Source organism: Telluribacter roseus, from assembly GCF_017355915.2.
GTDB lineage: Bacteria > Bacteroidota > Bacteroidia > Cytophagales > Spirosomataceae > Telluribacter.
The window spans coordinates 115344-230686 of sequence record NZ_JAFEUV020000002.1 but is presented as its reverse complement, the minus strand read 5'-3'; the positions used below and the strand labels follow the sequence as shown (position 1 = coordinate 230686).

Below are 115343 nucleotides of genomic sequence, written 5' to 3'. Positions count from 1 at the left end.
ATAGAGATAAATAACTTGTTTGGCAACATGCCAAAATGGACGCCCGGTTATCAAAGTGGTAAGCCGGTTCGGGTCAAATATACACTTCCCTACCACTTTCAGTAATAGTAGTAGTAGGCTATTGGAAATTAAAGTTAATCTTGTAGATTTATCACTTATCAAAGTTATAGCTGTTCCATAGGATTCTTAGATCATAAACAAACTTTCTGAACTGGCATAAACCCATGCATACCGGTGACGAAGAAGTACAATTTCTGGAAGGTATACTCTATGAGACCTTTGGCAGCGCTCTCGAACTGCTGGATGTGCGCCTGGTATCAGGGGGTAGTATCAATATGTCGGTGCAACTCATGACCTCCGAAGGGTCGTACTTTGTAAAGTGGAATACGGCGGAGAAAGAAGACATGTTTGAGGCCGAAGCCAGGGGGCTTGATCTCCTGCTTAATGCGGATGTACTTACCCTACCGCGGGTAATTGGGCACGGACACCGGGGCGACAAATCCTATCTGATTCTTGAATTTATCCAGTCGGGTTATATCCAGCACAACTACTGGGAGGGCTTTGGGCAGTCGCTGGCGCTGCTGCACTCCCACACCCAGCGGGAGTTCGGGCTGCACTTCGACAACTACATAGGCTCGCTGCACCAGAGCAATACCCCCCACAGCGACAGCGTCTCCTTCTTCATAGAACAACGACTCAAGCCGCAGGCCGGACTGGCCCTCTACAACAACCTGATCTCACGAAAGCAGTACGACAAGTTTCAGGCGCTGTACGAAGCCCTGCCCGGCATACTACCGCGCGAGCGACCGGCCCTGGTACATGGCGATCTGTGGTCGGGTAATGTCATCGTAGATCAGCATGGGTACGTATGCCTGGTAGATCCGGCGACACATTACGGTCTTCGCGAAGCCGAAATTGCCTTCACCTTCCTCTTCGGCGGCTTCGATCCTGCTTTTTATGAATCCTACTACGATGTGTTTCCGATGGAGGAAGGCTTCGAAGAGCGTATCCCTATCTACAATCTTTACCCCCTGCTGGTGCATGTCAACCTGTTCGGCAGGAGCTACTTAAGTGCCGTGGAGCGCGTTCTGGACCGTTTTTGATCCTTGACAATCGGCACATACTCTACCGTTTGCTAAATATTGTATACTTCCTGTGAGGTGGTAAATAGTTTCCTGGCGTCTTTACTCCATACCTATATCTAATCCCGATCCACATGGCCGTTCAATCCACCCAAGACCTGGTACTTCCGGTAGGAGTTACCCTTGACCGCTTTATTATGCGCAGCCAGAGCGCCTTCCCCTATGCCACCGGCGAACTGTCGCAGCTCCTGCGCGATATAGCCCTGGCCGGGAAGATTATTAACCGTGAAGTCAACAAAGCCGGACTGGTGGACGTAACGGGAGCCAACGGTACCGCCAATATCCAGGGAGAACACCAGCAAAAGCTGGATGTCGTGGCCAATGTTCGGTTTATCAGGGCGCTTAAGAATGGTGGGGAAGTATGCGCTATCATATCTGAGGAGGATGAGGATATTATCTACACCGGCAACGATCAAGGCAAATACGTGGTAGCTATGGACCCGCTGGATGGTTCCTCTAACATTGATGTAAATGTGTCGATAGGTACCATATTCTCCATCTACCGGCGTGTGACACCGGTAGGTAGCGCGGCTACGGCTGAGGACTTCAGACAGGGAGGACGCAAGCAGGTAGCGGCCGGTTATATCCTGTACGGCTCCTCGACCATGCTGGTATACTCGACGGGTTGCGGCGTCAATGGCTTTACCTACGATCAGTCGCTGGGAGAGTACATACTTTCCCACAAAGATATCTGCTGCCCCGTACAGGGTAATATCTACTCCATCAACGATGCCTACTACAACAGCTACGACAGCGCCGTCCAGCAGTTCATAACCGACAGCCGCCGCGAAGGCTACTCAGCCCGGTACATCGGTTCACTGGTGGCCGACTTCCACCGCAACATGCTCAAAGGCGGTATCTACCTGTACCCTTCTACCCGCAAAGACCCACAGGGTAAGCTTCGCCTGCTCTATGAATGCTACCCGCTGGCCTTCATTGCCGAACAGGCAGGAGCCAAAGCCACCGACGGCTACCGGGACATCCTGGACGTAGAGCCGGAATCAATGCACCAGCGTTCACCCTTTTATGTAGGTTCGGCCCGGATGGTGGAGGGGCTGACGGCGGAGTTGTAAATTTGTTAAGGTACTATATTTAATAGAACCTGCTCCTCCGGGGCAGGTTTTACCGTTCATAAGCTACAAGTACCGTATAGCAATATATTTTTATCGTTATTCAATAAATCTAGTATATTTGTACTGTTACTAAATCTTAGCGATTATGAAAACGGAACGAGTACTGAGTCTTTTACGAATCGTGGCATGGGTAGTGTACATTGGTGCCATTATCCGTGCAGTACTGATGACAGTAGTCATCGTTAGAAGCTTCTTCCTGCCCGAGAAATTTAATTTTCTAAATGAGAATGCTGCTACTATGGATTCCCTGCCTATAAATCAGTCGGGTATGGTCCTGCTGGTAGTCAGCTTGTCATTTTCCATCATGGTACTTTATATTCAGCTATGGGAAAAGGTAAAGAACCTGCTAACAGAGATCAATCTCAACAATCCATTCACGATGCAAGTAGCCAGTCAGCTACTGAATACAAGCTATGTACTACTTTCTATCTGGATTATAAGCTTTATAGGAAAAAACTACTCCCACTACCTCCACAAGCGAGTGCCTGAGATCGGAAGCGTGGTAAGATCACTTGATCCCGACCTGACCGGCTTTGATGCTAGCGGCGTATACCTACTAGCTGCCGGTATCGTATACATCATTGCGCAGGTATTCAGGCGGGGCGTGGAACTGCAGCAGGAAAACGAACTGACGATATAGCGATGGCCATAGTAGTAAACGTAGATGTAATGATGGCCCGGCGCAAAATGTCCCTGACCGAGCTGGCCGAGAAGGTAGATATCACCATGGCGAACCTGTCCATCCTTAAAACCGGCAAGGCTAAAGCCATTCGTTTCTCGACGCTGGAGGCCATCTGTGCCGCCCTGGATTGTCAGCCGGGAGATATACTGGAGTATGTACCTGATCGGGTAGAGACCTCCGGGACCACATAAGCCCCAGACCTCGTTTAGTTTTCGTACCTTTGTGGTATGGAAGAATCAACAAACCCCTTTGAGCAGTTCAAACTCAACCGTCAGCTACTCAATGCTATTGAAGAAGCCGGCTATACGCAGCCTACTCCTATTCAGGAGCAGGCCATGCCGCTTGCCCTGGCGGGTCATGATGTATTAGGTATTGCTCAAACCGGTACCGGCAAGACGGCAGCCTTTGTACTGCCGCTGCTCATGAAGATCAAATACGCCCAGGGGCAGCACCCCCGGGCACTCATACTGGCTCCTACCCGTGAGCTGGTGATGCAGATAGCCGAGACAATTACCCAATTAAGCCGCTATACCGATATCCGTACTGTATCTCTATACGGAGGCCTGGGCCCCAAGTCGCAGATTGAGGGGGTGCAGCAGGGGGTAGATATACTGGTAAGTACGCCGCGCCGCTTTCTGGACATTTACCTCAAGGGGGAGATCGTGCTTAAGCACATCAATACCATGATACTTGACGAAGCCGACAAGATGATGGACATGGGCTTTATGCCACAGATCCGGAGCATCCTGGAAGTGATACCCACCAAGCGCCAGAACCTGCTTTTTTCGGCCACTTTTTCAGAACGAGTCGAACGCCTGTCCCATGAGTTTCTGGAGTTTCCGATGCGGGTGGAGGTAACTCCCTCCGCTACCACGGCCGAAATGGTCACGCAGCGCCTCTACGAAGTACCTAACAGCCGGACCAAGATCAACCTGCTGACCCACCTGCTGCAGGATGAGGAGCGATTTAGCCGGGTTCTGATCTTTACCCGCAGTAAGGAAATAGCCGATAATATATTCAAATTCCTGGAACGCAAAGTAGTAGCCGAAGGGGCTATACGGGTCATCCATGCCAACAAGGGGCAGAATACGCGCATCAACGCCATGGAGGCCTTCAAAGAAGGTAACGTACGGGTACTAGTAGCTACCGACGTAGCCTCAAGGGGAATAGATGTGACGGAGGTGAGCCATGTGATCAACTTTGACGTACCCCTGATTTACGAAGACTACGTGCACCGGATCGGACGTACGGGACGCGCCAACCATGCCGGGGAGGCCATTACCTTCATGACCATGGCTGATGAGTACCACATCCGGAAAATAGAGAACTTAATACGAATGGAGATTCCCCGCGAACCGCTCCCCGATGAGGTAGAACTAGCCTCTACCCCCGTAGAAGAGCGCCAGGCCATGCTCCGTGAGATTGACAATCAGCGAAAACGTGAGGACCCGACCTTTAAAGGAGCTTTTCACGAAAAGAAAAAGCAGTACCATACTACTCCCACTAAGAAAAGCGGGGGAAAAGGTGGCCCGAAGAGGAGCGGCTCCAGGAGAGGATCGCGCCGCTAGAAAAGATTAGTGGTACATGTAGCCGCTAATTACCTAATTATGTTTAGCTTGGGTGGCTGATCAGGCAATAAGTTACTGATCAGCCACGGCCGTAGACTATACACAATAATAGCTTGCAGGGCAGCGTTTTCATCGGAAAGGCATTGTTCTGTTGCATAACTCTCGATGAAGATCCACATTAGTATTATACTGGCTTGTTTACTACCTCTGGGAGTAGTAGCGCAGACGGTTCAGTTAGCCAGGAACGGACATACCCCCGACACCAACGTGTCACAGTCCCGTTCCCTGACCCTGGCTGAACGGCACGTGCTGCCCTTGTTCGGAGAAATGAGCAAGACATCAGCTCAGATCGACGAAGAAATACGCTTCCTCAGCGAGTGTGACAAGATGTTTACCAGTCGCGACGAAGCCAGCAACTTTTTTGCCACGCGGGGTTGGGAGTACCTGCAGGAAGGCCAGCTCGATACCGCTACCTACCGCTTTAACCTGGCTTACCTCCTAAACGATAAGAATATTGACGCGTACTGGGGGCTGGGAGTAGTATGTTATCAGAAGGATAAACTGCCCGATGCCGAGCGGATGCTTCGGAGAGGAGTGGATCTATCGCCGGATAACGTAGCGCTGCTGGTTGACCTCTCGACGGTGGAGTTAAAGCACTATGCCCTGGTCAGTGAGGTGGAAGACCTGAATGAGGCTGACCGGGTACTGAAGCATGCGGTGGTACTTGATTCTACCTACGCCCAGACTCACTATAACCTGGCACTGATCGAGTACTACCGGGGCAACTTCGAAAAGTCGTGGGAGTACCTGCACAACGGCCGCAAGCTCAACTTCTCGCTCATTAACTTACAGTTTGTAGACCTGCTCCGCGAAAAGCTTGCCGATCCACAGGGCTTCTTTAAGTAAGTACCGGCTGGTGTGGGCGCCCGGCTGGTGTAATTCATCTAAGGAACGACCAGCCCAACCGGGCGCAATATCTTGAATCTACATTACTTCTGCTTGAAATAGAATCCTGACGGAGCTATCTCTACTTTGATCGAATCTACTACCGATCCATCCGTACGGTACCTCAGTACATATCCTGACTGCTTGAACGAAGGCGTTACTCCTCCGTAAACAAGTCCCTGCATAGGATCAACAGATAATCCGCTGAACAGACGATTCACAAAAGGCTGGGTAGCGCTGATGCTGGTATCGTTGATGTTGAAGCGGTATGTTTCACCTTTCTGCTTATACCCATCGGCTGCATCGTAGAAGGAGTATACGAAGTAGATGTTCTGACGATCAGGGCTCATAGCAAAGTTGCTGGCTGATCGCACCGGGTCGTTTCCTACTTTCAGAGTGGCTTCGATGGTACTTGACTGAGGATTGATACGTACCACCTCTTTTCCTGACGATACCCATACTTTACCATTGGCATCTACCGCGATGGGGTTAGGAGCAGTCCCTACCTGTATACTCCGCTTAATGACGTCAGAGCCCGCATCTATTACTGTCACGCTATTGGCATCACCCACGTAGCCAACGTACACCTCATTGCCTACCTGTACCATACGCTCGGCACCCTTGTTTACCGCAATCTTTTTGGTTACCTTCTTCGTAGCCAGATCCACCACCGCTATGTATCCGGGATTTTTGTAGAAGTTGGAGAAATCACCGGTAGCATCCCAGCACGCTACATACGCCTTGTTAGCGTTTACTACCACCACTGAGCGGGGGTTCTCGATATCAGGAGCCGTCAGGGTAGCTTCACGCTTGAAGGTACCGCTGTTCACGATCTCTACCTTGTCCTGTCCGGCGGTACTGTTATCCACCAGGATGAGCCCGTAACCTCCTCCTTCGGCGTAGCCCTGTACACCACCGGTAAGTGCGGCACCATTCTCCTTGAAGAATATATCTCCTTCGGCCGTTGACTTCTCACGGGCAAAGAAGGAGACACTCCCGTTGTTATCCATAAAGTTACCGGCATTCAGGACAAATACCCCGTTATCATAGGCCTGCTGCGGCTCAGGATCTCTTTCCTGACAGGACCAGCTTATTCCGGCCAATAACCCCACTCCCAATACCCTTAGTACTAGCTTGTTCATGTTACTTTGTGTTGTACGTTAATAAAAGATTAATAGAAAAATGTCGCCCCGGCATAGCGTTGCGTTTGACGTTGAGATAAAAAGTATCCAATACATTGTGTACCTGCCCCTGCAGGCGCCCCTGCCACGCCCCCCACTTCAGAGTAGTCTCAGCCAATAGGTTGGCCAGTACATACCCCTGCAGGTACTTGGTGTTATCAAAGGTGTAGTAGCGCCTGCTACCCGCCTGTAGCTGTCCCGTAAGCCGGCTACGTCCCCGCTGCAGGTAGGTAGTGAGGGTACCACTATGGATAGGTACATATACAAGTTGCTTGCCAATTATATCGACTGCGTAAGCATCATATACCCGCTCCTGCGAAGTACGCGTCAGGGCGTAGATAGCCCGGCCTCCCGCGGCCCAGCGGTCCCAGCCACCCTGCCAGCCCGCCTGCGCTTCCAGCCCCCGCGCTACTACCAGCTGCAGGTTCTCGACGCGGTAGTTCCGGTCTGGATTCCAGTAGGTCCAGTCGTCTACTCGGTTGTGGTAGGCGGTAAGGGAGGTAGTAAAGGTATGGGTAGTGTTGGGGGTAAGTCTCAGCTCAGCACCAGCTTCTTTGTTCAGGCCGCTCTCCGGGCGGATATCCGGATTACCCAACTCTCTCCAGTAGCGCTCATTGAGCGTAGGTACCCGATAGCTGCGCCCCACGGAGCCTCTCGCTGTCAGCAGATGCTTAGCACTCTCCGATACGACGTACTCGGCTCCCACCGAAGGTGTAAACGGTGGGTCGAAGCGAGTTACATAAGCCTGCCGCAGATTAGCTGAAACAAGCAAGCGACGCGAAGCCTGCCAGCGCATCAGTGCAAACAGGTCGCCCCGGTCTTCCGTAATTATGGGCAGTACGTAGCCATCCACCCGGGTGCGGTAGTGCGACCATTCCCCTCCTACCCGTACCGTCAGAGAAGTAGCAGGCTGCCCCAGCTTCCATTGAAACTCCCGCTCCAGGCGATTGGTGAAGCGATCGGTCTCGGAATGACTCATGTCAGTGAAGTCACCCCGGCCGAAGTCAATGATATCGCGGATCCAGGCGGAGCGAAGGGTCCAGTCACCGGCTTCGTACTGTACCATGGTACGTCGGGACTGGGTGCGGGTCAGTTCGCGCGAGCTGAGGTTTTCGGGAGTAAGGGTAAAGGCGTTATCCGTCACCCACAGGTGCGCCGATAGCCGGTGCCCCCTGGTATTCTGAAAGAAAAGGTCCTGTACCAGCCCCTGCTGGGCGGTGGTTGTAGACTCGAGAGCGTATCCCCGTCGTTGCCGATCAGGGTAGTCGTTATTCATCTTCCCGTCGTAGAAGAGCGTTTTACCTGAGAAAGACCAGGAACTATTGAGGCGAACGCCGTAGCGGGCTCCCAGCTGTGTCTGCTGATTGGCAAAGCTTCCCTGCTGCCGTCCTACCATCAGCGATAGTCCCGGCTCAGCCTGAGGAGCGCTCCCCAGAAGGATACTCCCTCCTACGGCATCGGTACCTACCACACTGGCCGACGAACCGTACTGCACCGACAGGCGATCAAAACCCGCTACCGGAATGGTGGAAAAATCGGTTTGTCCCAGGGTAGGCTGGTTGATATTGATCCCATTCCAGAGCAGGGCGGTATGGTTGGAAGAGGTCCCTCTGAATGATACCGTCGTCAGCTGCCCCGGCCCATAGCTCCTGAAAGCCAGCGGCGTATTGAAGGCCAGTAAGTCCGTCAGTGGCTGAAACCTGAACTGCTGAATGGTAATGGAGTCCAGCCGCTGTACCTTCAGGCCAGCCATGAAACGCTCGGGCGCAAAGCCATGTACCGTGACCGCTTCCAGCGAAACCGAATCTGCCAGAGCGCTACCACGCTGGGCATAGCCTTGGGGAGCCATCAGTAGTAGAGGTACTACCCACAGCACTGAACATACCCGAACCAGTCGTACGTTGAACACGCTAAACAAATCTACTCCGTGGCAGCAACAGGCTACCAGCGGTGGTGAATAAATAAATAGTTAGCTAATTGTACGCCATCGTGGTCTTTCCTCCGAAAACCGTGATTGCGGATTGATTTTGGCAGGTCTCCTGGCTTGTCTCGCTGGCTCCGGCCTTCCCGTCCCCGTTGAAAGGGACAGTGGCTATGAGGGTATAGAACCAGCTGTGGTAATAGTGTGAGACTTACAGTTGCGGGGACAGCTCCCGTTTTGCACGGGTATTCCCTTTTAAGCCTTGAAAGCCCCTCCGAAGAGGCATCAGGCACCAAAATCTGGCCCAAAGGTACGTAGCGCAGCCGGAAGTACCAAATCCGCTTTCGCCCGAAATCCATTACCTTTGCCGAAAATCTATTCTATTGTCTACTTTACGTTCTGACATTCCGGCCTCTGGCGTTTCCCGGAAAGGCATTCTGTACATGCTGGGAGCGGTGGTGTGCTTTGGGGTAGTGGGCGCCATTGCCAAGTGGCTGAGCCCGGACTTTCATTCAGTGCAGCTTGTGCTGTTTCGGAATATTGTGGGAGCCGTATTTGTCGGAGGTAGTGTCCTCAAACGCCCGCTCCGGCAGAAAGGCGGACGGCTGGGCCTGCTGGTATTCAGGGGTGTTATAGGTACTTTGTCATTGTACCTGTTTTTCTACGCCATCCATACACTGGGCTTGGGCGCGGCTACAACGTATCAATATACGTATCCGATTTTTCTGGCCCTGCTGTCGTGGCTGATCGTGGGGGAAACTCTTACCTCCCGCGAGTGGGCCGCCATTGCGGTGGGGCTGGGTGGAGTACTATTCGTGTTCCGGCCCGACCTGGACATGCCGCTCCGCAACCACGCCATCGGCCTGAGCAATGCCCTGCTCACCTCCATTGCTTACCTGGCCATCCGTCAGTTGAGCCAGTACTACGATACCCGCGCCATCATTCTCTCCTTTATGCTATCCGGGATCGTGATGCCTATTATCTCCATGCTGATTGGCGCCTACTACCCCAACTCTCCGGTCGATTTCCTGCTGGGTACCTTTCATTGGCCTACTACTCTGGTACAGTGGGTAGCTCTGTTCGCCCTTGGGCTCGTAGCGGTAGGTGGTCAGGTATTCCTGACTGAGGCCTTTACCTACGACAAGGCCGGACGGGTGGCCGCCATTGGCTACTCCAGCATCGTATTCTCATCCATACTGGGTCTGTGGCTGGGCGACCCCTTCCCCGCCCCCTCTACCATCATAGGTATAGTACTTATCATCAGCGGAGGAGTTATGGTGTCAATCCGGAAGAAAAAAGCTACTCCATCGACTGACTGAACAGGAGCTTATTGCCGAAGGGGTCTACAACTTCCATGGTGAGCGCATTCCAGAAAGCCTGCTCCAGAGCCGGCCTGTTATACCGGTAGTCTTTGCTCATGAGCTGCTGGTGATACTCGGCCAGCCCTTCACAATCGACAAATACCTTGGTACCCGGGGTGCAGTCGCCGTGGTGCTCGGTCAGGTGGAGTACAATACCGCCAGGATGAGTTACTTGCATGTACAGCGGAGCCCCTTCTTCAAAGCGATGCTCCCAGTCTACCCGGAACCCCAACCAGTCTATATAGAATGCACGGGCTTTAGCTTCATCATAAATTCTGATTAGAGGAATTGTATGTTTGGCTTTCATAGTGTAGTATGAACATTTTTTTTCCTAAATTACGTAGTAAACCCTCATGCCCCACCATGATCCATTACGACCAGAAAGTTTTTCGTTCCAGCTCTAACACCGACAATGGCGACGTTGACGCCGAAACCATCTTTTACTACCATCAGCAGGGAGATATCGTATGGGCCGAATACGCGGGAGGTAGTGTAGTAAAGGGCTCACTCATAGCCAAAGCCGATGAGCAGGGTATTCTGGATATGCGCTACCACCATCTCAACAACAGCGGAGAGCTGATGACCGGCATCTGCCGCTCGGTGCCGGAGCTGCTGCCCGACGGACGTATTCGTCTGCACGAAACCTGGCAATGGACCAGTGGTGATGGGTCATCGGGGCAGTCAGTCGTGGAGGAGTCGCGCTAGGCCTCGACCAGGCCAGTCCGTGCACCCACTGCTGTCCGGACACTGGCTTTGCTGACACAGGTACTGTATAGAGAACGGAGGTAGCCGGCCCTGCTCCCTCAAACTATGTGTCAGCTAACTTAGTTGTACATCTTACATTTACAATTTATCCTCGTTTTGCATGAACGATGTTTACGAGTGCTTCTACCTCAACGCCTCGGAAGGAATTATCTCTACGGACGCCAACTTTACTATAAGCAGCCTTAACCCGGCTGCTATCCGCATATTACAGCTCAACCAGGAAGAAGAAATTATAGGTAAAAACATCCAGCACACCATCGAGCTCCATAGCGTTGAATACAGCGTACTGGAGATCTTTCACCTGCTGCAGCAAAGTGGCCGCTGGGAAGGCCGCGTAAGCTACCACCTGCGCGATGGCAGCCTTATGCTGCTGGGAGGGAAGTTTTATAACCTGAAACGGCAGGACCAGGAAGTACACGGCTATAACTTTCACTTCAGCGTACTCGCTGACCCCAAGATCATCGGTGAATCTCTGCTGCTTCAGCAAGAGCAGTACAACACCTTTCTGAGTACCCTGGCCGAAGGCATGATTGTTCATACTCATACGGATATCATTATGAGTAATCCGGCCGTCGAGCGCATTCTGGGTATTACAACCGACCAGCTCATGGGCCGTGAACCCATTCATCCCAATTGGCGATGTATTCATGAAGATGGCTCTCCTTTTCCCTTCGAAACTCACCCCTCTGCTATTACTCTCTATACTGGGAAAGTACTGCGGGGAGTTGTGATGGGCGTTTATAAAGGAGACGGCAGCCTTACCTGGATCAGTATCAATTCGGAGCCTATCTTCGAACAGGAGGGCGGCGTTCCCTCCGCCGTAGTAGTGTCATTTAGCGATATTACAGAGCTCAAAAAGGCAGAACAGGCCATTAAAGATACCGAACAGCGCTGGCATCTGGCCCTGGAGGGCTCGGGCATAGGCGTATGGGACTGGAAGCCCCGGGTACCTGAGATATACATGTCGCCGCAGCACCGGCAACTGCTGGAACTGGACGGCCAGGAAACCTACTCCGATTTTAGCTTCTGGAACGACCTGATTCACCCGGATGATAGGCAGTCCGTCGGTGAGGCTCTGGAAAAACATATGTCCGGGCAGACCCAGAACTACCGGACCGAGCACCGCATCCGCAAAAAGGATGGTAGCTACCGATGGGTACTAAACCGGGGCAGCGTGGTAGAGCGAGATGCCAGCGGGCAGGCCATCCGGATGGTAGGTACTACCACCGACATATCGGAGCGTAAACGCATCGAGAAGGCTGAGAAGAAGATATCCCAGCGATTTGTCGCCATATTCAACTCTATGTACCAGTTCATCGGGCTGCTCGAACCCAACGGTACACTCATAGAGTCAAACGAAACAGCCCTGGCATTTGTAGGAGCTACTGCCGAAGAGACCATTGGCAAGCCCTTTTGGCAGGCTCCCTGGTTTGATCATTCGCCCGAACTGCAGCAAGAGATACGGGAAGATGTTCAGAAAGCAGCGCTGGGCGAATTTGTACGTCGTGAAATAGAGATATCAGGAAAAGATGATCAGCGAATGATCATAGATTTCTCTCTAAAACCTGTATGGGATGATAAGGGAAAAGTTATCCTGCTTATACCCGAAGGAAGGGATATTACCAGCCTGAAGCAAACCGAGCAGCTACTCCAGGAGGCAAACGAAAAACTGGCCAAACGGGCCGAAGCCCTGGCCGTATCCAACGCCGAGCTGGAGCGCTTTGCCTACGTGGCTTCGCACGACCTGCAGGAACCTCTGCGCACCGTCAACATGTTTCTGGAACTGCTGGAACGTAAGTACAGCGACCGCCTCGATGACAACGGCCGACGGTACATTACGACGGTGAAGCGGGCCGCCGACCGCATGAAAAACCTGATTCAGGACCTGCTCCAGTACGCCCGCATCGGGAATATCAATACAGAAGTACGGACTATCAACTGCAATACCCTCGTCTCCAGCGTGGTGGAGGCTTTTCAGAAGGCAATCAGTGAAAAAGGAGCCCAGATCGTTGTACACGACCTGCCTACGATCAAAGGCGAAGACTCGATGATGTTCGTTCTGTTTCAGAACCTGATCGGAAACGGACTGAAATACAATGCCAGCGAAAAGCCGGTGGTGGAAGTTGGCTGCCGCGACGAAGTTAACAACTGGGTATTTTTTGTAAAGGACAACGGCATAGGTATTGAGGAAACGTACTTTGAGAAAATATTCGTCATTTTCCAGCGCCTCCACAAGAAGGACGAGTTTTCGGGTACGGGCATTGGACTCGCTATCTGTAAGCGCATCGTAGAGCGGCACCGGGGAAAGATATGGCTGGAATCAGGGCCGGGTGGGACGACCTTCTTCTTCTCCATCAGCAAGAAGCTCAAGACGCTCGCCAACCAGTAGTTAAAACTTTGGCACGTTTACTGAGAGAAAAGAGTTTTCTAACTAATACCAGATTATCACCCATCCGCTATGAAACGACAAGCTACCCTGGCTGTACTGGCCAGTATACTACTTACCTCGCTGCTGGCTCTGCGCCCGAATACCCCTTCGCCCAAAGCCAACAAGGTGCAGTGGCTGACCATAGAGCAGGCTTACGCCCGCATGCAGAAGGCTCCCCGCAAGTTGCTGGTGGATGTGTATACCGACTGGTGCGGCTGGTGCAAGGTAATGGACCGCGAAACCTACGCCAATGCCAAAGTGGCTGAGTATATCAATAAGAACTACTACCCGGTGAAGTTCAATGCCGAACAGCGTGAGCCCGTTACGCTGGGAGAGCAGAAGTTTGTATACGTAGCACAGGGCAAAAATGGGGTACACCAGCTCGCCCTCGCCCTGACCAACAACCAGCCCAGCTACCCCAATACAGTATTTCTGGACGAAAAAATGCAGATGATCCAGCCGCTACCCGGCTACCTGAAGGCTAAGGAGTTTCACGAAGTAATTACGTTCATTGGCGATAACCACTACCAGAAGGTACCTTTTGACAAGTACAAAGCGGAGACTTATCCAAAAATGTATAAGTAGTAATAAAGCTATAAGAAATAAAGAAGGCCCTGCCGCATGTGCGGCAGGGCCTTCTTGTATAAGGGAAGTCATGCTGTGGATTATACAGCCTCTCCCTCCTGCATGCGCTCGGCGTTTTCGGCCATACGCAGCTGCTCGATAAAATCTTCAATATCACCTTCCATAACGGCAGGCAGGTTATGCACGGTATAGCCGATGCGGTGATCGGTCACGCGGCTCTGGGGGTAGTTGTAAGTACGAATCTTGTCCGAACGGTCACCACTACCTACCATGGACTTACGCTGTGAACTGATAGCTTCCTGCTGCTTACGTAGCTCAATCTCGTACAGACGCGAACGAAGTACGCCCATCGCTTTATCCTTGTTCTTGAGCTGCGAGCGCTCATCCTGACAGCTTACTACCAGTCCCGAAGGAATGTGCGTCAGACGCACCGCCGAGTACGTGGTGTTTACGGACTGTCCACCCGCTCCGGATGAGTTGAAGGTATCTACCCGGATGTCATTCATGTTGAGTTCCACGTCTACCTCTTCGGCTTCGGGCAGTACGGCCACGGTGGCTGCCGAGGTATGGATACGTCCCTGCGACTCGGTGGCAGGTACCCGCTGTACGCGGTGTACGCCCGACTCAAACTTGAGCTTACCGTACACATCCTCACCTTCCACCTTCACCACGATCTCCTTGTAGCCGCCATTGGTACCTTCGGTGTAGTCCATGACGGACATACGCCAGCCCATGCGCTCGCAGAAGCGCTGGTACATCCGGAACAGGTCACCCGCAAAGATGGCCGCTTCGTCTCCACCGGTTCCTCCCCGGATTTCGAGAATGATATTGCGGCTGTCGTTGGGGTCTTTGGGGATCAGCATTTCTTTCAGTGCCGTCTCCATCGTTTCCTTCTGGGGCACCAGCTCACTCAGCTCTTCCTTGGCCATCTCGCGCAGATCCTCGTCCTTCTCGGTAGAGATCAGCTCCTTGGCTCCTGCTATATCCTTGAGTAGTTTCTGGTACGCCTTGTACTGCTCTACAATCCGCTCCAGATCCTTGTATTCCTTACTGAGCTTTGAAAAGCGCTTAGCGTCCGAAACTACTTCGGGCTGTATGATTTGCTGCGCTACTTCCTCAAACCGCTCTTTTATTGCTTCTAATTTATCCTGCATATTCCTTAACTATCATTTTCCTGTTTATCAGGTGGGTCACCCAGGTGCCCTGCCTTAGTGGGACTACCTCGGCGGCACCGCAAAGATACGTAATTTAGAGTGATGTACCTGTGCTGGTACCGATATACTATATGAACTCCATTAGGATATATATCGTTTCGTTTACGAGATTTACACCGGCTTTACTTCTTACATGTACCTCTATGACCCGTTACATCTATATACTACTACTGCTACTAGGCACCCTGAGCTGCAACGTTGAGAACCGCGTGGGTGGCACCAAAGAATTGTCTGACGAAATCCGGAACTCCAAAATCAAGCGGGTGACCGACGTGCAGCTGATATCTACCATTGACCAGTGGGGGCGTCAGATTGCTGCTATTTCACAGAAAACGCTGACGGAGTCAATTACCAAGAACCCCGAAAAAGCCGCTGAACTGTGTGGCAGCAACTTCCAGCAGCTACCTGCCCTGGCCGCTCTGAACAAAGAGTATGGCGTACAGGTACAGCTACTGGGCTCGGCCGATGTGCAGAATCCGGCCTTCAGTGCCAAGGAGCGTGAGCTGCTCGACGCCTACCTCTACAACGCCGAAAAGAATCTACCTCAGTCGGCTAACGTACAGCGCCTCAACGACACGCTATTTGTGTACAACTCACCCGTTCCGGCCGATAACATCATCAGCAAGAGCTGCTTCAATCAGCAGAATGTACCTTTTGCGGTATGGCGGATCCTTTTCAATAAGAAAGACGTGATCCGTAAGATCGACGTCAAGAAGCTGGACTAGCAGAAGTAGAAAGACTATATAGCAAGAGAGGCAGCCCGGGAGCTGCCTCTCTTTTTTATTTCTTACCTTCTTCCAGAGCGGCTGTCCAGCGGGCGTATGCCTCCTGGGTAGCTGCCTGCCGGGCCGCATCAGGCTCAATGGTCTGTACAGCGGTAAGTCCGGTGAAGGCATCTTCGCGGCTCTTGTAGTAGCCTACACCCAGACCAGCCGCCCGGGCAGCGCCCTGGGCTCCGTCGGTATTGTATAGTTCTATGGTAGCTCCCGATACATTGGCAAAGGTGTCGCGGAAGATCGGGCTCAGGAACATATTGGCCTCACCGGCCCGTACCCGCTTCAGCGACACGCCCAGGGTTTCCATCACACGCATACCGTAGTACAGCGCAAATACGATGCCTTCCTGCGACGCCCGGATCCAGTGGTTCATGCCGTGACGGTTGAACTGCAGCCCGCGGAAGGCAGCGCCAAGATCCTGATTTTCCAGCTCACGCTCAGCTCCGTTCCCAAAAGGCAGACATACCAGTCCGTCCGCTCCGATGGGTGCCTGAGCGGCCAGTTCGTTCATCTTAGAGTACGAGATAGTACCCTGCAGCAACGTATTGCGGAGCCAGCTATTGAGGATACCGGTACCATTGACGCACAGAAGTACCCCGTAGCGCGGGCTACCCAGCATGTGGTTGACGTGCAGGAAGGTATTCACCCGTGACTTGGCGTCATATTTGGTCTGGTCGCTTACTCCGTACACCACGCCCGAAGTACCCGCCGTAGCGGCCACCTCACCGGGCTCGAGTACATTGAGCGAGAAGGCATTGTTAGGCTGATCACCGGCCCGGTATGAAACGGGAGTACCCGCTGCCAGACCCAGCGCTTCGGCTGCCTCGGCAGTAAGCTCTCCCTGGTTGCTGAAGGTAGGTACTACGGTAGGAATCATATCGGTACTGAACCCGAAGTAGTCCAGCAGGAAGCCAGCGGGTTGCTCATCCAGAAAATCCCAGAGTACTCCCTCCGACAGACCGGATGGTGTAGTCACGACCTCACCGGTCATGCGGGCCGCCAGGTAGTCGCCGGGTAGCATAAACTTATAGACTTTGGCGAAGACGTCCGGCTCGTTTTCTTTCACCCAGGCCAGCTTGGAAGCCGTAAAGTTACCGGGGGAATTGAGCAGATGCGGTAGTACTACATCCGCGCCCAGCTCCTGAAACGCCTTATTGCCTATACCCACCGCCCGGCTGTCACACCAGATAATGGAGGGGCGCAGTACGTTCATATCCTTATCCACTACCACCAGACCGTGCATCTGGTACGATATACCAATGGCTTTTACCTCATCGGCCGGCACCAGGGCCTTCTGCATCACGGCCTGCGAAGCCAGGCAGGCATTTTTCCACCACTGATCGGGGTGCTGCTCGGCAAATCCGGGCTGGGGTGACGACAGAGCCATTTCGGTCTCAGGAAAGAAAGCCGAAGCCACGGTTGTTCCCGTGTCAGCATCGAGGAGGCAGGCTTTTACGGACGAGCTACCAACGTCAAAACCAATAAAGTACATAGTAATGGGGATTATAGGAACATGGAGAGCAAATGTACAAACCTGGCGGGAGATAATGCAAACAGAGAATGGGAGTAAGTGGAATAACAGTCATAAGGTAGCAGGCTCTCTTACCATCTTGGATTTAGTAGTTATTACTTTATTTTTGAAGAAGATAAGTCAGGACAACCTCGAATTAATGGAGAAGGACATGAAAGCAGATAAGTTTGAAGATGTGATAGCTTCCAGAGAGGAACTACATTCCTTACTCGGAGTACCTAGTGAGACCGTCAGGAATAAGGTGATACACTTCATTGATAAGCACTGTCAGGAATTTATCTCGAAGTCTCCTATGCTATTCGTTGCAACGAGTGACTCATCTGGACATTGTGATGTTTCTCCACGCGGAGATAAAGCGGGGTTTGTATTGGTACTGGACGAAAAAAGGCTGGTCATACCTGAGCGGCCCGGAAATAAGAGATTTGATACATTGGGAAATATCATAGATAACCCACAAGTAGGTTTGATATTTATAATCCCGGGACTCGAAGAGACCTTAAGAATCAATGGAAGAGCAAAAGTTATCAAGGATAAGGGGATCATGGAGCTGCTCGAATCCAATGGTAATATTCCCACCGTTGGTATAGGTATAGACGTAGAAGAATGTTATATCCATTGTGCCAAGTCGTTTAAACGCTCCCTGCTTTGGGACCCTTTCAACTGGCTCGAAAAAGATCTTCTTCCCAAACCGGCCTCTATTCTTGCAGCCCACATAAAAGATCCAAAACTTACAGAAGCACAAATCGCTATGGGCTTGAAGGAAAGCTATGAGAAACGCCTGTACTAGGAGCCGTTTTTTCCAGCCATATCCAGTGTGCTCCTTACCTAGTATCTACGTAATACTGGTACTACCACGCCCTCTTTAGCTTTCAACATTGATCGAACAGTAACTACCGGTAGATAAAATTCAACCATTTAACTAAGACATTACGCCCTACCTGGATAGCTTTGAGCAGAAAAAGAGCACTATCCACATGCTCTTCCTGGTACTTCAATGTAGTACTAACGAAGAGGATTATAAAAAGGTAGAATGAAAGAACGGGCTACAAAAGCTTTATCAAACCGACGCAATCTTCTCATACTGTACATTATTATTGCCCTGGCCGCAAGTATACAAGGCCTGCTGTCCGGGACTAAAACATTTGATGATAGTGGCATTCAATATACCCAGTACAACAATTACAGGATCTTTGAGCGGTCGTTTTACCACCTACTAAACAATCAGGACTTATATATCTTGTACCCCGAAGAACAATGGGACCTATATAAGTACACTCCTACCTTCTCCGCCCTGTTTGGCCTATTTGCCCTGTTTCCGGATTGGGTGGGCCTGAGCCTGTGGAATCTGGTGAATGCTCTGGTTCTGCTCTTTGCTGTCTATCGCTTACCTCACTTACGTGACGTTGAAAAGGGGCTGGTACTAGTGATTGTCTTGGTTGAGTTACTGACATCCATTCAGAATGCGCAGTCAAATGGATTGATAGCGGGGCTACTGGTTATGTCCTTCGCCCTACTAGAAGACAAAAAGTACCTGTGGGCTACCTTGTGCATCCTTTTTTCGGCCTTCATCAAACTCTTCGGAATAGTCGGATTTGCGCTGTTCCTCTTCTATCCCAAAAAGGGTAAGCTGGCTCTGTACACAGCACTATGGACCTTTATTCTCTTCCTGATTCCGCTGCTCTTTGTAAGCTACGAGCAGTACACCAGGCTCTTCCAGAGCTATTGGAATATGCTATCCCACGACCACTCCAGCTCGCACGGATACTCGGTAATGGGCTGGCTGAATAGCTGGTTTACGCTGGAGGTAAACAAGAATCTTGTCGTTTTAGCGGGGGTACTCCTGTTCCTGCTTCCCCTGATCCGGTACCGTGAATACCAGAACTATACTTTCAGGTACCTGGCTCTCTGCTCTGTTCTGATCTGGATCGTGATATTTAATCACAAAGCAGAATCGCCCACGTTCATTATCGCTATGACGGGGGTGGCCTTGTGGTTTGTTGCTGCTAAAAAGGACACGCTGACTAGTATACTATTCGCTTGTGCCTTTGTACTGACTACGCTGTCTCCTACCGACATTTTTCCCAGATACCTGCGTGAAGAGTTTGTAATACCTTACGCTCTCAAAGGCTTCCCCTGTATTATGGTATGGGTAAAAGTAGTCTATGACATGGTAGTCCTGAGAAAAGACCTTTTAGCAGAAAGAGCCCATCCAGAACACTCCCCGCTTCAGACAGCGGAGTCATAGCTATCACTTGCTCTTCTTTCGCCCTTTCTTGATCAACCGGTGGATGTACTGCAGCTTCTCTACCACCGGGGGCGTGAATGTTTCGGGGAGTAGGTCGGGGAGGCCCATGGAGCGGTTTACCTCATTGACCCTGATGCTCAGGTCTACACAGCGGGCTAGTAATTCGTCCAGTTGCGTACTCTGCAGGTCCTCACCGGGTAGCTCCAGCAGTTCGGTATTATCGGCCGTATCCAGCACGGCAATCATATCCAGGTAGGCCCCCCAGGTTTCGGCAAAGTCCTCCCAGGAGTGCATGGTGGCATAGGCACTGATGTAGCTTTCCTGCCAGTTGGGCTTAGGTCCGTTTTTGTAGTACTGGTCCAACGCTTCGCTGTAGGTAGGTGATTCATGATCGCCGAAGATGGCTTTATAGGCTTTTTCATCTTTATCCTGCACCAGTAGCTGCCAGTAGTAGTGGCCGATTTCGTGCCGGAAATGCCCGATAAGAGTACGCTGGGTTTCGCCAAAGGATACGCGCTGCTTTTCACGCTCCACCGGATCGGCTTCCCGGAGATTGATGGTGATCTTGCCATCGGCGTGTCCGGTAAATACCCTTTCGCCTTTTCTGACGATGACCTTTCCCTGCTTAACGGGCTCAATATCCTCCTTAAAGTCAAAGGACAGGGGCAGTTCGATAGGCTGGCTATAAGGCAGACCTAACTGGTCCAGCTGGTACAAAAGGCGCCTCTTGGCTACTTCCAGTTCGTACCATTTGGCCCGGTTCCCCTCCACCGACAGGTCGGGGATGGTCTCCGTGAGCTGGCAGTAATCACACAAGGGTAGCTGCGTTGGTAGCTGACCGGGGTTTTCGACCATGCGGTTGCAGACGTATTGGGTAGCGTAGTTGAAGCATTTCACTACTCTGGACTCGCACTCGGGGTTGGTGCATCGGTAGCCGCCCGTTCCGTCGGGTTCCATGGCGTGCATACCTTTACAAACCGGGCACCAGCCTACCTCCCGCTTACAGGACAGGCATACCGAATTCTCATAAAATAGCTTATTGCCGCACGTACAGTGAAATGTTTTCATCCTGATCTAATTAATAAAAAATGGCAGATGTAAGATCACATCTGCCATTAAACAAGACTTACCCGCATATGTTTACGGGAGGATCATGAAGCTATCTGCTGTATTGGCGCAAAGCTATATGGTACGTTCTTCTTTCTCTATGGTAGTCCACTCTACCGAGCCCTTAATGCCCAGCCGCTCCGGATCGAACACGGGCTCTACGCCTGCTTTCAGCTGGTTCTGGTAATCTTTAAGAGCGAGCAAAGCGGGTTTGCGCAGCAGGATGATAGCAATGATATTCAACCAGGCTACCAGACCTACCCCCATATCACCCAGCGCCCAGGCCGCCTCGGCGGTCTTGATAGAGCCGTAGAACACCGCTACCAGCAGCAGCAGGCGCAGTACCAACAGCTTCCACCCCATATTTCCCTCCTTTACCAGAAAGCTCAGGTTGGTTTCGGCAATGTAGTAGTAGGCTACGATGGTAGTTAGCGCAAAGAGAAATAGTGATACCGCAATAAAGCCCGGCCCCAGGCTGGGGAAGTGAATACTGACGGCATTTTGTGTATAGCCGGTTCCGGCGGGTACTCCGGCCATGTTCTCTACCAGAAAGCCTCCTTCGGGATTTACCACATTGTACTGACCCGTGAAGAGGATCATAAGAGCGGTAGCGGTACATACAAATAAGGTATCAATGTACACCGAAAAGGCCTGGATCAGCCCCTGCTTGACCGGATGAGAGGCCTCTGCAGCGGCAGCGGCGTGTGGGGCCGTGCCCAAACCTGCCTCATTGGAGTAGATGCCCCGCTTGACGCCCCACGAAATGGCCATACCAAACACGCCCGCAAAGGCAGGCTCCACATCAAAAGCAGAACGAAAAATCAGACCGAATACGTCGGGTACCTCACTAATATTCATCAGGATGATAGCTACTGCCATCAGGATGTAAGCAATGGCCATAAAGGGTACTATGATCTCCGCCGTTTTGCTGATCCGCTTTACCCCCCCGAAGATAATCAGCGCGATCAGGAGAGTAACCGCTATTCCCGTATAGAGAGCGGGTATATTAAAGGCATTTTCTATACTGGAAGCAATGGTATTGCTCTGGACTCCGGGAAAGAAGGCCGTTGAGCTAACCGCCGTCACGACGGCAAATAGGGTAGCGTACCACTTGATGCCCAACCCCTTGTCGATGTAGAAAGCTGGGCCGCCCCGGTACTGTCCATCCTTAACTTCTTTGTAGATCTGAGCCAGTACGGACTCCACAAAAGCAGAGGCACTACCCAGGAAAGCCACGATCCACATCCAGAATATAGACCCAGGTCCACCCATGGCAATGGCCGTAGCCACGCCGGCTATATTACCGGTACCTACCCGACCCGCCACGGCCAGCGAAAAGGCCTGAAAAGAGCTTACTCCTTTCTGTGAAGACTTCCCTCCGAATAAGAGCTTCACCATTTGTCGCACATAGCGAAGCTGTAAAAAACGCGTAAGTACCGAAAAGTAGATCCCTGTTCCCAGACACAAAATAATCAGGGCATTGCTCCAGATTATTCCATTGATTGCATTGATTAATTCTTCCATCAAAAAAGTTATACTCAGAAGATTTCCAAGGATCATCCCCCTTTGTTATAAAATTACATACCTGCTTCTAACAGATCGTTTTCACTAACCACTACTCTGCCTTTCCGGCCATAGCCAGAACAAACGCATACTCCAGAGCGATGTCGTGCAGGCGCTTGAAGCGTCCCGACGCGCCACCGTGGCCCGTTTCCATATCACAGTGCATCAGGATCAGGTGGTCGTCCGTTTTTAGCTCTCGTAGCTTGGCTACCCATTTGGCCGGCTCCCAGTACTGTACCTGCGAATCATGAAAGCCCGTCGTGACCAGCATGTGCGGGTACACTTGTGCCGTTACATTGTCGTAGGGTGAGTACGACTTCATGATATCATAGAAGGGCTTCTCATTGGGGTTGCCCCACTCTTCGTACTCGCCGGTGGTGAGCGGGATGGTTTCGTCGAGCATGGTAGTAACTACATCCACGAAGGGTACCTGCGCTACCATGCCTTTGTACAACTCGGGGGCTAGGTTAGCCACGGCACCCATCAGCAAGCCTCCGGCGCTGCCGCCCATGGCAAAGAGGCCTTCGGGCGAGGTCCACCCTTCGCTGATCAGGTACTGTGAGCAGTCGATAAAGTCGTAGAAGGTATTCATCTTACGCAGCAGGCGACCATTTTCGTACCAGGCGCGGCCCATTTCCTGCCCGCCCCGGATGTGGCAGATGGCAAAGGCAAAGCCCCTGTCGAGCAGACTCAGACGGGCCGAACTGAACATAGGGTCCATGGAGGAGCCGTAAGAGCCGTAGGCGTACTGAAGGATAGGTCCCTGCCCGTCACGTACAAAGTCTTTGCGGTATACGATGGAGATGGGTACCCGGGCGCCATCGCGGGCGGTAGCATACAGGCGCTCGGTCACGTAGTTGCTCTTATCAAAGTCTCCTACTACCTCCTGCTCTTTGAGCAGGGTCTTGGTCCGGCTCTCCATGTCATAGTCGTAGGTAGAGTTGGGAGTAGTGAGGGAGGTATAGCCGTAGCGCAGTACCTCTGTATCAAAATCCGGATTACCGGCTACGTAGGCCGTGTAGGCCGACTCGCCGAAGTCGAGGTAATGCTCTTCACCCAACTGCTGGTCCATTATACGGATATGCAGCAACCCTTCCTTGCGCTCCTGTACCACCAGGTACTTGCGGAACACCTCTATGCCTTCCAGGTATACGTCGGGCCGGTGCGGGAGTACCTCCTGCCACTGCTCCGTATCGCTGATCTTGTCCTCAGGGGCTTTGACGAGCTTGAAGTTTTCGGATTCGTTATAGTTCGTTACGATATAAAAAGTATCCTGGTAGTGCTCCAGAGAGTACTCGTGTCCGCGCCGACGCGGTATAGCTACCTCGAAGGCACCCGTTGGCTGGTCGGCCCGTAGCAGGTGGTACTCGGTAGCCACGCCATTATGGTCAGCCACCAGGGCTATGTACTTCTTGGACTTCATCCGGTACAGGCCCAGGTAGTACTGGTCGTCGGCCTCTTCGTACAGCAATACGTCGTCGCGCACATCGGTACCCAACTCGTGCCGCCATATCTGGTAGCCCAGCAGGGTATCTACGTCTTTACGGATATAAAATAGGGTTCTGTTATCAGCCGCCCAGGCGTAGTGGCCGCCTTCGGTGTTGGGTATCACATCCGGGTACCACTCACCGGTAGTGAGGTTGCGAAAGCGCAGCGTAAATAATCGGCGACTAACGGTATCTTCACCAATGGCTGCGATGGTCTCGTCGTCACTGATCTCGGGGAACGTAGCCTGGTAGTACCCTTGCCCGGCGGCCTGCTGGTTGAGGTCCAGCATAATCTCTTCGGGAGCGTCAAGGCTCTGGTACTTGCGGCAGTAGTAGGGGTACTCGGCTCCTTCTTCGAAGCGTGAGTAGTACCAGTAGTTGCCATCCCGAACGGGCACTGACTCATCTTTTTCTTTGATGCGCCCTTTCATCTCCTGAAATAAATTCTCCCGAAAGGTTTTCAGTGGAGCCAGTACCTCCTCGGTATACCGGTTTTCGGCCTCGAGATGGGCCACTACCTCCGGATTCTCACGCTCGCGCAGCCAATAGTAGGCATCGGTGCGCGTATCGTCGTGAAGGGTCATAACCTTTTCTATCTTAGAAGCTTGTGGAGGTGCAGGGCTAGTGTTGAAGTAAGTCATGGTATAATTTTTCCGGGGTTTCTGTCAGTTTTGGTTCGTTGGGATATACAATAAATAAAAATCTTACCTAATTTAGTTTCGCAATTGTACTTTCCAGCCCCGACCCACGTTGAATAAGGCACTCTTAGCTACTTTTCTTTGTTTAACAACCAGTCTATACCATAGTAAGTTACCTGAACTTGTCGATTGATTTACTAATCATGAAAAAACGATTGTTAGCTGCCGTTGCCGGTAGCTTATGCGTTGTGCTAGTCGCCTTCCGTACCGAAGACAACGAATGGGAAAGAGCTTTCACCCGGATTGATACGGAAGTACGAAAAAACAGCAAAGCATACCACACTTTGGGTGAGGCCACTCAACGCATCGGGCACCGTCTGACGGGGAGTAACAATGGTCGCAAGGCTGAGGAATACGCCTATAACCTCCTGAAGAGCTACGGATTCAGCGATGTAAAGTACCAGCCGTTTGAGGTGGTTACCTGGATGCGTGACACCGTCACCCTGAGCGTAGTACCCAAAAGCAGCGACAATTTTCGTGATGTAGCCGTAGTGGCTCTGGCGCATTCACCCGTAGAGGCCTCACTCAAGGGCCAGATCATAGACGTAGGTAATGGTCTGGAGGAAGATTTTGAAGCACTTAAAGATAAAGTAAAAGGTAAGGTAGCCCTGGCTAACATAGGCCTGGTAGGTGTAACGGACAAGAAAAACCTGCACCGCTCCGAGAAAACCGCATTGGCGATCAAGTACGGTGCCAACGGTATTATCATGGTCAATCAGGCCCCGGGCAAGATCTTGCTGACGGGTACTGCCTCCGTAACGGGCGAACTCATACCCATACCTGCGGTGTCTATCTCTAACGACAGCGGCCGCGAACTCCGCGCCTGGATGCAGGAAGAAGGCCCTCTGGAAGCCCACATCGACATGCGCAACTTCTCCAAGACCATCAAGGCCCGTAACGTGATAGCTACGCTGAAAGGTAAGTCCAGCGAGAAAGTAGTTATTGGCGGTCACCTCGACTCATGGGACCTGTCGACCGGAGCTATTGATAACGGAATTGGTTCTTTCGCGGTACTGGATATAGCCCGTACCTTTAGAGCCCTCAAAGTAAAACCTGATCGTACCATCCAATTTGTGATGTTTATGGGCGAAGAGCAGGGCCTGCTGGGCTCCAAGCACTTTGTGCGCGAGCTGAATCGTACCGGCGAAACGGCCAAGGTACGCTACATGATGAACCTGGATATGACCAACGATCCTAAAGGGATCAATGCCTTTGGCCGCGATGACATGGGCGAGTTTTTCCAGCGTGTAGGTACCGCTATCACCAAAGTTCACGAAAGCTACCCCAATCAGTACCTCAACCGCGCCGGACTGCACAGCGACCACCAGCCCTTCATGCTCGAAGGTATACCAGTAGCCGGACTGTCAGGTTCACTGTCGCCGTCGGTACTACAATGCTACCACGCCGACTGCGATAGCTTTGATCTGGTGGACAAACAGCAACTGGAAAATACAGTACGCATCGCTTCCATGTACCTGTACGCACTGGCTACAGCCAATACTCTTCCGGCTAAGCGCCTCAACCCCCAGGAAACCCGCGATTACCTGATTGCCCAGGGGCTCAAGCAGGAGCTCGTGCTGGGTCAGGAGTGGCGCTGGTAGTAGAGCCGCTCATCATTGAGTACTAGCATCTACTCAGAAAGGGCAGCTACTGCTGGGTGATCCAACCGGTAGCTGCCCTTTGTATATGAATGGCTTATACTACTCATTACTAACTACTATCCCTTAAAGAGGCCCTTTGCTACAGGGTGGCATGATTTGTGCGGCTATAAAGATGACTACCTCTGCTATGGTTAACATGAAGCCCTCCTGTTACCATTTATAAAAAATCAAATATTGCGTATAACTATATCCACTAAGCAGTAACCCGGGTGGTATTGGCATGGATTTCGTTCGGCATGCATACCACTATACAGAAATACGTCGCTGATCAGGAGTAACTCCCAGTACCGTAACCTTATGAACACACATTCGCAATCAACCCATAGATTACCTTTTCTGACAGCCCATGAGGTACTCACCGGCTGCATCAGGAGCTTATTCCTCCCGTTGATGATGGTTAGCCGAAGCAGTTCATCCTCCTGGTCCTTATACACTTCTTCGTTCTCATTCACCACTAATTGGCTGATTCGCCTATATTCGCAGCGAACCTTGTTCCGACAGATCGTACAGCTCCCCGGTGCATCTTAAAGATAGCCCCTTTACAAGTCCGATCTAAAATCTATCAGAATAAATATATTCGACACCTTACTAATTTATGCCTCTATATTACTATGCATATTATTGCCTGAGAAAGCCCCTGTGCTGGGTGTTGCTGGTTTGTATGCTGTTAGGAGGAGGGGAAGTACACGCACAGATCAACCGTCAGAAACAGCAGGCTGACCGGAGTTTTTTTTCACAGTTATATGGTCGCGCTATCAACGACTATGTACAACTCCTGCGTAATGATTCATTAGCTACTGAAGATCGCAGGGAGGTCCTGTACAACCTGGGCTATGCTTACAAGGAAGTGGGAGATATGCCCAAAGCGGAGACGGTGTTCCGGCAGTTTCTGGAGTCAGGTGAGCCCGGCCCTAAGTACCAGCAGGCTTACCTGTACTATGCGCAGGTACTGGGCTACAACGGAAAGCTCGACGAGGCCCAGAAGGTATATACGGTATATCAGGAACAAAAGGATAAACTAACTACAAGCAGCGGTACCGGGACCCGTGTAGCGGGTGGAGCCCAAAAAGCTACCTACCGGCTCGAGAATCTCAATATCAACTCCACCGGCTCGGAGTTTAGTCCGGCTTATTTCCGGGACGGACTGGTCTATATAGCAGGTCGCGGAGCCGGAGGAGCCTCTACCAACAATAAGGGCTACCTGGACCTATACTACATGCCCCGCCGGACCGACCTGCAGGCGGTGAGCCTGCTGGGGGCCGATGGAAAAGAAAAGCCTCTGACCATTAGCGGGGCCTCAACCGGTACCAGCGGGCGCTTGCTGGGCCGTGACAACTACACCCGTTCCACTTCCAACGACTCCCGCACAGTAGGTACTTATGCACCCATTGAGTTTTCGGAAGGCTTAGACCTCAAAAAACCCGTAGCCAGCACCGGCGCTACGGTGGAGCAATTCAGTAAAGACTTAAACTCCAAGTACCATGAGGGCCCGGTGACCTTCTCGGCAGATGGCAGCCAGATTATCTTTACCCGGAATAACTACAGCAATGGCCGGTCCCGAAAGAGCAGCGATAACGTAACCAAGCTCAAGCTGTATTCCGCTACCCTCAAAGACGGGGGCTGGTCGGATGTACAGGAGCTTCCGTTTAACCACGATGAGTACTCTACCGGCCATCCTGCTCTTAGCCGGGATGGAAAACTCTTATTTTTTGCCTCTGACCGCCCCGGAGGACTGGGAGGTACTGACCTCTATGTATCACGTTGGGAGAAGAACGCTTGGTCGAAGCCGCAGAGCCTGGGTAAGCAGATTAATACCGGCCGGGATGAAATGTTTCCGTTTGTGGATGAAAACGGAAACCTGTACTTTGCTTCCAATGGTCGCAAACCCGGACTGGGCGGCCTTGACATCTACTATGTACCCATGCTGAATGGCAACGTGGCAGGACCGGTTGTTCATCTGGAAGCTCCTCTCAACTCTCCCGCGGACGACTTTGGCCTAATTACGGATGGCAACCGCAGTACGGGCTACCTGAGCAGCAACCGCCTGCGCGGCGACGACGACATCTTCCGGTTTGTGCAGGAAAGCACCCTCAACGGTTGTCGTAACCTTACCATACGGATTATAGATGAAAGTACCTTCGCACCGCTCGACAGTGCCATGGTAGTGATTAATGCCAAAGGTGAGGGGCACGACCAGCAGGAGTTATTTACAAATGCCAATGGTGAAGTCAACGTCTGCCTCAATGCCAATAGCAACTTTATGTTTGAGGTAACACACGAAGGCTACCTGGCGGGTACTATAGGCTTTACTACTACAGGATTTACGGATGATAAGTCTACCCGGCTGGAGTACTCCCTCCTGCCGTACCAGTCTGATGCGGTCGAAGCACTGCCCGCCAGTATGTCGGGGGGCTATACCAATGACAAAGTAACTACTCCTACTCTGCGCGGAACGGTTACCGGCGAAACGGATAAGAAACCCATTGAGGGCGTCAAGATCATACTACGCAACAAGTGTGATGGTACTACCAAGCAAACAGTGACGGGCCCTGACGGACGTTTTGAGTTTGGATTGAAAGAAGGATGCGAGTACCAGATGGAAGCCTCCAAGCCCAGCTATGGTACCAACAGGAGCTCTATCAGGAAGATCACGGAGAAGTCGGAGTCGAAGTTGGTGGCGGCTGACCTGAAAATGCTGAAGGTAGGGGATGTAGTGACGCTGGATAATATCTACTATGACTCGGGCAAATGGGAAATCAGACCCGATGCCGCCCGCGAACTCGACAAAATGGTAGCTACCATGCGTAAGTACCCCTCGCTACGCATAGAGATAGGCTCGCACACCGACAGCCAGGGCAACGCTCAGTTTAACCAGTACCTGTCGGAGCGACGCGCGCGGGCCGCTCTTAACTACATGGCCTCGAAAGGCATAGCGCGCAACCGCATGACCTCCAAAGGCTACGGTGAATCAAGCCTGATCAATCAGTGTAAGGACGGTGTACTATGTACCCAAGAGGAGCACCAGCGCAACCGACGAACGGAGTTCAAAGTACTTTTTATCCGTTAGAACCTTTCAGACTACCGTTTCAGGAAAGCCCTTCTCACTAGTGAGAAGGGCTTTCGTATATTTTTCGATATTTGTGCAGAAACATATATCGTACGAATGGTTGTATTTCCCAATGCCAAAATCAACATTGGCCTCCACATCACCGAAAAACGCTCCGACGGATTTCACAATATCGAATCGTGCTTCTACCCCGTCGGCTGGTCTGATGCCCTCGAGATCCGTCCGGCAGAGCGCCTTTCTTTCCAGTCATCGGGGCTGCCCATTCCGGGAGCTACCACTCCGGAGACCGCCTTCAGCAACTTATGCGTAAAAGCCTATCATCTGCTAGCACGTGATTATTCACTACCTCCCGTAGATATACACCTGCTCAAGGCCATTCCCATCGGAGCCGGGCTCGGCGGCGGATCGGCAGATGCCGCTTTCACTATCCGGGCCCTGAACGAGCTTTTCGGTCTGCAGCTCACTACCACCCAGCAGCAGGACTACGCCCGTACCCTCGGCAGCGACTGTGCCTTTTTTATCGAGAACCAGCCCAGGTACTGCTACGGCAAGGGCGATCAGTTTGAGGAGATAGACCTGCGGCTTGCGGGTAAGTGGATCGTGCTGGTCAATCCGGGGCTGCACATTTCTACCGCCGAGGCTTACGCAGGCGTCAGACCAGCCCAGCCGGCTACTGACCTGCGGCAGCTCCTGCAACAGCCCATCCACGAATGGCGTACTACTGTAGTAAATGATTTTGAAGCGTCGCTGTTCCTAAAATATCCCGAATTGCCTGCCCTTAAAGATCAGCTATACGAGTTGGGGGCATTATATGCCAGCATGAGTGGTTCCGGCTCCACAGTCTATGGAATTTTTGGGAATGAGCCCGATTTCTCGAACAATTTTAACCACTACGCCGTTTGGCAAGGAGAACTATCCTGATTCTGAAAGAAGTATAAATTGAGTTGAATTGTAGTTATAAGGAAAAGGTAGGCATGCTTTTTTACATTAGAAAAAATTATTTTTTCGTTTTTAACTGTATGCCGACCATCGAAAGCTTTTACGAATCATGCCTATAAAACCAACGACCCGAAGCCCGGAGAATCCTTTCACCAAGCGACGCGAACCACTTCAATTCATGCTGTGGCTGGGTATAGGAGGAAGTGTTTTAATATTCACTACCCTACTGGCTATGTATATCATACGTAAAGTAGGGCCTGACTGGCAGCAGGTAACGTTGCCGGGAGTATTCTGGATCAGTACCTTTGCCATCCTGCTGAGTAGTGTTACCATGCACGAAGCGCACCGTGCTTTTCAACGCGAAAAATTTCCAATTTATCGGGCCTGTCTTGGATCTACCCTAACGCTGGGCGTTGCCTTTGTGTTGATGCAGGTCTGGGGATGGTTTCAGATGATCGAGCAGGGCATAGGAATGCAGGAAAGTGCACCCGGTGCTTTTGTATACCTTCTTTCCGGACTTCATATCCTGCATATAGTAGGCGGACTTGCTTTCCTGGGAATCGCGTTCTGGGAGTCGATGAAGAACATGACTTATATAGACGCCTTTGTGTACAGTGTCAATCCGCCTAACCGGCTCAAGCTGAAGCTGATTACTACCTATTGGCATTTTGTAGATGTTCTGTGGATCTATCTATTCCTGTTTCTTCTGTTTCACCATTCGGCTTAATTAGCAATTAATATAACGAGGTGACGATAAGGGAGGTCGTGATGAGATGAATACATCCTTCACAGCCCCACTTTTCGTCACCTTTTTTAGTGCCTTCATCAGCCGGAATGGCTACCCCGGCAACTCTTTTTTTTGTAAGCTACCAAGGGCTATCATCTTTGAACCATCATTCTTCAACAGATAATAGCCATGAAAAAAATCATCGGTGCTTGTATAGTAGCCCTAGTGGCCTTTGCATCGCAGGTACTTGCACGTCCCTACTCCGAAGGGTTCTACTTCACTACTTCTGACAGTATAAAGTTGTACGTCCGGGTGGCCGGGCAGGGCAAGCCGTGTGTATTTGTCCACGGAGGCCCCGGCTCCACCAGCAACTACTTCGAAAAATCAGCAGGTAGCCAGGTAGAGCAATTCATGCAGATGATCTACTTTGACCAGCGGGGAAGCGGGCGGTCAGAAAGCGCCCGAAACGGTGACTACTCACTGGCGCGGCTTGAGAAAGACCTGGAAGAACTACGTCGCTACCTGGGTTATTCAAAATGGTCGTTGATGGGTCACTCGTTTGCCGGTATACTAATGACCAGCTACACGCTCCATTATCCACAGCGGGTTAGCTCATCCATCTATATCAATTGCACCCTCAACCTGCCCTACTCCATCAACAGCCACATCAGCTTCGGCATCCAGGAACTGGGACTCACGGATACAATGTACACCGACACCTCCATTAACAGGATGGAACGGCTGGGAAAGGTACACGGGAAGCTACGTGAGAAGGGGGTATGGTATAAACTAATGTTTGCCACGCCCGAAGCCAAGGTACACAGCGACTCCATCACGCTGGACATCGGCCGCCCTTTCAACTTTGACTACGGCAACAAGGTATGGGACTACGCCGAATACGATCAGGACTTTACATCGCTCTCAGCCAAAATCAAAGTACCCGTACTGGTCATTGCCGGACTGAAGGACTACGCAGTAGGGCCTGAGCACTATACCTCATTCCGATTCCCTAACGCTACTACGGCTTTGTACGAAGGAGGCCACTGTCCCTTCCAGGAAAGCGGAGCCTGGTTTGTTGGTACAGTCAGGCTGTTTCAGCAGCAACAAAGAAGACTATTGTAGTTATAAACAAAGTACAAACGGGAAGGCCTGAGGCCTTCCCGTTTGCCTGTTAGTATAGCTCCTCTCCCAGCGGCTAGTGACCAGATTAGAATACTTTCTGATACAGCTTTTCCTCCCGCTCGGGCTGGTGTACGTGCGTTACTTCCAGAATCTCGAATACGTTGTTTCTGATGGTATGCGCGATATCCCCCGTAGGTAGGTCATTACAGTCCAACCCAAAGGGATCTTCGATCTCGGCGGCCATCATTTCGATACCTATAAAGGTAAAGAATATAAAGGTGACCAGTGGAATGGTAAAGTACCCAAAGTCACGGATCAGTCCGAAGGGCAGCATCAGGGAGTACCCCAGTATCAACAGCTTGATGTACACGCTGTACGAGAAGGGAATGGGTGTTTTTTTGATACGCTCGCACGCTCCGGCGATATCCAGCAGGGCCTGCAGGTGAGGCTTCATATTACGGATGTCCGTGCCGGTAATGGTTCCGTTGCGGTAGTACTCCTGCATCTTCTGGTGGATCTGGCTGGCGATGTAGCTGGGTACATGGGTACGCTGCTTATACTTTTCAATCTCTTCCTTACTCACAAAAATCAGTTCCTCCACCTGAGCGCCCTTCCTGAGGTGTTCCTTGAGCACAATGCTAAAGTTGGAGATCAGTACCGCTATCTCAAAACGGCCTTTGACCTCTTCCGGGGGCAGAGTAGCCTGTACCGATACGGCCAGGTTACGACTGTTGTTGACCAAGGCTCCCCACTGTTTGCGTCCCTCCCACCAGCGGTCGTAGGCGGTATTGGTCCGGAACACCAGCAGGATACTCAGCACGATACCCAACAGAGAGAATATACTCGAAGGTACATTGATCTCCATGGGCCAGATCTCTTCAAAGGCCACGGTAATCATAGCCGTTACGGCTCCTACCCCCAGAGCTGCCCGTAAGACCCGCTGCATGGTCCAGCTGCGGGTAAGGTGGGTAATGTCACGCAGAAAGTTCTTGTTGGATTCGTAGACAATCATGGCAGTAGAGCAGCCTGTTTATAACCTGATGTGGTACAATGGCAGAAAGTTAGAAGTAAATTAGTAAATAAGAAAACCAGGACTGCAGTTGCGCCTCCCGTGGAACGGATTACTGACTGTACGGGTGGCAGTACCATACGTCTGCGCAGTGATAGATCCAAACAAAAACATCCACCAACCTCCATCAGAGGCGCAGGTGGATGTTTGGAATGAGGTGTACCTGCTGGCTCTATACCTCTTCCAGGTACTTATGTATAAAGCTGATAGCCATAGCTCCCTCGCCTACGGCCGAGGCTACGCGGTTCATGGCGTCAGCCCGCACGTCGCCCGCTGCAAATATGCCCGTAATACAGGTTTCGAGTGGGTAGGGCTCCCGCTTCTTTTTCCAGATCCGGTTGAAGTCGGGCCGGTTGACCAGGTCACGGCCCGTAATGATAAAGCCATCGTCCGTTTTCTGCATATCCGATGTAATCCAGTCAGTATAGGGGCGGGCACCAATAAATATAAACAGGGCATTGGCCTGGTACGTCTGGACTTCCCCGGTTTTGGAATTCTTAATGACCAGCTCTTCCAGATGCTCACCTCCTCTGGCCTCTATTACATCAGATTCCGCGATGATTTCGATATTGGGTGTAGAATGGATCTGGTCGATCAGGTAGTGGGACATGGAGGCAGTCAGATCCGGCTTATGGATCACGATGTACACCTTAGTGGCAAACTGCGAAAGGTACATAGCTCCCTGCCCGGCGGAATTGCCTCCACCTACCACAAACACCTGACGATCACTACAGCCCCGGGCTTCGGTCGTAGCGGCCCCATAATACACACCCGCTCCGGTAAAACTATCCACCCCTTTAGCCTCAAGCTTACGGTAATCTACGCCGGTAGATATAATCACGCTTTTGGCGTTGATATGGTTGCCGCTGCTTAAGGTCAGTATCTTGTAGTTGCCTTTGGCCTGGATGTCAACTACCTCCTCCGGTGACAGGAAATCCACCCCAAAACGAGTAGCCTGCGTGATAGCCCGTTGTGACAATTCGGCTCCGCTAAGCCCCGACGGAAAGCCCAGGTAGTTTTCAATGCGGGAGCTGGTACCTGCTTGTCCCCCCGGCGCCCTTCTTTCGATGAGCAGGGTCTTGAGCCCTTCCGACCCTCCGTAGACAGCCGCCGAGAGGCCCGCCGGTCCGGCTCCGATAATGACCACATCGTACAGTTCACGAGGTGTTTCCTGACTTATACCCAGTTTTTCGGCAATCTGGCGTCGGTCCGGTTGTACCAGGTAACTCCCATCTTCCAGAAATACATAGGGAGCATCCTTGGCATCCAGCCCGTGTTTGTCCAGCAGCGCCTTGCTCTTTTCGTTTGTTTCCAGATCTAGCCACTGGTAGGGGTACAGATTAGCCGACAGGAAATCCTTTACCTCGTGTGACTTGGGCGAAAACTGGTACCCGGCTACACGTATACCTTCAAACTCGGGTACATACGTAAGCTTCCAATCTTCCAGCATGCCGTCCAGTACCGGAAACATCTTTTCTTCGGGCGGGTCCCACGGCTTCATCAGGTAGTAGTCAAGCCGTACATTGTTGATGGCCTTGATGGCTGCGTCCGTATCCGAATACGCCGTCAGCAGGACCCGCTTGGCCTCCGGGTAGTACTTTCTGGCTTCCACCAGGTAGTCCACTCCCAGCATTTCGGGCATTCGCTGATCCGATATCAGCAGAGCCACGGCTTCATTAGCCTCTTCCAGTTCCTTAAGCGTGGTTAAGGCTTCGTTGGCTGATGCAGTACTTAGTATTTTATAGTCTTTCCGGTATTTGCCCTGTAGGTCCCGGGTGAGTGCCCGCAGTACCTGCTCATCGTCATCTACGGCCAGTATGATAGGTTTCTTCATGAATCAATTTCAGGTAGTATAGATTTTAGGGAGCGTACATGATCCCCTGGCACATTACTCAATAGGCAAACACACGCTGAACTCGGTACGGCCAGGCTGCGAGTGTACCTTCACCTGCCCTTTGTGCTGCTGCACAATGGTCTGTACAATTTCCAGGCCCAGTCCGCTGCCTTTGCCTATTTCTTTGGTCGTAAAAAACGGATCGAATATCATACTGGTAATATCCTCGGGAATACCGCTGCCATTGTCGATGACATGTACTGTTACAAACTCCCGATCCTGAACCGCCTCCACGTTGATCTTCCCGCCTTCCGGTAAGGCATCAATGGCATTGTCGATCAGGTTGGTCCATACCTGGTTCAGCTCCCCCGGTCGTACGCACAGTTCCGGCAGCTCCGGAGGCAGATCCAGCTGTACCGATATATTCTTACTCTTAAGCTTGTGCCGCAGTATACGCAGGGTACTTTCCAGCCCATCGCGCAGGGATACTTTTTTCTTATCTCCCCCGCCGTCCATATGGGAGTACTCTTTGATAGATCCGACGAGGTTGGCAATTCGTTCGGAGGCTTCCGCTATCTCACCTACCAGCCGTGTGGAGGCCAGTACGTTGGTGACCCAGTCCAGTACCGGGGTCAGGCTCTGCTCCGGTACGCTAGTACCAATCACGTCCAAGTCGTCGGTAGTGAAGTTATAGTCCACCAGGGTTTCGGCTATCTCAAAGCTATTGTTCACGTTGTGCTCCTCCAGCCAATCGGCCAGTTCATCCTCCCGCGCAGACTTCTCCATCAGTGAAAGCTGGCGCTGGTCTGCCCCATTCAGCTTGTCCAGCAGTACCGTACTTAGCTGATCTACCTGTTCACTGGTCATCTGGATTGACATCAGAGCTTTCAGCTTTTCGGGTACTATGCCCAGCTGCTTTTTGAGCGCCGTAGCACTGCGTACCACTGCCGAGGCCGGGTTGTTGAGCTCATGCGCCAGCCCCGCCGAAAGCTTTCCGAGCGAAATCATTTTTTCGTTCTGCTGCTGCACTTTGGTGAAGTTACGGACCCGATTGAGCATCAGGTGCACCAGTACCTCTACCAGTTCATCCTGCGTTTCGATCATTTCTCTGAATTGGCTCCGGTGTAGTCGCAGCAGCGTTGTATCGCCTACGGCCATGGCGTTGCCGGTAGCTGTCTTCAAACGCGAATAGGGAAGTAGTCCTCCGATATACCCTTTTCCATTGTCTTCGAGCAGGCGCTGTTCGTTGTTCTGGACATGGTAAAGCCGCATTCGCCCCTCCAGTACAATCCAGAGGTAGTCTACGGGGTCATCTTTCTTGAAAACATAGTCCCCATCCTGCAGATGTATAATCTCGCCTTGATCCACCAGCCACTGCAACTGTGGCTCCGGTACCGTCGCCAGATTTTCGTTCTTGATGAGCTCCTGTAAAATGTCCATACATAGGTAGTTCGGGATGTTCCATTAAGATAAAAGTAAACTACTTTGTTAGGTAAAATAGCGTATTTCTGCCGTAAATAAAGCAGACCTCCGGCCCATAAGCTCTAATCTCCGGCAGAGGGAGGGCTACAGGTACCTTAGTGGATCGTTGCCTTTTACTAAATATCTCCCGGTACATGGATATAAGTATCTATAAATGTACTTATTTAAACTATTCAGTAAAAGCAATTTAGAACTGCAGCCTCAACGCCAGCTTCTACTCGCTTTTAGCTGTGTCCACACACTATAGAAATCCGTGAGAAGTCTACCTCTGACACTGAGCATACTCCTCTGCCTAGGCCTGCTTGCAAAAGCCCAGCAGTATACCGCTTCAGTAAAACGCTATGGCCCGGAAGATGGAATGTCCCACCGGGAGGTGAACGCTATTTTTCAGGATAAGCAGGGCTTCATGTGGTTCGGCACCAAGTTTGGTCTCAACCGTTTCGATGGTCTAAAGTTTACGAGCTATACCAAAGAGCGGAACGGACTTGGCTTTGACGATATACAGTCTATCGCGCAGGATGCCGACGGGTACTTGTGGCTCCTGGGGCCGTATGGCCAGTCACATATTACGCTGTTTAATCCCGTAACCAATGAGGCTGTTTCGTTTGAAGAAAAGTTTAAAAAACGGCGTCCCTCCGCCTTATTTGATACTCCTCAGCGCCTGCTCGGTAGTGCCAACGGAACCATATTCTTTACAGACTACCAGCCGGCTGTTCTTATTTCGTACCATCCCAAATCTGGATTGCAGTATGTATCCTTGTCACAGTTTAAGAGGCTGGCAGTGTTTCAGGTCACAGCCCGCAATACGGTCTGGGCCATTGCGGATGACAAGTACCTGGTTGAACTGACCCCGGATGGGCGTATCCTGCATCAGTTTTTCCATCCCGAGGCATCCATAATCATCTGCTTTGGACAGCGTAATGCCGGTATAGAATTTTTCTATTCTGCCGATGATCCGTCCGGGCAAACTCCTAAGTTATTTTATAGCGTAGACGAGTCCGGGCAGCGTCGTCAGTGGCCGTATTCGTTGCTAAAATCGTTGAATCAGTACATTTTTCCGGTTTGTTACGCATTTGACCGCACCGGCCTGATCTGGGATGGAATTAGCCTGCGGGATTCAACCAAAGGAGTTGTACTGACTATCGACGGTCAGACGTCGGGTGACCCGATTGAGAACAGAAGTTTTTTCCGTGACCGGAACGGTCTGTTCTGGTTAGGTACCGGTTTTGGTGTGTATCAGGTAAAGCTGGCCGAAAACCATTTTCAGAGATTATTCTATCAGGAAAATACGAAGGAGAAAAATGTAGCGGCCATTCGGGGCATTACCGTACAAGGCGATCAAGTCTTCGCCAATCTGGAAAACATTGGCCTGTATACCTCCCACCGACTGGGCGGAGTACCCAGGAGGTTGTATATACCCAAGATATTCCAAACGAATAGTGATGCTTTTGCTTCCGCGTATGCGCTAATGCATGATGGGCAGGGTACGCTCTATGGCGGCATTAGTGACCAGCTTGTTCGTTACAAACCGTCTACTGCTTCCCATACCACTACAGACTTACCCAAGGGCTCGGGCGCCTGGACCCTTCACCCGTTTGGTCATGAACAATGGCTACTGGGAGGCCGAAGAGGGCTTTTGCTGTATGAGGCCAAGCAGGGACAGCTAAAACCTTTTATACAATACAACCAATTTACTGAACTGGCCGAGGCCCATATACTTCATATTGCTCCTGACCGGCAAGGTACCTTCTGGATTTGTGCCAATACCGGCCTATATACCATCCATCCTCAAAAAGGCATAACGGCGCGTTACTGGAGCGGGGGAGGGAGCGATTTCTATCTGCCAGCCGAAAGTTACCAGCATTTCTACCAAGATACTCAAGGAATATACTGGCTGGCTACCGCCAACGCCGGACTGATCCGGTGGAACCGACGGCAAAACCAGTACCGTCAGTTCCGGCGCAGCGAAGGCTTGTCCAATGACAATATCTACGCCGTGTACCCCGATGAGCGGGGACACCTCTGGATGAGCAGCGACTACGGCATCATGCAGTTTGACCCTACCCGGTTTACTACCCGGGCCTATTTTGTGGAGGATGGTATTACCCATAACGAGTTCAACCGGATTGCGCATTATCAGGAGGAGAACAGGCGCATCTACTTTGGGGGGCTGAACGGGATTACGGCATTCGATCCCCGTGATTTTCAAAAGCAGAAACCGGAAGCTGAGTTGCCCCTGCGCATCACATCATTACGGCAGTACAATCATGTAGAGGATCGAATCGTCGATAAGACAGATGATGTGATAACTACGGGTACCATTACCATAGAACCCGATGACCGTTCCAGTGAACTGGATTTTGCCCTGCTTAATTACGTTAATGCCGAAAAGAACGTGTATGCCTACCAATTCAAGGGCATTGGCAAAGAGTGGACCTACCAGACGGAACCTACACTACGGCTGAACAACCTACCCTACGGCGACCATCAGTTATTGATAAAAGCACAGGCGGCCGACGGGCAATGGTCGGGCAACACGCTGGACATAAAGCTGGTGGTAGTGCGGCCGGTCTACCTGCGTACCTGGTTTCTGATTGGGTTGGCCCTCTTGGTAGGAGCCAGTATATGGGCATGGCTACGGTGGCGTATCTGGCAACATCAGGTAGAACAAATACGACTGGAAGCTCAGGTCAGGCACGCCACTACCCGCATTGAACAGGATAAAGAGATTATTGAGCAGCAGGCTCAGGATCTGATGCGGCTCAACGAGGCCCGCTCACACTTTTTTGCTAATATTTCGCATGAGTTTCGTACACCTCTCACGGTTATACTGGGCATGGCTGCCGAGCTCAAAGGCTATAAGCCAGAGGTACAATTGCCACTGCTTCAGAATGCAGCCGGACTGATCGAGCGCAACGGCGCTAATCTGCTAAGGCTGATCAACCAGATACTGGACCTCTCCAAAATTGAAGCCGGGGAGATGCATCTGAACCTGGTGCGCGCCGATCTGGTGTGCTTTACCCGCTATCTTGTTGAATCCTTTCAGTCGATGGCTAAGGCCAGGGATATTCAACTGCATTGTGTTCTGGAGGTAGAGACCTGCGTAGCTGATTTTGATCGTGACAAGCTGCAGGACATTCTTTCTAATCTGCTGACCAATGCGCTGAAGTTTACCCCCGGGGGCGGGCACGTCTCCTATCAGTTAAAGCTTCGGGACAGCTGGCAGCCCTTAAATCCACTAGGATACCATGAGGAACTTTCCCCAACCACCTGTTTGAACAAACCCTGGATTCAGTTCAGCGTGAGCGATACCGGACCTGGTATTGAACCGGCCAATCAGCCTAAGGTCTTTGACCGATTCTTTCAGGCCGGGCCTCGCCAGGCCGGGCCTCGCCAGACGGACAATCAATCAGCTTCGCAGCTCAACGGCACCGGTATAGGACTGTCGCTGGTACGTGAACTGGTGTTGCTCATGCACGGTGGGCTAGCCGTCAGAAATCTGCAGGGCCAGGGAGCCGAATTTGTGGTCAGCTTACCATTTACCTGTCAGGCGCAACTGACCCAGGAGCAATTGGTGGCTCCGGTACTAGTCAGCCCAGAGCTATCCAGTCTGGATGGGTCCGGCCTGGATGGGTCCGGCCTGGATAGGTCCGACCTGAATGGCTCTCAGTGGAGCGAGTCGGAACAGCCCGCTTCGGTAATCCGGCCAGTACTGCTGCTGGTAGAGGATAATGACGATGTGGCCGCCTACATTCAAGCCTGCATCGGAGCCTACTACCAGGTAATACGGGCCGAAAACGGCCAGGTGGGCATTGACCTGGCGCTGGATAAAATGCCGGACCTGATCTTAAGTGATGTCATGATGCCACTCAAGGATGGGTTTGAGCTGTGTGATACACTCAAAAACAACGAACAAACCAGCCATATCCCCATTGTTTTGCTAACCGCCAAGGCAGCCGCGAACGACCGCATCGCCGGATTACGGCGCGGAGCCGATGCCTACCTGGTCAAACCCTTTCTACGGGAAGAGTTGCTGCTGGTATTGGGTAACCTGATCCAGACCCGGCGCCTGCTGCAGATCTACTACAGCCAGCTAGCTCTGGGTACTATTCAGGATAATGTGGCCCCTGCCGGACCAGACGAGCCACTGGAAGATGAGTTTGTGGTTAAGCTACGTACTACTGTAGAAGCCCACCTGGATAATGCCCAGTTTTCGATAGATGATGTATGCCAGCTAATGGGCATGAGCCGAACTACCCTCTATAAGAAGATGACAGCCCTGACAGGCCTATCCATGAACCGGTACCTTCGCGCATTGCGTTTACGAAAAGCCCAGGAGCTGCTAGCTACTACTACCCTGAACGTTTCAGAAGTAGCGTATGCCGTTGGCTTTGATGATCCGAAGTACTTCAGCCGGGTATTTTCGGAGGAATTTGGCACTCCTCCTGCCAATTTTCGCCAATCAGCCAAGGGCTGAACAATTCTCCACCTATTCAGGACAATTCTCCACCTCCTTCTGGGCCTATACTTGTAGACTTGTGCTGCTGTTTTATTACTCCCTAAACCAGGCAGCACTTGCCCTATGAATCTACCAATTACTACCGGAGGAGACGTTCTCACTCATACATTTCGCCGTCGCGAACCTAGCCTGTTGAAGCCTGCCACTACTGAGTCTGCTATGGAAAGATATTTTTCCAAGTACCGCGATGAGATTATAGGCGGAGACCTTTTCATAAAGACACCCTATCATAGTGGTGTCAGAATGATCTATGCTGACTGGACTGCCAGCGGCAGAATGTACTATCCGATCGAGCAGCGGCTTCTGAAAAAATTCCTCCCGCTGGTGGCCAATACGCATACGGATACGAACCATACCGGATCGGCCATGACCTATGCGTACCACGAAGCACAACATATCATAAAAGAACATGTGGGCGCCAATGGAAACGATATACTGATCAACTCGGGCTCCGGAATGACCGGCGTAATCAATAAGCTGCAAAGAATACTTGGCTTAAAGATTCATGAACGTTTTCAGGACCATATACAGATAGCCCCGGAAGACCGCCCGGTTGTATTTACTACGCACATGGAGCATCACTCCAACCAGACATCATGGCTGGAAACAATAGCGGAAGTAGTAGTTGTAGAGCCGGATGAGGACTGCCTGGTATCCGTTGAGAACTTCAAAGCAACCATTGACCGGTACAAAGACAGAAAGGTAAAGATCGCTGCGATTACCGCCTGCTCCAATGTAACCGGCATCATGACTCCCTACTACGAGATAGCCCAGGTAATACATCAGGCAGGAGGCGTATGTTTTGTGGACTTTGCCTGCAGTGCACCTTATGTAGATATCGATATGCACCTTAATGATCGCTCAGGAAAATACTTGGATGCGATTTATTTCTCTCCCCATAAATTTCTGGGCGGGCCGGGCTCTACCGGAATTCTGGTCTTTAACAAAAAGCTATACACCAATTCTGTCCCTGATCATCCGGGTGGAGGAACTGTAAACTGGACGAACCCCTGGGGGGAACGTAGCTATGTAAGCGATATAGAAGCCCGCGAGGATGGTGGTACGCCCGCTTTTCTGCAAACGATACGTGCAGCTCTGTGTATGCAGCTCAAGAAGGAAATGAGCGTGGAAAAAATACGGAGAAGAGAAGAGGAAATAATAGACCTGATCTGGGACGAATTGTCAGCCATACCTAACATCCACATACTGGCTAAAAATCAGAAGAAACGATTAGGTATTGTATCATTCTATATAGATGATCTACACTATAACATAGGGGTCAAATTGCTGAACGACAGATTTGGCATCCAAACGCGGGGCGGTTGTTCGTGCGCTGGTACATACGGACATCACCTGCTAAACGTATCAAAAACAGTATCTAAGGGAATATGCGATATGATTGACACGGGAGACTTATCAACTAAGCCTGGCTGGATACGACTATCCATTCACCCGACCCACACCGACCATGAAGTAAGATATATGGTGAATGCTATAAAACAGCTTGCGCTGCATTTCCGCGAATGGGAAAAAGATTACGACATCAACTATAAGGACTCGGTCATTAAGCATAAAGACAGGAGCTCAGTAGAAGAGCTGGAAATGAATGTACAGTACTGGTTTGAGAAACAATTTGCGTAAGCTAATATCCTACAATTAACTATTCCGTACTATACTATGGTAACGACAGCACCACCGCTTGTGAGCGAGAACCCAGGCGTTCCGGCAATGATCACTCCCTACTCGAGCCTGGGACAGCCCACTGAGAAAACAAAGTGGTGGGCCCCCTTGGGCTGGCTGCTGGTAGCCTTTTTCTCATTGATATTTTTTGCGCTGTTCGTTGCGCTCATACCGGTGATGCTGCTGGTAATAGCCATTCAACGTGGGCTAATAAAGAGCAGGTACACGTATCATCGTAAACCCGAGGACCTCCGGGTCGCCATTATCGGTGGAGGCTGGAGCGGCTTACAATGCCTTGAGCGGTTTAAGAAGCGAGGCGTGTCAAACGTTGACGTATTTGAGCGATACGATGATATAGGCGGTACCTGGAACAAAAATCTGCGCTATCATGGCTTGCAGATCCACGGAAACATGACGGTAACCTCGTTTGATGGGCTTCCATATAGTACCGATCGTGATATACAGGGGGGAAAGGTAATGGCCGAAGAAGTGGAACGGTACATCCATCGTTTTGCCGACGCGAATCGCTTACGATCGTACGTTCAGTTCAATTCAAATGTAGATTCGGTTGATTATAACTCAGCTAACAAGAAAGGCACGATCAGGATAACCGATACCTTAACCGGGGAGCAACGGGAATCAGGACCTTATGACATGGTCATATGGGCCTCCATGGCTGCATTTGGTGATGTACCGACTATCAAGGGAGCTGAAAAGTTCATGGGCAAGCAGTTGCATACCATCCAGTATAAGACCGCCGACTTCAATGACATTATAGACAACAACAAAAAGGTAATCATAGTAGGCGGGGGCAAGGCGGCCTGCGACGTGGTACTAGGCTTTCGCAGGGCCGGGTATAAAAACTTTACCTGGCTAATGCGTAAGCCTTATTTGTTTTATAAATACGAAACGTTGTTCCATGATACTTCCTTCATGAATAAAGTGAGGGGTATGAGTTACCTGGCTACTGTACTCTGGACGGGTGTTTCTTCCAGGCTGGGCGCTATACTCCACTGGTCATCGGGGTACCTGTATGCCTATGGCGACCCACATACTGATTTCAACCATTTTCACGGCGGAGTCTTATGCCCCACCCAGCGTAAGGACCTTAAAGATGTACCTTATAGCAAAGGGGAGATCGTTGAGTTCAGAGAAGACAGCGTACTACTCAAAGATGGCAGCGAACAGGATTGCGATGTAGTCATATGGGCCACCGGCAATAAAAGCGGCATTGATACCCTGAAACTGGCCAGGGATGGCGAACCGTTCAAGCTGGATACCAACGCCAAGCTGTATAACCACTTCATTGTACCCCAATTACCGGTGATGGCCTCTTCTACGGCCTTATGGACAAGTTTTGGTCCGATGCGGGCCACTAACTCCGCCGATCTGACTATTCACCACCTTTGTGTGCGGAAGGAACGTACCCAGAAGCAGATGGAAAGGGTAGCCAGCCGGCAACTAAGCAGGAATAGTCTCCTCCACTCCTTCATCTGGGCACACAATACCTGCTGGCTTCAGCAGTGGGTGTATTTTCATATTGACCTGATGCTCGCCGGTATTACGCCCGTGGAGTCCTTCCTGAAACATGCCATTGAGATTTTTGTGCTTTCTAAAGAAACCCCTATGGAGTTTAATCTGCTCCCTAAGCAAAGAAGCTGATAAGGGATAGTTTAGACCCCTTCACTACAATTTATCCCCTTTTACTAATAAACAACACACAGTTATGGTCATACGGATGCTCAACTTTGAAGTCGATCCCCAGCAAAAGGCGGAGGTATTGGATGCAGTAGGTACTATATTGCCCAAAATTAAATCAATAGACGGATGTGAGAAGATCATGCTCCTGACCCATGAGGATCAAAAGTTTGGTCTGCTGGGTTTCTGGACAAGCAGGGAACATGCCGATGCCGCCTTAAGCATTATTGGCCCACAACTACTGCCTGTGGTAAGTAAGTTAGCCAAAGGACCGGTAGCACCAGTGCTGTACGATGTACACCAGTCGCTAGACTAATTCCAACGACTACATATCCATCCGCTAATTCATACCAGGCACAGACATTAGTACTGATTGCCAAAGAGCAGCTACTCTTATCAGGTAGCTGCTCTTTTTTGTAGTTACATCGCCGGTTTCTAAAATCAGCTATCGGTTGTAGGGTGTGAGCTGGTACCGGGCTTTTACCTTGATTACCTGAGCTATTTTCATGAATACAATCTTAGGTACTTCTATTTTATGGTCGGTCAGGGCTACTTCAAAATCCGAACTGATGCTGATGGCTTTGTCTTTCACAATAAGTTGTCCTTTCAGGGTCCGGTTCTGGGTAACGCCATGGATGGTGAATGCTCCCGTTGTGCTGACCTCGTAGGTACCGTTCTGGGTATAATCTACCGCCTGATCTACCTTAGTACCTATGAACCGGTACCTCCGCCCGTTACGTATACGCAAAGCTCAGGAGCTGTTATCTACTACTGCCCTCCATGTTTCCGAAGTAGCTTATGCCGTGGGCTTCGATGATCCTAAATATTTCAACTGGGTATTTTCAGAAGAATTTGGTACGCCTCTCGATAATTTTCGCTATTCGGCCAGGGGCTGAACAATTCTCCACCTTTACGGAACATTTCTCCACCTTGTTTGACGCTGAAAGCCGTACTCTTGTGCTGCTGTTGTATCGTCTCTTAAACCACTCAGCAAACTGCCTATGTATCTACTTTTTACTTCATTCGCTCAGCGAACCCTCGAGCTCTCCCCCAGCTCGTTCATCCGCCTAAATTCGCAGCGGCAATGTCCTGGCTGGCTAGTATCCTGCTCCCGTGCCGTATGTATACTGCCAATGCTTGTAGCCAATGTGCTGAATGTGAGTGCCCAGAGCAGCGGCTGCTCAACCCCCAGCTTTGCCCCGGCAGTACCTTATAGCTCCGGCGGTGATAACCTTAATTATGTAATCACGGGGGACTTCAACAGCGATGGCAAACCCGATTTAGCAGTAACGAACGCTGGCTCCAACAATGTTGGTGTACTGCTGGGCAGTGGTAATGGAACCTTCGCGGTTGCTAACACTTTCCCTTCTGGTGGAGGTGCGCCATTTGATATCACAACCGGCGACTTCAACGGTGATGGAAAACTGGATCTGGTGGTGGCAAATTTTAACTCCGACAATGTGGGTTTGCTGCTGGGCAATGGCAATGGCACCTTTACGGCTGCCACCACCTTCCTCTCCGGTGGAAACGAGCCACTTGGTATATCAACCGGCGACTTCAACGGCGATGGAAAGCTGGATCTGGCGGTGACAAATCTAGCCTCCGACAATGTGGGTGTGCTTCTGGGCAATGGCAATGGCACCTTCGCGGCTGCCACCACTTACCCCACCGGTGGCGACGTGCCATTTGGCATCGCCACCGACGACTTTAACGGCGATGGTAAGCCTGATCTGGTGGTGACAAATGGAGTCTCTAATGATGTTAGCATCCTGCCCGGCAATGGCGATGGCACCTTTGCATCTGCCGTCACCTATCCCACCGGTGGTGGTGCTCCCAGGGACGTAACAACCGGCGACTTCAATAGCGATGGTAAACTAGATCTGGTGGTGGCAAATCTGTCCTCTGACAGAGTTGGCATCTTCCTGGGCAATGGCGATGGCACCTTTGCATCTGCCGTCACCTACCCCACCGGTGGTGGTCAGCCATATGGTATATCAACCGGCGACTTCAACGGCGATGGTAAACTAGATCTGGCAGTGACAAATCTATCCTTTGACAATGTGGGTGTGCTACTGGGCAATGGTGATGGCACCTTTTCAATTGCTACCACGTTCCCCTCCGGTGGCAACCAGCCACTGGGTATATCAACCGGCGACTTCAACGGCGATGGTAAGCCTGATCTGGTGGTGGCAAATTCCAACAACAATTTGGGTGTTTTACTAAATATTTGTGTGCCGGACAGCGACGGTGATGGTGTGCCCGACTCTCAAGATAACTGTCCTCTAGTCGCCAATGCCGATCAACTCGACACGGATAGTGATGGCCAAGGCAACGTGTGCGATACGGATGATGATAACGATGGCGTAGCCGATGCCCAGGACAACTGCTCCCTGCTGGCCAATGCCACCCAGGCCGACTTTGACAAAGATGGACAAGGCGACACTTGTGATGAGGATGATGATAATGACGGCGTTACGGATGCCTACGACTGCGAACCGCTGAATGGCAAAAAAGCTAAATACCTGGTGTGTCACAAGGGAAAAATGTTGTGTGTGGATGAGCGAGGCATGCAGGATCACCTGGCGCATGGTGATCAGCTCGGCACCTGTAGCCCCTCGCCTGCCAACGCTCGACTGAGCGCCGAGCCCGGTCAGGATGAGCTGCAGGTGCAGGTGCTGGGCAACCCGGTTAGTGGCCGCCAGGTAGAAGTCCTGATCAGCGGAGCCACCGGGCAAGCCCTGCGAGTAGTACTGGTGAGCCTGCAGGGGCATGTAGTGGATCAGCAGCAGGTAGAGCAGGCCGAGCCCCAGCAGCGGGTGGTGTTGTCTGTAGGTGCTAGCCCAGGTGTGTACCTGCTGCGGGTGAGCACGGCTAGTCAGACTCAAACCGTACGACTGCTGAAAGTCAATTAAGCCTTTCATCGCGGAGTTAACGCCAGCGCACTTCTATCTGCCTGTTCTTTCTGAGTAAGGCTAGTGGGAGTGCGCTGGCTTGTTAGCAGCGGCAATGTCCTGGCTGGCTAGTATCCTGCTTCCTTGTCGTATGTAGGGTTACCTGTGGTCAGGAAGGTAGCTAAAGGGCCGGTAACACCGGTGCTGTACGATGCGCATACCAGCTTATAGCCACAACCCAGAACTTTTACCCTCATTGATACTTACCAAGGCTTACGTTTCCATTGATAAAAAAAGCAACTACTCTTTTCAGGAGTAGCTGCTTTTTTATTGGATTATATCGCGCCTGCTACCGGTTGTATGGAGTAAGCTGGTACCGGGCCTTCACCTTGATTACCTGCGCTATTTTCATGAATACGATTTTAGGTACTTCTATTTTATGGTCGGCCAAGGCTACTTCAAAATCCGAGCTGATGCTGATGGTTTTGTCTTTCACAATAAGTTGTCCTTTCAGGGTCCGGTTCTGGGTAACGCCATGGATGGTGAATGCTCCCGTTGTGCTCACTTCGTAGGTACCATTCTGAGTATAGTCCACCGTCTGGTCAACCTTACCCCGAAAAGTGGCCGTGGGGTACTTCTCCGACTCCAGGTAGTTTTCGTTGAAGTGCTCCTCCATCAGCTCATTAGGAAAGTCAAAATCCCGCATGTTCATCCGGATAGCCAGTTCACCCGTGGAGGTATTCAGGATCGCCTGCGTCTTCTTATTGACGGCGGTGATATTCTCAGCGGGCGTTTCGGAGAAGAAGCTGGTCTGGCCCGTAGCGGTAGCGTACAGATTGCTTTGAGCCCGTACAGGTCCGGAAGCGGTAAGGCCAATCAGTAGTAGAAGTATGTATGTGAATAAGTACCTGATCATAGTAATGGTCTCTACCAGTCCGTGGCCGCTCGTTTGCTTTTCTTATCCAGGCTGAACGTTCGCGATATATTAAATCCGTAGTGTATATCTCCCTTGCCCCATGTACCTACTGTTTCGCCGATAAACTGCTTCTCGATCATGCCCAGCGAATTGGTAAAGTGCAGCTGGAATACGTGCCCGCCCGTTTCGATATCAAAGCCAACAGCCAGGGAGTTGTAATAGGGCAAAGCCGCACTACTCTTATCGCGCAGGGCCCAGAAGTACTCGCCATTGAGCGACACCCGCTTACTGATCTTGTAGCGGCCACCAATGCCTACCGCCAACAGTAGCTGATCGTCCGCTGCCAGCTCGGGTTGGTTACGGTACAGGTAGGTAGGCGTAAGTTGTAGGGAGAGCCGCTCGCTGAACTTACGGGCTATCAGTACCTGTCCGGTATAGGAGAGCTTATCCTGAAAAGAACGCTCCTGCTCGCCGGGTATGAATGATCGCACCGTACGGATAACAGTACTCCCAAACAAGGTAACGGATACGGGTACGGTACGGGCGCCGGTAGTCTGGCGGAGGACGCGGTACTTTCCAAAAAAGTCATAGGCTTTCTGCTCGGAGCTACGCCCGATGCCAATCATCAGGTTATCGGTGACGCCGTATTCCAGCCCCAGGCGTATGGTAGCCTGATCCAGCCCAAACAGCTCGTAGGCGCCGGAGTTGAGCCGCCCGAAGCGGTGCGAGATCCGGAAATCCATGTGGTTGCGCTTGACGGTTTCTACCGAATGCCCGTTGATAATCCGGGTGGACTTGAAGGTAGCCACTACCGGAACGGTCGGCGGTACAGCCTGTTTTTCAAGTTCCCCCAGCAGGTCATCTTGAGCTGCGCCCAGCAAGGGTATCAACAAAAAAGGTATAATGCGGAGTAGTTTCATAGAAGCTGCAATTATTCGTATACCCGGAGCGAGTTACCATTCTGGCTGAGTTCGGTTTTGTACACCTTCAGCGGCGACGCTGCCGGGCTTTGCTTGACAGTACCATCCAAATTGAAGGCCGACATGTGGTTGCTGCAATACATGTCGTTCTGAGCCAGACGGTACTGTACGTTAGTACCCTCATGCGTACACCTTTTTGATAGGGCCACGTACTTATTACCCGAGGCCAGCGCTACTATGACATCCCCGGCTATGACGAACTGCCCCTCTGTCTTCAGCTTATTATAGTTGCTGTTGGTGAGGTCGAGGGTGAAGTCGATACTACTGCCGGTAGCCTTGCCCGTAAGGCCGGCGGTACTACCCGTCCCACCGTTGTTGTTCCCTCCAGGCTGGGGGTCATCATCTCCGGAGCTACATGCGGTGAGCGTACCCATGCAGTAAAAGGCCATCAGTGCCGACGTACTTAGCCCCAGGCTCCGCAGAAACTCGCCCCTTTTCAGGGTTTCTTTTTCGTTAATTTCCATGTTTATAGCTGCTAGTTATGTTGAAACTACACTCAAAAGTACAGGGGCCTCTACTTTTTGAAGGCGGGTACATACCGTACCGACATCCATACGCCCGCTGTAAATAAGTTGACCTTACCGTATCCGACCCGACGCAACGGCACCCGTACGTACGGCTCTGCCAGCAGCGACAGCCGGTTGGAGAAGCGGTACTCATAGCCGGCCGAGGCATTGAGGTGGCTCAGCCAGTACCATCCCGTCTGGCCTTCCCAGCGCCACCGCTTGATGCTGGGGTCCGGGCGCTCGTAATTGTACTTGTATACTTCTTTCTGCATGTGATACGACGATACGCCTGCTCCTGCAAACCAGGTAGCGCGTGTACTCCGTGCCAGATCGTATCGTAGGTTCAGGGGTACTTCCAGTACCTTGCAGTCACCGTCGATGCTAATCGGCTTGATGTACTGCGTCCAGTAAGCTGGCCACTCGTACTGCCCCGGAAGCGCCCGGTAGGCTTTCAGGCTCCGGATTACACCCGACTGTACGTACAGCCGATCCATCACGGCATACTCAATCAGTAAGGAGGTAGCCGGACCGGGATTGGTAAAACCTGTCAGTCCCACTGAACTCATATCTGGCGATACGCCCAGCCTTACAGCTAACTTCGGAGCAGAGGCCGGCCTCACAACCGACGGCTCAGCCACTTGCCCCGAGTCAGTGTAGCTAATAGATGGCAGCGACAGAGGTGTAGTCATCCGGAACGTCTGGCGGGGTAATAGGGCGTTTGCATGGACGGCTGTGACCTGCTCCGCCGGGGCTGCCTCAACAACCCCTTCCCTGAATGTGCCTGCGACTGTACCTGTTTCTTTACGTACTACCTCTCTACTTCTGACTGGTAAAGAAGGTCCGCTGGCCGGAGGAGTTGCCCCAGCCACCGTTTCCTTCCTGTTCCAATGGGGTGCCCCGTCGCCCTCCTTCCTACCAGCCAGGCTGGATCGTAGACGCACTCCGCCTGCGTCCGGCTGACTCCGGGGCAATATCTTCCGGGATGTTGCCTTTTCCTTTCCTGGAGTACCCCGGGCTTCTTCAGGTATTTTAGGTTCGCCCCCTTTTGTATCATGCATTGCATTACGCACATCCTCCGGCTTTTGATGCACTTCCTCGGTATTCATTTCTTTGCCCGCCTTATCACCTCCTGTCGGCACAGCTTCTGCGGGATTAGAAGGGGTAGTCGCTAGCTTTTCCTTTGAGTCTACAGAAGTACCTCCCCAGTAGTAGAAACCGAGTCCTCCACCTACCAATAACAGTAGTACTACCGCTCCCCAGGGCCACCATTTCCGGAGCCACCCTGACGTAGCTGGTTTGGTACCTGCATCCAGTCGCTCGCGCAGGTTGTCCCAATCGGCGGGTTCAAAGGAAGGATTATGCTCTTCAGCAGATATTCTGAAGAGCTCATCCAGGCGGTCATCTGGCCACTCGTTCATAGTCATCTGCATTTTTTTTTGATAACATCACCTTTAACTTTTCACGGGCTCTAGAAAGGTTCGATTTGGAACCTCCAACCGTAATGCCCAGCTTCTCAGCAATTTCCTCGTGTGTATAGCCATCAATGACAGCCATGCTGAAGGTCACCCGGTAGGCTGGCGGCAACTGCTGGATCATGCCGATCAGCTCTTCGTGCGCTAGCTGACTAACCGCCGTCTCGTCAATGGAAACCTCCGCCAGTTGTACATCATCATGCACAGTCTGCTGCCGTGCTTCCCGGCGGTAGTTGTCGAGGGCGGTGTTGATCATGATCCGGCTTAACCAGGCTTTGAAGGAACGCTCTGAGTCAAACTTTTCCAGCTTCGTGAATACCTTCAGGAATCCATCGTTCAGGACCTCCCGGGCCTCTTCACGATTGTGGGTATACCGCAGGCAAATCCCCATAGCATAGCCGTAGAACTGCCGATAGAGCAATTCCTGACTACGACGGTTACCGTGCAAACAGCCGTCGAGCAGTTCAAGAAGAACAGCGGAGTTGTACTCGGGCATGTTTTAATGCTTTTAGGAAGATATACGACCGAATGTAAGGAAGGGTTGCGTTAAGTGGTACTACGACGACTAGTAAATTTATGCAGACACAAAAAAGCCTGTAAGAGTAACTACTCCTACAGGCTTTTTATATAGCTTACTGTAAACCCTATCAAGACTTCAAAGCAAAGTGCAGGCTCGTGACCTGAAACCGCTTATTGAGGTAGAGGCGGTGCGCGTCGGTACGGGCTTCGCTTACTCCGGAGTCCAGATGTACTTCGTCAAATCCTTCACGCTGTGCGTAGTCCAGTATCCAGTCCAGCAGGGTGCCGGCGTAGCCTTTGCCCCGGTACTCCGGTAGCGTCGACAGATCATCAATATAAATATACTTCCCTCTGAACAGGTTATAGCCTGTCTCGAATACGGCCACCGCCGCTGCCTCCGTAGAGCCAGCCTCCTTCCCCTCTTCCACAAATATCATCTGCCGGTTATCAGCCAGCGTACGTCGAATAGCCTTATCATAGGCTCTATCTGAAAGTTTGGGACGAAGCGCCTGCACCGCCCGTCGGCATTTGAGCAGATCTTCGTCAGTGGTAGCCACCAGTACGGGAATCATCCTTTGAGTATAGTCAGGTTTTTCAGTACGTGTCCCATTTTATCGCGCTTCGTCCGCAGGTAGCGCTCGTTGTGGGGGTTTGCGGCTATTTCAATGGCGATAGAATCTACTATTTCCAGTCCGTAGCCCATCAGACCAACACGTTTCTTAGGGTTATTAGAGATCAGCTTGATCTTGGTCACGCCCAGGTCACGCAGGATTTGTGCTCCTACTCCGTAGTCACGCTCATCCATCTGAAAGCCCAGCTCCAGATTGGCCTCTACGGTATCCCGGCCCATTTCCTGTAGCTTGTATGCTTTAAGTTTATTGATTAGACCTATTCCACGACCTTCCTGATTCATGTACAGTACTACTCCTTTGCCAGCTTTATCCACCAGCTCCATGGCAGCGTGTAGCTGACCTCCGCAGTCGCACCGGCACGAGCCGAATATATCACCCGTTACGCAGGAGGAGTGTACCCGTACCAGTACAGGTTCGTCTTTCTCCCAGGTACCCTTGACAAGAGCCAGGTGCAGGTCGCCGGTATTGAGCTGGCGGTAAGCGATCAGGTCAAAGTGCCCCCAGTCGGTAGGCATATCAACTCCTATCTCACGCTTGATAAGGCTTTCCTTCTGCAGACGGTACTCGATCAGGTCTTTAATACTAACGAGCTTCATCCCTAGCCGGTCGGCGATCTGACGCAGCTCGGGCAGGCGGGCCATAGAGCCATCCTCATTCAGAACCTCGATCAGAGCCCCCGCCGGCGCCAGTCCGGCCAGACGGGCAAAGTCCACGGCGGCTTCGGTATGCCCCGTACGACGAAGTACTCCGCCCTGCTTGGCTTTGAGAGGGAATATATGTCCGGGACGTCCCAGATCTTCGGGTCGGGTATTCGGATTGACCAGAGCTTGTATTGTTTTGGAGCGGTCACCGGCCGATATACCCGTGGTACAGCCGTTACCCAGCAGGTCTACGGATACTGTAAAGGCCGTTTCGTGCGTCGCTGTATTCTTCCCTACCATCATTTCCAGCTCCAGAGCATCACAGCGCTCCTCAGTAAGCGCCACACAGATAAGCCCTCGCGCTTCGCGCGCCATAAAATTTATAATTTCAGGCGTTACCATCTCGGCAGCGCATATCATATCTCCTTCGTTTTCACGATCTTCATCATCAACAACAATGATGATCTTTCCCGCTTGCACATCTTTGATGGCATCCTCTATGGAATCAAGGGGAATTTTGGTACTATTGTTGCTCATTAGTCAGGCTGATGGAAAATAGTTAAGCAAATAATCACGTTTAAGCGGTAAAGGTACAGGGTTAGCTCCGAAACTCTTAATTTTGATTAGTTAATAAACAAAGCTTTAGGGCAATCCGTTTCTTGCCCGCTCTTTCTGTCAGAAAATCAACTGTTTTTCTCTGGATTGTGAGGCAAATTCTACAAAAAACACACGTATTGGGGCGGTATTTATTGTTCAGTCTCTTTTTAGTGACCGGACTACTAATAGCCCATGAGGGGAAGGCACAGTTATGTGAACTTGGAGGAGGAGGCTTTATAGTTAGACCTCAAGAGGGCTGTGCACCGCTTACCGTAGTAGTTGAGGATACAGTTAAAGGATCTAATCCTTTACTACTACAATGGGCCTATAATTATCAGGGAGGAAATATGCCTGCCTCTACTCGATCACTGACACATACCTACACAAGACCAGGAACGTATACTATTTTACAGGCTGGAAGTAGTACAGTAAATGCAGGATTCACAGCTTGTAAGCAGGTAAAGGTACTTGATACGACTCCCCCTAATGTAGAGGTGATTACCTGTACAGACGGTAAGGTAAAGCTTACTATAGTCAATGATACCATAGCCCAGCAGTATGACCAGATCGAGATAAACTGGAATGATAGATCGAGAAACGACACGCTAACCAAAGGGCAGTTGCTTGAGATACAACATACCTACACTGGTACTGGTCAACGCCAGATTAGTATACGTGGTCTTTACAAATCAGGTGGTTGCGGAGGCGGAAGAACTAATAACTATCCGGTCACTCTGAATGATGTACAACTTGACAGAGCTACGATAAGCCAGGTGGAGAGCCGCCCTGACGGTGGTATAGCCGTTACCTATATAGGAGTAAGAGGAGCCGAGTCGGAGGTGATGGTTAAGTCCGGCGGCGGAGCTTACACCGGTACGGGGTTCAAGAGTAGCTCAGACGCCAATCAGCAAATTGTGGTTCCTTCCCTGGCTCCTAATCAGGTACACAGTTTTCATATTAAAACATCGGATGTCTGCGGAAATAGTAAGCAATCTAATGAGGCCTGGAGTACCAGCCTGGACACCAGAGCTGAAAACAAACGTAACATATTAAACTGGTCCAAATATCCAGTAACTGCTGGATTTACAGAGTACCAAGTACTTCGGAATGGAAATATTATAAAGCAATATACTAGTGTCGACAGCCTCTCCTTCGTCGATACCAATGTACAATGCGGCGAAACCTACCGCTACCAGATCATCACCCGCACCGCCCAGATAGTATCTATTTCGGCGCCGGTTGAGGTTACGGCCATATCCAACGAAAATCCAGCAACTATCACCAATGCCTTTGTGAGTGTCGAACAGAATGGAAGTGTTTCTGTACTGGCACTTCCACCAACTACCGGGGCTACTACTACCTTTAAGCTAATCATTGAGCGGGCCGAAAGCGGCAGCGGTGCCTTTCAGCAAATAGCTGAACTGACCAATAGCAACCGCTATACCGACGCCACCGCCAAGACCTCCGAACGCTCCTACTGCTACCGCATCACCTACGAGAATGCCTGCGGCAACCGATCCACTCCTACTGAACCCATCTGTACGGTATGGCTGCAGCATACCGGCACACTGATCCGCTGGACCGGCGACAAACCGTTCACGAACCAGGTTGGCAACTATTATGTAGTCAAAATTAGTAACTCGGGGCCGGCACAGGGAATTGACGTAGGTACCAATACCAGCTATAACCCTCAACTCGACAGCCCTGAGGAGCAGGAGTACAACTACCAGATACGGGTTCACTCACAAAACGGAAGCTTCATCAGCTACTCCAACCAGGTCTTCTTCCGGCAGGAAGCCTCCCTGTTCTTGCCCGACGCCTTCTCTCCCAACGGAGACGGATTAAATGATGTCTTCGCAGCCAAAGGTATATTATTTGAATCCTTCCAGATGCTGATCTATAACCGCTGGGGCGAGGTAGTATACCGATCCACAGACTCTTCGCAGGGCTGGGATGGTACGATTAACGGTGAAAAAGCCCCGGAAGGAAACTATATTTATCGCGTTGAGATAAAAGACAGCACCTCCAAACCCTTCGTAAAGTCAGGAAGCTTTCTGCTTCTGCGCTAAATGCCTTATCTTTGTACTTTATTCTGGTAGCATTAGTTAAAATTTTAAACTGGAAGTACGATGTTCGGAAATATGGGTGATATGATGGGCCTGATGGGTAAAATGAAGGACCTGCAGGCTCGGATGAAGGAAGCTCAGGAACAACTCGGTACCATTACCGAATCGGCCGAGTCAGGCGCTGGTATGGTACGTGTGACCGTAAACGGCCATAAAAAAGTAGTATCCCTGGAAATAGATAACGACCTGATCAAGCCGGATGACAAAGAAATGCTTCAGGATCTGGTAGTAGCAGCCGTTAATAAAGCACTGGAGAATATAGAACCTAAAGTGAAAGAGCATTTGCAGAAAGCTACCGAAGGTGTCCTTCCCAACATACCGGGGTTGGATCTGGGCGGCTTTATGAAATAAATGCCGTTTGAATGTCACAGGTTGCCATTGTTATCCTGAATTACAACGGGAAACATTACTTAGAACAATTTCTTCCCACCGTGCTTACCCACTCCTCAGGCCATGAGGTGTGGGTAGCCGATAATGCCTCCACCGATGGGTCACTGGAGTGGTTGCGTGCGCACCATCCGGAGGTACACCTACTTCAAATTACAGACAACAAAGGGTACGCCGGAGGCTATAACTATGCTCTTAAGGCTATTGAAGCCTCGTACTACGTTTTGCTCAACTCGGACGTGGAGGTTACCCCCGGCTGGATTGAGCCCGTGATCGCGTACATGAAGTCGGACCCGCAGATTGCTGCCTGCCAGCCCAAGATCCGGGCCCACGACCTGCGCTCCCACTTTGAATACGCGGGTGCCGCGGGTGGCTACATGGATTACCTGGGGTACCCTTTCTGCCGCGGCCGTATCTTCGACACCCGTGAGGAAGACAACGGCCAGTACAACGATACCTCGGATATTTTCTGGGCTACAGGCGCGTGCCTGTTTATGCGGGCCGATGCTTTCCACCAGGCGGGCGGCTTTGATGAGCGCTTCTTTGCCCACATGGAAGAAATAGACCTCTGCTGGCGTCTGCTGAACATGGGCTACCGCATCACCTACTGCGGCTATTCCAAGGTATATCACGTAGGCGGTGGTACGCTGCACAAATCAAATCCCCGCAAGACCTTCCTCAACTACCGCAACAACCTGATCATGCTGTACAAGAACCTGCCCATAGGCCGGCGCTGGAAGACCATCTTTATGCGTCTGGTACTGGACGGGATATCGAGTGTGCGCTTTATGGCTACCGGAGCCTGGCCGGATGTATGGGCTATAGTACGGGCGCACTTCGCCTTCTATGGCATGGTGCACGACTTATCCAAAGGGTTGAAGCGAACTACCTACCGGGCACCTCTGTACTACCGTAGTGTAGTGTGGGAGTACTTTGTGAATAAGAGATATACTTTTCCGGAGCTTCCGCAACTATACAAGAAGGGCTTCCCTATAGCTCCCAAATCGTAGGGCTGTTGTGGCGGCGCCAGTGCTTGCGCAGCTCCATCCAGAAGGCCAGCACCAGGTAGATGATGATAGGCGAGCCAAAGGTAAGAAAGGTAGTATAGATGAAGTACAGTCTGATGCTGCTGGCCGAAATGCTAAGCTTCTCTCCGAGTCTGGCGCACACACCAAAAATTTGGTCTTCTACGTAATAGCGAATCCGGTTCATACCCTTATAGCTCTGATTAACGTTCCAAATTAATAAGTTTTGACAATGGTAGCAAATCCAATTTGTATGCTTTATGTAGTAAAAACTTATTAATTATACGGGCTATAACTTCCGTTAAATCAAATTGTTTTGACGAAATAGTTGGAATCCAAACAATTTTTGTTTCTTTGCGACTGAAGAATCTGTAAAATGTTTACTTCTTTGGCTGACAAAAAAGTATCAAACAATCTTATTGATTTGTATTGGGAGCATTCTCAAATCCATTTCAATACCTGGATAATTGTGTTTGCTTCTACCCTTGGAGCCGGCATTTACAATTCTTAACCTTTTTTTATTTATTTAATTTTTCATTTTTATTATCATGCAGACAGGTACTGTAAAATTTTTCAACGAAGCCAAAGGGTACGGTTTCATCGTTGAAGACGACACAAACAGGGACATCTTCGTTCACGTGACTGGCCTGGGAGGCCTCACTATCCGTGAAAAAGACCGCGTTGAATTCGAGGTCGTTGAAGGTAAGAAAGGACTTAATGCCGTTCAAGTAAGAAAAATATAACTTTTCTTTTTCTGGCAGTGAAAACAAAAAAACCGCGGCTCTGCTGCGGTTTTTTTGTTTGTATCATTTTAACATGTATTAGCCGATCCAGCCTTCTACTTCCTCTTTCTTAGGCATAGGAGCGTCGATCTTCAGCTTCTTGCGTAGCCCTCCGAGGTCATTGAATACCTTATTCGGATTAGCACCTTTCAACTGCTCTATGGTCATCAAGCCCATTTTCTGCAGAGCGGGTATCCATACCTTAGGTACTCCGGCAGCTTCATAGTCAGCATCCGTAGCCATTTCGGGCTTCTTCTCGGCCCGCATCTGCGGGAAGAAAAGTACTTCCTGAATGCTGGAGTTGTTGGTCAGAAGCATGGTCAGGCGGTCGATTCCAATACCGATACCGGCGGTAGGAGGCATTCCGTATTCAAGCGCCCGCAGGAAGTCGTCGTCCATTTCCATGGCCTCATCGTCACCGCGCTCTTTCAGGCGTAGCTGGTCCTCAAATCGCTCGCGCTGGTCAATGGGGTCGTTCAACTCCGAATAGGCATTGGCAATCTCCCTTCCGTTGACAAACAGCTCAAAACGCTCAACCCGTCCCGCCTTGCTGCGGTGCTTCTTGGTCAGCGGCGACATCTCCACGGGGTGGTCGATGATGAAGGTAGGCTGGATGATGTGCTCCTCTACCTTCTCTCCGAATATCTCGTCGATGAGCTTACCTTTGCCCATGGTATCGTCGATCTCCATGCCCCATTGGCGGCACTGCGCCTGCAGCGACGCCAGATCCTGCTCTTCCACGTTGACACCGGTAAACTTCTCTATCGCTTCTGTAATGCTCAGGCGCGGATACGGACCGGCGAAGTCCAGTTCCTTATCTCCGAAAGTAGCCTTAGTAGTACCATTTACGGCACGAGCTACCTGCTCCAGTACCTGCTCGGTCATGGCCATCATCCAGTGGTAGTCCTTATAGGCTACATATAGCTCTACGGTCGTAAACTCCGGGTTGTGAGTACGGTCCATTCCTTCGTTCCGGAACAGCTTACCAAACTCGTACACGCCATCAAAACCACCTACGATCAGGCGCTTGAGGTGAAGCTCCGTAGCAATACGCAGGTACAGGTCTTCGTCCAGGGCGTTGTGGTGGGTCTTGAACGGACGGGCCGCCGCTCCTCCGTGGATCGACTGCAGTACGGGTGTTTCTACCTCCAGCCAGCCTTTGGAGTCAAAGTAGTGGCGCATGGTAGTTATGATCCGCGACCGCTTTACGAATATATCCCGCACCTCGGGGTTTACGATCAGGTCCACGTAGCGCTGGCGGTAGCGCAGCTCAGGGTCGGTGAAGCCATCGTATACGTTTCCTTCGTCGTCGCGCTTCACTACCGGTAGCGGACGCAGCGACTTGGTCAGGATCTTGAACTCCTGTACGTGGATCGATACCTCACCGGTCTGGGTAGTGAACACAAAACCTTTCGCTCCGATGATATCACCGATATCGAGCAGTTTTTTGAACACAGTATTATACAGGGTCTTGTCTTCGTCGGGGCAAAGGTCGTCGCGCCGGAAGTACAGCTGAATACGACCCGTGTTGTCCTGCAGCTCAGCAAACGAAGCGCTACCCATAATCCGGAAGCCCATGAGACGCCCGGCTATAGTTACACTTTTATAGTCTAACTTATTATTCTCGTAGTTTTTATGAATATCGGCAGCCGTAACGTTGACTTCAAATTCCTCGGCGGGGTAGGGATCAATCCCCAGCTTCATTAGTTCTTCACGTTTTTGGCGGCGAAGTATCTCCTGTTCGCTAAGTAGCATTTTAGTTATTAGATAGTTATGAAAAAGATAACTCTTTGATAGGCAAATTGGTGTGCAAAATTAGCAAAAATTTCGACTGGTAGAGCCATGTACTGTAAGAGAGAAGGCTACACTATATCTTTTACCTCAGCTATTGATGCATAATCTATTTAGGTATATATTTACCCTTGCAGGACATCCGAAAGAAGTACCATGAACAATTCCCAACTCTATAAAGGCAGCCTCAGTACTGTACTGCTGAAGCTGCTGAAAGAGAATGGCCGCATGTATGGCTACGAAATGACTCAGAAAGTAAAGGAACTTACCGCTAATGAAGTAGTCCTTAACGAGGGCGCGTTGTATCCGGCTCTGCATAAGCTGGAAGCAGAGGGTCTGCTGACGGCCGAAGTAGTACCCGTAGGAAACCGTATGAGAAAGTACTACGCCATTACTCCCAAAGGACAAACCGAAACTGAAAGCAGACTCGCCGAGCTGGAAGAATTCGTGAAGCACATGCAGCTACTATTAGGAGCGAAGCTATCGCTGGGCTAACAGACTAATTTTGAATAGGTACTATTTATAAGAGTCTCGTGTATTAACAGATACTACCATGCATACTCCTACTCCCCTAACCGACGCGCAGATCGATGCGCTGTACAGCTTTGTTAAGAAGAAAAACGTTGACTACTACGATCTGCAGCTAGAACTGGTAGACCACTTGGCAAGCGAGGTGGAGCAACAGATGGCCGCTGAGCCCAGTGTATCGTTCGAGGCAGCCTTACAGAAGGTATACGCCCGTTTCGGGATCTTTGGGTTTACCGAAGTACTGGAACAAAAACACAGAGCCTTGGTTCGCCGCGATGCCCGAGTGTGGTGGAATCAGCTGAAAGCGTTGTTCCGGTTGCCGCTCCTGCTTAGCTCGGGCCTGGCGGCGCTACTCCTGTGCGTTGCTTTTGACTACTTTGATGCTACTATTTTTCTGATACTTAACGGCTCTTTGGCCGGTGCGGCGGGTATGGCGGCTACTTTCTATTTTTACAAAAGTCAACCTAAGAAGGGGTATAAGCTCTCTATGATCCAATACTACCGTCTGCTCCAGGCAGCTATTGTTTTCAATCCCTACCAGAGCTTCTTCATAAGTTATACACTGCTACTGCCTACGCTATCGGGAGGCTGGCTGCTACTCATCCCGTTGCTTTGCTGGCTGGGCTGGTTAGTTTTGGCGGCCGGAGTGCTGGCTTATCAGGGGCTCCTACGCGAGCAGCAGCGACTCTATCCACTGGCCTTTATCTGACAAACTATTTGGACCAACCGGGGGTTACACCATCGACTGATTGACCATTAACTCCTATGCCCGAATTACCCGAAGTAGAAGGATACCGCCGCTACCTGGAAGCTACCTCGCTCCACCAGCCCATTGAAGATATTGAGGTGGAAGACACCAAACTGCTCACCACTGAACACGCGCTGCTCCTCGAAGCCCTACGCGGTGCTTCATTTACGGGTACCCGACGGGTAGGTAAGAACCTGTTTGTATTTACAGACCGACCGGGTGTAATCCTGCACATGCACTTCGGTATGACGGGCGATCTGGAGTACTACCACCAGTCATTGGACCGTCCGCGCCACGCCCGTATTGTAATCTACTTCAGGGGCGGGTACAACCTGGGCTTTATCTGTCCGCGCAAGTTTGAGCGCATGGGGCTGGTCAATGATATCGAAACCTACCTGCGGGATAAGAAAATTGGCAAAGACGCTCTGGAGTTGACCGTGGAGGATTTGGCCATTGTGCTTGCAGCTCGCAAAACGGCAGTTAAATCTGCTCTGCTCGACCAGCAAGTGGCGGCGGGCGTGGGCAACTGGATAGCGGACGAGCTACTCTTCCAGGCGGGCATCCATCCCGAAAAACAAGCGAACCAACTATCCCAACAGGAGGTAGAGGCTCTGCACAGGGCCATTCAGGAAGTACTTCGCACTGCTATCGAAAGGGAGGCTCGCTACGCCGATTTCCCACCTTCGTACATCATCCACGCCCGGGCGTGGGACACCTCTCCCTACGAGGATGCCGAGCAGCACCGGCAGTGCCCCCGTTGCCATAAGCCAGTTGCTCAGAGCAAGGTTGGAGGGCGCACCACCTACTTTTGTGAACAGTGCCAGCCAGTTTCTTCCTGAAAATTATGTAGTTTGAAAGGTCATAAACCTAAACCAGCCTTTCATGAAAGTAGTACTACTCACCCTTTCCGTCTGCCTGTTATCTGCCCACTATACTTTCAGTCAGAAACGCCCCCGTGAACTGGGTATCAAGATTGGGGTACTACCCGTAGGTACGCATAATGCCATTACGGATGTAGCAGGGGTCAAAGTCGGGCAGGTTACGCTGGTACAGGGTGCGGATGTACGCACCGGCGTCACGACCATCCTCCCGCACGAGGGCAACCTGTTTCAGCAGAAAGTACCTGCCGCCATCTACATCGGGAATGGCTTCGGTAAGCTGGCCGGCTACACACAGGTGGAAGAACTGGGTACCCTCGAAACGCCCATTGTACTAACCAATACCCTCAGCGTACCTACCGCTGCGGGTGCCCTCATCGACTGGACACTCAATGGAGCCGGTAACGAGCAGGTACGCTCTGTCAATGCGGTAGTGGGTGAAACCAACGATGGTTACCTCAACGACATACGCGGGCGCCACATTAAGAAAGAGCATGTACTGGAAGCCCTACAAAAAGCTCAGGGTGGTGCCGTAGCCGAAGGTAACGTCGGAGCCGGTACGGGCACGGTGTGCTTTGGGTGGAAAGGCGGCATAGGTACTTCTTCGCGCAAGCTCCCCCAAAAGCTGGGTGGCTACACCGTAGGGGTACTGGTGCAGACCAACTTCGGAGGCGTACTCCAGATTGATGGCGTACCCGTGGGGGAAGAGCTGGGTAAATATTCTTTCAAAGAATCACTAGACAAATCATCCGATGGCTCCTGCATGATGGTGGTAGCCACCGACGCACCGCTGGATGCCCGCAATCTGAAGCGACTGGCGAAGCGGGTATTTATGGGTCTGGCCCGTACGGGTGGTATTGCTTCTAACGGCAGCGGCGACTACGTCATCGCTTTCTCCACGGCCTACCGCATCCCCCACGACACTACTCAACCTACCTCCAGCGTAACGCTCCTGCACAATGACTACGTGTCGCCCCTGTTCCTGGCGGCCATTGAGGCTACCGAAGAGGCTATCATCAACTCCCTTTTTGGGGCCGAAACCATGACGGGCAGCCAGGGGCATACTGTAGAGGCGCTCCCTAAGCAAAAGGTACTGGAGCTGATGAAGCAGTACGGGCGGGTGAAGTAAGTATTCTAGTGAGAAAAAGACAGCCAGCCTAATAGGACCTTATTAATCATAAGTCCATTCCGTCACTAGTAAGGTGGCTGAACTCCTATCTATATGGATGATTAGAAAATAATATATATAAACCATATATTCAGCGTGTAGAACTCTACTATCTCCTTCAACGAACCAATCTTTGCTGATTACATAAAAGACTGCGTCGTTAAGTTGACTATGAATAAGAAAGTACCTATCAAGTAGCTTAACAAAATCACCCCTATCACCCCCCCAGTTTGGTTCGTTTACAAAATCAACTAAAAACTTTGTTGTCTCTCCTTTACTATACTTTTTAAAATCAGCTACTTTGGTATGCTCCATATCAAACGCCTGTTTTAGAAATAGACCACCCGGGTTATTCCTAACTATATCCAATAGTGACTCATTTGTAAAATGGCTTGAATGGATAAACAGATCAATAATATTATCATCAGAAATATTACTGAGAAAAGTAAAGGAGAACTCCGTCAAATTGATTGTTTGATACCTTTCCTGGATTTCCAAGTGTCTTTTAAGTACAAAGGACATGTCTATATTTCTGCAACTGCATTAAGCACTCAAAAGTACCAAAACCTACCCCAGCACCTGCCACACCCCATAGCCACTTACCAGCAGAATGGATGCCACGCTGATCCAGAAAAACACATCGTACAGCCGGGAAGGAATGAGAGCCTTGGGTAACTCGCGGTAGCGGTACACCCAAGCGACCCACACAATCAGGATCAGGAGGACGGAGGTAGCAATACCGCCCAGAATGACCATCATGACAGGCGACTGGAAGAACAGGAAGAAAACGCACCACGCAAAAGGGAATATCCAGGAGAAGATAGCGATGGAGCGGCGGCGCTCCTCCACGGTACCGAATGGGAGCCAGCCCAACTGCCCGAAAGCATCGCCGTACACCCGCGCCCAACTGGCCGTAGCCGTAAACAGCGTGGAGTAGAGGGCCGTAAAGGCTCCGACCAGAAACAGAGTTTCAGCCCAGGGACCCAGTGTTTCGGTAAAGATTCGTGAAAGTACTTCGATCATCCGGTAGCCCTCGGGTACTTCGCCACTGCGGTGCAGTACCGCCGCCCCCAGCAGGTAAAAAGCCGCAGTTACTACCGTATATACGATCATCGACAGGATAGCATCCAGGTACATGACGTTGATCCAGCCTTTGGCGCGCCGGGCCCAGGCTTCGCTGCCGTCGTTGGGGCCGGTGTAGGCCGCATAGCCTTTTTCGATGCACCAGTAGTTGTAGTACATAATCTCATCGCCGCCTACCCCCGTGATGCCAAAAGCACCGAAGGCTACCGCCACGGCTTCGGGGGGAAGATTAAAGCTAATCCCTTCCTTGATATCCTCCCACCGTATGGCAAAGGCAGTACCCTGAAGCAGCCCCAGTGAGATAAGTACTACCGACGAAAAAAGGACAATCATAACCAGCGAGCCTTTCTCAATGGGTTTATAGTAGCCCCGGTACACCAGCAGCGCCGTGATCAGTGCCGAAAGCAGCGCCCATATATTCACGGATATTGCCGGGAAAGCCATGTTCAGTACAATGGCCACGCCTCCAACGATACCACCTACCTGCAGCAGCTTCAATCCCTGCAACGACAGCCATAGCCACAGGCTCCAGTGGGTACCCCGCCAGCGGGCACCGGGCAGCCTATTGAAGTTGTACATCGTGAAAGTACCCGTATAGATAGCATTCTTGCCAAATTCCAGCTGCAGCGCCACCTTCACCAGACAACTCACGATAATCACCCAGAACGTCACGAATCCTGCCTTGGCCCCCAGCGTAGTAGTAGCTATTAGTTCGCCGGAACCCACAATGGCCGCTGACATAATAAAGCCGGGACCCAGGTAGCGGAGTTGACCGGGTATGGTTTGGGGAGGATCAAGTGGTTGAGTCATGGATGAGGATTTAGGAACAAAAGTGGCTTCTGGCGGAATAATACTGTTTTTCAGAAACAGATACTCCCCCAACTACAACCTGTTTGAGTAATACCGAAGTAGATCAGCTACCTCCCGGGCCGAAGGGGGAGCGGGTAAATCTTTTACAAAAATCTCTTTTGAAAGGGGTAGCTCGAAGGGCATACCCTTCTACTCAGGTACTGAATCTTTTAGATTATGAATAGCAGATCTCTCTCGTTTTTCCTCCCGCTGGTACTCTCAGGAGCATTCCTCTTCTTAGGATCAGGCTGTAGCCGTTCGGGCGCCGGTGGGGGATCAACATCTGCTACCTCAAAGGCTGACCAACCTAACTTCGTCATTATCCTGATGGATGATCTGGGCTGGGCGGACGTAGGATTCAATGGTAGTACCTACTACCAGACTCCTAACTTAGACCGGATGGCGGCGCGTAGCGTGCAGTTTAAACAAGCCTATGCTCCTTCACCGGTATGCTCCCCTACCCGGGCTTCGCTGCTTACGGGGCAGCACCCGGCTCGCATGCAGATCACCGACTGGCTGCCCGGCCGCACCGACCGGCCTTCGCAGAAGCTACTGCGGGCGCAGCTACTGCCTGAGCTACCTTTGTCCGCCACTACCTTACCCGAAGCCCTTAAGCGGGCCGGCTATACGACGGCTCACATTGGGAAGTGGCACCTGGGCGGCGAAGGATATGGGCCTTTGCAACAAGGCTTCGACACCAATATTGCCGGTGACCACAGCGGTACTCCTATCAACTACTTCTACCCCTACCGCAACCGCCAGACCGGAAAGGAGCAAATGGTCGGACTGGAGCAAGGCACCGACGGCGAGTACCTGACCGACCGGCTTACGGACGAGGCGGAGCGTTTCCTGACCCAGCAGAAAGGTGGCCCTTTCCTGCTGTACCTGGCCCACTACGCGGTACACATTCCGATGCGGGCGAAACAGGACCTGCTCACCAAGTACCAGCAAAAAGTACCTACCGCAGGTACCCAGCGGAACCCTTACTACGCCGCCATGATCGAAAGCATGGACCAGAGCGTAGGGCGTATTCTGCGCAAACTGGAAGAACTGGGGCTAGACCAGAATACGGTGGTGATATTTACGTCGGATAATGGAGGATTGTCGGTGGAGGAGGGACCCAATACTCCCGCTACGTCCAACTACCCGCTACGGGATGGCAAGGGGTACCTTTACGAAGGAGGTATACGAGTACCCCTGTTAGTATTATTACCAAAAAGCCGGCAAAAACCTTACGAGTCTCAGGTACCTGTCACCCTTACTGACCTCTACCCTACCCTCATGGATATGGCTGGAACCAAAAGTACCAGTACTACCGACGGAAAAAGCTTGGTACCTCTGCTGCAGCAACGCTCCTTCCCGCAGCGGCCCCTCTACTGGCACTACCCGCACTACAGCAACCAAGGCGGTCGGCCCGGATGGGCTATCCGTGAGGGAGATTACAAGCTGATTGAATTTTTTGAGGATGGATCCCAAGAGCTGTACAACCTGAAAGCCGATCCGGGAGAGCAGCATAATCTCCTGAAAGAAAATCCTAAGGTAGCCACTGCACTTACCGCCAAGCTTCATAGCTGGAGAAAAGATGTAAACGCCCAGATGATGAAACCGAATACGGAGTATAAAGGAGAAAGGGAGGAAAGGAGGAAAGAATGAAAGTGCATTGTACTTGAATGAAAGATGCCAACAATACAGCGAACCATGTAAATGGATACCCCTTCACTCATTCATACAATCACTCATTCACTCAATGTAGAGACCTCCGCCACCAGCCATCCCCCTACAACCAGGTACTCCACCGCTACTACCCATAGGCTTTCGGCGAAAGGTACCTGTCCGTAGGCCAGGTAGGTGAAAGGAAGCAACGCCGACCACACCACTGGGTACCTGAATCGGGTGAGGGCTCCCAGCGCCACCAGGGGTACTACGTACCACGGGTGGACAGTAGTTGCACACAGCAGGTATACCGTCAGGATCAACAGGGCCCGCTCGTACAGGGAGAAGGGGAGCTTCCGGTAAAAGGAAAGAAAAAGAATAGTTGTAAAGCTGATCAGCGATAGCACCGGCCCCAGGGTACCAATGGGATTATAGCCCACCAGCCAGGTACCTACCGCCCGTAGCAGGTAGTACAGGCCAGCGTTGAACTCGAAGCGCTGGAAGTACAGCCCAAGGCTATCGGACATGTTGTACCAGATAGTCCAATCCAGAAAAGGCAGGAACGGAAGCAGTACACCGATACCTACAATCACTACGTACCTTATCTGTTCTCTAAGTCTCAGCCGACTGATCAGCAGGGGAAGGAAGATGAGCGGCAGTAGCTTTACTCCCACTGCCAGCGCCAGCATCAGAGCCGAAAGATGGAGTCGCTGATTTTTCCAGAAGTAAAAGCAAGCCAGCAGGAAGAAAATAGTCAGCCCCTCGTAGTGGATATTACCTGTTAGCTCCGCAATCACTAATGGATTCAGTCCGTACAGCAGTACCGACCGGCGAGCTTTCAGTTCACCTCCCGCACTGTCTTTGACCAGTTGATACACTAGCCACAGCGAACCTACTTCCGCCAGTAATAGAGGGACCTTTAGCCAGATCGCCGCCGAATAAGTACTCCCCCCTACTACCGTAGCTACCGCAAACCAACCCTGCAGCAGCGGCGGATATACGGTATAGTAGTCGGGAGAATTTAGCTTTTGAAAAAGCTCCTGCCCCAGTCCTATCTCCTGCGCCCAGCCTTTGTCTATAATATCGGATGGTAGGTGCAGAAAGGGATTGTAGCCGTGCGACAGGAGCCGCCCGTCCCAGATAAAGCGATATACATCGTCCGAAAGCGCTGGCATAGCAAACAGCCATAGCAGCCGAAACAGGACTGCCGCGCCCACAAAAAGCAGGAAGTCTTTTTCTACCTGCTTTATCCACAAGAGACCGTACAGCAGGAACAGTCCGCACCAGAGGAGCAGTAGCTGCGCGGTATCGGTGCGGGGGGTAGCATAGGCCAGCCACGCATGACCTACCAGAGAAACCGCAAGCCAACTCCACTGCCCGTAACGGTTCATGGCCTCACGAGGGAATGGCGTACGGAATAAAAAGCAACAAAGCTGTACCCCAGCATCAGCAACAGATGAAATCCCACCGCACCGAATTGCCCCGTCGCCAGCCCGTACACCAGCCCCGTAGCAAAGTAAAGTACCAGCAGCATCTCTATCCACGTTAGGGGCGGGATGCGCCGGGCGTTGTACGCATTACTTTGCCAGCGGTCAGTACGGGTACGCACGTTGAATTTGGGGGTACGGACAAAGGGTGATTTGCGGCCCAGGAAGCCCTCTATCACGGCTACGGCATTGTGTAGCGAAAGGCCAAGCATAATAGCCAGGAACGTGGGGAACAGGATAATAAAACTCCCGATGCCCGATTTCTTTTGAAAGGCCGTCCAGTAAAATAGGGCCAGGATGACCATAGTTACCTGAAAGAATGCCAGCCAGCCCCACGGTACTCCCAGCCACAGCATAGGTACGCTCAGCAAAGCGATCAGCAGCGTACAGATAAAAATGGCACTGTTGAGCAGGTGGAAGGAAGCGTGCAGTTTGGTAGTGAGCGGGAGCGAGCGGTCGCGCCACACGTGGAGCAGATTTTTACGGGCACACTCGGCGGCCCCTTTGGTCCAGCGGTATTGCTGCGACTTCACGGCGGGCATGGTCACGGGTAGTTCGGCCGGCGACACCAGGTCTTCCAGGTACACAAATCGCCAGCCCCGCTGCTGGGCACGGTAGCTCAGGTCCAGGTCTTCGGTGAGGGTATCGGCTGACCAGCCCCCGGCATCTTCGATCGTAGCCTTACGCCATATACCGCCAGTACCGTTGAAGTTGATAAAATGACCTCCGGCGCTCCTACCTACCTGTTCAATGGTGAAGTGAGCGTCCAGCCCGAAGGATTGCATGCGGGTAATGAGCGAGTAGTCTTCGTTGAGGTGTCCCCAGCGCGTCTGCACTACCCCTACCTTAGAGTTCTGGAAGTAAGGTACTGTTCTTTTCAGGAAATCAGCGGGTGGCAGAAAATCAGCGTCAAAGATGGCTATAAATTCGCCCTGTGCTCTATCCAGACCATAAGCCAGCGCCCCCGCTTTGAAGCCGGTCCGGTCGGATCGGCGAATGTGTTCAATGGTGTATCCAGCGGCCTGGTACTTGGCTATCTTGCGGGCTATAATCTCGGTCGTATCGTCAGTGGAGTCGTCCAGGATCTGTACTTCCAGCTGCCCACGCGGGTAGTCAAAGGCTACGATGGTATCAATTAGCCGCTCTACCACGTATCGCTCATTGTACACCGGCAACTGTACCGTTACCTTCGGCCAGGGTACTAAGCCGGAAGTACTCTCCTCCGCAGCGGCCACCGTGGCAGCGGTGGCCGCCTTTCCTCCTTTTATCCCTTCCTGCCTTCCTCCCTTCTCCTTCCAGTACAAAATAACCAGACTCAGCTGCGTCAGGCTATACCCGAAGATAAACAGCATGGGTAGCAGGTACAGGACAAGGACGATGTAGGATAGGGTTTCGGACAAAATAACTACTGGTTCAGAATCACCTTACTGGTTTTAGTAAAGGCTGCACTCCGAACTCTAACCACATAAGCTCCCGGAGCCAGTCCTTTCAGCTCCAAAGGTATAACACTTTGCTGATTTGTAGAAGCTACCTGCTCCTGCCTGACCAGTCGCCCGTCCGCACTGATCAGCTCGATATGCACCGCCCCGTTCAGGTCTTTCAGCGATACATGCAACTGATCACTGGTAGGATTGGGATAAAGCATAACCGAGCCCGTCAGGGCCGGATCGGTAGCCGTCACGACAAACTCAAAAGCTTCGGACATGGCGCTGCTGCAGCCGGTCTGGGTAGTCTGTACGGCATAGCGGCCCGACTGAATAGGCGAGTATTCAGCAGCCGTAGCTCCGGCGATAGCGGTGCCATTGAAGTACCACTGATTACCCGCAGAGGCACTAGAGACCAGCTTCATATCCGCGTTGGCGGTGATGGTAGGTTTGGCAGGCAGGGGATTTACTTTAATAGTAACAGGATCGGACTCCGAAGTGCAGTACGAGGCAGTATACTGGATAACAGTACCATTATTACCAATGATCCAGCCATGATCCGGATCGGTGAAGAGGATGTCGTTGAATGGAAGCTGCTCCGGCAGGGCTACCCGTGTCCAGGTCTTACCGCCGTTGCTTGTCTCCAGCAGTACTCCTTTCAACGACAGATAATCAGCACCCTCGTACCCGATGGCATAGCCCCGGTTATGATCAAGAAACTTGATTTTAGTTAAGCTATATGGCTCCGTTACCGACTGGTCCTCCCAGGTTTCTCCGGCATCGGTAGTTTTGTAGATGAGTCCGTTGTGCCCCACTACCCAGCCCACCGATGGACTAGCGAAATACACATCGAGCAATGGTTTGTTATCCGTTTTTCTATCCCTCACGATAGTCCAGGTAAGGCCACCATCGGTAGTGCGGGCGATGCCTCCCCTGCCGGATACCACGTAGCCAATGTTATCATTCCCAAAGGACAGACCACTGATGTGCTCCTCATAAGGTACGTTGCCGTAGCCTCCTCTGACGCCGTTCGAAAAGATTTCAATCGGATATGCCTGATTATTCTGAAAGCGCATGACCAATTGTGACGATCCGGCAATTTTATGACTGTATAATTTACCCACCAAAACACCATTAGCGGGATCCCTCAAATAGCCATCCGAGAAATCAATCAGACTTGTGTTGATAGTCCCGTTGAAAGAGATGGGTTGCCAGGTAGCTCCTCCATCGTTGGTTACCTCACCTACGCGGTCTCCCAGTCGCCATCCAAAGGGAAGCTTGCGGCTGTCCTGGCTCCTTGCCTCTGCAAAGTGTATCTTATAGTAAGGAGCCTTAGGATGCGTCTCCTCCCGCTTATAGACCGAGCCATCTGACTTTACGCCAAGTGCCACATGGGTAGACGTAGCCGGATAGGTATATAAGCTCAGGACGTTTTCACCTCCGGTCATCCATAGCTCTTCCCCATCAAAAGCCGCTGAGAACAGATTAAAGTTCGTAAGTTTCTCCTGCACTACCTTCCACGATCCCTGACGGGTGGATGATTCGAGCTTGTACTCGCCCGCCTGTTTCACGCTTAGTACTGTATCGTTTTGTAGCGCCAGAGGCGTACCGTTATGCAGCCAGCGAAAGGTAGTATTGGGCTTACCGGAAGTAAGCAATCGCATACTATCGCCCTCGCAGAAGGTAGTAGCTCCCTCCACCCGTAAGGCAGGTTTGCAGTCCTGGGCATAGGAGTGAGCAGCGGTGAGCTGCAGTACAAGTGCCCCCAAAAAGGTATAGCGTAGATGGTGTTTCATGAGTAGAACCGGGTGGATGATGTAGTACTAAAGTACTGAAAATTATCACCTATACTTATATCACCCCCCAATAATTATCATACACCTTATTTACGAGAACTTATAGCAAAGAGGTTTTTCGATAACAGCTATAAATGCTAAAATGATTCTAAGAGAAGGTATTCTACAAAATTAGCTACTGGATCAGGATTACTTGTGTAGTTTTCGTGAAGGCAGAACTTTGTACCCTCACCACATACGTACCTGCGGCCAATCCTCCCACCTCAAAAGGTAAAATAGTGGTCTGCTGATTGGCAATATAGGTATGTTTTTGAGCTACCTTCTGCCCGGCCGAATTAATCAGTTCCACCAGGATAGAGCCGGCTACATCTTGTATAGATATGAATAACTGCTCGCTCACAGGATTAGGATAGATCACTACGGATGTACGCAGAATAGGATTATTGGCCGTAATAATGAACTCATAGGCCTCTGACATGGTACTACTACAGCCTTCCTGCGTAACCTGCACAGTATATCGCCCTGACTGAACAGGTGAATATTCGACCGAGGTAGCACCGGTTATGGCAATTCCATCAAGGTACCACTGATTACCTGTGGCAGCACTCGAGACCAGCTTCAAATTACTACCCGTTGTAATAGCAGGCTTGGCAGGCAGAGGCCTGGATACGACTTGTTTGGGTTCTGAGATAACATTACATCGCGATGTATCTACCGTTTCGACAGTATAGTCTCCACTGGCTACCGCTATGTAAGAGCTTACATTGGCTCCGGGAATAGTCGTACCATTGCGATACCATTGGTAACTGGATAGGGTGGAACTACTACTCTGTACAGACAGCTTCACATTTTCTCCTTCACAGAAAGTGGTATTACCCTCAGCCACCAGACTTATCTGGTACGGAGGGTTTATGACTACTTTCTCCGAGGTTCTGGTACAACCTGCACTGTTTGTAACCTTTGCCTCGTAAGTACCGCTTTCTGATATAACCAGATTAGCCGCTCCTGCATTTGTAATGACCTGTCCATTTCTGTACCACTCGTAGCGGTCTACAGAGTTAGAACTCTGTACTTTTATCTCTATAGTTCTTCCTTTACATAATGTCCTCTGGTATGGCACGTTCAGTATAAGTACAGGCAGGGGATTAATTATAACCTTTATTTCTTCTGACACTTTCTCACAACCAGCTGCATTTTTTACCTGCACGGTATAATTACCACTTTCGCCCACCTTTATTTGCCTCCCGGTAGCATTAGGTAGTGCAGTATTATTCTTAAACCACTGGTAAGTATATCCGCTGCCTGCGGTGGCAATCAAGTCCACCGTACCTCCTTCACAAAATGCGGTGGTACCACTCGCTGTAATCGTAGCCTCAGGTGAAGTACTCATCTGTATAGTTACAGGATCTGAAAGTGATTTACACTCAGAGACTACTAGCTTCAAAATAGTACCGTCGTTCCCTACGATCCAGCCGTGTTCAGGATCCGAAAAATTTATATCATTCAGGGTGTTTCGGGTACCGGTACTTTGGCGTATCCAGGTGGCGCCTCCATTTGTAGTTTTTAATACTATACCGTCTGCGCCTGCTATGTAGCCTATCTGCTCAGAAACAAAGTGTAGGGCATTTAAAGAAACATTCGTACCAGATAGCTGACTGGTCCAGGTTTGGCCACCATCTGTTGTTTTTAATATAAGCCCTTCACTATCAATAACCCAACCAACTTGCTCATTCACAAAGAAGCACCTCTGTAACCTGCTCCCTGACTTTGCCACCTGTACAGACCAGCTAGCTCCGGCATCGGTAGTTTTGATCAGCTTGCCATTGCTGGTAGTGATAAAACCAATCTGATCATTTACAAAGAACAGATCAAGCAAGGAGGTATTATGAGGATCACCAGAATCTTTGTAAGGAATAGCTATACGCGTAAGTGTGTTACTACTGAATTTGAACAGCGAAGTACTACCAGTACCATAAGGGTCAGCTGTAAGAAAGAAGCCTGATGATTCAATCTGTAGATAGGCTTTTGCAATTGTGTACCCTTCGTTGAAAGGTAGTCCAAAATCATCATAGATGTTTTTCCAGCTACTACCTCCATCTTTGGTAACGTTTAGGGTACGGAACCCTACTTTCCAGCCTATTTCGCCCTCTTTTTTATATCTAATCTGAAATAGGGTACTACCTCGAGTATTTTCTACTTTTGACCACTCCGCTCCTGCGATAGTTGACCTGATTGAAACGCTTTTAGAATCATCATGCAGAGTATTACTGGAGTTTGGCGCTAACAAAAGACGCCCGCCAACAGCCTCTCCATTAGCGTTAGAAGAAAAAGCAATTGATTTCAGATCCTGATACGTACGATTACGATATGTATCAGAGGCACTACCGGAACTATGAAGATCTACTAGCAATCCGCCTCTACCTACCACTAAGCCATTGGTTGAATTCTTAAAGGCTAATGCCTTGGGCAAGGCAGAAAATTCATTAATGTATGGCCTAGTCCATGCTTGTCCCCCATTAGTAGTCATCCATACAGCCCCACTACTTAATGATACATTAGGACTACTTTTATTGATGTAATTACCAATGATATATCCTTTCTGAGAGTCCTGAAAAAACACCTGCTCTACCATGAACTGAGATAGATAGTTATCAGTAATGAAGTGATCAGACCAGGTAGTGCCTCCATCTGTGGTTTTTTGAATTCTTGTATTGCTCAAGTCATAGAAGACAAACCAGCAGTTATTCCGGTCATACGCATATATTTTACCCCGATAATTGCTTCTCCGCGATGTCCAGGAACTACCTCTATCGAGGGTTTTGTAGATTGTATTCTCTGATACTACCCAACCCACACTCTCATCAACAAACGAAAAATCATGGAGCGAACCAGCATTAGGTACATTGAGAGTCACCCACGAACCACCTCCGTCGGTAGTCTTAAAGAGTCGCCCGTCGCCTAAGGCAAAGCCTACGTTTTCGTTGATGAACTTTATCTTTTGTATAGCATTCTGAATGGATATACTCTGCCTGACCCAGGTAGTACCTCCGTCGGTAGTCTTCATCATGAGTCCCTTTTCACCGGCGACCCATCCGGTCAGTGAGTTTACGAAGGATACGGATAAGAAATGGTTAGATAATCCTATCGGGGTAGTACTCCAGGTACTGCCGTCGGTAGTGCGCATGATGGTGCCATTGTCACCCACAATCCACCCGTAGTTATTACCAACAAACTGTACATCATTAAAAGAATTCCCCTGCGCTCCTGACAGACTCCACTCCCATTTTTCCTCCCGCCGGGTAGCTTCTACTCTGTATTCACCCGCTTGTTTTACGTGTAGTAGTGTATCTGTACTTTTTTCGATGGGTTGTCCATTGTGAAGCCAGCGCAGAGTTACTCCGGGATGTGAACGGGTATGAAGTACGGTACTTTCGCCTTCGCAGATAGCAGAGGCTCCATTGATACTTACAGCAGGTTTACAGTCCTGCGCTAAAGAAGCATAAAAAGGGACGGTTAAACCTCCCAGCAGGCATAGGTGTACAAGTTTCAGCATAGTGTGTGGATATAATAAAGGCACTGGTTAAGTAAAGTAACCAGATTTACTTATTATACACAAACTACGAGTGACCTTATCACCTATACTTAAAGATCCAGCTCAATATTTTATAACCGGCGAGAAGGGTACCTTTAAAGGTACCGGATATTTTGGAGTGACCAATGCGCCGGCGGTATGTAACGGGTACCTCACCCGTGCGAAAGCCCATTTTGGCGGCTTTGAGTTGCATCTCTACAGTCCAGCCGTAGGTGGTATCCTGCATGTCCATGTCCAGTAATTTCTGAAAACGTACCGCCCGGAAAGGTCCCAGATCCGTGTAATGTACTCCGTACAACCGGCGGATCAGGGTAGTGGCGAGCCAGTTGCCAAATACCTGCTGGGGCGTCATGGAGCCTGCCTCCCGCTTACCCAGCGCCCGCGAACCAATCACCAGATCCAGATTATGTTCGGTCAGATGGGTTACCAGCTGGGGCAGCTCCTCAGGATAGTCGGAGTAGTCGGCGTCGATAAAGACGATAATATCCGGTGGAGTGGGTTTGGCTTTAATGTACTCAATCCCTTTGAGGCAGGCATAGCCGTAGCCTTGTCGGGATTCATCCAGCACGGTAGCCCCGGCTTCCTCGGCGGAACGACGGGTTGCATCGCGGGAGTTGTTATCTACTACTACTACTTCACGTACCCAACTCTGGGGCAGGTCTTTCACTACACTACCCACTGCATTTTCTTCATTAAAAGCAGGGATGATTACATCAATAACTGGATACCTCAAAGTGTCTATAAGTTGATTAAACGGTAGCGTTTTGAAAAACTATGGGATTATTAACCAAAACTACCTAATTTACACATCTCATATAGTACTTTTATGTGCAAAACTCAGCAGGAGTGTTAATAAGTAAACAAAGGCGGAAAACTATGCAATAATTCTTCAATACGGTCACATATACATGCTGATTATTAACTATTCAAATTATTTATTCTATATAACATAGATTATATCTGTCGCCAAGTCATCTTCAGTAACCTTACCTATTCGCTGCTCCGCAAAAATATTTCTGTGAAATAAGCTACATCCACTGAGTTGTCCTAACTTGCCCCGGAACTATCATCCATAGCCATATCTGGACAAACCTTTACCTTGTATGAATATTTCCTTTGTGGGCGCCGGTAATGTAGCCTGGCATCTGGCGCAGGCTTTCGAAAATGCCGGACATGTCATCTGCGAAGTGTACAGCCGTGACCCACAGAATGCCCGCAAGCTTACTTCGGTACTATACGATGCCGATATACAGCCGGATCTGAATTTTGCTGATAGTGACGCGGATTTGCTCGTTATTGCTGCTTCGGATGACGCCCTTGCTGAGATAATCGAGCGGATTGTATTTCCGGAGCAGGCCACGATTGTGCATACCTCAGGTACACAGTCACTGGCTGAGCTGCAGCGATTGGTAAATATATACAGTGATGTACCCGTTCGCACGGGGGTACTGTATCCTTTACAGACGTTCACTAAAGAAGTTGAACTGGACTATACCCAGGTGACCTTCTGCATAGAAGCCACCGAGCCCGATGTAGAAGATCAGCTTGTGAAGCTGGCCAGTAGCGTTAGTCCGCATGTATACCATATCGACTCTTACGAGCGTCGCATACTGCACATAGCGGCAGTGTTTGCCTGCAATTTCACCAATCACCTGCTTAGTGTGGCTCATGACATACTAGGCCGCGAGCAGCTGGACTTTGACATAATTAAGCCGCTGATCAGTGAGACTATCCATAAAGCTCTTCGTACGTCAGACCCGGCGCTGGTACAGACCGGCCCCGCCCGCCGCGGCGATTGGGCGGTTACAGGGCGGCATCTGGAGTACCTGCAGGAGCTCAACCCGGCTTGGGCCAGCCTGTACCGCCAGTTGACCGAAAGTATCCGCCAGCGTCACTTTGACTCGGAGTAGACCCGGCGTCGGGCAGGCTTGGCATCCGCTGCCAGACCCAGTAGCTGACCTATGCCGTAGAGGTTTCTGATGGTTGATAGGCAACCCTTCTGTGGGGTGATCTTGTGCCGGAGTATAGGCTGTCCGGTGCGATCGAGCTCATCGTACCACTCGCCGTTGGTTGCATCAGGAAAATGCGCCCACACATACTCGTGTACTTTTTCAAAGTTTTCCAAGTACCCTTTTCGTGCCGACAGCAGGTGGGCCTTTAGCAGGGTTTGCAGCGCTTCCAGGTGTACCCCCGCCCGCTTGTAGTGCCAGTCGGGGTAGACAGAAGGCAAACTTTTCAGGTCCATTTTATTGTAGATCCCCCCGTACACCTCGTCCCACGCGGCCTGTATCGTCAGTTCTACCAGATCCAGCATCTGATTGAGTAGCTTACGATTCCGGGCCCGGTCGGCCAGTTCCATAAGTATTCCGGCTGTTTCAAATACATGACCGGGTACAATAATCCTCCCCTCGGGACAGTCCCAGAAATGTCCTTCGGGCGTTACCCGATCCAGTAGTACATCGGTACGTTTTTCGTAAAAATCATCCGTAAGTTCTCTGATTAGGTTACTGAGAGCATTTTTGTACCACTTGCGGTCCATGTAGCCTTCGGCTTCCAGGAGTACTTGTCCAATGAGGGCAGGCTCCGCCAGGGGCTTCAGGTACCGCTGCTTGTTGGGATCATTAAGCAGCTTTTTCAGAGAAGCATCCCGCCGCTTCAGCGTCTGGACCAGCGTTTTCTGAGCTACCTCCACAAAGTAAGCCTCACCCGTAGCCTTAAATAGCTGCCCCAGCGCCAGTACCACATACAGCGACACTGTACTATCGGTACTTTCGGAAATGAGACTCCCCCGCCGGTCCAGCGTATGGTACCAGGTACCTTTCTTGTCCCGCCCGTTATTCAGCAGGAACTCGGCCGTTGCACCAGCCAGCTCCAGCCACTCGGGGCGTGGCTCTATGGTCTGATACGCCCAGGCAAAAGCCCATATAGCCTGAGCCTGGGCTATGACGGGTTTATCCATAGAGATAACCTCACCATTTTCAGCCACCGCTTCATACACACCTCCGTACAGGCTGTCAAAGGCATACTTCTCCCAGAAGGGAAGGATGTTTTGCGGCACCTCGGCCTGATACTGGTCGGCTAGTTTCTTTATATCCATACAAAGCGGCAGATAATCATTCGGAGCATGGTACGGTAAAAACCAAAAATAGCGTTAATTTCGTGTGTAACCGAAAAAATTACAGATACTGTTTTACAGCTTTCAGAATTAACTATCGAATACCATTCCCGGCCATTATATATGATTCCTCCCCTGACAGACCGTTTTCAGCGTATAACCACCTTTATTTTTGATATTGACGGCGTATTTACGGACGGAAGTATCCTGGCTCTGGAAAGTGGCGAACAGCCACGTACCTTCAACGTACGGGATGGCTACGGCGTCAACCGGGCCGTCAAGCTAGGCTACCGGGTGGCCATTATCTCCGCTCAGAACCAGATCGGCGTACGCCGCCGGCTTGAGTACCTGGGGGTGAAGGATATATTCATCGGTGCTTCGCCGGATGGTAAGCTGGCTATCTACCAGAAATACCTCGAGGACAATAACCTGTCCGAAGACGAAATCGTATACATGGGCGATGACATTCCAGATATGGAAGTGATGGAACAGGGGGTACTTAGTGCCTGCCCGGCCGATGCCGTGGACGAGATCATCGCTATCTCCGATTATGTATCACCCCGTAATGGTGGCTGCGGCGCCGTTCGTGATCTTATCGAGCAGGTCATGAAAGCGCAGGGCAAATGGCTCTCGTGGATTGTAAGACACGGCGAAGGCACGAGGGAGTAAACCTTTTAGTGAAAAGCAAGGAGCGGCCGCCGGGCGGTGAGAAGTGAGTATCAATTCCTATTGATAAAAGGCACTATGTACTGCGAAGGTGAGAATTGATGAGAAAAGAGGGTAGCGGTACTTTCTTCTGGTACGGGAGAGGGGATTATAAGTAAGAGAAAAATGAAAATACTACATACGGCTGACTGGCACATTGGCAAGCAGCTACATAAATATGCGCTGGATGAAGATCACCGGCTGTTTCTGAACTGGCTCGGCGACCTCATCGAGGAGCGGGGTATTGAGATGCTACTGGTATCGGGAGATGTGTTTGACACGGCCTTTCCGTCCAATGCTGCTCTGAGTCTCTATTACAGCTTTCTGCAGCGTCTGATCGGCTGCAAGTGCAAGGTAGTCATTACGGGTGGAAACCATGATTCGCCGGGAGTACTAAATGCTCCACGCGAAATCCTTCGCCAGATGGACATTAGTGTCGTGGGCTGCGCCACCGACGACTGTTCCGATGCATTGCTCCTCTTCCCGGACATGAACGTAGCCATCGCCGCGGTACCTTACCTACGCGATATAGACCTGCGCCGCTCGGTGTCGGGTCAGAGCTACGACGACCGCTCTGAGGCCATCCGGCAGGGCATCCGGACCCATTACCAGCAATTCATAGACCTGCACCAGGCTCAGTGCCGCGACCTCACGCTCCTGGGTATGGGCCACCTGTACGTGAGTGGCGCCACCATGTCCGACAGCGAACGTGAGATACACGCCATCGGCGGACTAGCCGCTTTTGGCTGCGAGCATTTCCCGGAGGGGTACAGCTACATGGCCCTAGGCCACATCCATAAGCCCCAGAAGCTGACCGATACCGTACGCTACTCAGGCTCACCGATTCCGCTTAGCTTCAGTGAGCGCAGTGATAATAAGTATGTACTCGAGCTTACGCTTACGGACGGAAAGCTTACCAATGTAGAGGCTCTACCTACGCCCAGACACCGCGAACTACGCACCTTTACGGGTACGGTAGATGAGGTTTGGGCGGCACTGGATGCTTACATTCCATCTACTAATCTTGAGTCTCTGCTGGAGCTGAATGTCGTAGAGCCTGCTTTTGACCCGCAGAAGAGCGTCCGGTTTGATATGCTGGTGCGGGAATTTGAAAAAGCCCCCTTCCGGATCATCAAGCCACGTCTGACGTTTGAGAACCGCATCAAGGAAGCCGACGAACTGTTTACCGTAGGTACTGATATCGAAGACCTGACTCCGCGCGACGTATTTACCCGCCGTCTCGAAAGCGAAGACCTTGATGACGAAACCCGCTCTCTCCTGCTCGAAGCATTTGACGAGCTGCTGGAAGACGTACGGGGCGAACTGTAAACAGGCATAATCCACCGAGCATGAAAATCCTCCGCATACGATTTAAAAATATAAATAGCTTTTACGGCGAGCATCCGGCCATTGATTTTTCGGGCTCTCCCCTGTCATCGACGGGCCTGTTTATTATATCCGGTCCGACGGGTGCGGGTAAGTCTACCCTGCTGGATGTCATTACGCTGGCGTTGTACAATGAAGTACCCCGACTGGGTCGCACTATCTCCAAAACAGAAATAGACAAGCAGGGCTCGGTGGTGAATATGAAAGCCGCCGATGAGCCCAAAAGCGAAGCCTACGCCGAGGTAGAGTACGAGGCCCGGGGCAAGCAGTACCGCTCCCGCTGGTCTATTGCCAAAAACCGCAACGGCAACTGGAACAACTACCAGATGGAGATCGCGGAGCTGCCGGAGGGCAAGCTCCTGGACGTAAAGAAACTCACGGACTACCCGGAGGTCAATGCCCAGATCATCGGCCTCAAGTACGAGCAGTTTGTGAAGTCCATCATTCTGGCGCAGGGTAGCTTTGCGGAGTTTCTGAAAGCGGACAGGAATACCCGCGGAAAGCTGCTGGAAGATATTACGGGTACTCACATTTACCGCTCACTGGGCGCTGCCGCCTTCGAAAAGGACAAAACGTGGGGAGAGAAGCTCCGCCTCAAAGAGGCCGAGATGAACGGGGTGCAGCTACTCTCGAAGGAGCAGATCGGGGAACTGGAACAAAAGCGTAAGCTGGCCGAGCAGGAGAAAACGGTAGCCGAAGGCCAGTTTACCTACTGGGATACCGAAAAGCGCCTATGGGAGGAGTGTCAGAACCTGCAAAACCGGCTGGAAAGGCTCGGTCAGGATAAAGTAGCCCTACAGCAGCAGATTGAGGCCTTTGCTCCCACGGTGGAGCGCCTGCGTCAGCACGAGTCTGTAAGTACCTTTGCGGGTGACCTGAGCCTGCTACGGGAAAAGCAGCAGACACTCGAGAAACTACAACAACAGGCCCGGGAGCTGGCAGTGCGGCGTGAACAACTAGCCGCCGAGCGTATAAAGTTGCTGGAGGAAGCGGCCGGTATGGTGGGCGTAGCCGTAGTACAGGACGCTTTCTTGAAAGAAGTAGATAGTTTTGAGAACCAGATTCAGGCTCTCACCACTAAGATAAAAGAACTACGGGCGCAGGCGTCGCCGCTCATGACTACCCTGCAGAACGAGGTAGCTGGATCGCGTTTCCCCTTTATCCAGAAGCTCCCCTTCCGCAACATCGAGGAGTCACAGAGTATACTGGCCGCCGAAGAAAGTAAACAGCAGGCCGTACTTTCTTACTTTCCCACCGGCTTCGATGCGGATACCGAACTCCATGCGCTCAATGAGCAGGAGAAAGAAATGATTGAGCTTACTAATGCGCTGGTGCGGCGCCGGTCAGTAGGTGAAGAAGGCAGCAGCCGGAAAACCAAACTGGCGCAGGCGCAGCAGATAGTGCAGGAAGCTACTCCGCAATTGGCGCAGCTAGGGGAAGAGCTGGAAAAAATATCGCAAAAGATCACGCAGCTCCGCGAACAACGCGACCGCGAACTCACCCGTGACCGGCTGGATGAACAACGTAAGCAGCTCAAAGCAGGCGAAGAGTGTCCGCTGTGTGGCTCCACTCACCATCCCTTTGTTCATGAGTACGTCAATAACCTGCTCCACCTGCAAGAGAGCATCAAAGCCACCGAGCAGGAACAAAAGGACCTGCAAAAGCGGGAAAGAGAGCTGGCTGCAACCCTCAAGGCAGCCCAGGCCCAGGTAGCCACCCTGACGCCGGAACTACTCGCCTTACGGGAACAATACAAAGAGGCGGATGCCAAGGTCAATGAGTACCTGACCCGCCTAAATCTAGCGGCCAAAGCTGATCCGGAAACAATAGAAGTACAGATCAAAGAGCAAAGAGAGCAAGCCGATATCAAAAAGTCCAAAATACGGGCATGGGTACAGGCCCGCGAAACCGCCGAAACCATCCTCCGCTTGCGGCAGCACTTCACGCAGCTCGTCCATTACCGCGAGCAGGTCAGCAAGCAGCAGGAAGTACTCCGCAAGCGATACGCGGGTGAAGACGTACAGGCCGACGCCAACCGCCTCCGGCACCGCTGGATGACCTGGGACAACGCCACCCGTACTACCGAAGAAGCCGCCCTCACCAATCAGAAACAAACTACTGAAACGGAACAGGCTGTACAGGTACTACAGGGTACCCTACTGAGCAATCTGCAGGAGGTAGGTATCGCTACCGTGGAGGAGGCCAGTTCACGCCTGCTACCGCCCCAGGAGTACCAGCGACTGAAGCAGCAGTACGATGGACTTAATGACCGTCGAAAGCAGCTGGATACGCAGGAGAAAACGCTCCATGAAGATCTGATCGCTAAAAATAAGTTGCGCAAAGTATCGGACGTAGCGGCCGAAGACCTGGTAACCAATGTAGAAAAGTACCGCAAGCTCCGCGACCAGTACCTGGGCGAGGCGGCTACCTACGCGGAGCAGCTCCGCAACAACGAACATAACATCCAGCGCTTTGCTCACCTGCAAAGCGAACTGGACGTCCTGCGTCGTCAGCGTCGTAAATGGGAACTGCTCAAAAAGTACATCGGCGATGCCACCGGAAATGCTTTCAGCAACTACGCCCAGAGCCTTACTCTCAGCAACCTGATTGGCCTGGCCAACCTGCGCCTCCGCCTGCTGTCGGACCGGTACATTCTGGACAAGCCGCACAACGACGCCGACAGCCTCTTCGTGCTGGATACCTACCAGGGCAATACGCCCCGGGCCGTCACTACCCTATCCGGAGGTGAAACCTTTACGATTAGTCTAGCCCTGGCGCTGGCGCTATCTGACCTGGCTTCCCGCAACGTCCGCATTGAGAGCCTGTTCATTGATGAGGGGTTTGGTACACTCGACCCTGACTCGCTTGAGATAGCACTGGGTACGCTGGAAAGACTCCAAAGCGATAGTCAGAAGATTGTAGGCGTGATCTCACACCGCCACGAGATGAAAGACCGGATTCCGGTACAGATTCAGGTAGAGAAAGGTACCGATGGTACCAGTAAGGTCGTGCTGGTTGGTGGGTAAATCATCTGCTATATCGCTCCATTAAGATAGCCATCTGTCAAACCACGCGAAGGCATCAGCCTGCATGGCGATGTCAAACTTATGGTCGCCGTCGTAGAACCGGCCCTGATAGGCATCGCCCGCGCCGGCCAGCGTATATACTTCGCGCAGAATAGCGTCGGCTTTCTGCATTTCGGCCCCTGTAAACAGCCGGTCCTGGTTGTTGCTTTGTACCATCACGGGCAGGGGTGCGCGCAGTCCGAGCACCTCAGGGAACTCCAGGTAGTTGGGCAGTAGCGGTGTGTACGTCATCCAGGTATGGGTATAGGCTTTGTGGAGCAGGAAATCATTCCAGGTCGACATAAATCCCACACTCACCGCGCATTTGATCCGCCCGTCAAGTCCCGCCAGGTACACCGTCCGCAGCCCGCCGCCCGATAGCCCGGCACAGCCCAGGCGCTTAGGGTCTACATCGGCCCGTTGGCTCAGGACGGATAGCGCCACCTGGTCCTCGGCTAGTACTACGCCCGGCCAGGTAGTTCCGGCACAAAACAACGACTTGGACACGATGTGTTCGTGACTGGACGACCAGGCGTTGTAGGCATCTATTTCTTCCTGCGTAGTAATCTCCGCGTCACTTTTTGCCCCGGTCTTAGGCATTCCCCAACCGATTCCTGCCACATCTTCGTAGTAAGCCCGGCGGCTACCAAACAGAAAAGCATCGGGGACCAGCACCACGTAGCCGCGCTTGGCTACTTCATTGGCCCAGGCCCGACCCTGGTAGTAGCCCGCCTGATGCTCGCGCATGTGGGGATCCTGCTGGTCGGAGGTGCGGGTGATTTTGGCGTAGCCGTAGTACTTTTCTCCGCTATGGTCGTGCAGAGCCAGAATGGCAGGCAGGGGCTTCTGAGTACCTTCGGGTTTCAGGAGTAAGGCTTTGGTAGGTCGGCCATAGGGTAGCTGCCACGCTAGTTCTTCTATTTCCAGGCCATCGTATACATACTTCTTCACCACAGTCACCGCAGGTACCTGGCTGATCGGCGGACTCGCTACCAGCTCTTTCACCTTAGCTACCGCCTCTTTTTTCCAGACGCTCAGCTTCTTCTTGGGTGTAGCCCGCAGGGACAGCGAGGGCGGGTTAGGCCGTAAGCTTGCGGCCCAACTTCCGTAGTTACCAATAATACTTTGTGAAGGGTCTGGAGCCAGCATAGAAGTTGGGGTTGGGGATACAAGAGGGGGCGCCTCAAATGGATTGGAATCGGCCCCAAAGAGCGGAGCCACGGCCAGACCTACCGATGACTTCATGAAGCCACGACGGGATATAGACCACAAAGAGTGAGGTTCTTTTTCCATGTGAATTTTTAGTAAAAGAACCCGTATACAAAAAGCTAATGTAATGCCTCTTTATTCTTCACAAGCGGATCCTGCTTCACCGCCGGATCACCGAAAGCAATCCCCACGACCATACCCGCTATACTGGCCAGCAGCCCGTAGATCATAGGCGGGTACTCCGTTTCCAGCCACATACACGCCAGCCACACCACCAGCCCCACACTCATGGAAAGGAGGCATCCCAGCTGATTAGCCCGCTGCCAGTACAGCCCTGCCGCCAGAGGCACAAACAGCGATACCAGGCTGAAAGCCGATGATTCACTGACCAGCTCAAATATACTTTCCCGCGTGGTAGCCATGACGATACAGACTACTGTGATCGCCAGAATACCTACCCTTATGACGAGTAGCAACTGACGGTCAGACAGGTCGGGACGGAAGAACTTGACGATATTCTCACCTAGTACGGCCGCCGGAGCCAGTATAGCGCTGCTGGTAGTACTCAGGATGGCTGATACCAGGGCACCAAAGAACAGAATCTGTAAGGGCAGCCCGGTGTGTAGCAGCACCATATTCGGAATGATCATCTGCGAGTCCTTCTCCAGCTCGGGGTACAGCAGGTGTCCGCACAAGCCAATGAACAGGGGAAGAAGAGCAATAGTAAGGTACATGAATGAAGATAGCAGCGACGCCTTCACCGATACATCCGCTGACTTGGCTGCCATCACCCGCTGAAATACATCCTGCTGCGGAATGGAGCCCAATCCGATTGTAATCCAGGCGGCAAAGTACTCTACCCCACTCTTAAAGGTCCAATCGGGGTAAAAGCGGAAGAAGCCATCGGGCATCTGATTGATGATGGGACCAAAGCCGCCCGCCTTCTGGTACAGTACGACCGATACAAATACGAGCCCGGCAATGATCATCATGGTCTGCACGAAGTCTGTAATGGAAATGGACCACATACCACCCATCAGCGTATACAGAATTACAATTACTGAGCTTAGCAGGATACAGTCCGTCAGCGACCAACCCAGTACTATCTTCAGTACAATACCCATGGCTATCAATTGCGCGGCTATCCAGCTAAAATAAGAAGGTATGATCAGTAGCGCCGAAAGCAGCTCGGCCGAGCGACCGAAGCGAAGCCTGAAAAAATCGCAGAAGGTGATGATGTTCATCTGATAGAAGCGGCGCGCAAAGAAGATACCCACCAGAAACAGACACAGTGCTGCCCCGAAAGGATCTTCAATAATGCCCAGTACTCCATTCTTGATGAATTCACCGGGTGCTCCCATGATGGTCTCCGAGCCAAACCAGGTAGCAAAGGTCGCGGATGCCGCCAGTACCAGCGGCAGGCTACGCCCCGCCAGGATAAAGTCTTTAGTGGTAGATACCCGGCGCGACGCCCACATACCTATACCCAGGTTGAGCAGGAGATATAATACAATGGAAACAGCAAGCATAGGCCAGGAAGAAGAGGATAGTGCTAATTACCTGCAAACAAAAAGGCTAAGTACCTTATTTGCAAGCCGCGAAGGTACTTCTATCTGAATAGTACAGCAAAACAAGAGCGGCCGCTGAATGGTACCAGCGGCCGCTCTTAAAATGTGTATACTTCATAAATTAGATCTCAATAAGCTAGTAGCTAACGCCTGATATCTAACTACCTAGAAACGCAGTGTAGTAGGCAGGTACTTGGCTACCAGATTCTCGTAGTAAGAGCGCAGTTCCTGCCAGTTGGGGGCAACGGGCGATTTGGAGTACAGGTCGTACGGGTTAAATTTATCTACCCATTTGAACATCTCATGATCGTGCTCATCCATCAGGTGCTCATAGGCGTGCTCACGGTGCTGTGAGTAGAACGAGTGGTAGCGCAGCATGTACAATCCCTCTTCGGGAATATAATCCTTCATCATCTGGTAGATATACTCATCGTGCCCCCACGACATATGTACATTGCGCAGGCCGCAGTTCGGCTCGTACACGCCGTACTTGGTGTTGTAGCGCTCGTCGTAGGTATCCGGGTTATCCTTGAAGTACTCGGGGTACACGATCTTATCCGAGTGCGCGCAACCTACCGGGAAGGTATCACCCACCACGGCCCACTGCGGCTCACCAAACAGACACAGTACCTTGCCCAGGTCATGTACCAGACCCACCAGTACAAACCAGTCGGGATGGCCGTCGGCCCGGATGGCTTCGGATGTTTGCAGCAGGTGCTGAAGCTGATCCAGATCGGTATCCGGGTCCGAATCATCCACCAGCGTATTCAGGAAGTCAAAAGCCGCCCATACCGGCATTTCCTTCTTGTCAAACTTCAGAAACTCCCGCTCCTTTTCCAGCACAAAATCGTAGGTCTGGTAGCGGTGGTTAAGTCTGTAAAACTCCCGCACCGTGTCCCGCTCCGGCGTATCGTAGTTACGGTACTCTTCTTTGGCTTTGGTGAAAGGCTCCGGATAGCGTTCCAGAAGATCATCCTCCCACTGGTCAAGGCTTTGCAGCGGTTCGTTTTCGTTCAATTCAGAAGTTTTCATAGGAATAAGCCGATACTGGTGATTCTGTAAATATAGGCAAAAGCCTGGATCACAGACAAATTACTGATTATAATTAACTAAGTGAGGCAGAAAATGTTCCACTGCGGTTAGTAACTACCTTTTCCCCTATATAATCAGCAAAAATGGCTGCCCGGTAGGCAGCCATTCCTGGTAGTATCTGAAATTGAACTCTAAGATTACATTCTGCTCTATCAGCGTGGGCCACGTGAGCGGTCACGGCGGGCACTCTCATTATAGCGCCGGTTCTGATCGTAGTTACGGTTGCTGCGGAGCTGTCTGTCGTCGTACTCATAGTTACGGCGTCCGTTGTCATAGCGTCCCTTCTTGTAATGACCGTATCTACGACCATTATTTCCAGGATGATCCCGGTATATTACCCGTGCGGGCGGTGGTCCCGGATGCACCACGATAACCCGTGGCGGTGGCGGCGGCATACGATAGCCGTAGTCGTAGCGGCGGGGCGGGTGATTATGATATACGCAGGAAGTGGCAAAGCTTCCCAGCAGTAGCAGAATAGCCCACAAGGATATAGATCGCAGGTTTTTCATGGCAGGTTACGTTAGTTATGGTTCTAAGACAATCGAAGGAGGCTTTACCCCTACTCTATAAACTACTAACGAAAAAATAGCCATAAACTGATATTGCCGTTCACTCAACCAGTCCAGCCGGGGTAGAGGTACTCCCTACCAGAATACCGTATACAACGCCGTAAGTACCCCTCCGATCAGGATGGACAGTACTACGAATGAGGGCGACACCCGGAACATACTGGGCTTCACCACAAGTACCTTGTCTTCCGGCTGATCCTCCCGCTTAGCCAATGATATGCCTACCATAAGCACGACCAGGATACAAAACACCCACAGCGTACGGTCCAGGAAGGGGATGGGATTAATCTGCACGCCGAACAGGGCATTAAGTACCGTGGGCATAGATTTGAACAAAATAGACAAAGGTAGCGTCAGGAAAGCCGCCCACATGGCCGCCAGCGAAGTAGTCCGCTTCCAGAACATCCCCAGGAAAAACAGGGCAAAGGCACCCGGCGTGATGTAGTTGGAGTACTCCTGAATAAACTGGTAGGCTTGCTCGAGACGCCGGAGCTGCGGAGTGATAGCCAGCGCAATCGCAAAAGCTCCCCACACGGCCAGCCTACCGACCCACACGATTTTACGCTCGGAGGCGTCTTTGTCAAAGAACTTCTGGTAAATATCCAGACTGAAGATGGTGGAGATACTATTACATTTTCCGGCCAGTGAGGCCACAATAGCGGCCGTCAGTGCCGCGAAGGCCAGGCCTTTCAGCCCCTGTGGCAGCAGGTTCATGAGCGTAGGGTACGCGTGATCAGGCTTGACAATACCGGCCGCATCGAGCATCTCCTGCTGAAAGTACCCGTTCTGGTACAGTACATAGGCCGCGATACCCGGTATCACTACGATGATCGGGATCAGGAGCTTCAGAAAAGCCGCAAACAGGATACCCGTCCGGGCCGTGTGCAGGTCGGCGCCCAGTGCCCGCTGGATAATATACTGATTGCAGCCCCAGTAGTTCAGGTTATTGATCCACATACCTCCGATCAGGATAGACAGGCCGGGCAGCTCGTAGTAGTACTTATGTCGTTCGTCAAAGATCATGTGAAAATGCGTATCGGCCTCCTGACGGAGTATGCCCAGGCCGTCCCATGCCCCCTGTCCGCCAAATTCATCCGACACCATATTCAGAGCCAGGTACGTAACTACCAGTCCGCCTAGTGTCAGCACCACTACCTGCACCACATCGGTATAGCCGATTACCTTCATCCCTCCCAGGGTAATAAAGATGGCAAACAGCGCCAGCCCTACCATGCAGTACAGAAACGGGATGCCCGAGATGGTCTCGACGGCCAGCGCTCCCAGGTACAGGATAGAGGTAAGGTTAACGAAGATGTAGAGCAACAGCCAGAATACCGCCATGATGGTACTTACGGTATTATTGTAGCGCTGCGAAAGCAGCTGAGGCATGGTGTATATCTTGTTGCGGAGGTACACTGGTATAAAAAACACCGCCACCACGACCAGCGCCGCCGCCGACATCCACTCGTACGACGATATGGCCAGCCCCATCGCAAAGCCAGAACCCGACATACCTATAAAATGCTCGGCCGAAATGTTGGAAGCAATGAGCGAAGCACCGATAGCCCACCAGGTCAGCGAACCCTCGGCCAGAAAGAAGTCTTTGGTATTGACCTCCTTACTCTTTTTCCGCTGATACACCCAATAGCCGTAGGTACTTACTCCTATGAAATATAGAAAGAAGACAAGGTAGTCTGTCCAGTGCAGTACATTCATCCAGATAGTAAGGTTTAGGTAGAGAAGCAGGAGCGCTTCGTGTAGAGTAGTAAAGAGGAAATCCGGGACGATTTACCCGTGGAGCGGCAGGCAAGTTTAGGTACCGTCCGGTGCTATTAGTCTTTCAGCGCCTGCATGCCGGAGGTACCTACAACGATACAAAAAAAGCCGGACCTGGGAGGTCCGGCTGGTATGAGAGTATGACAGCAGTACTAATTATAAACCGCTGAAATCGAAGCTTTCGAGGTACTTGGTGGTGAAGTTACCCGAGCGGAAGCCCGGGTCGTCCATGAGCTTGATATGGAAAGGAATGGTAGTTTTGATTCCTTCAATCACAAATTCCTGCAGGGCGCGCTTCATACGGGTCACTACTTCCTCCCGCGACTGACCCGTTACGATCAGCTTGGCAATCATAGAGTCGTAGTTAGGTGGAATGGTATAGCCGCTGTATACGTGGCTGTCGATCCGTACACCGTGACCTCCGGGGAAGTGCAGGTTGGTGATCTTACCAGGGCTGGGACGGAAACCATTCGCCGGATCTTCGGCATTGATACGGCACTCCATCGAGAATAACTTTGGCGTATAGTTACGACCTGAGATAGGCTCACCGGCCGCTACTTTGATCTGCTCCTTAATCAGGTCAAAATCCGTTACCTCTTCGGTAATGGGGTGCTCTACCTGAATACGGGTGTTCATCTCCATGAAGTAGAACTTGCCGTGCTTGTCTACCAGGAACTCGATGGTACCGGCTCCTTCGTAGCCGATAAACTGGGCTCCCTTAACGGCCGCTTCACCCATTTGCTCCCGAAGCTCGGGTGTAATGATCGGTGAGGGAGTTTCTTCCACCAGTTTCTGGTGACGGCGCTGGATTGAACAGTCGCGCTCCGACAGGTGGCACACTTTGCCGTACTGGTCTCCTACGATCTGAATCTCGATGTGGCGGGGCTCTTCCACGAACTTCTCCAGGTACAGCGCATCGTTACCGAATGCTGCTCCTGACTCGGTACGGGCATCGTTCCAAGCTTTCTCAAATTCGTCGGGCTTGTTAACAATACGCATACCGCGTCCACCACCACCGGCAGTTGCTTTCAGGATCACGGGGTAGCCCATTTCCGCTGCCAGCACTTTACCCTGCTCTATCGAGTCGAGCAGGCCTTCCGAACCGGGTACTACGGGTACTCCGGCGGCACGCATGGTAGCCTTGGCCGTAGCCTTATCACCCATGCTGTTGATCTGAGCAGCGGTAGCACCGATAAATTTGATGCCGTAGTCAGCGCATATCTGGGAGAACTCAGCGTTTTCGGACAGGAATCCGTAGCCGGGGTGAATGGCGTCGGCACCAGTCACTTCGGCCGCTGAAATGATATTGGGAATATTCAGGTAAGACTGTCGGCTTACGGGCGGACCGATACATACCGCCTCATCAGCAAAACGAACGTGCAGGCTGTCGCGGTCGGCGGTAGAATAAACCGCTACCGTTTTGATGCCCATCTCGCGGCACGTCCGGATAATACGCAGGGCTATTTCGCCTCGGTTGGCTATAAGTATTTTTTTAAACACGATTATTTCAATTAACAGTTGCCATTGATCAGTGACCAATTGTTTTACTTACTCCTGTTCCCGTTCCGGGCCTTTTAAGGCAGTCAGCTTCTGATGGTGCCTGGGCCCGTCAGACTGGCTCTACCAGGAACAGCGGCTGATCAAACTCCACCGGAGTAGCATTCTCAACCAGTACCTTCACGATACGGCCACCTACTTCAGATTCAATCTCATTGAACAGCTTCATTGCCTCGATGATGCATACCGGCTTTCCGGGCTTGATCTCGTCTCCTACGCTGACCAAAGCAGGAGCTTCGGGGCTGGAGGCACGGTAGAAGGTACCGATCATGGGCGACTTGATCGTAATATATCTGGACTCGTCTGACGCGGCAGGCGCAGCAGCAACGGGGGCAGAGGCAGCAGCGGGGGCAGGAGCAGCAGGGGCCATGGCAGCGGGAGCCGCGGCTACCGGAGCCGGTGCTGCTGCAACTACCGGCGTACCGTAGCGCTTTACTTTTATTTTAAGATCGGCTGTTTCGATGTTTACCTCATCAAGCCCTGACTGAGCAATGAAGTCAATGAGTTTCTGAATTTCGTTGGTTTCCATGTAATGTTATTTTAAACCCTTAGTGACAAGAACAAGAGAGATTTCAGGCCTATACGCATTATACAGCCTCCCTTATGCTACTGTATCATTATTTAACCCTTTCTACGTATTCGAGGGTACGAGTGTCTACTTTGATCCGCTGGCCCTGCTCAATAAACAGAGGCACCATGATAGTAGCACCGGTTTCTACTTCTACTGGCTTTTTGGGAGAGTTGGCGGTATCGCCACGTACACCTGGTTCGGCGTAGGTCACCTCCAGCTCCACAAAAGCAGGCAGTTCGCAGGTAAGTGGGGTTTCGTTTTCGGTATTCATCAGGATCTCTACCTCCTGGCCTTCCTTCATCAGATTAGCTCCATCCACAAGCTTCTCATCCAGCAGTATCTGCTCGAATGTTTCTGAATTCATGAAGTTATAGCCTACTTCATCCTTGTACAGAAACTGAAACTTATGACGCTCTACCCGCACCGGGTTGATAGTAGCTCCCGATGAGAAGGTATTATCCAACACTTTACCGGAAGTAAGGCTCTTGATCTTTGTACGTACGAACGCGTTGCCTTTACCAGGCTTTACGTGTTGAAAATCAATAATCTGATATAGATCGTTATTGAACTCAATCACCAATCCATTACGGATATCTGCAGTCGTTGCCATGCTAGTAGTTAATAAGTAATATAGTTTGTAAAATGTTTGAATGGGCTGATAGTAAGCGTACTATCCCTATTCAAATGCTTTCTTCCCTGTAATTGTTCAATTATTTTCAGAAGCTCCGTCCTGAGCGGCTCCTTCGTAGGCCCACTTCACATAAGCGGATCCCCAGGTAAAACCGCCTCCAAAGGCTGCCAGTACCAGATTATCTCCCTTATTCAGCTGTGATTCATAATCCCACAGACACAACGGAATGGTAGCCGCGGTGGTGTTGCCGTACTTGTGGATGTTCATCATGACCTTATCCATACCAACTCCCATACGGTTAGCCGTAGCCTCAATAATCCGGCGGTTGGCCTGGTGAGGTACCAGCCATGCTACATCATCCCCCTGCAGCTGGTTGCGCTCCATGATCTCAGCAGATACATCGGCCATGTTTTTCACGGCAAATTTGAATACCTGCGGACCATCCTGGTAGGCATAGTGCCAGCGGTTATCAATGGTTTCGTGGGTGGGTGGGTAGCGGCTCCCTCCGGCTTTCTGATGCAGGTAGGGCTGCCCCACTCCATCCGACCTGATGATGGTGTCCAGTATCCCGAATCCATCCTCGCCAGGCTCAAGCAGTACAGCTCCGGCCCCATCGCCAAATAGTATACAGGTAGTGCGGTCGGTATAGTCGGTGATGGCCGACATTTTATCCGCGCCCACTACCACTATCTTTTTGTACTTACCTGTTTCGACAAACTGCGAGCCAATGGTCAGGGCGTACAGAAATCCTGAGCAGGCGGCCTGAATATCAAAGCTTCCGGTCTGGCGTATTCCGACCATATCGCATATCAGATTAGCGGTACACGGAAACACATAGTCGGGGGTAGTGGTAGCACAGATGAGCAGATCAACTTCGTCCGGACGGGTATTGGTTTTGGCCAGTAGTCCTTTGACTGCCTCAGCCCCCATGTGAGAACTTCCCAAACCTTCCCCTTTCAGAATACGTCTTTCTTTGATGCCCGTCCTGCTGACGATCCACTCATCGTTGGTCTCAACCATTTGTTCTAACTCGGCATTAGTCAGGATGTAGTCAGGAACGTATCCGTGTACGCCTGTAATAGAGGCTTTTACGTGGGTCATGGTATTTAACATTCTTTTACAAAACCCATATCGGGCTCTGAGAATATGATCAGGTACTCAGGTACCTGATCCAAATAATTTATCGGCTTGTCTTACAACAAAGCAGACAGCGACCGGAATCACTACTTATTACAATAATAACGTATGTATCTTGGGTGTGGTGGGACTTGTACCGCAGTAGACGAAACAGCCCTCTTTCAACTGGGCAACTTTCAGGCCAGCGCCTGGGTAATATGTACGTACGCGTTGGCCTTCACCTGTTTGTAGGCCCATGATATCATATTCTTGATGGCTATGGGTGATGATATTCCATGAGCGATCATGACGTTTCCATTGACACCAATGATGGGGCTACCACCAATGGCTTCGTAGTTGGTCTTATCAATAAAATCATCCTGGAAGCCCCGCTTTTTGGAAAGATCATACAGCGACTCTCCCAACTTATACAAAGCATTACCCGTAAAGCCATCCGTCACGATAACGTCAGCTTTGTCTACAAAGAGATCTTTCCCTTCAATGTTGCCAATAAAGTTGATGCGTTTGTTGTCTTTCAGCAACTGGTAAGCTGCCTGGGCTACCAGAGAGCCCTTCTGCTCCTCTTCACCGATGTTCATCAGGGCTACACGGGGGCGATCCAGCTTCAGGGTATACTGCGCGTATAGGGATCCGATCTCACCAAACTGAGCCAGGGTTTCGGGCTTACAGTCAGCATTGGCTCCAATATCCAGCATAATAGTATGATTGCCACTGATCTGAGGCACATAGCCTGCAATGGCCGGACGAATAATGCCCTCGATGGCCCGGATGCTGAACAAAGCACCTACCGTCATAGCTCCGGTGTTACCGGCACTACAGAATATATCGACGGCTTTTTCCTTTAAAAGCTTAAACCCAACTCCAATGCTGGAATTGGGTTTCTGTGAGAGCGCCTTCGTGGGGTGCTCGCCCATTTCTATTACGTCTTCAGCGTGAACAATCTCCACCACTGGTGACTCAAAATTATGCTTCTGGAAAATCTCGCGGATAATTCCTTCCCGACCGACCAGCACGATACGTGCGTCGGAAGGCAGTTCGGAAGTAGCCATTATTACCCCTTCTACTATTGCTTGTGGGGCAAAATCGCCACCCATAGCATCTACTGCAATTTTCATTTACACTCTTTTAATAAGCTAAAAAAAGGAAATCGTGGGTGTAAAATTAGCAGTTGCGTTGGAGTAAAAAAGAATTTCGCAACAACTTTTATAAGGCTGTTGCGAAATTCATAGGTGCTAACAAACGGGATTAGACCGTCTTAGCGTAATTTTCTACTACCATTTTGCCACGGTAGTAAAGGTTACCCTCGTGTACGTGAGCGCGGTGTAGCTGGTGGATTTCTCCTGTTGTAGAATCCACACCTAGCTGCTTACCACTCAGTGAGTCATGCGCTCTGCGGGTATTGCGGCGGGTCTTCGAATGTCTCCGTTTCGGATGTGCCATGATCTATACTCTAATTTATGATTGTTCGTTTATAATTACTTTCCTCTTAATTTCTTCAATGCTTCCCAACGTGGGTCTACCTCTCCTTCTGTATCATCATTGGGAGTGGCCTCCTCTTCGTCAGGCTCGTTATCACTGTGTGAACTGTACACCAGTGTTTCGAACTCATCGTCCTCTTCGCCGGTCTCCTCGTTGCGAATGCTCGGATGGAGGCGCTTCATAGGCAGAGACAACACAATGAAATCAAAAATATACCGGGCTACGTTGATTCGGTTGGTATTACGGTGAATAATCTCTATCTCCTCCGTAAGCTCCTCGTCATGGTCCCCAAATTTAAGAATCATGCGTCCCTCTGTGTCGATGGGTTCATCGAACGGATCCAGGGTGCGGTCACAGGTTAATACTACACTTCCGGTAATATCAAACAGTAGCTGCACCATTGTTGACGACTTATCCAGTGTCACCTGAGCCCGAAAGCTACCGTGCTGGATGACATCCTGCTGCAGTTCTTCAAAGAATGCATCACCGGATTCAAAGTCGTAGACATACCTTTTGTCTTCCAGACCAAATATGTCTATGTTATATTTTGCTAGCTCTTTCACTACTTTCCGCAAAAAGGACTGCAAAGATAAGGGCTTTCAGAATAATTAAAAAGCTTGACGCTAATTTATTGTCTTACTGTACCCTAAATCTTTTGTTCTACAATTTTTTAGCCGGGTTGCCGAATACCGTAGCACCAGCAGGTACGTTTTCGATCACGACCGATCCGGCACCAATGCGGGCATTCTTCCCGATCTGAATACCTGCTACAATAATTGCGCCTGAGCCAATGAAAGCTCCGTCGCCGATCGTCACGCGGTCATTGATAACGGCTCCCGCGCCTATATTGACAAAGTCGCCTACTTCCACAAAGGCTTCCAGGATGGATCCCGTCTGGATCTGGCAGTGATGTCCTATATGTACCCTGGCGGATACTGATACCTGTGCCGCGATAAGGTTACCGTGCCCCAGCGACGCCAGCTCCGACACAAGAGCGTGGTCATGAATGGCATTGACGGGCATGGTCTTGCGGCGCTCGTTGAGCATTCCTACCAGCTGCTCACGTACGGTACGCTCGCCTATTGCCACGAAGGCTTCGCACTTGGAGCCAATTACTTTCAGGAAACCGCCATCGTCGGTATCGCCCAGCACGCTCGCTTCCCCAATTTCTTTTCCGTGCATTTCTTTATTATCATCCAGGAAGCCATAGATCAGTACGCCATTGCGACGAAAAATATCGTAGACCTGGTTGCCTGTGCTTCCTGCCCCAAAAATCAAAACCGGATTCTCCATAGTTATAGTAGTAGTACTTATATATAATAAGGCCCAAAGGTACAGAACCGGCAAGGCTAATTCATAGAAATGAATAAGGTACCGGGTGCCGGCTGTCCCTTACAGGAACGTAATTCTGAATACAAAAGGACTGTTATAGGGGGAAATGTTCCGTCCGGTATACGGGTTGAGCTGATTCTGGTAGTTGAGGTTGTACAGCAGCGTCATGTGTACTGCTTTGGTATAGCGTCCTCCCAGAGGCTGGGTATAGGCACCGCCCAGCAGCGGCGATCCGATCCACATCCGCTGGTTTCGCCGCTCGGCCGGGTTATAGTACTGAACGTTCATGCCTTCGTACTCGGCCTGCAGGGTTACCATAGGCAGGATGGAGTACATCAGGAAGGTACGCCCCCCGTAGTAGCTGTTGTTGACGCCCAGGCGGCGTGAGTACAGCCACATATAGGTAGCCCCGACACCTCCTATGAGCTTTTCGGTGAGCTGTAGACCAGCCATGGGCGAAAGGTTGATATTGGTGACAGTACCAAAGCCCAGACCGAAGCTTCCGCCCAGACGGATGCGCTCGCTAATAGGCACTACGTCACTCTGTACCTGATCGTTATCTCTGGCTGGAGGCAATGACGTATCGGTAGGGCGGCGCGGGCGCTCGTTGCGGGTACTGTCTACTTTGTAGTACTCATCATTTTGAGCAAGTACTTCTCCAGTAGTGACTCCAAAAGCTAAGAATACTATTAATAAGAGGATATTTCTTTTCATTTTAAATAGGATTGCTATTTTTACTGATTAGTAATAACGATTTAATTAAACATTTTGATTTGTAAGCCGCACCGTAGTTAGTTACGCCGGCCACTTTTTAGCACACCTGCCCATGCTATATCAAATTTCCGTAGCCGACCCGGCCTCTCGTTTTGTAGAGATAAGTTACACTGTCTCTGGCATACAAAGCGAGTCTATTGAAGTACAACTTCCCGCCTGGCGTCCCGGTCGCTACGAGATTCAAAATTTTGCCAAATATATACAACGCCTGGAAGTACAGGGCCAATCAGGTCAGCCGCGGCCCTTCCACAAAGTTACCAAAGATCGCTGGCTGATAGATACCACCGGCGAGCGGGAGGTTGTAATCCGATACAATTTTTACGCCAATATCCAGAACGCCGGTAGCAGTTACGTCGACGAAGACCTCTGGTACCTCAACTTTATCAACTTCTGTATGTACACCGAGGGGCGCATCAACGAGCCCTGCCGGGTAGAGCTGGCGCTCCCAGCCAACTACGAGATAGCCTGTGGCATGCCGGAAGTACAGAAGCATACGTTAGAGGCCGCAGACTACTACCAGCTGGTAGATAGTCCTCTGCTGGCTTCGGACTCCCTGCAGCACGAAATATACGAGGAGGGCGGCGTCAGATTCCATGTATGGATGTACGGCAACCTGCGTCCTAACTGGCGACGTATCCGTACCGACTTTGCCCGCTTCTCCCGCGAGCAGATCGCTACCATGGGCGAGTTTCCGGAGCAGGAGTTTCACTTCCTGAACCTGGTACTACCGACGGCCTTCTACCACGGTGTAGAGCACCACAACTCTACCATGATCGTACTGGGGCCCGACGATGAGGGCGAAGGCTTGTACACCGACCTGCTGGGAGTGAGTTCGCACGAGCTTTTCCACACCTGGAATATCATCCGGATCCGTCCGGCTGAGCTACTACCTTACGACTTTACCAAAGAAAACTATTTTCCGACCTGCTTTGTAGCCGAAGGCTGTACTACCTACTACGGCGACCTGTTTCTGCGCCGCTCGGGGGTGTTTGAGGATGAGGCGTACTTCAAAGAGCTGCAGGTATACATGAAGCGCCACTTCGAACACAGCGCCGGAGCCTCGCAGTCGCTGATCGAGTCATCGCTGGACCTGTGGCTGGATGGCTATGAGAAAGGGATTCCCAAACGTAAGGTATCGGTATACCACAAAGGAGCGCTGGCAGCCCTGATCCTGGACCTCTACCTGCGCAAAAAGCACAACCACGAGCGCTCGCTGGACGATGTAATGCGCCTGCTGTGGCAACGCTTCGGCAAGCCCTACGTGGGTTATACCCTGGAAGACTATAAGGCCATAGTAGAGGAGGTAGCCGAACAACCCCTCGACTGGTACTGGCAGGAGTGCATATTCACGAATACGCCGCTGGAGACGCGCCTTAACGAAGCCCTGGCTTTTGTCGGACTGCAGATGACTACCTTCAGTAATGGCAATGTCCAGCTTAACGTACTGGATGATGCCCGCGCGGCACGCCAGCGCGAGCGCTGGCTGGCTCCCGTGTACATACTATCCGAAGAGGAGGAATAACTATGAAGCTAACCTATACCACCCCCCTTCTCTGCCGCCACCACATGACCAGGTGGAGTCTGCTGACCACAGCGGTTCTCTTTGTACTACTTAGCTCCTGCCATTCCGGACGTACTGTTACATTTCTTCACATCAATGATGTCTACGAGATCGCTCCGCTGGATCATGGTACATCCGGAGGAATGGCCCGCGTGGCCCATGTCAACCAGCAACTCAGGAAGAAAAACCCGGAGAGTACCTACTTTGTCCACGCTGGCGACTTTCTGAGCCCTTCGGTTATAGGTACCCTGCGCCATGAGGGCGATCGCATCCGTGGCAAGCAGATGGTGGAGGTCATGAACAGCGCGGGTGTAGAGTACGTCACCTTAGGCAACCACGAGTTTGACTATGATGAAGAAGCCCCCACTGTACTCAACAAGCGCATCGAAGAGTCGAGGTTCAGGTGGGTCATCGCCAATATGCAACTCCGGCAGGGGGAGCAGTCGGTCCCTTTCTCTAAGGATGGCGCCGCTTTTCCTACCTCGGTCATTCTGGACAACGGCAAAGTGCGCGTAGGTATGTTTGCGCTGTGTCTGCCGGTTCAGAAAGACTTCCTGGCGGTAAGTGATCCCTTTGAAGTAGCCCGCCGTGAGTACGAAGACCTGAAAAATCGCTGCGACGTGGTAGTAGCGCTCACCCACCTTGAAATGGCCGATGACCGCCGCCTGGCCGAGCAGCTCCCCGGCCTTACCCTCATCATGGGCGGCCACGACCACGATCATATAAAGGAACAGATAGGACCAGTCACGATTGCCAAAGCCGACGCCAACGCCAGAACCGTGTACATCCACCGGTTACGTGTCAATCGGAAGCAAAAGCGCGCCCGGGTTAAGTCTACCCTGAAAACCATTGACCATTCTGTACCTGAAGAACCCCATACGGCGGCCCTGGTAGCCAAGTGGCAGCAGATAGCCGCCCAGAGCTTTCAGGAGCTGGGCTTTGCTCCCGACGAAGTCGTATATACTACCAAGGTACCCTGGGATGGGCGAGAAGCCACCGTCCGAACGGTACACACTGCCCTCACCAGTACGATTGCCAGCAGCATGTACGAAGCCTTTCCAGGGAGTGACCTGGCCCTGTTCAACGGGGGCTCGGTACGGGTAGACGATGTGCTGGAAGGTACCATCACCCAGTACGACATAGTACGTATACTACCTTTTGGAGGAGGTATCTCACAGGTAACCATGACGGGCGAACTACTCCAGCAGGTACTGGAGGCAGGGCGGCTCAGCCGCGGCAAAGGCGGTTTTCTGCACCACCACAACGCCAGCTACGACGAGCGCACGAGTACCTGGCAGAATGCCGGTGCTGCTCTTGATACCCGGCGCACCTATAAGGTAGTTCTGCCGGACTTCCTGATGACAGGTCGGGAGTTTGGGATGAGCTTTCTGCTACCTACTCATCCGGGAGTACAGGCAATGGTTACTCCTGCCAAAGAAGATCCGCGTAGCGATATACGCAAAGTATTCATAACCCATCTTAAGAAGAACTAGTAAGCTATACATCACTTCTACTTATTCTTAATACATACCTAAGATCGCCGCTATGAGAATACGCTACATCTGTTCGCTCGGGTTGATTTTTGTGTGTTTTAGTACCATTTGCTCCTACGCCCAGTCATGGACCATTGGTACCTTCCGCAAGCACGACAGGGCCAATCCGGTACTTACGCCCCGCGCCTCTACTACGTTCGACTGCCCCGTCCGGGGTGAAACCGTGCACTGGGAACAGAAGGATGTATTTAATCCGGCAGCGGTAGTCCGGAATGGCAAGATATACATGCTGTACCGCGCCGAAGATACCGTAGGCAAGCACCACGGCACCTCCCGCATCGGCCTGGCTACCAGTACCGACGGCATCCACTTCACCCGCCTGCCCAAGCCCGTCTTTTACCCGGATAACGATGCCTATAAGAAGTACGAATGGGAAGGTGGCGTAGAAGATCCGCGCGTGGTAGAAGCCCCCGATGGTACTTACGTCATGACCTACACCGCCTACGATGGCGACAAGGCCCGCCTCTGCGTAGCTACCTCCCGCGACCTGCTTACCTGGCATAAGTATGGTCCCGTTTTCAAAAACCACATCAAAGGCGGTGGGGAAGACTACTGGTCCAAGTCAGGCTCCATCGTATGCCGGCGCGTGGGTAGCCGGTTGGTCGCTACGCCCATTAACGGTAAGTACTGGATGTACTGGGGCGATCAGCCGCAGCTGTACGTAGCCATATCCGACGACCTCATCAACTGGTACCCACTCACCCGGGGCGGCCAGTCACTCAAAGCCGTAGCCGAAGTACGGCCGGATCAATTTGACAACCGCCTGCTCGAACCCGGTCCACCCGCTCTGCTGACTCCAAAGGGCATTGTACTCATCTATAACAGCATGTACGATGCCAGCAAAGGCCGTGCTAACCTACCCGAAGGTACCTACGCCGCCGGGCAGTTTCTTTTCAACGCGGAAGAACCAGATAAGCTGATAGACCGTACCAGGAGCTACTTTATGAAGCCCGACAAGCCCTACGAGATCACCGGTCAGGTCAATAACGTTGCATTCCTGGAAGGACTGGTACCTTATAAAGGGCGCTGGTGGCTGTACTACGGTACGGCCGATTCCAAGATAGCGGTAGCTTCGGCTCCGCTGCGGTAACAGCCGCCTCACCCTAATACCCCTACTTCATCAACACTACTATGACAACAGCCGAGTACCTGAACTACGACGCCATCGGTCTGGCCCAACTGGTCCGGCAGGGAGACGTAACACCGCGCGAGCTACTTAATACGGCGCTGGCCATTGCCGAAAAAGTCAATCCCAGGATCAATGCCATTATTCACCCGCTGTATGAGGAGGGGTACAAGATGGTAGAAGAGCTACCGGCCGAGGCTCCACTACGCGGGGTACCCTTCCTGCTCAAAGACCTGGCGCTGGAATGGGCGGGTACTCCCATGCGCTCCGGCAACAAAGCTTACTATAAGTACGTATCCAGCGTAGACAGCTACTACGTAGAGCGCTGCCGAGCTGCGGGGCTGGTTTTCTTTGGCAAGACCAATACTCCAGAGTTCGGCCTGAACCCCTTTACCGAACCTACCGCCTTTGGTCCCTCCCATAACCCCTGGAACCTCGACTACTCTACGGGTGGATCGAGTGGAGGATCGGCCGCCGCCGTGGCCGCCGGTATAGTACCCGCCGCCACTGCCTCGGACGGAGGCGGCTCCATCCGTATCCCGGCTTCCTGCTGTGGCCTGTTCGGGCTGAAGCCCACCCGCGGACGCGTATCACTGGGGCCGCACGTAGGCGAGGCCTGGGGCGGGGCCGTAGTAAGTGGCAGCGTGACCCGTACCGTGCGCGACAGCGCCCTGCTCCTCGACCTGCTGAGTGGCTACGCCCCCGGCGACCCGTACGTTATTCAGGCTCCGGAGCGCCCTTACCTGCAGGAGGTAGATGCCGCACCCGAAAAACTCCGCATTGGTTTCAGCACCCAGCACCCTCTGTCGTGGCACAAAGTAGATGCCGATTGTGTGCGGGCCGTCGAAAAAGCAGCCCGCTTGCTGATGTCATTGGGCCACGAAGTAGAAGAAGTTTCAATTCCTTTCAATCCGGAGATGTTTTTGGAAGCATTTTTGCCTGTATTCGTAGGTGAAACCTCCGCTGCCCTTCGCCACCTGAGTAAATGGCTGGGACGGCCTATCCAGAAGGGGGATGTTGAGATGAATACCTGGTTGATAGCAAAGCTGGGCGAAGTGTATACCGCCGCCGACTACGCTCATGCGCAATACCGATGGAATGAGCTTTCGCGCACCATGGCGACCTTCCATCAGCAGTACGACCTGCTGCTGACGCCTGTTATGGCACGCCCGCCTATTCGTATAGGTGAGCTGCAAAACAACGCCCAGGAAAACATGATGCTGAAGCTGCTCCAGACCACCGGTGGGTATAGCTTCCTGAAAGGATCCAAGGTAGTAGAGCAGGTAGCCGAGCGTACGTTCAGCTACATACCGTATACTACCCTGGCCAACATGACCGGGCAGCCGTCTATGTCCATCCCCATGCACTGGACGCAGAACAACCTGCCCATAGGGGTGATGTTTACGGGACGTATGGGAGAAGAAAGTCTGATGTTTCGCCTGGCCGCCCAGCTTGAGCAGGCTCAGCCCTGGGCTCACCAGCGCCCCAATCTGATGTAAGTACCAATAGTTAAGAACATTAATTACTAGTTTATATAAATACTAATCTTCAATTACGGATTTACTAATCATTCATACTATATGATTAGTAGAACCAGATTTATGTATGTCGTACCCACGTCTATCTAATTAACTACACACAACTTTTATTTCCATTTTATACCATGCTCAACCTCCATCCATCTCTTGATGTCGATTATCTACAGCAGATTTATGGTGACGATGCCGTTATTGTTAACATCATGCTGGAAACCTTCCTGACGGACTCCGTTCCGCGCTGGGAGGATATAAGCCACCTGCTTGCCACCGGACAATACGGTGAGGTAGGCGAAATTGCCCACCGGCTGAAGCCCTCTTTCTCGATGGTAGGCCTTACCTGGCTTCACCCCAAAGTAGAGGTGTTTGAACGCGTAGCCCGCTTTGAGGCAGATCGCTCTTCGCTGCCGACGCTCTATCAGGAAATCACAGCCGAGCTGCATCGCATGAAACCCATTCTGGAAGAAGAAGTGGCCCGCCTGGCTAACGATATGTAAGTAGCCGAAGCTCATGCCAGATAATTTATAAAAAAACTTATCTCGATATTATAGCAGAGATAATAAGGCAAGGCCCAGTTTTTGCTAAAGTGCCGAGAGTACCTATCACTAAACACATTACTAGTTTTAATGAAAATCGGTATTGAAGCACAGAGGTTGTTCAGGCCTAAGAAGCACGGAATGGATGTAGTGGCGTTGGAATTGATAAAGGCCTTGCAACGCCTTGATACCCCTCATGAGTACTTTGTTTTTGTGAAGCCAGATGAGGACGTATGCCTTACCGACTCTCCCAACTGCCGGATTGTCCCAATCTCAGCCAGTAACTACGCTACCTGGGAGCAGGTACAGCTTCCGATCTATGCCCGCAAGTATGGCATAGATGTCCTGCACTGTACTGCCAACACGGCTCCGGTATGGCCGGGGGTGCCACTTGTGCTTACCCTGCACGACGTTATCTTCATGGAAAAGATGACCGGGCCCAACACCCAGACCTCATACCAGCGCTTTGGTAATATGTACCGTCGGTGGGTGGTACCTAAGATCATAAAGAAATGCCAGAAGATCGTAACGGTATCCCATTACGAGAAGGAGCGGATCATTAAAACGTTAAATCTACCTGATAGTGCCGTGGAAGTTGCATACAACGGGGTAAGCAACCGCTTCTCAGCTCCACCCAATATGGATGAGCAACTATGGGTAAAGGAACAGTTCCGGCTTCCGGATCGCTTCTTCTTTTTTCTTGGTAATACCGATCCGAAGAAGAACATGCCTACTGTTATAAAGGCTTTTGCCCAGTTGGTAGAGTCAGTACCTGATATCAAACTGGTCATTGCTGATATTGCTCCTGAAATAGTTGAGGCCATTCTGAGTAACCTGGGCAAAGCAGATCTCATCTCTCATTTTGTGTTTACTGGCTATATTCCTGGCAAACATCTGCCTGCTGTATACCACCAGTGCGAGGTATTCCTGTATCCATCACTGCGCGAAAGCTTTGGCTTACCCATTCTGGAGGCTATGACCTGCGGGGTGCCCGTTATTACGTCTACTACTGCCGCTATGCCCGAAGTAGCCGGTGATGCCGCTTTTCTGGTTGATCCTACCGACGCCGATGACATCACTGCCGCTATGAAGAAAGCCCTGCTGGATCTCCCGCTCCGGCAAAAGATGATTGGCGAGGGACTGAAACGGCCGGCGTTATTTACCTGGGAGCAAACCGCTCGCACCATGCTCAACATCTACGAACAAATAAAACCCTCCCATGCTTAATCTTCTACGGTTGGAACTGGACCGTGTTCGACAGGAAAATCCTGAAGCCTGGTTACCAGGTGCGTTTGCCAGACGACTTAGCTCGGGCGCTACCCGGCTTCTCAATGCTCGCTTTGCTCTGCGCAAGTGCAGCCAGGTGGGAAAGTACGTTACCGTACGAGGCTTTCCCCGAATAGATGGTAAAGGCGAAATCATTATCCGGAACGGTGCCAAGATATGGTCTCATATAGGTACCACCCAACTATCAGCGGGCAAGGGGGCTCGCATTGTGATAGGAGAAGGTACCTTTATCAATACCGGTAGTATACTCTCGGCCCGACACCTGATCCAGATCGGCCGCAATTGCCAGATTGCCAATCAGGTCATAATCATGGACAATGACTTCCATGGTACAGCCAACCGCCATGTGGAGCCTACTCCCGAAGCCGTTATACTGGAAGATAACGTGTGGCTGGCTACGCGCTGTATGGTACTGAAAGGCGTCCGGATTGGTGAAGGAGCCGTGGTAGCAGCCGGAGCCGTGGTGACCAAAGATGTACCTCCCTACACCATGGTGGGTGGTGTACCCGCCAAAGTAATCAAGAAACTCACTCCCTAATATGAAACCCCTCCTCGAAACCCTCTTCTGGCTAGGAATCTTCCTGGTCGGCTACACGTATATTGGCTATGGTATAGTCGTGTGGCTGCTGGTAAAGATTCGTAAAGCACTCGGTATCAGCCAGCCCCAAATGAACGACCCCGACTACCTCCCGGAAGTAACCCTGGTAGTACCAGCCTATAATGAGCAAGCCTATATGGAGGCCAAGCTACAAAACTCGCTGGCGCTTGACTACCCTGCCGACTGCCTCCAGCTGCTATTCGTCACTGAAGGCTCCACTGATGGTACTACCGAGTGGCTGGAAGCGCAGCGAAGTAAGTACCCCAACCTAGCTATAATCGGAGGTAGTGAGCGACGGGGTAAAATTGAAGCCATGAACATGGCTATGCCGCAGGTCGCTACACCGCTGGTCATATTTACCGATGCCAATACTACGCTGAACCCACAGGCTATCCGCAACCTGGTGCGGCACTTCAAAGACCCGCAGGTAGGCGCCGTAGCCGGTGAAAAACGTATTGAGGTACAGAGTAGTGAGGCAGCCGCCGGAGCCGGCGAAGGACTTTACTGGAAGTATGAGTCATTCTTAAAGAAGCTTGATACAGAACTCTACAGCGTAGTAGGTGCCGCCGGAGAACTATTTGCCGTCCGTACCAGCCTGTACGGCCATGTCGAAAAAGACACATTACTGGACGACTTCGTAATTTCTCTGCGTATAGCCGGGCATGGTTATCGCGTCATCTATGAACCCGAGGCTTATGCCATAGAGCGCCCATCGTTCTCGATTGCGGATGAGCAGAAGCGCAAGGTACGTATTGCAGCGGGAGGTTTTCAGGCCATCAGCCGGCTCAAGTACCTACTCAACATATTCCGGCACGGCTGGCTTACTTTTCAATACGTGTCGCACCGGGCTATGCGCTGGGCAGTGGCCCCTTTTTGCCTACCCCTTATTTTCCTGCTGAATATACCTTTGGCCGTATTGCCTAAGTCGGGGTGGCTCCCTGACTCAGCCTATCAGTTGATACTCATGGCTCAGACCTGTTTTTATGCCGCGGCCCTGGCAGGCAATACACTCGAAAACCGTAAAATCCGCGTCAAGCTGCTGTTCGTCCCCTACTACTTCTCCTTTATGAACTGGTGTGCCATCCTTGGGTATATACGCTACCGGAAGGGTACTACATCGGGTATCTGGGAGAAAGTAAGAAGAGCCGAATAACCTTATTCGGTACCATGCGGAGTATGGATAAACTTCTTCTGTGCTTCGCCTATTTTAAGAATGGATTTGAAGAAACGGATGAAAAGAGCCGGTACCTGGCTGACCTCCCGCCAACCCAGCTTCTGCCGGAGTTCAGCGGGAGTAGCTATATAAAAAGTAGCCACAAGCATGGCCAGCTGAGCCGTCACAAACCACGACAGTACACTGAATCCCCACATAAGCCAAACCAGCAAGGTGGCTCCTACCAGGCCACCTAATAACATTACGCGTGGCGGGAGCATCGTTTGCAGAACCTTGTCAAAATAATCAATATTACCCTTAAGCAGGTGCAGTAGACCAGGCACAAAGTTGAGCCGCAGGTACTTGATCTGGGCCGCGATCCAGCGGGTTCGCTGCTTTTCAAATACGGCAGCATTCTGTACCTTTTCATCATAGCAGAGTGCTTCGTCCAGATATTCAATCCGGATACGTTGCTTGAGCAGACGCATCTCCAGCTCCTTATCAAATCCGCCAATGGCCTGGATCTCGCTCATCAGTCCTTTGAAGAGACTGAAGTCAAAGGCCATTCCGGATCCGATCAGGGCCGACGAAAGCCCCAGTACCCGGTGTCCTCTACGGAATATATGGTTGTTGATCTCCTCACTGACTGCATCCAGTATAGCCGTACCGGTATTGGTATTTTTAGCGGTTCGATGCCCCTGCACGACCTTCCACCCCTGCTCCATAGCCTGATTTACCCGATTCAGAAAGTCAGGGGCCATTACATTGTCGGCATCCAGTATAACCGCTATCTCAAACTGATCATCCAGTTGCTGCAAAGCCGCATTGAGTGCCTTAGATTTGGTAGAAGTTTCAAATACTACCTCTACCAGCTTGATGGGCAGAGCCCGTAGCTTAGCCAGCGTGGCAGGCTGAAGCGAATCCGCAATAACTACTACTTCAAAAAGAGACTTGGGATAACACTGTTCAAGGGCACGCATTGCGGAGTCTACGATTACTGCATCTTCCTTATAAGAAGGCAGAAAAACAGCCGTTTTGCGTAGTCTCCGGCTATTTCTGGGATGGTAGGCAGCAGGTTTTCTGAATAAGCCGGCAACGGCAAATACAAACAGATAGAGCGTTACGAATGCAGTAGCGCTAAAGAGCAGGTAAGCCAAAGCAGTGATAAATTCCATAAGATCAGTGGGTAAGGTGCCAGGTTACGCCCCGCCAGAAGGCAGACAGGTAGTCCCAGCGTTTTTTGAGGAGGTAGGTAAGACTATTTTTAGGAATTGAAATACAGGAAAAGAACATCAAACCGGCCATACGCTGCCAGCTTCGGTAATTGCGGCGTATAAACAATATACGGTTACGGGTCTGGTAGTATACTTTCAGAGTGCTTTGCTTTCCGGTCGAAACTGACTCCTTATGTAAGATCTCCGACTCGGCTACGTACCATACGCCAAAACCATCGCGACGGGCCCGGGCACACCAGTCCAGCTCCTCGTAGTACAGGAAGTAGGTATCATCCATGAGACCCGTCTTCTCCAGGACCGCCCTTGACACAAGCATGGCCGCTCCGTGTACGTAGGCCGTCTGACCGCTCCTGGAAAAGCTCCCGTCATCCGGCTGCCTGTGCCCGATAAAATGCCCCCGCCCGGTCAGCGGATTGATCTCCGTACTGCCGGCATACTGGATCAGGTTATCTTCGTAGTAGTACTTAATCTTGGGACTGACCATACCAATCTGCGGATCGGCCTCCATCCGCTCAACCAGTGGCTCCAGAAAGCCCGGAGGTACCTCGGTGTCGTTGTTCAGAAAAAGCAGGTACTTACCCCGGGCCTGGCGCACGGCCAGGTTATTGCCGCCGGCAAAGCCCAGGTTGGTACTACTCTTCAGAAAGTGTACTTCTGGGAAGATAGGGATCAGCTCATCCACCCCCTGCCGGGGGCTGGCGTTGTCCACTACCCATACCTCCACGTTGGGGTAGGTAATGTGGCACAGGCTACGGAGCAGCTCCGCCGTGACCTGCGGCTGATTATAGTTGACGGTAATAACAGATACCAGAGGGTGCATATATACGTAATGGGCAATTTAACTACGAGGCAGCCGACAGTACTTTACTTTCGGCCTCTGCCCCGGACACTTCACTATCAAATACACTTCTCAGAACCACTCCACCAAACACCACCCCAAGTACCACCGTACCGATCGTTACGACAGCCACCGGTACGGGATCAGCCCAGACGTGCAGGACTACTATATCTCCAATGATGTTGAATACGGCCATCAGTACCACCTTAATGGTATTGAAGCGGGGCCGCCCCAGGCTGTCGAGCGTGACGCCGATGAGCCGGTCGGCCGGCAGAAGGAGGCTGTACACCGCAAATACCTGCAGCAGAATAGCTGACTCACGGTAGGCTTCACCTCCCAATAGTACCACCAGGGGTTCGGCCAGGAAAAAGCACAGGACACTCACCGGCACCAGTACCAGCGTCAGTAGCTTGAGTTCTTTGAAGAATAAAGCTTTGGCCTGTTCCATGCTCTTCCTATCACCGTACTGCAGTTGCGAAAGCTGTGGGAGTAAGGTAGCCATGACGCTGCGGAGCGGGATCTCAACGATCTCGATCAGCTTGTAAGGCAGATTATAGGCAGCCACCACGGCCGAAGAAAGGTAATAGCCAATCAGGAAGGTATCGGAGCTTTTGAGAAGATTGGTACATAGCAGCGTGCCGATGGTGTACCGCCCAAAGCTCCAGAGCTCACGTACCTGCTGCATCTTGAAAGTCCTCAGTGCCTGCCAGTGCGTCCACCCGGCCGCAACGGCACCCAGCGAAACCAGCAGGTATAGTAGGGTCTGTACCCAGGCAATGCTTTCGAGCGACCAGTTGTACCAGAATCCCAGCGCTACAAATGCCAGGAACGGCAAGGTAAAACCCAGCCGCAGCCGCAGAATATGATCGAAGCGATTCTCGGCCTGCCGCTGCCAGAGTGCCACGCTGTAGGGCCAGGTAGCCAGCAGCAGCCAGGGTAGTTGTGGTAGCACCAGTCGCCATTCATCCGAAAGCTCTAGCCCCATCAGTCCTGCTCCCCCCAATAGTACGCTCACTAGTATGGTAAAAGCACCGCTGATGGCCCAGGCAGCACCGGTGTAGCGGCTATCGTGGGAGGCGGCGTAGTAACGCACCAGGGCCGTATGTACAAGCCCCGACCTGAGCATATCCAGGAAGGTCCATACCGCCAGGTACAGGATCCAGGTACCCAGTTCGCCTGGTGTAAGGATTCGGGCCAGCACCATCACCCCCAGAAAACCGGAGGCCGCACTGACACCCACTCCGACCAGGGAAAGCAGGCGGGGGTTATGGAGCAGAACTTTTAATGTCAAGAATACGGATAGAGTTAAGGGTTGATGCCAGTACGAGGGTATATTACGCTTGAGCTGCTGAGCCAAGCGCAGGTGATGAATGCCTGCCAGGGGTATGGATTACTTTTTCGATGATGGCCTCCAGCTCATGCGCACGCTCCTGCCACGAATGCTGCCGGGCCAGCGCCACACGCCTTTGCTCCTCCTTTTCAGATTTATCCTGAAGGGCTTCCTGCACGGCGGTTATGAAGCCTTCCTGCGTAGTAGTAACAGCCACTACCTCCTGAAAGGCCGCCAGTGGAGCAAAATCAGTACTAACCACGGGCAGACCGGCCGCCAGGTACTCATTGATCTTCATCGGGTATATGGCCTCGGTCTGCTCATTCTTTACGAAAGGGATCAATCCTACGTTGAACTGCGCCAGCAGGTACGGAAGCTCATGCGGGGCCTTCGCTCCGGTGAAGTGAACATTGGGCATGGCACTAAGTACCTTGACCGCTTCCTCTACGTGGGGCTTGTCATATACGATGCGCCCCACCATAATCAGCTTTTGCCCCAGCAGCTTTTGAGCCAGCTTGATCAGCAGATCGTAGTCCAGCCGGCTATCGATGCTTCCCACGTAGCCGATTACACTGGCAGCAGGCTTATCAGCAATGGGTATATATCCTTTCTGGAATTCGTTGAAATCAACTCCATTGTTGACTACGAAAGCTGGTTTGCCGTACCTCTGCTTACTCCTGAACAACCCATCCGACGAAACTATGATGGCATCTACCAGCTCCGAATATTGGACCTCAGACCGCGCACCGTGGTCTTTGGCCCAGGCGCAGGCACTTATTTCGTCGTAGCAGTAGTAGATCAGCGACTTCTCGCTCAGCTTCCCCGCGAGTGGTACGCCCAGAGAGGGATTGAAAGCATTGATCACCACCGGTGCTTCTATATGTAAGGTACTGTAGGCCTTCCGGATGGAGCGTAGTACTATACCTGCATTGAGCCTCTGTATAGCATCATAGAGCTTTGTGCTTTTCAGAAAATTGACCGGCAACACCGGGGGAGGTGTCAGCACATGCACGGTGGCATCACCTACCTGTACCTCCCGAAGCCGGCTGGTGAGCCCAAGCATCCGGGAAACGGGTACTGATGTGGTTTTGAACAGCCCCATGAGGGCGTCTTTCCAGGTATACTGGTAATCAATATATAGTATCCGGTGCCGCTGCGCCAGCTCCTCCATTAACTTAACGGTACTCTTGACATAGTTGCCCTCCCAGGAAGGGAAAGCTACACACACAATGTCATAGGCGGCCATAGGTACTACTCCTGTTTCTTGATTACAGAAGTTTTTATCTCAAGAATGAAGCCAATTGATTCAGCCTCGTCCTGAGCTACCTTAAAATTTTGGTAAGGACCAGCCGTTACGGTATAATATCCTCCCGGCTGCTGTGGGTCGTGAATTTTGGCACGGTATCCGCCGCCCATAAGGTCGCGCTGACGCAAAGCCGCATTGTTGCGGTCTTTGAAGCTTCCTGCCTGTATATAGTATACTGTTTTTCCCTCTGCCGCCGGTGCTTTTTCGGCCACAGGCTTCTCCGCTACGGGCGCTACCTTGGCCGGTGCCTCCCTAGCTGGTGCCACCTTAGTCGGTGCCGCTTTGGGCGGTGCCGCCTCACTAGCCACAGGCTCCGCTGGCTTTACCTCCAGGGGCTTACTTTCAACAGGTGCCGGAGCCGGGACCGGAGCCGCATCCCAGTCATCCTGGATAGCTGTACCGGCATCGGCTTCTACCAATGGCTGAGCGCTATCAATGGGTGCTATGCCATTTACGGACAACGAATCATCGCCCGCGGGCATGTTGCTCGTAGTCTCTTCGGTAGTTTGTGAAGAGTTATTGAACCAGTACAGCCAGAAGTTCTGTCCCTTGGCGTTAGGTGAGATCATCCACCATACCAGGGCAACCCCTGCGATGATTCCTATAAACATGGCTCCCCTTAGCAGCCAGTTCTGCGGCGATGATTTGCGACGTCGGTTACGTCTTTTCCTGGCTACCGACGCCTCATCGTCCGGAGTGGCCTGATCTGAATTATTCGGCCTGGGAGCCTCAAAGTCGTTTGGTTGTGATGTTAACATACCGGAGGTACTTGCATATAATAATTGCGTGCTGCTACTTTTCTCGGGGTGTTGATGAATGACTGACGTCGGAACCAGCAGATGCTTCAGCCACTGCCGCAAGGACGAACGATCACGAGGTACCTCGCCGATCAGCTCCTCCAACTGGTCGTGCCTGACCTGGTTGAGCAATAGCCCTACTGGCGCAACAGAAGTATCCAGGTAGTTCTGCAGCGCGTACCGGTCCGATGTATTCCAAACGGCGGTGGCATCGGCTACCAGTAGTGAAAAACCAGCCTGCTGTACCCATCGCGTTAGCAGAGGAAAATTAAGCAAAGCTGGCAACTCTACAAACACAAACTTCACCTGCTCCCAATTAGCAACGTACACTTGGCTCTGCAGCGTCTCCAGATCGCCCAGATCAGGCTGCCACTGATAGGTATACTCGCCAGTCGCCCCATTGGACTCTCCATCCGGGTTCAGCCAGAGGCTAAGGCTCCCCTCCTGTGTCAGTTTTCGTTGCAGCTTCCGCGCAAAATGACTTTTGCCCGTGCCCTCTTTTACACTAAAAACCAGAATCCACACCGGCTGCTGCTTAACAGCCATAGCCATGCGCCTGATCCGGGCGACACACTGGTTGAGGGTGCGGTCTTCGATGGTTCCGTAGTGGACATAGCTCTTGGAGGTATCTACCAAAGGCAATCCTCCCACAAAGGGAACACCAATCTGCTTTTCGGCGCGGGTAGGCCGCTTAAGTGACCAGTCAAAGTACTCTTTCCCGATAATATAGCTAATAATCAGCATAAAGCCAACCACAAATGCAGCGATGACCAGTATAAGACGCTTGGAAGGCTCGGGCTGCGCCGGAAACTTAGGCGGATCTATAACTTTCAGGTTGGTCGACAGCAGCAGGTTTTGTTCCCGGAGCTTACTTACGTTCAGGCCGTGGAGTATCTCGAGGTATTCTTTCTCGGCCACATTGATTTCCCGCTCCAGACGGCTCAGCCCTGATCCCAGCGGGGCCATCTGCTTGTAGTGCCGGCCGTGGTTGCGCTTGATGTCGCTCAGAACCAGCAGACGAGCTTCATTCTTATCCACACCAACAAAGGCGTCGATCCAGTCAGCGAACAGCAGCTTACTGGGTACACCATTCTTGGAGTTATTGGCATCGTACAGATCGGTAATACTCGAGCGAGCGCGATGCTCATACTGCCCGATCTGAGTCCTGAGCTTTTGGATATCGGCCTGGCTGCTTTCGGGCTGCACCTCCAGCATGGCCAATCGTGAGTTCAGGATGGCCAGCGTATCGCGCAGCGAGTGCATCGCCTGGTTTTTGAGCGCGATATCCTGCCGGATACTGAGCTTTCCTTCCAGATCTTTCAGAGCCGCCTTTGACGCCTGCAGCTCCGAGGTCACCTTCTGTATTTCCAGTTCTATTTCGCGGTCCTGCGCCGATATGCTGCGGGTTTGCTCATCGTAGTTGATGATGTTATTCTGGCTGGAAAATTCCTTCAGCTTATTTTCCGATCCGGCCAGCTTCTCAGTGGCCTTCCGTAGCTGCTCTTCAAAGTACGTGACTACATTACTGGTTTCGCTTACTTTCATGTCGCGGTACCTGCGCATAAATACCGAAGTGATCAGCTCTACCGTATGCTTTACTACGGCGGGGTCATTGGCTGTATAGGTGATCTTCACCATGTCGCTCGTTCCCTCACGGGCCACGGTCAGATTGGACATGATGCCCCGTACGCTGTAAGGCCCATTGTTCTTGTTAAGCAGCTGTTCGGCAATGATATTCTTGGGGATCTGGGAGTAGCGGTAGATATTCTCTACGGTCTGATTCAGCGAATTATAGTCTACTACTTCCTTGATGACCCGTTCGGGCAGTACCTGGTGAAGGTGGTTGATGGTTTCGTCATTGGCTACGCCCCTATCCGGCGCTCTCATCATCAGGTGGGAGGCCAGTAGCCTGATGCCTACCTCTTCCAGGTTGGTACGTGCCTTGATGGTATTGATCAGATTATCAAAGGCATTGTTAACAGCAAAATAGTCGATCCGCTGGTCGGCACCTGACTCCAGCGTATACCCTGACGCCAGACCCGTATACACCAGGCTATTGGCGGCATATTCGCGCTTGGTATGGCGGGTCAAAAAGAAAACCGCTATGGCCAGCGACGCCGGGAATAGTACCAACAGCCACTTATGATCCAGAAGGAGTCGTATAAACCTGAGTAAAGACATAGCGTATTGTTAGTATAGCTTCTGGCCGGTCAGCGTTTCTAGGACTTTTATATTTTCATATAAATACTGCTTGGCTACTTCATATTCGGCTGCGGCTTTGGAGGATATCTCTATGACACGCGAAAGCTCCGCAATGGCAATACTCCCTTCGGCAAACTCTTTCTCGGCCATCTGGCGGTGGAGCTGAGTAGTTTGCTTGGCTTCGCTCTTGATCCTGAGCAGGCCCTGGGCTGCCTGTACAGCATAGTACCTCGTAATCACTACCATTTCCACCTCCTGCTCCGAAGCCTCCTTTTTTTCGAGCGCCTCCTGGCTCTCGTATTCCGCCATTTTGATTTCACTCTTGCGGCCCAGCAGATCATAGGCCGACACCCGTACGTTGAAAGCCGCCCGGTACCCGTTGTTGAAGTTACGATAGGCATCGATAGTACCCGTAGGCTGAAGCATGATCAAGGCCTGGTTGCCCAGCCCCAGTTGCATATCTACGCCCAGGCCATCCATCCATTGCCGCTTTTTGCTTTGTACATTGTACAGGCTTTTATTCATATGTGCATCCTGCATACGTACCGAGGGCGCATGCCTGATGGCCATATCCACTACTTTCTTAAGTGGTGGAAGCGTAATGAACTGGCCCGCGGCATCATCGGCACCAGCCTGTGCCCACGCACCGGTTCCCATCAGACTCCCAATCAAGGCTACTGCCCATACGATAATACCCCTGCCTCTCATACATTTTCGGATTGTAGTAGAGCCGGAATGGTTTTCAGGATTATACTCAGATCCATCCGGAAGGAGAAGTTCTGCACATAGGTTATATCTAGTTTGATACGCTCCTCTTCGGACATCTCCTGCTTGCCCTTACCGCGCTTGGTTACCTGCCAGAGACCGGTAAGGCCTGCCGGTCCTGCAAATCGGAGGATATGCTCATCGGTAGTAAGCTTTTCGGCCTCGTAGAGGGGCAGTGGCCGGTTGCCCACCAACGACATATCACCACGGAAGATATTGTACAGCTGGGGCAGTTCATCCAGGCTGGTATTGCGCAGGAACCGGCCGATGCGGGTAATACGGGGGTCATTCTGAAACTTCATGAAAGCCGCCTTCGCTTCCTTCTCCTGGTGGTACTGTTTTTCGCATACCTGCTCACCGTCCAGAAACAACAGGTGGCTGCAGGTACCTCTATCCATACACTGGTCGCAGAGGGATATTTGCTTCTGGTCCGTTTTAAGCTCCTCTTTGTTGTACATGTTCAGGGAAGCCATCTTCTTGATGAGCTGATCCGCATCGGTACGCATGGTCCGGAACTTGTATAATTCAAATATCTTATAGCCAGCTCCTACCCGCTTCGACTTATATACCACCGGTCCCCGCGAATCCAGCTTGATCAGCGCGGCAATAATCAGTAGCAAAGGCGACAGAGCCAGCAGGGCGGCGCCCGTTACCGTCATATCCAGCGCCCGCTTCCAGAGGGGAGTCTGAACGTGCAGTACCGATACTTTCTCCGAAGCCTTCATGGCGGCATAGTGCTGCCGCTTCACAAAGTAGTGCAGGCGGATCATCAGGTCACCGCGGTCAAAATTGCTCGGAAACACATCGTCCACCTTCATCCTCCTGGCTTCTCTTAACATCTCTGGCGTAATTTTATTTACGGTCAGGATGGTAGGGATCTTGCGCAGCCAGGGACTGTTATGGATGGCCTCCAGCAGGGGTTTACCGCCTGCATCCAGGCTGGCAATTACTGCG

The 115343-nt window shown here is 51.5% G+C and carries 95 protein-coding genes, 2 pseudogenes and 1 riboswitch (2 of these 98 cut by a window edge); of the genes and pseudogenes, 46 read left to right on the top strand and 51 right to left on the bottom strand.

Annotated features, from left to right (window positions below; translation table 11 throughout):
• The 7 genes from JTN23_RS04150 to JTN23_RS04120 form a co-directional block, all read left to right on the top strand.
• A protein-coding gene (locus tag JTN23_RS04150) for an energy transducer TonB (RefSeq protein WP_247232602.1) crosses the window boundary here: on the top strand, positions 1 to 105 show its end. It extends 333 nt beyond the left edge of the window; the window shows 105 of its 438 coding nt (coding positions 334-438); its start codon lies off the left edge, out of view; it ends in the stop codon at positions 103 to 105.
• Positions 106 to 224: 119 nt separating this feature from the next.
• Complete coding sequence (locus JTN23_RS04145) at positions 225 to 1103, top strand: fructosamine kinase family protein (protein WP_247232600.1); 879 nt, start codon at positions 225 to 227, stop codon at positions 1101 to 1103.
• 113 nt (positions 1104 to 1216) lie between these two features.
• Positions 1217 to 2215, top strand: coding sequence for a class 1 fructose-bisphosphatase (gene fbp / locus JTN23_RS04140; RefSeq protein ID WP_247232598.1), 999 nt, complete (start codon positions 1217 to 1219; stop codon positions 2213 to 2215).
• Between the two features lie 145 nt (positions 2216 to 2360).
• Positions 2361 to 2915, top strand: a complete 555-nt coding sequence (locus JTN23_RS04135; RefSeq protein WP_247232596.1) for a DUF2975 domain-containing protein — start codon at positions 2361 to 2363, stop codon at positions 2913 to 2915.
• Positions 2916 to 2917: 2 nt separating this feature from the next.
• Entirely contained in the window at positions 2918 to 3148 is a 231-nt protein-coding gene (locus JTN23_RS04130) for a helix-turn-helix domain-containing protein (RefSeq protein WP_247232595.1), read from the top strand.
• Positions 3149 to 3184: 36 nt separating this feature from the next.
• Entirely contained in the window at positions 3185 to 4525 is a 1341-nt protein-coding gene (locus JTN23_RS04125; protein ID WP_247232593.1) for a DEAD/DEAH box helicase, read from the top strand.
• 165 nt (positions 4526 to 4690) lie between these two features.
• Complete coding sequence (locus tag JTN23_RS04120; RefSeq protein WP_247232591.1) at positions 4691 to 5431, top strand: tetratricopeptide repeat protein; 741 nt, start codon at positions 4691 to 4693, stop codon at positions 5429 to 5431.
• Between the two features lie 83 nt (positions 5432 to 5514).
• On the opposite strand, the gene JTN23_RS04115 is transcribed toward JTN23_RS04120, so the two are convergent.
• Both JTN23_RS04115 and JTN23_RS04110 read right to left on the bottom strand, forming a co-directional pair.
• Positions 5515 to 6612 carry a YncE family protein gene (locus tag JTN23_RS04115; protein WP_247232589.1) on the bottom strand — a complete coding sequence of 366 codons (1098 nt, stop codon included), beginning with the start codon at positions 6610 to 6612 and terminating at the stop codon, positions 5515 to 5517.
• Between the two features lies 1 nt (position 6613).
• Positions 6614 to 8560: a TonB-dependent receptor plug domain-containing protein gene (locus JTN23_RS04110; protein ID WP_247232588.1), complete on the bottom strand. Its 1947-nt coding sequence runs from the start codon at positions 8558 to 8560 to the stop codon at positions 6614 to 6616.
• 103 nt (positions 8561 to 8663) lie between these two features.
• Positions 8664 to 8884, bottom strand: a riboswitch (cobalamin riboswitch).
• Positions 8885 to 8955: 71 nt separating this feature from the next.
• On the opposite strand from JTN23_RS04110, the gene JTN23_RS04105 reads away from it, so the two are divergent.
• Positions 8956 to 9891 (top strand): DMT family transporter, encoded by a 936-nt coding sequence (locus tag JTN23_RS04105; protein WP_247232587.1) that lies wholly within the window; start codon positions 8956 to 8958, stop codon positions 9889 to 9891.
• On the opposite strand, the gene JTN23_RS04100 is transcribed toward JTN23_RS04105, so the two are convergent.
• Positions 9872 to 10240, bottom strand: coding sequence for a glyoxalase superfamily protein (locus tag JTN23_RS04100; RefSeq protein WP_247232586.1), 369 nt, complete (start codon positions 10238 to 10240; stop codon positions 9872 to 9874). The genes JTN23_RS04105 and JTN23_RS04100 overlap by 20 nt on opposite strands.
• A 56-nt stretch (positions 10241 to 10296) precedes the next feature.
• Here JTN23_RS04100 and JTN23_RS04095 point away from each other — a divergent pair, with 56 nt between their 5' ends.
• The 3 genes from JTN23_RS04095 to JTN23_RS04085 all read left to right on the top strand — a co-directional run bounded on the left by JTN23_RS04095 (position 10297) and on the right by JTN23_RS04085 (position 13711).
• Positions 10297 to 10638 carry an avidin-fold protein gene (locus tag JTN23_RS04095; protein WP_247232585.1) on the top strand — a complete coding sequence of 114 codons (342 nt, stop codon included), beginning with the start codon at positions 10297 to 10299 and terminating at the stop codon, positions 10636 to 10638.
• A 160-nt stretch (positions 10639 to 10798) separates the two neighbouring features.
• Entirely contained in the window at positions 10799 to 13087 is a 2289-nt protein-coding gene (locus JTN23_RS04090; protein ID WP_247232584.1) for a PAS domain-containing sensor histidine kinase, read from the top strand.
• Positions 13088 to 13156: 69 nt separating this feature from the next.
• The gene (locus JTN23_RS04085) at positions 13157 to 13711 is read left to right on the top strand and encodes a thioredoxin family protein (RefSeq protein WP_247232583.1); all 555 of its coding nucleotides are present in this window, start codon (positions 13157 to 13159) and stop codon (positions 13709 to 13711) included.
• Between the two features lie 80 nt (positions 13712 to 13791).
• Here the strand turns inward: JTN23_RS04085 and prfA are convergent, their stop codons facing one another.
• Positions 13792 to 14865, bottom strand: coding sequence for a peptide chain release factor 1 (gene prfA / locus JTN23_RS04080; protein WP_247232581.1), 1074 nt, complete (start codon positions 14863 to 14865; stop codon positions 13792 to 13794).
• A 203-nt stretch (positions 14866 to 15068) separates the two neighbouring features.
• On the opposite strand from prfA, the gene JTN23_RS04075 reads away from it, so the two are divergent.
• Positions 15069 to 15650, top strand: coding sequence for a hypothetical protein (locus JTN23_RS04075; protein ID WP_247232580.1), 582 nt, complete (start codon positions 15069 to 15071; stop codon positions 15648 to 15650).
• 55 nt (positions 15651 to 15705) lie between these two features.
• Here the strand turns inward: JTN23_RS04075 and JTN23_RS04070 are convergent, their stop codons facing one another.
• Positions 15706 to 17193 carry a xylulokinase gene (locus tag JTN23_RS04070; RefSeq protein WP_247232579.1) on the bottom strand — a complete coding sequence of 496 codons (1488 nt, stop codon included), beginning with the start codon at positions 17191 to 17193 and terminating at the stop codon, positions 15706 to 15708.
• A gap of 55 nt (positions 17194 to 17248) precedes the next feature.
• Between JTN23_RS04070 and JTN23_RS04065 the strand changes: the two genes are divergently transcribed.
• Positions 17249 to 18019, top strand: coding sequence for an MSMEG_1061 family FMN-dependent PPOX-type flavoprotein (locus JTN23_RS04065; RefSeq protein ID WP_247232578.1), 771 nt, complete (start codon positions 17249 to 17251; stop codon positions 18017 to 18019).
• Between the two features lie 450 nt (positions 18020 to 18469).
• Positions 18470 to 19477, top strand: coding sequence for a glycosyltransferase family 87 protein (locus JTN23_RS04060; RefSeq protein ID WP_247232577.1), 1008 nt, complete (start codon positions 18470 to 18472; stop codon positions 19475 to 19477).
• Positions 19478 to 19480: 3 nt separating this feature from the next.
• On the opposite strand, the gene JTN23_RS04055 is transcribed toward JTN23_RS04060, so the two are convergent.
• The 3 genes from JTN23_RS04055 to JTN23_RS04045 all read right to left on the bottom strand — a co-directional run bounded on the left by JTN23_RS04055 (position 19481) and on the right by JTN23_RS04045 (position 24275).
• The gene (locus tag JTN23_RS04055) at positions 19481 to 20545 is read right to left on the bottom strand and encodes a zinc-binding metallopeptidase family protein (RefSeq protein WP_247232576.1); all 1065 of its coding nucleotides are present in this window, start codon (positions 20543 to 20545) and stop codon (positions 19481 to 19483) included.
• 114 nt (positions 20546 to 20659) lie between these two features.
• Positions 20660 to 22108 (bottom strand): alanine/glycine:cation symporter family protein, encoded by a 1449-nt coding sequence (locus tag JTN23_RS04050; protein ID WP_247232575.1) that lies wholly within the window; start codon positions 22106 to 22108, stop codon positions 20660 to 20662.
• Between the two features lie 91 nt (positions 22109 to 22199).
• Positions 22200 to 24275, bottom strand: a complete 2076-nt coding sequence (locus tag JTN23_RS04045) for a S9 family peptidase (protein WP_247232573.1) — start codon at positions 24273 to 24275, stop codon at positions 22200 to 22202.
• A gap of 200 nt (positions 24276 to 24475) precedes the next feature.
• Between JTN23_RS04045 and JTN23_RS04040 the strand changes: the two genes are divergently transcribed.
• The 5 genes from JTN23_RS04040 to JTN23_RS04020 all read left to right on the top strand — a co-directional run bounded on the left by JTN23_RS04040 (position 24476) and on the right by JTN23_RS04020 (position 31848).
• Positions 24476 to 25933: a M28 family peptidase gene (locus JTN23_RS04040; protein WP_247232571.1), complete on the top strand. Its 1458-nt coding sequence runs from the start codon at positions 24476 to 24478 to the stop codon at positions 25931 to 25933.
• A gap of 721 nt (positions 25934 to 26654) precedes the next feature.
• Positions 26655 to 29060 carry a carboxypeptidase regulatory-like domain-containing protein gene (locus JTN23_RS04035; protein WP_247232569.1) on the top strand — a complete coding sequence of 802 codons (2406 nt, stop codon included), beginning with the start codon at positions 26655 to 26657 and terminating at the stop codon, positions 29058 to 29060.
• Between the two features lie 96 nt (positions 29061 to 29156).
• Positions 29157 to 29981, top strand: coding sequence for a 4-(cytidine 5'-diphospho)-2-C-methyl-D-erythritol kinase (ispE, locus tag JTN23_RS04030; RefSeq protein WP_247232568.1), 825 nt, complete (start codon positions 29157 to 29159; stop codon positions 29979 to 29981).
• Between the two features lie 127 nt (positions 29982 to 30108).
• On the top strand, positions 30109 to 30726 hold the full coding sequence (locus JTN23_RS04025) for a cytochrome c oxidase subunit 3 (RefSeq protein ID WP_247232567.1): 618 nt from the start codon (positions 30109 to 30111) through the stop codon (positions 30724 to 30726).
• 189 nt (positions 30727 to 30915) lie between these two features.
• Positions 30916 to 31848: an alpha/beta fold hydrolase gene (locus JTN23_RS04020; protein WP_247232566.1), complete on the top strand. Its 933-nt coding sequence runs from the start codon at positions 30916 to 30918 to the stop codon at positions 31846 to 31848.
• An 85-nt stretch (positions 31849 to 31933) separates the two neighbouring features.
• On the opposite strand, the gene JTN23_RS04015 is transcribed toward JTN23_RS04020, so the two are convergent.
• The 3 genes from JTN23_RS04015 to JTN23_RS04005 all read right to left on the bottom strand — a co-directional run bounded on the left by JTN23_RS04015 (position 31934) and on the right by JTN23_RS04005 (position 36191).
• The gene (locus JTN23_RS04015) at positions 31934 to 32860 is read right to left on the bottom strand and encodes a bestrophin family protein (protein WP_247232565.1); all 927 of its coding nucleotides are present in this window, start codon (positions 32858 to 32860) and stop codon (positions 31934 to 31936) included.
• 229 nt (positions 32861 to 33089) lie between these two features.
• Complete coding sequence (locus JTN23_RS04010; RefSeq protein ID WP_247232564.1) at positions 33090 to 34751, bottom strand: NAD(P)/FAD-dependent oxidoreductase; 1662 nt, start codon at positions 34749 to 34751, stop codon at positions 33090 to 33092.
• Between the two features lie 54 nt (positions 34752 to 34805).
• Entirely contained in the window at positions 34806 to 36191 is a 1386-nt protein-coding gene (locus JTN23_RS04005) for an ATP-binding protein (RefSeq protein ID WP_247232563.1), read from the bottom strand.
• 295 nt (positions 36192 to 36486) lie between these two features.
• Between JTN23_RS04005 and JTN23_RS04000 the strand changes: the two genes are divergently transcribed.
• The 4 genes from JTN23_RS04000 to JTN23_RS03985 all read left to right on the top strand — a co-directional run bounded on the left by JTN23_RS04000 (position 36487) and on the right by JTN23_RS03985 (position 44446).
• Positions 36487 to 40710, top strand: a complete 4224-nt coding sequence (locus JTN23_RS04000; RefSeq protein ID WP_247232561.1) for a hybrid sensor histidine kinase/response regulator transcription factor — start codon at positions 36487 to 36489, stop codon at positions 40708 to 40710.
• A gap of 201 nt (positions 40711 to 40911) precedes the next feature.
• Positions 40912 to 42393 carry an aminotransferase class V-fold PLP-dependent enzyme gene (locus JTN23_RS03995; protein ID WP_247232559.1) on the top strand — a complete coding sequence of 494 codons (1482 nt, stop codon included), beginning with the start codon at positions 40912 to 40914 and terminating at the stop codon, positions 42391 to 42393.
• A gap of 36 nt (positions 42394 to 42429) precedes the next feature.
• Positions 42430 to 44094: a SidA/IucD/PvdA family monooxygenase gene (locus JTN23_RS03990; protein ID WP_247232557.1), complete on the top strand. Its 1665-nt coding sequence runs from the start codon at positions 42430 to 42432 to the stop codon at positions 44092 to 44094.
• Positions 44095 to 44158: 64 nt separating this feature from the next.
• Positions 44159 to 44446, top strand: a complete 288-nt coding sequence (locus tag JTN23_RS03985) for an antibiotic biosynthesis monooxygenase family protein (RefSeq protein ID WP_247232556.1) — start codon at positions 44159 to 44161, stop codon at positions 44444 to 44446.
• A gap of 129 nt (positions 44447 to 44575) precedes the next feature.
• Here the strand turns inward: JTN23_RS03985 and JTN23_RS03980 are convergent, their stop codons facing one another.
• Positions 44576 to 44878, bottom strand: a complete 303-nt coding sequence (locus JTN23_RS03980; RefSeq protein WP_247232555.1) for a YceI family protein — start codon at positions 44876 to 44878, stop codon at positions 44576 to 44578.
• Between JTN23_RS03980 and JTN23_RS25970 the strand changes: the two genes are divergently transcribed.
• A complete protein-coding gene (locus JTN23_RS25970) occupies positions 44844 to 45026 on the top strand; it encodes a helix-turn-helix domain-containing protein (protein WP_409049427.1) in 183 nt (60 codons plus the stop codon). The two genes, JTN23_RS03980 and JTN23_RS25970, sit on opposite strands and share 35 nt — an antisense overlap.
• Positions 45027 to 45263: 237 nt before the next feature.
• Positions 45264 to 47042 (top strand): FG-GAP-like repeat-containing protein, encoded by a 1779-nt coding sequence (locus tag JTN23_RS03975; RefSeq protein ID WP_247232554.1) that lies wholly within the window; start codon positions 45264 to 45266, stop codon positions 47040 to 47042.
• Positions 47043 to 47370: 328 nt separating this feature from the next.
• Here JTN23_RS03975 and JTN23_RS03970 read toward each other — a convergent pair whose 3' ends face one another.
• The 7 genes from JTN23_RS03970 to JTN23_RS03940 all read right to left on the bottom strand — a co-directional run bounded on the left by JTN23_RS03970 (position 47371) and on the right by JTN23_RS03940 (position 53224).
• Positions 47371 to 47937, bottom strand: a complete 567-nt coding sequence (locus JTN23_RS03970; protein WP_247232553.1) for a YceI family protein — start codon at positions 47935 to 47937, stop codon at positions 47371 to 47373.
• 11 nt (positions 47938 to 47948) lie between these two features.
• Positions 47949 to 48857, bottom strand: a complete 909-nt coding sequence (locus tag JTN23_RS03965; RefSeq protein WP_247232552.1) for a DUF5777 family beta-barrel protein — start codon at positions 48855 to 48857, stop codon at positions 47949 to 47951.
• Positions 48858 to 48868: 11 nt separating this feature from the next.
• Entirely contained in the window at positions 48869 to 49381 is a 513-nt protein-coding gene (locus JTN23_RS03960; protein ID WP_247232551.1) for a QcrA and Rieske domain-containing protein, read from the bottom strand.
• A 50-nt stretch (positions 49382 to 49431) separates the two neighbouring features.
• Positions 49432 to 50841, bottom strand: a complete 1410-nt coding sequence (locus JTN23_RS03955) for a hypothetical protein (RefSeq protein ID WP_247232549.1) — start codon at positions 50839 to 50841, stop codon at positions 49432 to 49434.
• Positions 50822 to 51391: an RNA polymerase sigma factor gene (locus JTN23_RS03950; protein WP_247232547.1), complete on the bottom strand. Its 570-nt coding sequence runs from the start codon at positions 51389 to 51391 to the stop codon at positions 50822 to 50824. The genes JTN23_RS03955 and JTN23_RS03950 overlap by 20 nt, the downstream gene beginning before the upstream one ends.
• Positions 51392 to 51542: 151 nt before the next feature.
• On the bottom strand, positions 51543 to 51986 hold the full coding sequence (locus JTN23_RS03945; RefSeq protein WP_247232545.1) for a GNAT family N-acetyltransferase: 444 nt from the start codon (positions 51984 to 51986) through the stop codon (positions 51543 to 51545).
• Complete coding sequence (locus tag JTN23_RS03940; RefSeq protein ID WP_247232544.1) at positions 51983 to 53224, bottom strand: bifunctional 3,4-dihydroxy-2-butanone-4-phosphate synthase/GTP cyclohydrolase II; 1242 nt, start codon at positions 53222 to 53224, stop codon at positions 51983 to 51985. Before JTN23_RS03940 ends, JTN23_RS03945 begins: the two co-directional genes overlap by 4 nt.
• A 554-nt stretch (positions 53225 to 53778) precedes the next feature.
• Here JTN23_RS03940 and JTN23_RS03935 point away from each other — a divergent pair.
• Genes JTN23_RS03935 through JTN23_RS03925 form a run of 3 tightly spaced genes read left to right on the top strand, consistent with a single transcriptional unit; the run spans position 53779 to position 56807 of the window.
• A complete protein-coding gene (locus JTN23_RS03935) occupies positions 53779 to 55353 on the top strand; it encodes a T9SS type B sorting domain-containing protein (RefSeq protein ID WP_247232543.1) in 1575 nt (524 codons plus the stop codon).
• Between the two features lie 60 nt (positions 55354 to 55413).
• On the top strand, positions 55414 to 55761 hold the full coding sequence (locus JTN23_RS03930) for a YbaB/EbfC family nucleoid-associated protein (RefSeq protein WP_247232542.1): 348 nt from the start codon (positions 55414 to 55416) through the stop codon (positions 55759 to 55761).
• Positions 55762 to 55772: 11 nt separating this feature from the next.
• A complete protein-coding gene (locus tag JTN23_RS03925) occupies positions 55773 to 56807 on the top strand; it encodes a glycosyltransferase family 2 protein (protein ID WP_247232541.1) in 1035 nt (344 codons plus the stop codon).
• On the opposite strand, the gene JTN23_RS03920 is transcribed toward JTN23_RS03925, so the two are convergent.
• Positions 56788 to 57009, bottom strand: coding sequence for a PspC domain-containing protein (locus tag JTN23_RS03920; RefSeq protein WP_247232540.1), 222 nt, complete (start codon positions 57007 to 57009; stop codon positions 56788 to 56790). The two genes, JTN23_RS03925 and JTN23_RS03920, sit on opposite strands and share 20 nt — an antisense overlap.
• A gap of 361 nt (positions 57010 to 57370) precedes the next feature.
• Between JTN23_RS03920 and JTN23_RS03915 the strand changes: the two genes are divergently transcribed.
• Positions 57371 to 57565, top strand: coding sequence for a cold-shock protein (locus JTN23_RS03915; protein WP_247232539.1), 195 nt, complete (start codon positions 57371 to 57373; stop codon positions 57563 to 57565).
• Between the two features lie 78 nt (positions 57566 to 57643).
• On the opposite strand, the gene lysS is transcribed toward JTN23_RS03915, so the two are convergent.
• A complete protein-coding gene (gene lysS, locus JTN23_RS03910; protein WP_247232538.1) occupies positions 57644 to 59359 on the bottom strand; it encodes a lysine--tRNA ligase in 1716 nt (571 codons plus the stop codon).
• A 192-nt stretch (positions 59360 to 59551) separates the two neighbouring features.
• Between lysS and JTN23_RS03905 the strand changes: the two genes are divergently transcribed.
• The 4 genes from JTN23_RS03905 to JTN23_RS03890 are packed head-to-tail and all read left to right on the top strand — an operon-like array spanning position 59552 to position 62678.
• Positions 59552 to 59890 carry a PadR family transcriptional regulator gene (locus tag JTN23_RS03905; RefSeq protein ID WP_247232537.1) on the top strand — a complete coding sequence of 113 codons (339 nt, stop codon included), beginning with the start codon at positions 59552 to 59554 and terminating at the stop codon, positions 59888 to 59890.
• Between the two features lie 58 nt (positions 59891 to 59948).
• Entirely contained in the window at positions 59949 to 60632 is a 684-nt protein-coding gene (locus tag JTN23_RS03900) for a hypothetical protein (RefSeq protein ID WP_247232536.1), read from the top strand.
• Between the two features lie 56 nt (positions 60633 to 60688).
• Positions 60689 to 61510 carry a DNA-formamidopyrimidine glycosylase gene (mutM, locus tag JTN23_RS03895; RefSeq protein ID WP_247232535.1) on the top strand — a complete coding sequence of 274 codons (822 nt, stop codon included), beginning with the start codon at positions 60689 to 60691 and terminating at the stop codon, positions 61508 to 61510.
• A 43-nt stretch (positions 61511 to 61553) separates the two neighbouring features.
• Positions 61554 to 62678, top strand: coding sequence for a DmpA family aminopeptidase (locus JTN23_RS03890; RefSeq protein ID WP_247232534.1), 1125 nt, complete (start codon positions 61554 to 61556; stop codon positions 62676 to 62678).
• A 42-nt stretch (positions 62679 to 62720) separates the two neighbouring features.
• On the opposite strand, the gene JTN23_RS03885 is transcribed toward JTN23_RS03890, so the two are convergent.
• The gene (locus tag JTN23_RS03885; RefSeq protein ID WP_247232533.1) at positions 62721 to 63215 is read right to left on the bottom strand and encodes a hypothetical protein; all 495 of its coding nucleotides are present in this window, start codon (positions 63213 to 63215) and stop codon (positions 62721 to 62723) included.
• Between the two features lie 69 nt (positions 63216 to 63284).
• Positions 63285 to 64610 carry an Nramp family divalent metal transporter gene (locus JTN23_RS03880; RefSeq protein WP_247232531.1) on the bottom strand — a complete coding sequence of 442 codons (1326 nt, stop codon included), beginning with the start codon at positions 64608 to 64610 and terminating at the stop codon, positions 63285 to 63287.
• Positions 64611 to 64826: 216 nt separating this feature from the next.
• Between JTN23_RS03880 and JTN23_RS03875 the strand changes: the two genes are divergently transcribed.
• On the top strand, positions 64827 to 66302 hold the full coding sequence (locus tag JTN23_RS03875) for a sulfatase (protein ID WP_247232529.1): 1476 nt from the start codon (positions 64827 to 64829) through the stop codon (positions 66300 to 66302).
• Positions 66303 to 66385: 83 nt separating this feature from the next.
• Here JTN23_RS03875 and JTN23_RS03870 read toward each other — a convergent pair whose 3' ends face one another.
• The 6 genes and pseudogenes from JTN23_RS03870 to JTN23_RS03845 all read right to left on the bottom strand — a co-directional run bounded on the left by JTN23_RS03870 (position 66386) and on the right by JTN23_RS03845 (position 75334).
• Complete coding sequence (locus JTN23_RS03870; protein WP_247232527.1) at positions 66386 to 67693, bottom strand: MptA/MptB family glycosyltransferase; 1308 nt, start codon at positions 67691 to 67693, stop codon at positions 66386 to 66388.
• On the bottom strand, positions 67690 to 69189 hold the full coding sequence (locus JTN23_RS03865; protein ID WP_310586702.1) for a cellulose synthase family protein: 1500 nt from the start codon (positions 69187 to 69189) through the stop codon (positions 67690 to 67692). Before JTN23_RS03865 ends, JTN23_RS03870 begins: the two co-directional genes overlap by 4 nt.
• Before the next feature lie 5 nt (positions 69190 to 69194).
• The gene (locus JTN23_RS03860) at positions 69195 to 71009 is read right to left on the bottom strand and encodes a YCF48-related protein (RefSeq protein ID WP_247232526.1); all 1815 of its coding nucleotides are present in this window, start codon (positions 71007 to 71009) and stop codon (positions 69195 to 69197) included.
• 175 nt (positions 71010 to 71184) lie between these two features.
• A complete protein-coding gene (locus tag JTN23_RS03855) occupies positions 71185 to 73728 on the bottom strand; it encodes a YCF48-related protein (protein WP_247232523.1) in 2544 nt (847 codons plus the stop codon).
• Between the two features lie 255 nt (positions 73729 to 73983).
• Positions 73984 to 74562, bottom strand: a pseudogene (locus tag JTN23_RS25965) (YCF48-related protein); the annotation flags it as partial.
• A 79-nt stretch (positions 74563 to 74641) separates the two neighbouring features.
• On the bottom strand, positions 74642 to 75334 hold the full coding sequence (locus tag JTN23_RS03845; protein WP_247232521.1) for a glycosyltransferase family 2 protein: 693 nt from the start codon (positions 75332 to 75334) through the stop codon (positions 74642 to 74644).
• Positions 75335 to 75704: 370 nt separating this feature from the next.
• Between JTN23_RS03845 and JTN23_RS03840 the strand changes: the two genes are divergently transcribed.
• Positions 75705 to 76511 carry a Rossmann-like and DUF2520 domain-containing protein gene (locus JTN23_RS03840; protein WP_247232520.1) on the top strand — a complete coding sequence of 269 codons (807 nt, stop codon included), beginning with the start codon at positions 75705 to 75707 and terminating at the stop codon, positions 76509 to 76511.
• On the opposite strand, the gene JTN23_RS03835 is transcribed toward JTN23_RS03840, so the two are convergent.
• A complete protein-coding gene (locus JTN23_RS03835; RefSeq protein WP_247232519.1) occupies positions 76493 to 77698 on the bottom strand; it encodes an AGE family epimerase/isomerase in 1206 nt (401 codons plus the stop codon). The two genes, JTN23_RS03840 and JTN23_RS03835, sit on opposite strands and share 19 nt — an antisense overlap.
• Before the next feature lie 141 nt (positions 77699 to 77839).
• Between JTN23_RS03835 and JTN23_RS03830 the strand changes: the two genes are divergently transcribed.
• The 3 genes from JTN23_RS03830 (at position 77840) to JTN23_RS03820 (ending at position 82833) form a co-directional block, all read left to right on the top strand.
• Positions 77840 to 78385 carry a KdsC family phosphatase gene (locus JTN23_RS03830; protein ID WP_247232518.1) on the top strand — a complete coding sequence of 182 codons (546 nt, stop codon included), beginning with the start codon at positions 77840 to 77842 and terminating at the stop codon, positions 78383 to 78385.
• A gap of 162 nt (positions 78386 to 78547) precedes the next feature.
• Positions 78548 to 79750: an exonuclease SbcCD subunit D C-terminal domain-containing protein gene (locus JTN23_RS03825; RefSeq protein ID WP_247232517.1), complete on the top strand. Its 1203-nt coding sequence runs from the start codon at positions 78548 to 78550 to the stop codon at positions 79748 to 79750.
• Between the two features lie 20 nt (positions 79751 to 79770).
• Positions 79771 to 82833, top strand: coding sequence for an AAA family ATPase (locus tag JTN23_RS03820; protein ID WP_247232516.1), 3063 nt, complete (start codon positions 79771 to 79773; stop codon positions 82831 to 82833).
• Between the two features lie 21 nt (positions 82834 to 82854).
• Here the strand turns inward: JTN23_RS03820 and JTN23_RS03815 are convergent, their stop codons facing one another.
• From JTN23_RS03815 to JTN23_RS03750, 14 genes and pseudogenes are all read right to left on the bottom strand, one after another.
• Positions 82855 to 84165, bottom strand: a complete 1311-nt coding sequence (locus tag JTN23_RS03815; RefSeq protein ID WP_247232514.1) for a dienelactone hydrolase family protein — start codon at positions 84163 to 84165, stop codon at positions 82855 to 82857.
• Between the two features lie 35 nt (positions 84166 to 84200).
• Complete coding sequence (locus JTN23_RS03810) at positions 84201 to 85610, bottom strand: high affinity choline transporter 1 (RefSeq protein WP_247232513.1); 1410 nt, start codon at positions 85608 to 85610, stop codon at positions 84201 to 84203.
• Positions 85611 to 85814: 204 nt separating this feature from the next.
• Positions 85815 to 86681, bottom strand: a complete 867-nt coding sequence (locus tag JTN23_RS03805) for an inositol oxygenase (RefSeq protein WP_247232512.1) — start codon at positions 86679 to 86681, stop codon at positions 85815 to 85817.
• Between the two features lie 212 nt (positions 86682 to 86893).
• Positions 86894 to 87250, bottom strand: a complete 357-nt coding sequence (locus JTN23_RS03800; RefSeq protein WP_247232511.1) for a hypothetical protein — start codon at positions 87248 to 87250, stop codon at positions 86894 to 86896.
• A gap of 135 nt (positions 87251 to 87385) precedes the next feature.
• Positions 87386 to 89026 carry a sodium:solute symporter family transporter gene (locus JTN23_RS03795; protein ID WP_247232510.1) on the bottom strand — a complete coding sequence of 547 codons (1641 nt, stop codon included), beginning with the start codon at positions 89024 to 89026 and terminating at the stop codon, positions 87386 to 87388.
• Between the two features lie 216 nt (positions 89027 to 89242).
• Positions 89243 to 90586, bottom strand: coding sequence for an acetyl-CoA carboxylase biotin carboxylase subunit (accC, locus tag JTN23_RS03790; protein ID WP_247232509.1), 1344 nt, complete (start codon positions 90584 to 90586; stop codon positions 89243 to 89245).
• Positions 90587 to 90695: 109 nt separating this feature from the next.
• Positions 90696 to 91172, bottom strand: coding sequence for an acetyl-CoA carboxylase biotin carboxyl carrier protein (accB, locus tag JTN23_RS03785; RefSeq protein ID WP_247232508.1), 477 nt, complete (start codon positions 91170 to 91172; stop codon positions 90696 to 90698).
• A gap of 88 nt (positions 91173 to 91260) precedes the next feature.
• The gene (efp, locus tag JTN23_RS03780) at positions 91261 to 91824 is read right to left on the bottom strand and encodes an elongation factor P (protein WP_247232507.1); all 564 of its coding nucleotides are present in this window, start codon (positions 91822 to 91824) and stop codon (positions 91261 to 91263) included.
• Positions 91825 to 91920: 96 nt separating this feature from the next.
• On the bottom strand, positions 91921 to 92946 hold the full coding sequence (locus tag JTN23_RS03775; RefSeq protein WP_247232505.1) for a beta-ketoacyl-ACP synthase III: 1026 nt from the start codon (positions 92944 to 92946) through the stop codon (positions 91921 to 91923).
• A gap of 212 nt (positions 92947 to 93158) precedes the next feature.
• The gene (gene plsX / locus JTN23_RS03770) at positions 93159 to 94097 is read right to left on the bottom strand and encodes a phosphate acyltransferase PlsX (RefSeq protein WP_247232503.1); all 939 of its coding nucleotides are present in this window, start codon (positions 94095 to 94097) and stop codon (positions 93159 to 93161) included.
• 130 nt (positions 94098 to 94227) lie between these two features.
• Positions 94228 to 94422, bottom strand: coding sequence for a 50S ribosomal protein L32 (gene rpmF / locus JTN23_RS03765; RefSeq protein WP_247232501.1), 195 nt, complete (start codon positions 94420 to 94422; stop codon positions 94228 to 94230).
• 35 nt (positions 94423 to 94457) lie between these two features.
• The gene (locus JTN23_RS03760) at positions 94458 to 95024 is read right to left on the bottom strand and encodes a YceD family protein (RefSeq protein ID WP_247232500.1); all 567 of its coding nucleotides are present in this window, start codon (positions 95022 to 95024) and stop codon (positions 94458 to 94460) included.
• Positions 95025 to 95130: 106 nt separating this feature from the next.
• A pseudogene (locus JTN23_RS03755) lies at positions 95131 to 95754 on the bottom strand (acetyltransferase); the annotation flags it as partial.
• Positions 95755 to 95853: 99 nt separating this feature from the next.
• Entirely contained in the window at positions 95854 to 96507 is a 654-nt protein-coding gene (locus JTN23_RS03750) for a hypothetical protein (RefSeq protein ID WP_247232498.1), read from the bottom strand.
• A 112-nt stretch (positions 96508 to 96619) separates the two neighbouring features.
• Here JTN23_RS03750 and JTN23_RS03745 point away from each other — a divergent pair, with 112 nt between their 5' ends.
• The 8 genes from JTN23_RS03745 to JTN23_RS03710 all read left to right on the top strand — a co-directional run bounded on the left by JTN23_RS03745 (position 96620) and on the right by JTN23_RS03710 (position 105916).
• Positions 96620 to 98089 carry a M61 family metallopeptidase gene (locus tag JTN23_RS03745; protein ID WP_247232497.1) on the top strand — a complete coding sequence of 490 codons (1470 nt, stop codon included), beginning with the start codon at positions 96620 to 96622 and terminating at the stop codon, positions 98087 to 98089.
• A gap of 2 nt (positions 98090 to 98091) precedes the next feature.
• Positions 98092 to 99621: a bifunctional metallophosphatase/5'-nucleotidase gene (locus tag JTN23_RS03740; RefSeq protein WP_247232496.1), complete on the top strand. Its 1530-nt coding sequence runs from the start codon at positions 98092 to 98094 to the stop codon at positions 99619 to 99621.
• A gap of 52 nt (positions 99622 to 99673) precedes the next feature.
• Positions 99674 to 100771 (top strand): glycoside hydrolase family 130 protein, encoded by a 1098-nt coding sequence (locus JTN23_RS03735; protein ID WP_247232495.1) that lies wholly within the window; start codon positions 99674 to 99676, stop codon positions 100769 to 100771.
• A gap of 41 nt (positions 100772 to 100812) precedes the next feature.
• Complete coding sequence (locus JTN23_RS03730) at positions 100813 to 102306, top strand: amidase (RefSeq protein ID WP_247232494.1); 1494 nt, start codon at positions 100813 to 100815, stop codon at positions 102304 to 102306.
• 164 nt (positions 102307 to 102470) lie between these two features.
• Complete coding sequence (locus JTN23_RS03725) at positions 102471 to 102839, top strand: Hpt domain-containing protein (RefSeq protein ID WP_247232492.1); 369 nt, start codon at positions 102471 to 102473, stop codon at positions 102837 to 102839.
• A gap of 129 nt (positions 102840 to 102968) precedes the next feature.
• Positions 102969 to 104105, top strand: a complete 1137-nt coding sequence (locus JTN23_RS03720; protein ID WP_247232490.1) for a glycosyltransferase family 4 protein — start codon at positions 102969 to 102971, stop codon at positions 104103 to 104105.
• Complete coding sequence (locus tag JTN23_RS03715; RefSeq protein ID WP_247232488.1) at positions 104098 to 104703, top strand: acyltransferase; 606 nt, start codon at positions 104098 to 104100, stop codon at positions 104701 to 104703. The genes JTN23_RS03720 and JTN23_RS03715 overlap by 8 nt, the downstream gene beginning before the upstream one ends.
• A 1-nt stretch (position 104704) precedes the next feature.
• Entirely contained in the window at positions 104705 to 105916 is a 1212-nt protein-coding gene (locus JTN23_RS03710; protein ID WP_247232486.1) for a glycosyltransferase family 2 protein, read from the top strand.
• Positions 105917 to 105918: 2 nt separating this feature from the next.
• Here JTN23_RS03710 and JTN23_RS03705 read toward each other — a convergent pair whose 3' ends face one another.
• The 7 genes in view from JTN23_RS03705 to JTN23_RS03675 are tightly spaced (at most 43 nt apart) and all read right to left on the bottom strand, a layout consistent with a single transcriptional unit that may run on beyond the window.
• Complete coding sequence (locus JTN23_RS03705) at positions 105919 to 107091, bottom strand: glycosyltransferase family 2 protein (RefSeq protein ID WP_247232484.1); 1173 nt, start codon at positions 107089 to 107091, stop codon at positions 105919 to 105921.
• 4 nt (positions 107092 to 107095) lie between these two features.
• A complete protein-coding gene (locus JTN23_RS03700; protein WP_247232483.1) occupies positions 107096 to 107971 on the bottom strand; it encodes a glycosyltransferase family 2 protein in 876 nt (291 codons plus the stop codon).
• 22 nt (positions 107972 to 107993) lie between these two features.
• Complete coding sequence (locus JTN23_RS03695; protein WP_247232482.1) at positions 107994 to 109280, bottom strand: oligosaccharide flippase family protein; 1287 nt, start codon at positions 109278 to 109280, stop codon at positions 107994 to 107996.
• Positions 109281 to 109323: 43 nt separating this feature from the next.
• Positions 109324 to 110565, bottom strand: coding sequence for a glycosyltransferase (locus JTN23_RS03690; protein WP_247232481.1), 1242 nt, complete (start codon positions 110563 to 110565; stop codon positions 109324 to 109326).
• A 5-nt stretch (positions 110566 to 110570) separates the two neighbouring features.
• Positions 110571 to 113603, bottom strand: coding sequence for an SPOR domain-containing protein (locus JTN23_RS03685; RefSeq protein WP_247232480.1), 3033 nt, complete (start codon positions 113601 to 113603; stop codon positions 110571 to 110573).
• 9 nt (positions 113604 to 113612) lie between these two features.
• Positions 113613 to 114332 carry a TolC family protein gene (locus tag JTN23_RS03680; RefSeq protein WP_247232479.1) on the bottom strand — a complete coding sequence of 240 codons (720 nt, stop codon included), beginning with the start codon at positions 114330 to 114332 and terminating at the stop codon, positions 113613 to 113615.
• A protein-coding gene (locus tag JTN23_RS03675) for a sugar transferase (protein ID WP_247232478.1) crosses the window boundary here: on the bottom strand, positions 114329 to 115343 show its 3' portion. Its footprint extends 194 nt past the window's final position; the window shows 1015 of its 1209 coding nt (coding positions 195-1209); the start codon falls outside the window, past its right edge — the gene reads right to left on this strand; the stop codon is at positions 114329 to 114331. The genes JTN23_RS03680 and JTN23_RS03675 overlap by 4 nt, the downstream gene beginning before the upstream one ends.

Bases quoted from the DNA above. Each gene is read 5' to 3' on its own strand.
- JTN23_RS04145 (WP_247232600.1), top strand. From the start codon at position 225: ATGCATACCGGTGACGAAGAAGTACAATTTCTGGAAGGTATACTCTAT.
- fbp (WP_247232598.1), top strand. From the start codon at position 1,217: ATGGCCGTTCAATCCACCCAAGACCTGGTACTTCCGGTAGGAGTTACC.
- JTN23_RS04135 (WP_247232596.1), top strand. From the start codon at position 2,361: ATGAAAACGGAACGAGTACTGAGTCTTTTACGAATCGTGGCATGGGTA.
- JTN23_RS04130 (WP_247232595.1), top strand. From the start codon at position 2,918: ATGGCCATAGTAGTAAACGTAGATGTAATGATGGCCCGGCGCAAAATG.
- JTN23_RS04125 (WP_247232593.1), top strand. From the start codon at position 3,185: ATGGAAGAATCAACAAACCCCTTTGAGCAGTTCAAACTCAACCGTCAG.
- JTN23_RS04120 (WP_247232591.1), top strand. From the start codon at position 4,691: ATGAAGATCCACATTAGTATTATACTGGCTTGTTTACTACCTCTGGGA.
- JTN23_RS04115 (WP_247232589.1), bottom strand. From the start codon at position 6,612: ATGAACAAGCTAGTACTAAGGGTATTGGGAGTGGGGTTATTGGCCGGA.
- JTN23_RS04100 (WP_247232586.1), bottom strand. From the start codon at position 10,240: ATGAAAGCCAAACATACAATTCCTCTAATCAGAATTTATGATGAAGCT.
- JTN23_RS04095 (WP_247232585.1), top strand. From the start codon at position 10,297: ATGATCCATTACGACCAGAAAGTTTTTCGTTCCAGCTCTAACACCGAC.
- JTN23_RS04090 (WP_247232584.1), top strand. From the start codon at position 10,799: ATGAACGATGTTTACGAGTGCTTCTACCTCAACGCCTCGGAAGGAATT.
- JTN23_RS04085 (WP_247232583.1), top strand. From the start codon at position 13,157: ATGAAACGACAAGCTACCCTGGCTGTACTGGCCAGTATACTACTTACC.
- prfA (WP_247232581.1), bottom strand. From the start codon at position 14,865: ATGCAGGATAAATTAGAAGCAATAAAAGAGCGGTTTGAGGAAGTAGCG.
- JTN23_RS04075 (WP_247232580.1), top strand. From the start codon at position 15,069: ATGACCCGTTACATCTATATACTACTACTGCTACTAGGCACCCTGAGC.
- JTN23_RS04070 (WP_247232579.1), bottom strand. From the start codon at position 17,193: ATGTACTTTATTGGTTTTGACGTTGGTAGCTCGTCCGTAAAAGCCTGC.
- JTN23_RS04065 (WP_247232578.1), top strand. From the start codon at position 17,249: ATGCAAACAGAGAATGGGAGTAAGTGGAATAACAGTCATAAGGTAGCA.
- JTN23_RS04055 (WP_247232576.1), bottom strand. From the start codon at position 20,545: ATGAAAACATTTCACTGTACGTGCGGCAATAAGCTATTTTATGAGAAT.
- JTN23_RS04050 (WP_247232575.1), bottom strand. From the start codon at position 22,108: ATGGAAGAATTAATCAATGCAATCAATGGAATAATCTGGAGCAATGCC.
- JTN23_RS04045 (WP_247232573.1), bottom strand. From the start codon at position 24,275: ATGACTTACTTCAACACTAGCCCTGCACCTCCACAAGCTTCTAAGATA.
- JTN23_RS04040 (WP_247232571.1), top strand. From the start codon at position 24,476: ATGAAAAAACGATTGTTAGCTGCCGTTGCCGGTAGCTTATGCGTTGTG.
- JTN23_RS04035 (WP_247232569.1), top strand. From the start codon at position 26,655: ATGCTGTTAGGAGGAGGGGAAGTACACGCACAGATCAACCGTCAGAAA.
- ispE (WP_247232568.1), top strand. From the start codon at position 29,157: ATGGTTGTATTTCCCAATGCCAAAATCAACATTGGCCTCCACATCACC.
- JTN23_RS04025 (WP_247232567.1), top strand. From the start codon at position 30,109: ATGCCTATAAAACCAACGACCCGAAGCCCGGAGAATCCTTTCACCAAG.
- JTN23_RS04020 (WP_247232566.1), top strand. From the start codon at position 30,916: ATGAAAAAAATCATCGGTGCTTGTATAGTAGCCCTAGTGGCCTTTGCA.
- JTN23_RS04015 (WP_247232565.1), bottom strand. From the start codon at position 32,860: ATGATTGTCTACGAATCCAACAAGAACTTTCTGCGTGACATTACCCAC.
- JTN23_RS04010 (WP_247232564.1), bottom strand. From the start codon at position 34,751: ATGAAGAAACCTATCATACTGGCCGTAGATGACGATGAGCAGGTACTG.
- JTN23_RS04005 (WP_247232563.1), bottom strand. From the start codon at position 36,191: ATGGACATTTTACAGGAGCTCATCAAGAACGAAAATCTGGCGACGGTA.
- JTN23_RS03995 (WP_247232559.1), top strand. From the start codon at position 40,912: ATGGAAAGATATTTTTCCAAGTACCGCGATGAGATTATAGGCGGAGAC.
- JTN23_RS03990 (WP_247232557.1), top strand. From the start codon at position 42,430: ATGGTAACGACAGCACCACCGCTTGTGAGCGAGAACCCAGGCGTTCCG.
- JTN23_RS03985 (WP_247232556.1), top strand. From the start codon at position 44,159: ATGGTCATACGGATGCTCAACTTTGAAGTCGATCCCCAGCAAAAGGCG.
- JTN23_RS25970 (WP_409049427.1), top strand. From the start codon at position 44,844: ATGAACCGGTACCTCCGCCCGTTACGTATACGCAAAGCTCAGGAGCTG.
- JTN23_RS03975 (WP_247232554.1), top strand. From the start codon at position 45,264: ATGCTTGTAGCCAATGTGCTGAATGTGAGTGCCCAGAGCAGCGGCTGC.
- JTN23_RS03970 (WP_247232553.1), bottom strand. From the start codon at position 47,937: ATGATCAGGTACTTATTCACATACATACTTCTACTACTGATTGGCCTT.
- JTN23_RS03965 (WP_247232552.1), bottom strand. From the start codon at position 48,857: ATGAAACTACTCCGCATTATACCTTTTTTGTTGATACCCTTGCTGGGC.
- JTN23_RS03960 (WP_247232551.1), bottom strand. From the start codon at position 49,381: ATGGAAATTAACGAAAAAGAAACCCTGAAAAGGGGCGAGTTTCTGCGG.
- JTN23_RS03955 (WP_247232549.1), bottom strand. From the start codon at position 50,841: ATGAACGAGTGGCCAGATGACCGCCTGGATGAGCTCTTCAGAATATCT.
- JTN23_RS03950 (WP_247232547.1), bottom strand. From the start codon at position 51,391: ATGCCCGAGTACAACTCCGCTGTTCTTCTTGAACTGCTCGACGGCTGT.
- JTN23_RS03945 (WP_247232545.1), bottom strand. From the start codon at position 51,986: ATGATTCCCGTACTGGTGGCTACCACTGACGAAGATCTGCTCAAATGC.
- JTN23_RS03940 (WP_247232544.1), bottom strand. From the start codon at position 53,224: ATGAGCAACAATAGTACCAAAATTCCCCTTGATTCCATAGAGGATGCC.
- JTN23_RS03930 (WP_247232542.1), top strand. From the start codon at position 55,414: ATGTTCGGAAATATGGGTGATATGATGGGCCTGATGGGTAAAATGAAG.
- JTN23_RS03925 (WP_247232541.1), top strand. From the start codon at position 55,773: ATGTCACAGGTTGCCATTGTTATCCTGAATTACAACGGGAAACATTAC.
- JTN23_RS03920 (WP_247232540.1), bottom strand. From the start codon at position 57,009: ATGAACCGGATTCGCTATTACGTAGAAGACCAAATTTTTGGTGTGTGC.
- JTN23_RS03915 (WP_247232539.1), top strand. From the start codon at position 57,371: ATGCAGACAGGTACTGTAAAATTTTTCAACGAAGCCAAAGGGTACGGT.
- lysS (WP_247232538.1), bottom strand. From the start codon at position 59,359: ATGCTACTTAGCGAACAGGAGATACTTCGCCGCCAAAAACGTGAAGAA.
- JTN23_RS03905 (WP_247232537.1), top strand. From the start codon at position 59,552: ATGAACAATTCCCAACTCTATAAAGGCAGCCTCAGTACTGTACTGCTG.
- JTN23_RS03900 (WP_247232536.1), top strand. From the start codon at position 59,949: ATGCATACTCCTACTCCCCTAACCGACGCGCAGATCGATGCGCTGTAC.
- mutM (WP_247232535.1), top strand. From the start codon at position 60,689: ATGCCCGAATTACCCGAAGTAGAAGGATACCGCCGCTACCTGGAAGCT.
- JTN23_RS03890 (WP_247232534.1), top strand. From the start codon at position 61,554: ATGAAAGTAGTACTACTCACCCTTTCCGTCTGCCTGTTATCTGCCCAC.
- JTN23_RS03880 (WP_247232531.1), bottom strand. From the start codon at position 64,610: ATGACTCAACCACTTGATCCTCCCCAAACCATACCCGGTCAACTCCGC.
- JTN23_RS03875 (WP_247232529.1), top strand. From the start codon at position 64,827: ATGAATAGCAGATCTCTCTCGTTTTTCCTCCCGCTGGTACTCTCAGGA.
- JTN23_RS03870 (WP_247232527.1), bottom strand. From the start codon at position 67,693: ATGAACCGTTACGGGCAGTGGAGTTGGCTTGCGGTTTCTCTGGTAGGT.
- JTN23_RS03860 (WP_247232526.1), bottom strand. From the start codon at position 71,009: ATGAAACACCATCTACGCTATACCTTTTTGGGGGCACTTGTACTGCAG.
- JTN23_RS03840 (WP_247232520.1), top strand. From the start codon at position 75,705: ATGAATATTTCCTTTGTGGGCGCCGGTAATGTAGCCTGGCATCTGGCG.
- JTN23_RS03835 (WP_247232519.1), bottom strand. From the start codon at position 77,698: ATGGATATAAAGAAACTAGCCGACCAGTATCAGGCCGAGGTGCCGCAA.
- JTN23_RS03830 (WP_247232518.1), top strand. From the start codon at position 77,840: ATGATTCCTCCCCTGACAGACCGTTTTCAGCGTATAACCACCTTTATT.
- JTN23_RS03825 (WP_247232517.1), top strand. From the start codon at position 78,548: ATGAAAATACTACATACGGCTGACTGGCACATTGGCAAGCAGCTACAT.
- JTN23_RS03820 (WP_247232516.1), top strand. From the start codon at position 79,771: ATGAAAATCCTCCGCATACGATTTAAAAATATAAATAGCTTTTACGGC.
- JTN23_RS03815 (WP_247232514.1), bottom strand. From the start codon at position 84,165: ATGGAAAAAGAACCTCACTCTTTGTGGTCTATATCCCGTCGTGGCTTC.
- JTN23_RS03810 (WP_247232513.1), bottom strand. From the start codon at position 85,610: ATGCTTGCTGTTTCCATTGTATTATATCTCCTGCTCAACCTGGGTATA.
- JTN23_RS03805 (WP_247232512.1), bottom strand. From the start codon at position 86,681: ATGAAAACTTCTGAATTGAACGAAAACGAACCGCTGCAAAGCCTTGAC.
- JTN23_RS03800 (WP_247232511.1), bottom strand. From the start codon at position 87,250: ATGAAAAACCTGCGATCTATATCCTTGTGGGCTATTCTGCTACTGCTG.
- JTN23_RS03795 (WP_247232510.1), bottom strand. From the start codon at position 89,026: ATGAATGTACTGCACTGGACAGACTACCTTGTCTTCTTTCTATATTTC.
- accB (WP_247232508.1), bottom strand. From the start codon at position 91,172: ATGGAAACCAACGAAATTCAGAAACTCATTGACTTCATTGCTCAGTCA.
- efp (WP_247232507.1), bottom strand. From the start codon at position 91,824: ATGGCAACGACTGCAGATATCCGTAATGGATTGGTGATTGAGTTCAAT.
- JTN23_RS03775 (WP_247232505.1), bottom strand. From the start codon at position 92,946: ATGACCCACGTAAAAGCCTCTATTACAGGCGTACACGGATACGTTCCT.
- plsX (WP_247232503.1), bottom strand. From the start codon at position 94,097: ATGAAAATTGCAGTAGATGCTATGGGTGGCGATTTTGCCCCACAAGCA.
- rpmF (WP_247232501.1), bottom strand. From the start codon at position 94,422: ATGGCACATCCGAAACGGAGACATTCGAAGACCCGCCGCAATACCCGC.
- JTN23_RS03750 (WP_247232498.1), bottom strand. From the start codon at position 96,507: ATGAAAAGAAATATCCTCTTATTAATAGTATTCTTAGCTTTTGGAGTC.
- JTN23_RS03745 (WP_247232497.1), top strand. From the start codon at position 96,620: ATGCTATATCAAATTTCCGTAGCCGACCCGGCCTCTCGTTTTGTAGAG.
- JTN23_RS03740 (WP_247232496.1), top strand. From the start codon at position 98,092: ATGAAGCTAACCTATACCACCCCCCTTCTCTGCCGCCACCACATGACC.
- JTN23_RS03735 (WP_247232495.1), top strand. From the start codon at position 99,674: ATGAGAATACGCTACATCTGTTCGCTCGGGTTGATTTTTGTGTGTTTT.
- JTN23_RS03730 (WP_247232494.1), top strand. From the start codon at position 100,813: ATGACAACAGCCGAGTACCTGAACTACGACGCCATCGGTCTGGCCCAA.
- JTN23_RS03725 (WP_247232492.1), top strand. From the start codon at position 102,471: ATGCTCAACCTCCATCCATCTCTTGATGTCGATTATCTACAGCAGATT.
- JTN23_RS03720 (WP_247232490.1), top strand. From the start codon at position 102,969: ATGAAAATCGGTATTGAAGCACAGAGGTTGTTCAGGCCTAAGAAGCAC.
- JTN23_RS03715 (WP_247232488.1), top strand. From the start codon at position 104,098: ATGCTTAATCTTCTACGGTTGGAACTGGACCGTGTTCGACAGGAAAAT.
- JTN23_RS03710 (WP_247232486.1), top strand. From the start codon at position 104,705: ATGAAACCCCTCCTCGAAACCCTCTTCTGGCTAGGAATCTTCCTGGTC.
- JTN23_RS03705 (WP_247232484.1), bottom strand. From the start codon at position 107,091: ATGGAATTTATCACTGCTTTGGCTTACCTGCTCTTTAGCGCTACTGCA.
- JTN23_RS03700 (WP_247232483.1), bottom strand. From the start codon at position 107,971: ATGCACCCTCTGGTATCTGTTATTACCGTCAACTATAATCAGCCGCAG.
- JTN23_RS03690 (WP_247232481.1), bottom strand. From the start codon at position 110,565: ATGGCCGCCTATGACATTGTGTGTGTAGCTTTCCCTTCCTGGGAGGGC.
- JTN23_RS03685 (WP_247232480.1), bottom strand. From the start codon at position 113,603: ATGTCTTTACTCAGGTTTATACGACTCCTTCTGGATCATAAGTGGCTG.
- JTN23_RS03680 (WP_247232479.1), bottom strand. From the start codon at position 114,332: ATGAGAGGCAGGGGTATTATCGTATGGGCAGTAGCCTTGATTGGGAGT.